This is a genomic window from Dactylosporangium sp. NPDC000521 (assembly GCF_042898305.1).
Lineage (GTDB): Bacteria > Actinomycetota > Actinomycetes > Mycobacteriales > Micromonosporaceae > Dactylosporangium.
Window position 1 is genome coordinate 1 of the sequence record NZ_JBIAYW010000021.1, and the last position, 115,343, is coordinate 115,343.

At 69.7% G+C, this 115,343-nt stretch carries 99 protein-coding genes and 10 pseudogenes (1 of these 109 running past the window's edge); 49 read left to right on the forward strand and 60 right to left on the reverse strand.

Annotated features, from left to right (window positions below; genetic code table 11):
- The coding region (locus tag ACFY3L_RS42880) for a histidine kinase (RefSeq protein ID WP_389338490.1) at window positions 1-257 on the forward strand (257 nt) is incomplete at its 5' end.
- Between the two features lie 12 nt (window positions 258-269).
- Here the strand turns inward: ACFY3L_RS42880 and ACFY3L_RS42885 are convergent.
- Window positions 270-1,103, reverse strand: a complete 834-nt coding sequence (locus ACFY3L_RS42885; protein WP_389338493.1) for a slipin family protein — start codon at window positions 1,101-1,103, stop codon at window positions 270-272.
- 123 nt (window positions 1,104-1,226) lie between these two features.
- On the opposite strand from ACFY3L_RS42885, the pseudogene ACFY3L_RS42890 reads away from it, so the two are divergent.
- The 5 genes and pseudogenes from ACFY3L_RS42890 to ACFY3L_RS42910 all read left to right on the forward strand — a co-directional run.
- Window positions 1,227-1,373, forward strand: a pseudogene (locus ACFY3L_RS42890) (SAM-dependent methyltransferase); the annotation flags it as partial.
- A gap of 373 nt (window positions 1,374-1,746) precedes the next feature.
- Window positions 1,747-3,144 (forward strand): wax ester/triacylglycerol synthase family O-acyltransferase, encoded by a 1,398-nt coding sequence (locus ACFY3L_RS42895; RefSeq protein WP_389338496.1) that lies wholly within the window; start codon window positions 1,747-1,749, stop codon window positions 3,142-3,144.
- A gap of 764 nt (window positions 3,145-3,908) precedes the next feature.
- Entirely contained in the window at window positions 3,909-6,299 is a 2,391-nt protein-coding gene (locus tag ACFY3L_RS42900) for an ATP-dependent Clp protease ATP-binding subunit (protein ID WP_389338865.1), read from the forward strand.
- A 376-nt stretch (window positions 6,300-6,675) separates the two neighbouring features.
- A pseudogene (locus tag ACFY3L_RS42905) lies at window positions 6,676-7,342 on the forward strand (IS6 family transposase).
- 189 nt (window positions 7,343-7,531) lie between these two features.
- Window positions 7,532-8,584, forward strand: a complete 1,053-nt coding sequence (locus ACFY3L_RS42910; protein ID WP_389338499.1) for a helix-turn-helix domain-containing protein — start codon at window positions 7,532-7,534, stop codon at window positions 8,582-8,584.
- 224 nt (window positions 8,585-8,808) lie between these two features.
- On the opposite strand, the gene ACFY3L_RS42915 is transcribed toward ACFY3L_RS42910, so the two are convergent.
- Window positions 8,809-11,280, reverse strand: a complete 2,472-nt coding sequence (locus tag ACFY3L_RS42915; protein WP_389338502.1) for an ABC transporter permease — start codon at window positions 11,278-11,280, stop codon at window positions 8,809-8,811.
- A 339-nt stretch (window positions 11,281-11,619) separates the two neighbouring features.
- On the opposite strand from ACFY3L_RS42915, the pseudogene ACFY3L_RS42920 reads away from it, so the two are divergent.
- Window positions 11,620-12,084, forward strand: a pseudogene (locus ACFY3L_RS42920) (transposase); the annotation flags it as partial.
- 6 nt (window positions 12,085-12,090) lie between these two features.
- Here ACFY3L_RS42920 and ACFY3L_RS42925 read toward each other — a convergent pair.
- Entirely contained in the window at window positions 12,091-12,408 is a 318-nt protein-coding gene (locus tag ACFY3L_RS42925; RefSeq protein ID WP_389338868.1) for a glycoside hydrolase family 95-like protein, read from the reverse strand.
- Window positions 12,409-12,476: 68 nt separating this feature from the next.
- Here ACFY3L_RS42925 and ACFY3L_RS42930 point away from each other — a divergent pair, with 68 nt between their 5' ends.
- Window positions 12,477-12,821 (forward strand): transposase, encoded by a 345-nt coding sequence (locus tag ACFY3L_RS42930; protein ID WP_389338505.1) that lies wholly within the window; start codon window positions 12,477-12,479, stop codon window positions 12,819-12,821.
- Between the two features lie 594 nt (window positions 12,822-13,415).
- Here ACFY3L_RS42930 and ACFY3L_RS42935 read toward each other — a convergent pair.
- The 3 genes and pseudogenes from ACFY3L_RS42935 to ACFY3L_RS42945 all read right to left on the reverse strand — a co-directional run.
- Window positions 13,416-13,673 (reverse strand): response regulator transcription factor, encoded by a 258-nt coding sequence (locus tag ACFY3L_RS42935; protein WP_389338508.1) that lies wholly within the window; start codon window positions 13,671-13,673, stop codon window positions 13,416-13,418.
- A 78-nt stretch (window positions 13,674-13,751) separates the two neighbouring features.
- On the reverse strand, window positions 13,752-15,125 hold the full coding sequence (locus ACFY3L_RS42940; RefSeq protein WP_389338511.1) for a hypothetical protein: 1,374 nt from the start codon (window positions 15,123-15,125) through the stop codon (window positions 13,752-13,754).
- A 311-nt stretch (window positions 15,126-15,436) separates the two neighbouring features.
- Window positions 15,437-15,720 (reverse strand): annotated as a pseudogene (locus ACFY3L_RS42945) (MerR family transcriptional regulator); the annotation flags it as partial.
- A gap of 289 nt (window positions 15,721-16,009) precedes the next feature.
- Between ACFY3L_RS42945 and ACFY3L_RS42950 the strand changes: the two are divergent.
- The 4 genes from ACFY3L_RS42950 (at window position 16,010) to ACFY3L_RS42965 (ending at window position 19,355) form a co-directional block, all read left to right on the forward strand.
- The gene (locus ACFY3L_RS42950) at window positions 16,010-16,480 is read left to right on the forward strand and encodes an integrase core domain-containing protein (RefSeq protein WP_389338514.1); all 471 of its coding nucleotides are present in this window, start codon (window positions 16,010-16,012) and stop codon (window positions 16,478-16,480) included.
- Window positions 16,481-17,139: 659 nt separating this feature from the next.
- Window positions 17,140-17,298 (forward strand): hypothetical protein, encoded by a 159-nt coding sequence (locus ACFY3L_RS42955; RefSeq protein WP_389338517.1) that lies wholly within the window; start codon window positions 17,140-17,142, stop codon window positions 17,296-17,298.
- A gap of 22 nt (window positions 17,299-17,320) precedes the next feature.
- Window positions 17,321-18,043, forward strand: a complete 723-nt coding sequence (locus tag ACFY3L_RS42960) for a GntR family transcriptional regulator (RefSeq protein ID WP_389338520.1) — start codon at window positions 17,321-17,323, stop codon at window positions 18,041-18,043.
- Between the two features lie 226 nt (window positions 18,044-18,269).
- Window positions 18,270-19,355, forward strand: coding sequence for an adenosine deaminase (locus ACFY3L_RS42965; protein WP_389338523.1), 1,086 nt, complete (start codon window positions 18,270-18,272; stop codon window positions 19,353-19,355).
- A 110-nt stretch (window positions 19,356-19,465) separates the two neighbouring features.
- On the opposite strand, the gene ACFY3L_RS42970 is transcribed toward ACFY3L_RS42965, so the two are convergent.
- The 7 genes and pseudogenes from ACFY3L_RS42970 to ACFY3L_RS43000 all read right to left on the reverse strand — a co-directional run bounded on the left by ACFY3L_RS42970 (window position 19,466) and on the right by ACFY3L_RS43000 (window position 26,333).
- The gene (locus ACFY3L_RS42970; RefSeq protein ID WP_389338526.1) at window positions 19,466-20,668 is read right to left on the reverse strand and encodes a DUF418 domain-containing protein; all 1,203 of its coding nucleotides are present in this window, start codon (window positions 20,666-20,668) and stop codon (window positions 19,466-19,468) included.
- A 38-nt stretch (window positions 20,669-20,706) separates the two neighbouring features.
- Entirely contained in the window at window positions 20,707-22,527 is a 1,821-nt protein-coding gene (locus tag ACFY3L_RS42975; protein WP_389338529.1) for an EAL domain-containing protein, read from the reverse strand.
- Window positions 22,528-23,037: 510 nt separating this feature from the next.
- A pseudogene (locus ACFY3L_RS42980) lies at window positions 23,038-23,813 on the reverse strand (SAM-dependent methyltransferase).
- 150 nt (window positions 23,814-23,963) lie between these two features.
- A complete protein-coding gene (locus ACFY3L_RS42985) occupies window positions 23,964-24,122 on the reverse strand; it encodes a hypothetical protein (RefSeq protein ID WP_389338532.1) in 159 nt (52 codons plus the stop codon).
- 413 nt (window positions 24,123-24,535) lie between these two features.
- Complete coding sequence (locus tag ACFY3L_RS42990) at window positions 24,536-24,664, reverse strand: hypothetical protein (RefSeq protein WP_389338535.1); 129 nt, start codon at window positions 24,662-24,664, stop codon at window positions 24,536-24,538.
- A 469-nt stretch (window positions 24,665-25,133) separates the two neighbouring features.
- Window positions 25,134-25,493, reverse strand: coding sequence for a response regulator (locus ACFY3L_RS42995; protein WP_389338538.1), 360 nt, complete (start codon window positions 25,491-25,493; stop codon window positions 25,134-25,136).
- Between the two features lie 684 nt (window positions 25,494-26,177).
- Entirely contained in the window at window positions 26,178-26,333 is a 156-nt protein-coding gene (locus ACFY3L_RS43000; protein WP_389338541.1) for a DUF6131 family protein, read from the reverse strand.
- Between the two features lie 148 nt (window positions 26,334-26,481).
- Between ACFY3L_RS43000 and ACFY3L_RS43005 the strand changes: the two genes are divergently transcribed.
- Complete coding sequence (locus tag ACFY3L_RS43005) at window positions 26,482-26,907, forward strand: winged helix-turn-helix domain-containing protein (RefSeq protein WP_389338871.1); 426 nt, start codon at window positions 26,482-26,484, stop codon at window positions 26,905-26,907.
- Window positions 26,908-26,915: 8 nt separating this feature from the next.
- On the opposite strand, the gene ACFY3L_RS43010 is transcribed toward ACFY3L_RS43005, so the two are convergent.
- The 3 genes from ACFY3L_RS43010 to ACFY3L_RS43020 all read right to left on the reverse strand — a co-directional run bounded on the left by ACFY3L_RS43010 (window position 26,916) and on the right by ACFY3L_RS43020 (window position 28,234).
- Window positions 26,916-27,101, reverse strand: coding sequence for a hypothetical protein (locus ACFY3L_RS43010; RefSeq protein WP_389338544.1), 186 nt, complete (start codon window positions 27,099-27,101; stop codon window positions 26,916-26,918).
- Between the two features lie 141 nt (window positions 27,102-27,242).
- Entirely contained in the window at window positions 27,243-27,713 is a 471-nt protein-coding gene (locus ACFY3L_RS43015) for a hypothetical protein (protein ID WP_389338547.1), read from the reverse strand.
- A complete protein-coding gene (locus ACFY3L_RS43020; protein WP_389338550.1) occupies window positions 27,710-28,234 on the reverse strand; it encodes a DUF1772 domain-containing protein in 525 nt (174 codons plus the stop codon). The genes ACFY3L_RS43015 and ACFY3L_RS43020 overlap by 4 nt, the downstream gene beginning before the upstream one ends.
- 194 nt (window positions 28,235-28,428) lie before the next feature.
- Here ACFY3L_RS43020 and ACFY3L_RS43025 point away from each other — a divergent pair, with 194 nt between their 5' ends.
- A complete protein-coding gene (locus ACFY3L_RS43025; RefSeq protein ID WP_389338553.1) occupies window positions 28,429-29,577 on the forward strand; it encodes a sensor histidine kinase in 1,149 nt (382 codons plus the stop codon).
- Window positions 29,574-30,257 carry a response regulator gene (locus ACFY3L_RS43030; protein WP_389338556.1) on the forward strand — a complete coding sequence of 228 codons (684 nt, stop codon included), beginning with the start codon at window positions 29,574-29,576 and terminating at the stop codon, window positions 30,255-30,257. The genes ACFY3L_RS43025 and ACFY3L_RS43030 overlap by 4 nt, the downstream gene beginning before the upstream one ends.
- Window positions 30,258-30,669: 412 nt before the next feature.
- On the opposite strand, the pseudogene ACFY3L_RS43035 reads toward ACFY3L_RS43030, so the two are convergent.
- Window positions 30,670-31,404: pseudogene (locus ACFY3L_RS43035) on the reverse strand (transposase); the annotation flags it as partial.
- On the opposite strand from ACFY3L_RS43035, the gene ACFY3L_RS43040 reads away from it, so the two are divergent.
- Entirely contained in the window at window positions 31,388-31,912 is a 525-nt protein-coding gene (locus ACFY3L_RS43040) for a hypothetical protein (RefSeq protein WP_389338559.1), read from the forward strand. The pseudogene ACFY3L_RS43035 and the gene ACFY3L_RS43040 overlap by 17 nt on opposite strands.
- Complete coding sequence (locus ACFY3L_RS43045; protein WP_389338562.1) at window positions 31,909-33,195, forward strand: ABC transporter substrate-binding protein; 1,287 nt, start codon at window positions 31,909-31,911, stop codon at window positions 33,193-33,195. The genes ACFY3L_RS43040 and ACFY3L_RS43045 overlap by 4 nt, the downstream gene beginning before the upstream one ends.
- Before the next feature lie 223 nt (window positions 33,196-33,418).
- Here the strand turns inward: ACFY3L_RS43045 and ACFY3L_RS43050 are convergent, their stop codons facing one another.
- The 4 genes from ACFY3L_RS43050 to ACFY3L_RS43065 all read right to left on the reverse strand — a co-directional run bounded on the left by ACFY3L_RS43050 (window position 33,419) and on the right by ACFY3L_RS43065 (window position 37,912).
- Window positions 33,419-34,129, reverse strand: coding sequence for a GntR family transcriptional regulator (locus ACFY3L_RS43050; RefSeq protein WP_389338565.1), 711 nt, complete (start codon window positions 34,127-34,129; stop codon window positions 33,419-33,421).
- Between the two features lie 101 nt (window positions 34,130-34,230).
- Entirely contained in the window at window positions 34,231-35,925 is a 1,695-nt protein-coding gene (locus tag ACFY3L_RS43055; RefSeq protein WP_389338568.1) for a dihydroxy-acid dehydratase, read from the reverse strand.
- A gap of 62 nt (window positions 35,926-35,987) precedes the next feature.
- The gene (locus tag ACFY3L_RS43060) at window positions 35,988-36,962 is read right to left on the reverse strand and encodes a cyclase family protein (protein WP_389338571.1); all 975 of its coding nucleotides are present in this window, start codon (window positions 36,960-36,962) and stop codon (window positions 35,988-35,990) included.
- 65 nt (window positions 36,963-37,027) lie between these two features.
- Window positions 37,028-37,912, reverse strand: coding sequence for a carbon-nitrogen hydrolase family protein (locus ACFY3L_RS43065; protein ID WP_389338573.1), 885 nt, complete (start codon window positions 37,910-37,912; stop codon window positions 37,028-37,030).
- A 264-nt stretch (window positions 37,913-38,176) separates the two neighbouring features.
- On the opposite strand from ACFY3L_RS43065, the gene ACFY3L_RS43070 reads away from it, so the two are divergent.
- The 5 genes from ACFY3L_RS43070 to ACFY3L_RS43090 all read left to right on the forward strand — a co-directional run bounded on the left by ACFY3L_RS43070 (window position 38,177) and on the right by ACFY3L_RS43090 (window position 45,817).
- On the forward strand, window positions 38,177-38,932 hold the full coding sequence (locus ACFY3L_RS43070; protein ID WP_389338576.1) for an SDR family NAD(P)-dependent oxidoreductase: 756 nt from the start codon (window positions 38,177-38,179) through the stop codon (window positions 38,930-38,932).
- Between the two features lie 35 nt (window positions 38,933-38,967).
- Entirely contained in the window at window positions 38,968-39,990 is a 1,023-nt protein-coding gene (locus ACFY3L_RS43075) for an ABC transporter permease (protein ID WP_389338579.1), read from the forward strand.
- A 93-nt stretch (window positions 39,991-40,083) separates the two neighbouring features.
- Complete coding sequence (locus ACFY3L_RS43080; RefSeq protein ID WP_389338582.1) at window positions 40,084-41,220, forward strand: substrate-binding domain-containing protein; 1,137 nt, start codon at window positions 40,084-40,086, stop codon at window positions 41,218-41,220.
- A 66-nt stretch (window positions 41,221-41,286) separates the two neighbouring features.
- On the forward strand, window positions 41,287-43,776 hold the full coding sequence (locus ACFY3L_RS43085; RefSeq protein ID WP_389338585.1) for an ATP-binding cassette domain-containing protein: 2,490 nt from the start codon (window positions 41,287-41,289) through the stop codon (window positions 43,774-43,776).
- Window positions 43,777-44,002: 226 nt separating this feature from the next.
- A complete protein-coding gene (locus ACFY3L_RS43090) occupies window positions 44,003-45,817 on the forward strand; it encodes a DUF4118 domain-containing protein (RefSeq protein ID WP_389338874.1) in 1,815 nt (604 codons plus the stop codon).
- Here ACFY3L_RS43090 and ACFY3L_RS43095 read toward each other — a convergent pair.
- The 9 genes from ACFY3L_RS43095 to ACFY3L_RS43135 form a co-directional block, all read right to left on the reverse strand.
- Window positions 45,759-46,373: an aldehyde dehydrogenase family protein gene (locus ACFY3L_RS43095; RefSeq protein ID WP_389338588.1), complete on the reverse strand. Its 615-nt coding sequence runs from the start codon at window positions 46,371-46,373 to the stop codon at window positions 45,759-45,761. The two genes, ACFY3L_RS43090 and ACFY3L_RS43095, sit on opposite strands and share 59 nt — an antisense overlap.
- A gap of 199 nt (window positions 46,374-46,572) precedes the next feature.
- On the reverse strand, window positions 46,573-47,289 hold the full coding sequence (locus ACFY3L_RS43100; RefSeq protein ID WP_389338591.1) for a carbon-nitrogen hydrolase family protein: 717 nt from the start codon (window positions 47,287-47,289) through the stop codon (window positions 46,573-46,575).
- Complete coding sequence (locus ACFY3L_RS43105) at window positions 47,286-48,140, reverse strand: ATP-binding cassette domain-containing protein (RefSeq protein ID WP_389338594.1); 855 nt, start codon at window positions 48,138-48,140, stop codon at window positions 47,286-47,288. Before ACFY3L_RS43105 ends, ACFY3L_RS43100 begins: the two co-directional genes overlap by 4 nt.
- A complete protein-coding gene (locus tag ACFY3L_RS43110; protein ID WP_389338597.1) occupies window positions 48,137-49,093 on the reverse strand; it encodes an ABC transporter ATP-binding protein in 957 nt (318 codons plus the stop codon). The genes ACFY3L_RS43105 and ACFY3L_RS43110 overlap by 4 nt, the downstream gene beginning before the upstream one ends.
- Window positions 49,090-49,989, reverse strand: coding sequence for an ABC transporter permease (locus ACFY3L_RS43115; protein ID WP_389338600.1), 900 nt, complete (start codon window positions 49,987-49,989; stop codon window positions 49,090-49,092). Before ACFY3L_RS43115 ends, ACFY3L_RS43110 begins: the two co-directional genes overlap by 4 nt.
- Window positions 49,986-51,002 carry an ABC transporter permease gene (locus ACFY3L_RS43120; protein WP_389338603.1) on the reverse strand — a complete coding sequence of 339 codons (1,017 nt, stop codon included), beginning with the start codon at window positions 51,000-51,002 and terminating at the stop codon, window positions 49,986-49,988. The genes ACFY3L_RS43115 and ACFY3L_RS43120 overlap by 4 nt, the downstream gene beginning before the upstream one ends.
- 72 nt (window positions 51,003-51,074) lie before the next feature.
- Window positions 51,075-52,415, reverse strand: coding sequence for an ABC transporter substrate-binding protein (locus ACFY3L_RS43125; protein ID WP_389338606.1), 1,341 nt, complete (start codon window positions 52,413-52,415; stop codon window positions 51,075-51,077).
- Window positions 52,340-52,630: an RHS repeat-associated core domain-containing protein gene (locus ACFY3L_RS43130; RefSeq protein WP_389338877.1), complete on the reverse strand. Its 291-nt coding sequence runs from the start codon at window positions 52,628-52,630 to the stop codon at window positions 52,340-52,342. Before ACFY3L_RS43130 ends, ACFY3L_RS43125 begins: the two co-directional genes overlap by 76 nt.
- The gene (locus ACFY3L_RS43135) at window positions 52,627-53,604 is read right to left on the reverse strand and encodes a hypothetical protein (protein WP_389338609.1); all 978 of its coding nucleotides are present in this window, start codon (window positions 53,602-53,604) and stop codon (window positions 52,627-52,629) included. The genes ACFY3L_RS43130 and ACFY3L_RS43135 overlap by 4 nt, the downstream gene beginning before the upstream one ends.
- Before the next feature lie 122 nt (window positions 53,605-53,726).
- On the opposite strand from ACFY3L_RS43135, the gene ACFY3L_RS43140 reads away from it, so the two are divergent.
- The 7 genes and pseudogenes from ACFY3L_RS43140 (at window position 53,727) to ACFY3L_RS43170 (ending at window position 58,556) form a co-directional block, all read left to right on the forward strand.
- A complete protein-coding gene (locus ACFY3L_RS43140) occupies window positions 53,727-53,981 on the forward strand; it encodes an integrase core domain-containing protein (protein WP_389338880.1) in 255 nt (84 codons plus the stop codon).
- A 96-nt stretch (window positions 53,982-54,077) separates the two neighbouring features.
- On the forward strand, window positions 54,078-54,173 hold the full coding sequence (locus tag ACFY3L_RS43145; RefSeq protein ID WP_389338883.1) for a LuxR C-terminal-related transcriptional regulator: 96 nt from the start codon (window positions 54,078-54,080) through the stop codon (window positions 54,171-54,173).
- Between the two features lie 86 nt (window positions 54,174-54,259).
- Window positions 54,260-55,156: an ABC transporter ATP-binding protein gene (locus tag ACFY3L_RS43150; protein ID WP_389338612.1), complete on the forward strand. Its 897-nt coding sequence runs from the start codon at window positions 54,260-54,262 to the stop codon at window positions 55,154-55,156.
- Entirely contained in the window at window positions 55,153-55,902 is a 750-nt protein-coding gene (locus ACFY3L_RS43155; RefSeq protein WP_389338615.1) for an ABC transporter permease, read from the forward strand. Before ACFY3L_RS43150 ends, ACFY3L_RS43155 begins: the two co-directional genes overlap by 4 nt.
- Window positions 55,903-55,941: 39 nt before the next feature.
- The gene (locus tag ACFY3L_RS43160; protein ID WP_389338618.1) at window positions 55,942-57,096 is read left to right on the forward strand and encodes a sensor histidine kinase; all 1,155 of its coding nucleotides are present in this window, start codon (window positions 55,942-55,944) and stop codon (window positions 57,094-57,096) included.
- Entirely contained in the window at window positions 57,093-57,749 is a 657-nt protein-coding gene (locus ACFY3L_RS43165; RefSeq protein ID WP_389338621.1) for a response regulator, read from the forward strand. The genes ACFY3L_RS43160 and ACFY3L_RS43165 overlap by 4 nt, the downstream gene beginning before the upstream one ends.
- Before the next feature lie 118 nt (window positions 57,750-57,867).
- Window positions 57,868-58,556, forward strand: a pseudogene (locus tag ACFY3L_RS43170) (IS6 family transposase).
- 195 nt (window positions 58,557-58,751) lie between these two features.
- Here the strand turns inward: ACFY3L_RS43170 and ACFY3L_RS43175 are convergent.
- The 4 genes from ACFY3L_RS43175 to ACFY3L_RS43190 all read right to left on the reverse strand — a co-directional run bounded on the left by ACFY3L_RS43175 (window position 58,752) and on the right by ACFY3L_RS43190 (window position 62,035).
- Window positions 58,752-58,907, reverse strand: a complete 156-nt coding sequence (locus ACFY3L_RS43175) for a hypothetical protein (protein WP_389338624.1) — start codon at window positions 58,905-58,907, stop codon at window positions 58,752-58,754.
- Window positions 58,908-58,994: 87 nt separating this feature from the next.
- Entirely contained in the window at window positions 58,995-59,816 is an 822-nt protein-coding gene (locus ACFY3L_RS43180) for a carbohydrate ABC transporter permease (RefSeq protein ID WP_389338627.1), read from the reverse strand.
- Window positions 59,813-60,754 (reverse strand): carbohydrate ABC transporter permease, encoded by a 942-nt coding sequence (locus ACFY3L_RS43185; protein ID WP_389338630.1) that lies wholly within the window; start codon window positions 60,752-60,754, stop codon window positions 59,813-59,815. Before ACFY3L_RS43185 ends, ACFY3L_RS43180 begins: the two co-directional genes overlap by 4 nt.
- Window positions 60,755-60,781: 27 nt before the next feature.
- Window positions 60,782-62,035, reverse strand: coding sequence for an extracellular solute-binding protein (locus ACFY3L_RS43190; RefSeq protein WP_389338633.1), 1,254 nt, complete (start codon window positions 62,033-62,035; stop codon window positions 60,782-60,784).
- Between the two features lie 239 nt (window positions 62,036-62,274).
- Between ACFY3L_RS43190 and ACFY3L_RS43195 the strand changes: the two genes are divergently transcribed.
- Together ACFY3L_RS43195 and ACFY3L_RS43200 are read left to right on the forward strand one after the other, a co-directional pair.
- Window positions 62,275-63,756 carry an alpha-N-arabinofuranosidase gene (locus tag ACFY3L_RS43195; protein ID WP_389338636.1) on the forward strand — a complete coding sequence of 494 codons (1,482 nt, stop codon included), beginning with the start codon at window positions 62,275-62,277 and terminating at the stop codon, window positions 63,754-63,756.
- A gap of 4 nt (window positions 63,757-63,760) precedes the next feature.
- Window positions 63,761-64,777 carry a LacI family DNA-binding transcriptional regulator gene (locus ACFY3L_RS43200; RefSeq protein ID WP_389338639.1) on the forward strand — a complete coding sequence of 339 codons (1,017 nt, stop codon included), beginning with the start codon at window positions 63,761-63,763 and terminating at the stop codon, window positions 64,775-64,777.
- A 114-nt stretch (window positions 64,778-64,891) separates the two neighbouring features.
- On the opposite strand, the gene ACFY3L_RS43205 is transcribed toward ACFY3L_RS43200, so the two are convergent.
- From ACFY3L_RS43205 to ACFY3L_RS43255, 11 genes are all read right to left on the reverse strand, one after another.
- A complete protein-coding gene (locus ACFY3L_RS43205; RefSeq protein WP_389338642.1) occupies window positions 64,892-68,209 on the reverse strand; it encodes a beta-L-arabinofuranosidase domain-containing protein in 3,318 nt (1,105 codons plus the stop codon).
- A 114-nt stretch (window positions 68,210-68,323) separates the two neighbouring features.
- Window positions 68,324-69,358: a hypothetical protein gene (locus ACFY3L_RS43210; protein ID WP_389338645.1), complete on the reverse strand. Its 1,035-nt coding sequence runs from the start codon at window positions 69,356-69,358 to the stop codon at window positions 68,324-68,326.
- Entirely contained in the window at window positions 69,358-69,981 is a 624-nt protein-coding gene (locus tag ACFY3L_RS43215; protein WP_389338647.1) for a hypothetical protein, read from the reverse strand. The genes ACFY3L_RS43210 and ACFY3L_RS43215 overlap by 1 nt, the downstream gene beginning before the upstream one ends.
- Window positions 69,982-69,988: 7 nt before the next feature.
- Window positions 69,989-73,048 (reverse strand): OmpL47-type beta-barrel domain-containing protein, encoded by a 3,060-nt coding sequence (locus ACFY3L_RS43220; RefSeq protein ID WP_389338649.1) that lies wholly within the window; start codon window positions 73,046-73,048, stop codon window positions 69,989-69,991.
- Between the two features lie 11 nt (window positions 73,049-73,059).
- On the reverse strand, window positions 73,060-78,570 hold the full coding sequence (locus ACFY3L_RS43225) for an OmpL47-type beta-barrel domain-containing protein (protein ID WP_389338652.1): 5,511 nt from the start codon (window positions 78,568-78,570) through the stop codon (window positions 73,060-73,062).
- A complete protein-coding gene (locus tag ACFY3L_RS43230) occupies window positions 78,567-79,196 on the reverse strand; it encodes a hypothetical protein (protein ID WP_389338654.1) in 630 nt (209 codons plus the stop codon). Before ACFY3L_RS43230 ends, ACFY3L_RS43225 begins: the two co-directional genes overlap by 4 nt.
- Before the next feature lie 608 nt (window positions 79,197-79,804).
- Window positions 79,805-80,584, reverse strand: a complete 780-nt coding sequence (locus tag ACFY3L_RS43235) for a carbohydrate ABC transporter permease (RefSeq protein WP_389338657.1) — start codon at window positions 80,582-80,584, stop codon at window positions 79,805-79,807.
- A 1-nt stretch (window position 80,585) separates the two neighbouring features.
- On the reverse strand, window positions 80,586-81,512 hold the full coding sequence (locus tag ACFY3L_RS43240) for a carbohydrate ABC transporter permease (RefSeq protein WP_389338660.1): 927 nt from the start codon (window positions 81,510-81,512) through the stop codon (window positions 80,586-80,588).
- 12 nt (window positions 81,513-81,524) lie between these two features.
- Window positions 81,525-82,790: an ABC transporter substrate-binding protein gene (locus ACFY3L_RS43245; RefSeq protein ID WP_389338663.1), complete on the reverse strand. Its 1,266-nt coding sequence runs from the start codon at window positions 82,788-82,790 to the stop codon at window positions 81,525-81,527.
- Window positions 82,791-82,831: 41 nt separating this feature from the next.
- Window positions 82,832-83,833, reverse strand: coding sequence for a LacI family DNA-binding transcriptional regulator (locus ACFY3L_RS43250; protein WP_389338666.1), 1,002 nt, complete (start codon window positions 83,831-83,833; stop codon window positions 82,832-82,834).
- A 185-nt stretch (window positions 83,834-84,018) separates the two neighbouring features.
- The gene (locus ACFY3L_RS43255; protein ID WP_389338669.1) at window positions 84,019-85,842 is read right to left on the reverse strand and encodes a glycoside hydrolase family 127 protein; all 1,824 of its coding nucleotides are present in this window, start codon (window positions 85,840-85,842) and stop codon (window positions 84,019-84,021) included.
- Between the two features lie 161 nt (window positions 85,843-86,003).
- Here ACFY3L_RS43255 and ACFY3L_RS43260 point away from each other — a divergent pair, with 161 nt between their 5' ends.
- From ACFY3L_RS43260 to ACFY3L_RS43270, 3 genes are all read left to right on the forward strand, one after another.
- Window positions 86,004-87,014: a LacI family DNA-binding transcriptional regulator gene (locus ACFY3L_RS43260; protein WP_389338672.1), complete on the forward strand. Its 1,011-nt coding sequence runs from the start codon at window positions 86,004-86,006 to the stop codon at window positions 87,012-87,014.
- A gap of 95 nt (window positions 87,015-87,109) precedes the next feature.
- Window positions 87,110-88,054 carry a M15 family metallopeptidase gene (locus ACFY3L_RS43265; protein WP_389338675.1) on the forward strand — a complete coding sequence of 315 codons (945 nt, stop codon included), beginning with the start codon at window positions 87,110-87,112 and terminating at the stop codon, window positions 88,052-88,054.
- Window positions 88,055-88,252: 198 nt separating this feature from the next.
- A complete protein-coding gene (locus ACFY3L_RS43270) occupies window positions 88,253-88,549 on the forward strand; it encodes a VOC family protein (RefSeq protein WP_389338886.1) in 297 nt (98 codons plus the stop codon).
- 88 nt (window positions 88,550-88,637) lie between these two features.
- On the opposite strand, the gene ACFY3L_RS43275 is transcribed toward ACFY3L_RS43270, so the two are convergent.
- Window positions 88,638-89,234 carry a hypothetical protein gene (locus ACFY3L_RS43275; protein WP_389338678.1) on the reverse strand — a complete coding sequence of 199 codons (597 nt, stop codon included), beginning with the start codon at window positions 89,232-89,234 and terminating at the stop codon, window positions 88,638-88,640.
- 252 nt (window positions 89,235-89,486) lie between these two features.
- Between ACFY3L_RS43275 and ACFY3L_RS43280 the strand changes: the two genes are divergently transcribed.
- The 3 genes from ACFY3L_RS43280 to ACFY3L_RS43290 are packed head-to-tail and all read left to right on the forward strand — an operon-like array spanning window position 89,487 to window position 90,267.
- A complete protein-coding gene (locus ACFY3L_RS43280) occupies window positions 89,487-89,615 on the forward strand; it encodes a hypothetical protein (protein WP_389338680.1) in 129 nt (42 codons plus the stop codon).
- A 3-nt stretch (window positions 89,616-89,618) separates the two neighbouring features.
- A complete protein-coding gene (locus tag ACFY3L_RS43285) occupies window positions 89,619-89,933 on the forward strand; it encodes a GH25 family lysozyme (RefSeq protein ID WP_389338683.1) in 315 nt (104 codons plus the stop codon).
- On the forward strand, window positions 89,908-90,267 hold the full coding sequence (locus ACFY3L_RS43290; RefSeq protein WP_389338889.1) for a GH25 family lysozyme: 360 nt from the start codon (window positions 89,908-89,910) through the stop codon (window positions 90,265-90,267). The genes ACFY3L_RS43285 and ACFY3L_RS43290 overlap by 26 nt, the downstream gene beginning before the upstream one ends.
- 208 nt (window positions 90,268-90,475) lie before the next feature.
- Here the strand turns inward: ACFY3L_RS43290 and ACFY3L_RS43295 are convergent, their stop codons facing one another.
- Together ACFY3L_RS43295 and ACFY3L_RS43300 are read right to left on the reverse strand one after the other, a co-directional pair.
- Complete coding sequence (locus ACFY3L_RS43295; RefSeq protein ID WP_389338686.1) at window positions 90,476-90,655, reverse strand: hypothetical protein; 180 nt, start codon at window positions 90,653-90,655, stop codon at window positions 90,476-90,478.
- A gap of 166 nt (window positions 90,656-90,821) precedes the next feature.
- Window positions 90,822-90,926 (reverse strand): annotated as a pseudogene (locus ACFY3L_RS43300) (IS5/IS1182 family transposase); the annotation flags it as partial.
- A 153-nt stretch (window positions 90,927-91,079) separates the two neighbouring features.
- On the opposite strand from ACFY3L_RS43300, the gene ACFY3L_RS43305 reads away from it, so the two are divergent.
- On the forward strand, window positions 91,080-91,403 hold the full coding sequence (locus tag ACFY3L_RS43305; protein WP_389338688.1) for a hypothetical protein: 324 nt from the start codon (window positions 91,080-91,082) through the stop codon (window positions 91,401-91,403).
- A 91-nt stretch (window positions 91,404-91,494) separates the two neighbouring features.
- On the opposite strand, the pseudogene ACFY3L_RS43310 reads toward ACFY3L_RS43305, so the two are convergent.
- Window positions 91,495-92,412, reverse strand: a pseudogene (locus ACFY3L_RS43310) (transposase); the annotation flags it as partial.
- On the opposite strand from ACFY3L_RS43310, the gene ACFY3L_RS43315 reads away from it, so the two are divergent.
- A complete protein-coding gene (locus tag ACFY3L_RS43315) occupies window positions 92,406-93,440 on the forward strand; it encodes a hypothetical protein (protein ID WP_389338691.1) in 1,035 nt (344 codons plus the stop codon). The pseudogene ACFY3L_RS43310 and the gene ACFY3L_RS43315 overlap by 7 nt on opposite strands.
- A 113-nt stretch (window positions 93,441-93,553) precedes the next feature.
- Here ACFY3L_RS43315 and ACFY3L_RS43320 read toward each other — a convergent pair whose 3' ends face one another.
- Window positions 93,554-94,201 carry a response regulator gene (locus ACFY3L_RS43320; protein ID WP_389338694.1) on the reverse strand — a complete coding sequence of 216 codons (648 nt, stop codon included), beginning with the start codon at window positions 94,199-94,201 and terminating at the stop codon, window positions 93,554-93,556.
- Window positions 94,198-95,928 (reverse strand): histidine kinase, encoded by a 1,731-nt coding sequence (locus ACFY3L_RS43325; protein WP_389338697.1) that lies wholly within the window; start codon window positions 95,926-95,928, stop codon window positions 94,198-94,200. Before ACFY3L_RS43325 ends, ACFY3L_RS43320 begins: the two co-directional genes overlap by 4 nt.
- Before the next feature lie 262 nt (window positions 95,929-96,190).
- Here ACFY3L_RS43325 and ACFY3L_RS43330 point away from each other — a divergent pair, with 262 nt between their 5' ends.
- Both ACFY3L_RS43330 and ACFY3L_RS43335 read left to right on the forward strand, forming a co-directional pair.
- On the forward strand, window positions 96,191-96,823 hold the full coding sequence (locus ACFY3L_RS43330; protein WP_389338700.1) for a hypothetical protein: 633 nt from the start codon (window positions 96,191-96,193) through the stop codon (window positions 96,821-96,823).
- A 428-nt stretch (window positions 96,824-97,251) separates the two neighbouring features.
- Window positions 97,252-98,094, forward strand: coding sequence for a hypothetical protein (locus ACFY3L_RS43335; RefSeq protein ID WP_389338703.1), 843 nt, complete (start codon window positions 97,252-97,254; stop codon window positions 98,092-98,094).
- A gap of 150 nt (window positions 98,095-98,244) precedes the next feature.
- On the opposite strand, the gene ACFY3L_RS43340 is transcribed toward ACFY3L_RS43335, so the two are convergent.
- The 4 genes from ACFY3L_RS43340 to ACFY3L_RS43355 all read right to left on the reverse strand — a co-directional run bounded on the left by ACFY3L_RS43340 (window position 98,245) and on the right by ACFY3L_RS43355 (window position 100,597).
- The gene (locus ACFY3L_RS43340) at window positions 98,245-98,829 is read right to left on the reverse strand and encodes a transposase family protein (RefSeq protein WP_389338706.1); all 585 of its coding nucleotides are present in this window, start codon (window positions 98,827-98,829) and stop codon (window positions 98,245-98,247) included.
- Window positions 98,830-99,234: 405 nt separating this feature from the next.
- The gene (locus tag ACFY3L_RS43345; RefSeq protein WP_389338708.1) at window positions 99,235-99,513 is read right to left on the reverse strand and encodes a hypothetical protein; all 279 of its coding nucleotides are present in this window, start codon (window positions 99,511-99,513) and stop codon (window positions 99,235-99,237) included.
- 101 nt (window positions 99,514-99,614) lie between these two features.
- On the reverse strand, window positions 99,615-99,962 hold the full coding sequence (locus ACFY3L_RS43350; protein ID WP_389338711.1) for a hypothetical protein: 348 nt from the start codon (window positions 99,960-99,962) through the stop codon (window positions 99,615-99,617).
- Window positions 99,959-100,597, reverse strand: coding sequence for a hypothetical protein (locus ACFY3L_RS43355; protein ID WP_389338714.1), 639 nt, complete (start codon window positions 100,595-100,597; stop codon window positions 99,959-99,961). Before ACFY3L_RS43355 ends, ACFY3L_RS43350 begins: the two co-directional genes overlap by 4 nt.
- Window positions 100,598-100,700: 103 nt before the next feature.
- On the opposite strand from ACFY3L_RS43355, the gene ACFY3L_RS43360 reads away from it, so the two are divergent.
- The 4 genes from ACFY3L_RS43360 (at window position 100,701) to ACFY3L_RS43375 (ending at window position 105,054) form a co-directional block, all read left to right on the forward strand.
- Entirely contained in the window at window positions 100,701-103,430 is a 2,730-nt protein-coding gene (locus ACFY3L_RS43360) for an ATP-binding protein (protein WP_389338716.1), read from the forward strand.
- A 61-nt stretch (window positions 103,431-103,491) separates the two neighbouring features.
- Complete coding sequence (locus ACFY3L_RS43365) at window positions 103,492-103,779, forward strand: hypothetical protein (RefSeq protein ID WP_389338719.1); 288 nt, start codon at window positions 103,492-103,494, stop codon at window positions 103,777-103,779.
- Complete coding sequence (locus tag ACFY3L_RS43370; RefSeq protein ID WP_389338722.1) at window positions 103,772-104,422, forward strand: hypothetical protein; 651 nt, start codon at window positions 103,772-103,774, stop codon at window positions 104,420-104,422. The genes ACFY3L_RS43365 and ACFY3L_RS43370 overlap by 8 nt, the downstream gene beginning before the upstream one ends.
- A 317-nt stretch (window positions 104,423-104,739) precedes the next feature.
- Window positions 104,740-105,054, forward strand: a complete 315-nt coding sequence (locus tag ACFY3L_RS43375; protein WP_389338725.1) for a hypothetical protein — start codon at window positions 104,740-104,742, stop codon at window positions 105,052-105,054.
- Window positions 105,055-105,264: 210 nt separating this feature from the next.
- On the opposite strand, the gene ACFY3L_RS43380 is transcribed toward ACFY3L_RS43375, so the two are convergent.
- Window positions 105,265-105,960, reverse strand: a complete 696-nt coding sequence (locus ACFY3L_RS43380) for a hypothetical protein (RefSeq protein WP_389338728.1) — start codon at window positions 105,958-105,960, stop codon at window positions 105,265-105,267.
- 297 nt (window positions 105,961-106,257) lie between these two features.
- Here ACFY3L_RS43380 and ACFY3L_RS43385 point away from each other — a divergent pair.
- The 4 genes and pseudogenes from ACFY3L_RS43385 (at window position 106,258) to ACFY3L_RS43400 (ending at window position 109,143) form a co-directional block, all read left to right on the forward strand.
- Window positions 106,258-107,483 (forward strand): annotated as a pseudogene (locus ACFY3L_RS43385) (sensor histidine kinase).
- A gap of 115 nt (window positions 107,484-107,598) precedes the next feature.
- Window positions 107,599-108,198 (forward strand): response regulator, encoded by a 600-nt coding sequence (locus tag ACFY3L_RS43390; protein ID WP_389338892.1) that lies wholly within the window; start codon window positions 107,599-107,601, stop codon window positions 108,196-108,198.
- A 79-nt stretch (window positions 108,199-108,277) separates the two neighbouring features.
- Complete coding sequence (locus ACFY3L_RS43395; RefSeq protein ID WP_389338731.1) at window positions 108,278-108,496, forward strand: hypothetical protein; 219 nt, start codon at window positions 108,278-108,280, stop codon at window positions 108,494-108,496.
- A 236-nt stretch (window positions 108,497-108,732) separates the two neighbouring features.
- On the forward strand, window positions 108,733-109,143 hold the full coding sequence (locus ACFY3L_RS43400) for a DUF3592 domain-containing protein (RefSeq protein ID WP_389338734.1): 411 nt from the start codon (window positions 108,733-108,735) through the stop codon (window positions 109,141-109,143).
- A 515-nt stretch (window positions 109,144-109,658) separates the two neighbouring features.
- Here the strand turns inward: ACFY3L_RS43400 and ACFY3L_RS43405 are convergent.
- The 4 genes from ACFY3L_RS43405 to ACFY3L_RS43420 all read right to left on the reverse strand — a co-directional run.
- A complete protein-coding gene (locus tag ACFY3L_RS43405) occupies window positions 109,659-111,440 on the reverse strand; it encodes a hypothetical protein (RefSeq protein ID WP_389338737.1) in 1,782 nt (593 codons plus the stop codon).
- A 503-nt stretch (window positions 111,441-111,943) separates the two neighbouring features.
- Window positions 111,944-113,182, reverse strand: coding sequence for an alpha/beta hydrolase (locus ACFY3L_RS43410; RefSeq protein WP_389338740.1), 1,239 nt, complete (start codon window positions 113,180-113,182; stop codon window positions 111,944-111,946).
- An 83-nt stretch (window positions 113,183-113,265) separates the two neighbouring features.
- The gene (gene rnhA, locus ACFY3L_RS43415) at window positions 113,266-113,958 is read right to left on the reverse strand and encodes a ribonuclease HI (protein ID WP_389338743.1); all 693 of its coding nucleotides are present in this window, start codon (window positions 113,956-113,958) and stop codon (window positions 113,266-113,268) included.
- Window positions 113,959-113,997: 39 nt separating this feature from the next.
- Window positions 113,998-115,343: the 3' portion of a hypothetical protein gene (locus ACFY3L_RS43420; protein ID WP_389338745.1), read on the reverse strand. Its footprint extends 472 nt past the window's final position; only the last 1,346 of its 1,818 coding nucleotides appear in the window; its start codon lies off the right edge, out of view; its stop codon occupies window positions 113,998-114,000.

Sequence of the window (115,343 nt, forward strand, 5' to 3'; positions counted from 1 at the left end):
TCGCGTCGCGGGCACGGCTCGTGCTCGTCGCCGACCAGACCCGCCGGCAGCTCGAGCGCGACCTGCACGACGGCATCCAGCAGCGACTCATCTCGTTAGGACTGGACATCCGCCGGGCCGAGGCGGACGTACCACCGGAGCTGACCCAGCTGCGGCAGCAGCTGTACGCCGTCGTGGCCGGGCTGAACGGCACGGTCGACGACGTGCGGGAGCTCTCACGCGGCGTCCATCCGGCGATCCTCACCGAGGATCTTTAATGCAACAGCGCCCTACCGCGCGGTGTGAACCCGCGACAACTCGGGGGCGTACTCGCCCTGCGGCGGTTCGACGGTGGCCTGTGTCGATGCCGACCGCTCCAAAAAGCGCAGCAGCTCGACCGGGAACGGCAGCACCACCGTTGAGTTCTTCTCAGCCGCCACCTCGACCACCGTCTCCAACAGCCGCAGCTGCAGCGCGGTCGGTGTCTGCGCCATCGTGGCCGCGGCCTCAGCGAGCTTGCGCGACGCCTGCAGCTCACCGTCCGCGGTGATGACCCGGGCGCGCCGCTCACGCTCCGCCTCGGCCTGCCGGGACATCGAGCGTTTCATCGACTCCGGCAGCGAGACATCCTTGATCTCCACCCGGTCGATGTGGACGCCCCAATCGATCACCGGACTGTCGATCATGACCTCCAGGCCCTGGTTGAGCCGCTCGCGATTGGTCAACAGTTCGTCGAGGTCGCTCTTGCCGATGATCGAACGCAGCGACGTCTGCGCCACCTGGAGGACCGCGAACATGTAATCCTGCACATTGACGACGGCCCGGACCGGGTCCACGACCCGGAAGTACACCACCGCGTCGACCGTGACGGTCACGTTGTCGCGGGTAATGCCATCCTGTGCCGGAACCGGCATGGTGACGATCTGCAGGTTCACTTTCTGCAACCGGTCCAGCAACGGCACGATCAGGGTCAGGCCCGGCCCACGGGTCGCCTCGCGCAGACGCCCGAACCGGAAGATCAGACCGCGTTCATACTGCCGAACGATTCGGGCGCTGGCCAACAACCCGGCCATCGCCATCATCAACACGACAAGAAATATCAAAACCATGGCAACACGCGCCATCCTTGCATCTCCACCCAGCTTAACGCGGCGTGCCAGCGCGACGCACCGCGGTGATGACTGACCAACCGCGCCGAGCAACGACGTACGTTACCGGCAAGCCCGCCAAAGATAGACACCTTCGAGGACGACCCGATCAGCAAGATCCGAGTGCTGATGGATGCGTTGCCGTCCGGCAGCTATCTCACGATCACCCATCCCACACAGGACTTCAATCCGGCCGAGATGGCCGCGGCGGCGGCCGCGCACGGGCACATGACGCTGGTGCGGCGCGGATGAGGGCGCAGGCGACGTGCCGTCGCAGGCGCGCCCGCTTGATTCCGGAAGCTGTCACTCTGCGCGGCGGGGGCGAGCACGACGTCATCGACGCCGCGGCTACTGTCGTTGCACTGCGGCCTTCAGCGCAGGGTCGCCGAGCAGCCAGCGTAGGCCGTGACGCTGCCTACAGTGGAGCTTCGTGCCTGAACGGGTAGTTCTTCGTGATACGGGTTTATCGGTGCGAGGCCGGGAGAGTCTGCCCGCCGCGTGACCCGCAGGCACGCGCTACGCACCCCGACGGGTCAGCGCGAGTGTGAGACGGCGGTTCCGTGGCTGGAGCGCGATCACCATGCAGGGGACGACGAGGCGCCATGCGGCAGGGCATTTGATGGATCTTGAACGACTCAGCGCGCTCGACGCCGCCTTCCTCTGCCTGGAGTCCCGGCAAGCACCGCTGCATCTGGGGGCGCTGGCGATCTTCGGGCCGCAACGCGACATCGCGCCGGATCAGCTGTCCGCGCTGCTCGGCGACCGCGTCCAACGGGTGCCGTCGCTCCACCGGCGGGTCCGCATGACCTGGCTGCCACCCGGCGCGATGCGATGGGTCCAGGACGAGTCGTTCGATCTCGCACACCATCTGCACCAGCACACCCTCGACGAACACGGCGACGACGCGTTGGCCGACCTCGTCGTCGCCTTGATGGCCGTACCGCTGAACCAACACCGCCCATTGTGGCAACTGCACCTCATCACCGGCCTCAGCCGCGGGCGCTTCGCACTGCTGGTCAAAGTCCACCACGCCATGGCCGACGGCCTGCGGGCGGTGCAGTTGGGCATCCGTCTGCTAGACCAATGCACCGACGCGCCGCCGACCGCGGCTGCCCCGCCGAACCGGACGGGGTTCGGGCCGTTGTCGCTGCTGGACATCGGGCGAGCCGTCGTTGGCATGGCGTTCCACCCGGATCGGACGGTCGCCGGGCTCGCCCGCTACGCCGCGAGCATTCCCGGCGCTGTCGCCGAAGCGCTCGGCACCGCGAGCATCGCCGCATCCGTGGTGTCCCACGTCCGGATCGGCACACTCCTGGCACCGGGCATCAGCTCGACCGCGCCATCCACCAACCAGCGTCTTGCCCTGCTCAAGCTCGACCTCGACACGGTTCGCCAGGTCGGGAAACGTCACGGCGGCACCGACAACGACATCCTGCTGACCGTGATGACCGGCGCACTGCGCGAATGGCTCACTGGCAAGGGCCGCCGCGTCGGGAGCCGCAACGTGCGGGCACTCATCCCGGTCAGCCGTCGCACCCACGGACCGCACTGCGGCAACCTGCTCTCCGGCTACTTGTGTGACCTGCCGACCCGGGAACCCAACCCGCTCGCCAGACTCCACAAGATCCGTACCATGATGAACCAGCACAAGGCCGCCGGGTTCACCCACGGCCCAGGCGCGTTCCCGATCCTCGCCGACCGGCTGCCCGCCGCGGTCCACCACCTCACCGCACCGCTGACCCGCCACTGCGCCCCACTGCTCTTCGACACCATCGTCACCAACGTGCCCATCCCGACCCGACCCTGGACCCTGGCCGGCGCCCCACTCCAGGAGGTCTACCCGATCGTGCCGCTGGCGCACGGCCAAGCACTCGGCATCGCCTTGTTCACGTACCAGGGAAGCATCCATGTCGGACTGCGCGCCGACCCACAGATGGTGCCCGACCTGCCCCGACTCGCCGCGGCGGTGCCGACCGCACTGGCCACCCTCACCGCTGCCAGCAGCACGGCGCTTTGAACCCGAGCGCACCGCCGCCAAGCGAGCGTCGATGGCGCCGGAGCGTCCATCCCCATCATGCGGCGAGGCAGGCCGCCGAGTCGTACCGGACGGGTTCGAACGCCGCGCCGGCGCGGTCGAGGACCTGGTTGGCGGCGAACACACCAGACGCCGCCCGTTCCATCAGCGCGGTCGGAACGGCCGGCGCACTCCATCCCCGGCAAGATGGCGGCCGGGCGCCTACGGGACGGGCACCATCGCTACCGACATCGAACGCCGGCACATTGTGTCCACGGGGACGTCCTCATCGATGACGGTCATCGTCGCGGGCTCCGGCCAGAAGACCCACCAGCGCCGTGCACATCCAAGGCCTACCCGGCCCGGATGTGAGGGACCGTACGCGTCCAGGCGGCACCCCGTCTGACCTCGATCGGACGCCTTGCGCGCGCAGCGGAGCGGAGCAGAATCAGGCCTGGCAGTCGTGTCTCGCGTGTGTTGTCAACGTGTCTCGCGTCATCAGACCTTGAACCGGACACCTGAGGGTGGCACACCAGGCTGGTTCACTAGGCGCGTGCGTCACCGAGATAGCATCGTTTAGAGCGCCTGCTTGCCGCTTGGGTGGCGTCGTACGGCATCCTCGATGACGCTACGACGTGCGACTGAGCGCATCGGATTTCTGTTGCTCGGACTTCCATCGTCTTGGGCTTCTGTTCGGACTTCCGTTGCTGGGCGCGTGTACGCGCCCCCGTGCATGGATGTGCGGGCCGCTGGAGGACGTGATGATCATGTTCGAGCGGTTTGACGATCGAGCACGACGGGTCGTCGTCCTGGCGCAGGAAGAGGCCCGGATGCTCGGCCACAACTACATCGGCACCGAGCACATCCTGCTCGGCCTCATTCACGAGGCAGAGAGCGCGTTCGAGGGTGGCGGCGTCGCGCGCAAGGTCCTGGACCGACTCGGTATCTCGTTGGCGGCCGTCCGCGTCCAGGTGGAGGAGATCGCCGGTCATGGCAACCAGCAGCCTGCGAGGGAGATCCCGTTCACACCGCGCTCCAAGAGGGTGCTGGAGTTCTCGTTGCGGGAGGCGCTGCAGCTCGGGTGCACCTACATCGGCACGGAGCACATCCTGCTGGGTCTCATCCGCGAGGATGAGGGCATTGCCGCGCAGGTGCTGGTCAAGCTGGGCGCTGAACTCACCCAGGTCCGTCAGCAGGTCATCCAGCTCGCTGGACATCAGGGCAGGGAGCCGGCCGCCGCCCCCGCCGATGTCCCGGGCAAGGCCGCACCCTCGACGAGCCTGGTGCTCGACCAGTTCGGTCGAAACCTGACGCAGGCCGCCCGTGAGGGCAAGCTCGACCCGGTCATCGGCCGGGAGAACGAAATCGAGCGGGTCATGCAGGTCCTGTCCCGCCGGACCAAGAACAACCCGGTCCTCATCGGCGAGCCCGGCGTGGGCAAGACCGCCGTCGTGGAGGGGCTCGCCCAGCGGATCGTCGAGGGTGAGGTCCCGGAGACGTTGACGGACAAGCAGCTGTACACGCTCGACCTCGGCGCGTTGGTAGCGGGTTCCCGATACCGGGGTGATTTCGAGGAGCGGCTGAAGAAGGTCCTCAAGGAGATCCGCACCCGCGGCGACATCATTCTGCTCATCGACGAGATCCACACCCTTGTCGGAGCGGGCGCCGTCGAGGGTGCGATCGACGCGGCGAGCATTTTGAAGCCGATGCTGGCCCGCGGCGAGTTGCAGACCATCGGCGCGACCACCCTCGACGAACACCGCAAGCACTTGGAGAAGGACGCCGCCCTCGAACGGCGCTTCCAGCCGATCCAGGTGGGTGAGCCGTCGTTGGCGGAAACGATCGAGATCCTGAAGGGGTTGCGGGACCGCTACGAGGCGTATCACCGGGTGTCGATCACGGATGCGGCGTTGGTGGCCGCGGCGACCCTGGCGGATCGGTACATTTCGGATCGATTTCTGCCGGACAAGGCGATCGATTTGATCGATGAGGCTGGTGCGCGGATGCGGATCCGGCGGATGACCGCGCCGCCAGACCTGCCGGGTCAGAAGGCGCAGCGGGAGAAGGGGTGGAAGGCCGGCGGCCTGGATGTGGTGTCGGAGGTCGACGATGAGCAGATCGCCGAGGTCCTGGCGAACTGGACCGGTATTCCGGTGTACAACCTGACCGAGGAGGAGACCGCTCGGCTGCTGCGGATGGAGGGCGAGCTGCACAAGCGGCTGGTCGGTCAGGACGACGCGGTGAAGGCCGTGTCCAGGGCGATCCGCCGGACCCGGGCCGGGTTGAAGGACCCAAAACGGCCGTCCGGGTCGTTTATCTTCGCGGGTCCGTCCGGGGTGGGCAAGACCGAACTGTCCAAGGCCCTGGCGGAGTTCCTGTTCGGTAGCGAGGACGCGTTGATCCAGCTGGACATGTCGGAGTTCCACGACCAGCACACGGTGTCGCGGCTGGTGGGTGCCCCACCTGGGTATGTCGGCTATGACGAGGGTGGTCAGCTGACCGAGAAGGTCCGGCGTCGACCGTTCTCCGTGGTGTTGTTCGACGAGATCGAGAAGGCCCACCCCGATGTGTTCAACACGCTGCTGCAGATCCTGGAGGACGGCCGGTTGACCGACGGTCAGGGCCGCATCGTGGACTTCAAGAACACGGTGATCCTCCTGACCAGCAACCTGGGCACGCGGGATGCGGCAAAGGCGGTCTCGTTCGGCTTCCAGGCCAGCGAGGACACCGAGTCCAACTACGAGCGGATGCAGCAGAAGGTTAACGACGAGCTGAAGCAGCACTTCCGGCCGGAGTTCCTCAACCGCGTCGACGACACCATCGTGTTCCACCAGCTCATGCAGGACCAGATCCTGGGCATCGTCGATCTGATGATCGCACGGATCGAGACCCAGCTGCGGAACAAGGACATGGGTCTGGAGCTCACGGACAACGCCAAGAAGTTCCTGGCGAACAAGGGCTACGACCCCGTGCTGGGCGCCCGGCCGCTGCGCCGGACTATCCAACGCGAGATCGAAGACGCCCTGTCCGAGCGGATCCTGTTCAACGAGCTGCGCCCCGGTCAAATCGTAGCCATCGACTGCGAAGGCGACCCACAACAATCCGCGAAAGCCACATTGCTGTTCCGCACCGCCGAGAAGCTCGACATGCATGCCTGAGCAGACCCAACCGACCGCAGCAGCATTCGACGACGCGATTCTGGCGGAACAGACGTAGTAGCCCGTTCGGTGCGGTACGCCACGATCGGCGGTCATCTGGGAGGATTCCGCGTCCGTCAAGAACGTCGACCACGCCTCACGGACGGCGTGGTCGGTGTTCAGTGCACACAAAAGCCTGCGAGGCGGTTTCCTTCCCGGCATACCCGGGTCAGGTGTACGGGATCGCCGTCCGACCTTTCAGCCGTTCAGCCTCTCAACTCAACCGGGTTACCAAATTCGCTCTCCTGCTCGTGTTCCGGCTTGAGGTGTTCTGTCCGTGTTGAGGTCCGGACGGGTCCGTTGCATTGAGCGTTGCCCTGGTCAGGCAGGATTGACGGTGAAGCTCTCGACCCGTCGGCGTCCAGTCCAGCCAACACGGTCGGCGTTCGTCGGGTTCCGGTTCCCGCCGACGTGATCGCGGTCGCTGTACGGCTGTACCTGCGCTACAACCTGTCTACCGCGACGTCGAGGAATTCCTCTTCGAGCGGGGTGTCGAGGTTGACCACGTCACCGTCTTCCGGTGGGTGCAACGCTTCACCCCGCTGCTGGCTGACGCGGCCCGGTTCTGCCGTCATGCACCTGGCGACAGGTAGTATGTCGATGAGACGTACATGAAGGTCAACGGTGTCTGGCGGTACGGGTACCGGGCCGTGGAGCAGCGCGGTCAGGTCATCGACGTGCTCGTCTCCGCCCACCGTGACGCCGAGGCGGCACGACGGTTCTTTCGCCGGGCGACGGCTATGTTGAAGGTACAACCCTCCGAGGTGGTCACTGACGCGGCGCCGGTGTACCCGGCGGTCCTCGATGAGGTCGTGCCGTCGGCGTGGCACCAGCACCGGCTCAGACCGATGCGCGGTTTGCGCACCGACCGGACCGCACAGACGATCATTGCCGGACACGCGTTCATCCAGGACCTCCGCCGCGGACACTACGAACTCGGGCTCGACGCCCCACGCGGGCTTCGTGTCGCCGCGGCGTTCACCGAACTCGCCACGGCAATCTGAAGGCCGGCCGGGCACTCGTTCCAAGGCTGCGCTTGCCGAAATCCCCATCCGCCCTGGTGAGGGCCGGTGCGGGGTGTCGGAGAAGTTGATCCGGTTGCTGGCCCTGAGCGTACCTGGTGATCGATGCGGCATGATGGGCTGCCGTGCTGCTGCGACTGGCGTACCTGGCTGTGACGAACGCGTTTTGCGGTGCTGCGGCTGCTGCCGATGAGCAATCGGGACAAGGACGTGGAAATCCTTGCCCTACGCCATCAGATCACGGTGCTGGAACGCCAACTGGGCAAGGAGAAGGTGCGGTTCGACGCGAGCGATCGGGCGTTCCTGGCGGCCCTGCTGCACCGGCTGCCACGCGACGTGCTGCGCCGGGTGCGGCTGCTGGTGCGCCCCGATACGGTGCTGCGCTGGCATCGCGACCTGCTCGCCCGCCGCCACGCGGCCGTCTCCCGGCCCAAGCGCCCGGGCCGGCCACGCACCGTGCACTCCGTCCGGACACTGGTGCTGCGCCTGGCACGGGAGAATCCCAGCTGGGGCTACCGGCGCCTGCACGGCGAACTGCTCGTACTGGGAGTCAAGGTGGCCGCATCCACCGTCTGGGAGATCCTGAAGGACGCCGGGATCGACCCGGCGCCCGAGCGGGCGTCCAGCACCTGGGCCGACTTCCTGCGCTCCCAGGCCGATGCCCTGCTGGCGTGCGACTTCCTGGAGACGGTCACCCTGACCGGAGCACGGATGTACGTGTTCGCAGTGATCGAGCACGCCAGCCGCCGAATCCACATCCTCGGCGCCACCGGCCACCCGAGCACCGCATGGGTGGTACAGGCCGCGAAGAACCTTGTCATGGACCTCGAAGACAACGGCTCCCGAGCCCGGTACATGATCCGCGACCGGGACGGCAAGTTCCCCGAACTGTTCGACGCCATCCTCGCCGACGCGGGCATCGACGTCGTGCTCAGCGGCATCCAGGTGCCGAGAATGAACTCGATCATGGAACGGTGGGTCCAGACCTGCTGCCGCGAACTGCTGGACCGGACCCTGATCTGGAATCAGCGGCACCTGCTCCACGACCTGCGCGAGTTCGAACAGTTCTACAACGGACACCGCCCACACCAGGGCATCGCGAACGGCCGCCCGCTCCGCTCGCTCCCCGCGCCGATCACCGATCCAGAACACATCACCCGCCTCGACATACGAAGACGCGATCGCCTCGGCGGCATCCTCCACGAGTACCAACATGCCGCCTGACCTGCACGGATGTAGATTTCGGCAAGAGCAACGGTACAGGTGTCACCGGCCGCCAGGGTTGCGGTGTAGTCCGTGATGGTGCGCATACCAGCTGCGTGAGCTCGACGGCACCACGGCCAGCGAGCGGCAAGCGATATCTTGACCGCACCTCTCCTGTGACGGCAACGGTCCACACAACACCATCGGCACACGCGGGGGTCCGCTGTCGAGTTGATCGGGTCGGGTCAGGGGTTGGCGATGGCGGTCAGGATGTTCAGGCGGGCGGCGCGGGCCGCCGGCGGGATGGCGGCCAGGGTGCCGGCGAGGGCGGCCAGCGCCAGGTAGGCGAGGAGCCGCCCGAACGGCACCGACAGCTCGGTCACGCCCTGACTCTGCAGGGCGCGGACGATGGCCGCACCCAGGCTGACGCCGACCGCGACGCCCAGCAGGGCGCCGAAGACGGATATCACCGTGGCCTCGGCGGCGGTCATCAGCAGGGTCTGGAGCCTGCGGAGGCCCACGGCGCGCAGCAGGCCCAGCTCGCGGGTCCGTTCGAGCACGGACAGGGCCACGGTGTTGGCGATGCCCAGCACGGCGATGACCACCGCCAGCGACAGCAGCGCCTGCACGATGCCCAGCAGGCGGTCGGCCTTGGCATTCTCCTGGGCGGTGTACTGCCCGCGATCGCTCACGCCGACCTCGGGGCTGTCGGCCAGCAGCGCGGTCAACTGCCCGCGGGCCGCGCCGGTGTCGGTGCCGGGGTGCAGCCGGATGAACGCGCGGCTCGGCAGCGGCTGCTTGAAGCCACTCGCCGCCGAGGCCGGCAGCAGCCAGCCGGTCAGCAGGTCGGTGTCGGTGTAGATGCCGGCGAGGGTGAACTGCCGTGGCTCGCCGCGGGGCAGGCGAACCGTCACGCGGTCGCCGACGTGTGGGCCGGCCGCGGTGACGGCGCGCTGGTCGACCAGGATCTGGTCGTCGCCGAGTGCGCCGATCGTGCCCTCGGCGGCGGTGAGGCTCAGCATGTCGCGCAGGGCGGGCACGTCGGTGACGGTCTCCACGTAGGCCGGCTGCCCGTCGATGACGGCGCCGCCCTCGCCCAGCCCGGCGACGGCGGCCACGCCCGGCAGCGCCGCGGCGCGGGTCAGCACGGCCGGGTCGAAACCGGTGCGGGTCACGCCGTTGGCGTCGCCGCTGAGCACGAAGTCGGCCTTGACCTGGTCAGCGACGAGCCGACGCACACTGCCCGTCGCGGAGTCGAACACCGTCGAGATGCCGGCCAGCAGCGCCACGCCGACCATGAGCGCGGCCGCGGTCGCCGCGGTGCGTCGGGGATTGCGGCCGGCGTTGAGCCGGGCCAGGCGACCCGGCACCGACCGCACGAACACCCGCCCGAGCAGCCCGGCGGCGGGCCGGGCCAGCGCCGGCGTCAGCATCGTAATCCCGGCGAACGCGACCAGTGCACCGCCGAGGATCAGCGGGGCACCGCTCTGGGCCGCAGAGGCGAAGCCGAACCCGAGCAGGCCGGCGCCGGCGGCGAGGACGATCGCCCCGGCCACCGTGAGCCGGGTCGAGGGCCGCTCGGGCGCAGCGGTCTCGCGCAGCGCCGCCACCGGAGGCACGTGCGCGGCCCGCACCGCCGGCAGCAGCGCAGCCACCATGGTGACCAGCAGCCCCACCCCGAACGCGGCGAGCACCGCGCTCGCCGGCACAACCACGGGCGCTCGTGTGACCAGCGCGCCCACGCCGATCCCGCCGGCCAGCCCGATGACCGAGCCGCCGAGCCCGACCACGGCCGCCTCGGCCAGGACCGACACGATGATCTGCCGGCGCCCGGCGCCTATGGCCCGCAGGAACGCCAGCTCCCGGGTCCGTTGGGCGACCAGCATCGAGAACGTGTTGAGGATCAGGAACGCCCCCACGAACAGTGCCACCCCGGCGAACCCGAGCAGCAAATTGTTGGTCAGGTCCAGGGACCGTCCGCGCGCGGCCCCCTCGGCCAGGCTGACCTGCTCACCGGTGCGGACCCGATAGTCCGCGCCGAGCGCGGCGGCGATCCGATCGCGCAGCTGCCGGGCATCGACCCCGACCCGGGCGGTGACCGAGATCGAGGAGAACGCGCCGGGAGCACCGAGCATCAGCACCTGCGCGACGGGCTCGGTGAAGGCCACGACCTGCTGGCTGGTATCGGCGTAGGCGAACGTCCCGACGACGGTGAACGTCCGCTTGGGCTGCAGGGTGAGGACCGCGACCCGATCCCCGACCCGCACGCCCGCAGCTGCAGCGAGGGCCGTGCTGACCGCGATCTCGTCGTCGCGCTGCGGGCCGTGCCCGGCGCGCAGCTGCACGGATCGGGCTTGGCCGGGCCAGCTGACGCCGAGCCGCGGCCGATCCGGCGAGGGCACCACCTTGCCGTCGGCGCCGATGAGCCGCGCCCCGTCGGCCGACACGATCCCGGTCGCCGCGGCCACCCCGGGCACATCGGCCAGCCGGACGGCGAGGGCCGCCGGCACCCCGGCGGCGGAGATCGTGTCGCCGGGGCCGACCGACACGTCGGTGCCGGCGTTGGCCCTGCGCGCGGTCTCGGTGTATGAGCCGCCGAGGGTCGCGGTGAGCACCAGCGCACCGGAGACGAACACGACGCCGAGGACGACCGCCAGCCCGGAGAGGGCCAGTCGCCGCCAACGGGAAAGCGCACCCTTGAGAGCGAGCCGCAGCACCCCCTCATCCTCGCCCCGCCGGGCGGCCCGCAGCAGGGGGAAATTCCCGGAGAAGGCCTCAGGGTATCCATTGCAACGGTGTCGAGCTTCCGCTGCCCCACGTGGGTGTTCTGCGGAGCTGGCGGGCCTGCGACCGGCTTCGAACGCCCCGAGCGGGCGACTGGCCCAGGTTCGTGGGGCTCTGATGCTGCTGCGTCAGGTCGAGACCTCACCCCCAAAAATCTGGTGCGGCTGTTCACGACGACCGCCGGCCTGCCGCCGATGGCCTACCTCGGGCGGCTGCGTGTCGAGCTGGCAGCGTCGAAGCTGCTGCACACCGACGACGCGATCAGCCGGATCGGCGAATCCGTCGGGCCGAGCCCGGTCGACCGCGCCCGTCTGGGCTCCAAGCACCACGTCCTGACCGAGGGCGCCGGCAGTCCTCTCGCCGTCTCACTCACCGGCGGCAACCGCAACGACATCACCGAACTCCTGCCACTCATCGACGCAGTTCCGCCGGTACGTGGCCGACGAGGCCGGCCACGCCGCCGACTAGCCGAACTGTTCGCAGACCGCGCCTACGACTTCGACAAGTACCGCAAGATCGCCCGCAGCAAAGGAATCCACCCGCGGATCGCCCGCCGCAGCACGCCGCACGGCTCCGGCCTCGGCGTCTACCGGTGGGAGATCGAGCGAACCATCGCCTGGTACCACGGCATGAAACGACTCCGCATCCGATGGGAACGCCGCGACGACATCCACGAAGCCTTCCCCAGCCTCGCGACCTGCATCATCACGTACCGACACGTCAAGCGACATTGTTAGGACCTCTTAGACCGGCTTGACTCGGATGTCCTTGCCGTTGACGCGGACGGTGATTTGCCCTGATTGCGCGCGGTCAGCGACGATTGTGAAGTCGGTGACGCGTCCGGCGCGCCAGGTGCAGTTGACCTCATAGCCGCCGCGGGCACGCAGGCCTTTGAACGAGCCGTCGGCCCAGTCGGTCGGTAGTGCCGGGAGGAGGTGGATGACCTTCTTGTGGTTCTGCAGGAGCATTTCGGCGATGGCGCCGGTGATGCCGAAGTTGCCGTCCATCTGGAACGGTGGGTGGTTGCAGAACAGGTCGTTCAGCGTGTTGTACCGCAGCAGCCGCCCTGGTCCGCACGGTCTTCGACCAGCCCGACGCCGCCTCGGTCCACGCCCAGTAAGGCCGGGTTGTGACCGCGATCGCCGAACGACTTCCCGCCGCGGCCGGCACCTCGACGAGGGCCCGAGAGGAGTTGCTCGCCTTCACCGCGTTCCCGCGTGAGGTCTGGCGCCAGATCTGGTCCAACCCCCAGGAATGGAGGTCGGCAGCGGTTCGAGCCGGGTTTGAGCGGGCGCCTGAGGGTAGCCACGTCCGTGCCGGACGGCTCCGCATCCCTGCTCGAGCGTCCGGCAGTGTGTTGGTTACGGGGGTTGGTCAGCACACAGCCGGCGGTTGGGCTTGGCGGGGCCCTGCCCGCCGGCACCTCGCGCCGCCGGGCCGGAACGGGGCCAACCGATCGGTGGCTGGCGGTTGACGTTCGTGCGATATCCGGCAATCTGCGCCGATCGGCGTGCGGCGGCGCCCAGAACACGGTAGACAATGGCGCAGGTCGACGCGGCAACATGGGTGGCTCCCCCCGGGAGCGCCCGCCTTCCGCAGCACGGCACGTCACCGCGTCGGCCCGAACCGAATCTACGAAGCCCCGGCCGCTGTGAAGTCGCCCAGTTGTACACCGACCCGTCTCGGCGCTGGTACTCGACCATCACAGCCCGCTTCCCCATCGGCGCCGGAAACGTGATCCACCCCCGCACGCGTCGGCCTGCGGGAAGGTCCCGGTCCCCGATCCGGTAACTCGGCGCGTCGAACTGGTTGTAGATGGTGTTCGACGGCTCTGCGCTGGTCCCGTCCGCGTAGATCAGCAGCACGTGTCAACGACGGCTGACCAGCAACGCTTTGCGCCGTATCCGTTTGTCGGACGACGACAACGGCACACCCCCTCACCGGCCGGCGGCCTACCCGAGCACACGCGGCGCGAACCTCCGCAACGCGACGCCGTCGCTGGCCACGGCGCAACGCACGACAACCGTGGTCGGCGAAGCGGCGAGCGACGCTCCCGTGCCGGTCGGCGTCACTGGGTGGGGAGGATGCCGAGGGGGAGTGCGGCGCGTATGGCGTCGCGGCGGGTGTGGACTGCGAGCTTGCGGTAGATCGATGCGACGTGGGTCTTCACGGTGTTCGGGGAGAGGTGCAATTCGACGGCGATCTCATGCACCGTTCGATGTCCGGCGAGGTGTCGCATGACCGCGATCTCACCCGGGCTGAGCGGAGCGTCGGCCGGCGGGGTGATGGCCGTCAGGATTAACTGGTTGAGGGCGGGGGCGAGCATGTGGTGGTTCGCATGGAACGGGTGCCGTAGCTGTTCGGGGTTAGCGAGGGCGATGGCCTGGCGTAGCAGGTGTGTGGCCTACTGCGCGTTGCCGGTGGTGCTCGCCTGGTGGGCCATGAGCAGGCGGACCTCGACCTGGTGGAACAGCGGGATGTGCGGCTCGTCGAGCAGGGGCCGCAGCAGCCGGTCGGCGCGGTTCCGCGGTTGCCGGGCGAGCAGGAGCTTCGCGGTGGTGATCGTAGCGGTGGACGCGGGGACGGCGGCGGCGTCGGCCTGCCACTGCCGGTGGGCGTCGTGGAGCCGCCCGATGGCGATGAGCAGTTCGACCCGCAGCACCCGGGCGGCCCATTCCGGGACCAGCAGCGCGTCGTCGCCGGCGAGGATCAGCTGTTCGACGGTGTCCAGCGCGGCGATATCGTCGTGCCGCTGCTGGCACAGCAGCGCGGCCTGGAACTGTTGCGCGGCGACGAGCGCGGGTACCGACTGCCACAACTGGACCGCGAGCGTGTCGAGGTGCTCTACGGCCGCGTCGGGTGTGCCGCGTTGGACAGCCACCTCGGCGAGGACCAGCCGCGCCCAGCCGTCGTCATGGGAACCCACGAGGCCGTTCGCGCGGACGTCGTCGCCGAGGGAGTCGGCATGCCGGACGGCGTCGCCCAGTCGGCCGGTCATCCTGGCGATGACGGCGCGCAGGCGCAGCATCGTGCTGCGGTGCAACGGACTATGGCCCATCGCAGCCGTGTCGGCGATCAGCGCGGACCGCGCCGCTTCGTGGTCGCCCCTTCGTAAGGCACGCCAGATGGGTTGCGCCGAGGGCTGGATGAGGTCAGCGGACCCCGTCGGCGCTGCGGTAGTGGTGCTGAGGCCGCGATACGTGGCGAAGCTGTGGGCGAGCGCCGGGTCGTCGGCGAGCGATGACCACGGGCGCGGCGCCGACGCGGTGACCGCAGCCTGTGGTGCCGCCTCACGAATCTGCACGCCGAATCGCCGCACGAAACTGATGGCCGAGGACCGGTCGGCGGCGGCCAGCGCGTGGCGCAGCCCTTCGGTGGGCTGGAGATGCGCGGCGTACCAGTCGGCGGCGGTGGCATGCAGATGACGCGCGCGGGCCGGGTCGCCCTCGGTGAGTATGGCGTAGAGGGCGGTGCGCCAGAGCCGGTCGTAGCGGTACCAGGCGGACGTGTCGTCGAGGCGGGTGGCGAACATCCCGTCACGGCCGAGATCGGCCAGGACGTCGGCGGCGTCGGCGCGGCCGGTGAGCGTGGTGAACAGGTCCGGGCACACGGATTCGACCACGCTGGCGTCGTGCATGGCTTGGCGCAGATCGGCCGGGTACCGGCCCAACACATCCTGCAGCACGTATTCCGACAGTCCGGCGCCGGTGCGCAGCAGTTGCTCCAGGACATCTTCCGGCTCGTGCGATTGCTGGCTCAGCGCCGCGACCGCGACCACGAGACCCGCAGCCCACCCATCGGTGATGGCGTACTCACCCGAGACTGACCATCCAGGACTCGGCGCGAGCCGTCGGTCCACCGCGCCCCGGAAGTCGCACACGTCTGGCACGTCCACACGCAAGGGAGCCAGCGGCTGCGCGTTCCGGGCAGGGCTCCGGCGGAAGCGTGGCCGTGCCCTTACCGGGTGTGGGGCCGTCGCCGAGCTGCCCGGTCTGCACGATGCGGGATCGGACCCGCTGGGGCGGCCGAGCGGCGGCAGTTCTGCGACGGGCGCCCGGTTGCGGGCTCTGGCCGGCCGGGCTGATGCTGTCAGGTGGGCGGCTGGCGTTCTGCGTTGATTTGCAACGCTTCCTCGAGTTGGTCTTCCAGGATGAAGATCCGGCATGCTGCCTCCACGGCGGTGCCCTGGTCGACCATCTCCCGGACGCGCGCGGCGAGGCGCAGTTGGTAGCGGGAGAAGCGGCGGTGGCCGCCGGCCGAGCGTTGCGGGGTGATGAGTTTCAACTCGTCGAGGCGGCGCAGGAAGTCCTGCGACGTACCGACGACTCGGCGGCCCGGCTTACCGTATGGGCGGGGTGGTCCTCGCACGGAAAACCACCGGATCATGACCGACCCGACGAAACTCAACCCCGACGGCCGATGCACCGTCGGGCTGACGCCGCCCTGGAGCTCCGGCGCAATCGAAGGCCAGGTCAACCGGATCAAGATGTTGTCGAGTAGCCGGGGGCGTTTCAGCCCCAGGGCCCCGGCAAAGTCATGATGGGTGTCCGGCTTGAGGTGATTGGTGTAGACGCGCCTCGTCTGGAGGCAGCAAGACGGGCATGACCTGTTCGGAAGATCATCAAGGTTCCTACGCCATGTTGATCGCTGCCGAAGTGAGCCATGCCCGCATCGCCATCATCGCTGATCGCCTCGTTGTCCCACGCACCGGCCGGACTCTGCGGGCTCCGCCCACCGGAGCTGACCGCCGGACTGCCCACAGCCCTGGCCGCCGTACCCGATCCACGCGCTCGCCGCGGTGTCCGTCATCGGCTGGCCGTGGTGCTGACCGCAGCGGTCTGCGCGGTGGTGGCCGGCTACTGCTCCTACACGCCTCGGGCGAACGTGTTCGCGGAACGCTTCGTGCGCTCCGTCCGGGCCGAGTGCACCGACCGGGTATTGATCTACAACGAACAGCACGCCCGCACCGTGCTCCACGACTACGAGGACCACTTCGACCGGCACCGGCCACACCAGAGCCTGGATCAGCATCCACCCGACCACGACCCCGGCGTGGTCATCGCGATCGACAAGCCGATCCAGCGACGCCGCATCCTGGGCGGCGTGATCAACGAGTATCACCGGGCAGCTTGATCCACCCGGCAAACCCCCAGCTCACAGCCTGAACACAGTTTTGACACGGTACAGGGTCGGCGTGCCGGTCGTCGTTCATGGACATGTCCCCGTGCTCGGTGCTGGGGCGCCAGCCTGACGCCGCTGCGAACACGCCGCACGGCGACGCGACGAGCGGGCGGGTTTCGGCGTGATGTTCCCGTCGGGTTCGAGCCGCGGTGGACCTGGTTGGGGCCGCGCCGGCCCGGACCAGCTGGGTCGTGCAGTGGTTCCAGGACAGCTGATCGGCGTCGGCGTACGGATCGACTGGTCGCGGGCGATCGTCGACTCGATCAGCGTCCGCGCCTGAGCGCCACGTAAGGCAGCTTGTCTGACAAGTGTTGACAGTCCTCAGCTAAGTTGCTCAGACTGTGATGCAGACACCGGTGAATCAAGAACGCCGTCCGGTCTGCGAAATCGGAGGAAGCCGTGAGAGGTTTGTCGCGTCCGGCCCGGGTTCCGCTGTGCGGCGTCGTGTTGCTGTCATCGACCGCCGCCTGCGGAGCCGACGACAAGGGGCGCCGGCGGCGGTCGGTGCCGGATCGAGCGTCAAGGTCGGCGTGCGAACGGCATGGGCGGGCGCGGCGGCAAGTCGTTCAACGACTCGGCGGCGGCCCTCGCCGCCCGACCAGCGGGTTACCGTGCTGCTCAACCCAATCCCGACCGACGGGTTCACCGGTCGAGCGGCGGCCGTCTCCGTCACCCACCGGTTCTGCGTGCCGAGCTACCCCACCGCCGCCGACCTCGCCACGGCGCCGCTGCGCCCGGGACGCCCGGTAGCCGGGTATGGGGCCCGCTGAACCGGTGCGCGATCCTTCTCGCGTGACCACTCCACGACGGACCCTCGCCGTCCAACTACGGGACCAGATCCGCGACCTCGTCGTGACGGAAGGGCTCAATCCCGGAGACAAACTGCCGTCGGAGAACGACCTCATCGCCCGCTTCGGTGTCGGCCGGACAACTGTCCGCGAAGCGTTGAAGCTGCTGGAGCAGGACGGCGTCGTACAGACAAGGCAGGGCGACGGCCGGTACCTGACCACCCAACCCGGACTCGACCGGCCGCTGACCCGGCTTGAGGGCGTCACTGAAATGCTCGCCAGCCGTGACCTGGCCGTCCACAACACCGTTCTGGACATCGCGCTCATCGAGCCCGATGAGGAGCAGCGACGTCAGCTCCGCCTCGCCGCGGGCGAGGCACTGGTACGACTCGAACGACGGCGCCAGCACCGCGACGACATCCTTCTCTACTCCATCGACCTGTTCCCCCGCTCGCTCGTACCGCAACCACTGTCCGAAGTGGACTGGACCGGCTCACTCTTCGCCCTGCTGAGCGACCACGGGCACCCAGTCGCCTACGCGTTGACCCAGGTACGCGCCGTGACCCTGGACCGCGCGCTGGCCCGGCGCCTCGGCCAGCCCGCCACCGTCGCGTGGCTCCTGCTCGCACAGACCCACCATGACCACGCCGGCCGTCCACTGCTCTACTCCGAGGACTACCACCGTGGCACCGACTTCTCCTTCCACCTCGTCCGCCGACGCCACTGACATACCGGCCCGCTTACCAACCTGGCTTGATGTGACCAACCACGTGCCGGTGACCGATGCCTTTCTCGTTCGACGAAGTGCGGCGCGACATCGTGACCACCGGTCCGAGCCAAGGACGGACGGTGGCGCACACCTCCGGCAGGCCGGTCAGACGGGCGGTCTCGGTCGACCCGGCCGGCTTCTACCAGCACTGCGTCCGGTCTCTTACCTAAATTTGGAGCCATCGATGTCCTACCCGCACGCCACACCTACCCTCGACCAGCTCCGCAGCGCACCGAAGGTGCTGCTCCACGACCACCTCGACGGCGGCATGCGCCCGGACACGATCGTCGACCTGGCCGCCGGGTCCGGGTATCGCGACCTCCCGGCCGACGATCCCGACAGCCTGCGCGACTGGTTCGCCGCGGCAAGCACCAGCGGGTCACTTCCGGTCTACCTCGCCACCTTCGAGCACACGTTCGGTGTCCTTCAGAGCACCAAGGCGATCGCAAGGGCGGCGCGGGAGAACGTCGAAGACCTCGCCGCCGACGGCGTCGTCTACGCCGAGAGCCGATTCGCGCCCGAACTGCACCTGCGGCACGGGCTCACGGCGGGCCAGGCACTCGACGCCGTCCTCGCCGGCACCCGGGAAGGCGTCCAAACGGTCAAAGCCACCGGTCGCGACATCGACGTGCGCATCATCGTCTGCGCCATGCGCGACCGCGGCGCGTTCCACGACATGGCCACCCTGATGCTCCGACGGCGTGATGCCGGCCTGGCGGGCTTCGACCTCGGCGGGCCCGAAGCCGGAAACCCCGCGGCGCAGTTCCGCGACCGGTTCCACGAACTCCGCGACGCCGGTGTCCGCCTGACCATCCACGCCGGCGAGGGCGACGGTGTCGAGTCCGTCCGGCAGGCCGCCGTCGAGTGCCGCGCGGAACGGCTCGGCCACGGCGTACGCATCATCGACGACATCGATGGCGACACACTCGGCCCGGTCGCCCGCTTCGTCCACGACCGCCAGATCGTCCTGGAAACCTCGCCATCATCCAACGTACACACCGGGGCGGCCCCCTCCATGGCCGACCACCCGGCACCGCGACTGCACCGGCTCGGCTTCGCTGTCACCGTCAACACCGACAACCGACTCATGAGCCAGACCACCCTCAGCCAGGAATTCGACCACCTGGTCCGGCTGCACCGGCTCACCTGGCCGGAGATCGCACAGATGACCGCGGCAGCGGCCGCAGCCGCATTCCTGCCCCCCGACGAACGCGACGACCTCCACAGCCGACTGCTCGCATGGCACCGCCAGCTCCCAAGTACGGCCTGACGAGCAGTTTCACCAGGGAACAGCTCGTCACACCACCACCAGAACCCGCGCACCGCGGCGCGCTGCCGACTTGTTCCATGTGGCCTTCCAGATCGCCCGGATCGACGGCGCTATCCGCGAGCCTTCGACGGCGAGGTGGCGGTCAGGCGCATCGTCGGCAGTTCGCGGTTCGTCCAGGCCCGAAGGAGCCATTCTGCCGGTCCGTATCGGAACCGGCGCATCCACCATGCGCTGACGGCGACCTGCGTCGTGTAAATGGCCAGTGCGATCAGAATGGTCTGTGCAGGGGGCGTACGGCCCGCGAGGCCGAATCCGACACCGGTGAAGATGACGAGGCAGGCGAAGGACTGGCCGAGGTAGTTGGTCAGCGCCATTCGTCCCGCGGGCGCCAGCGCGTTCGCGATCCGAGGACGCTGTTGGAAGAGGCGCAATGCCGTCGAGGCGTAGGCGGCGGCAAGGAACGGGGCGGTGATGACGCTGACCATCAGGCCGGTCATGTTGCTGGTGCCACCGCCGACGGCGAACAAGGCCGCACCGGACAGCCCAACCGGATAGCCGACCAGTTCGATCCGGCGTAGCAGTACCGCGTGGGAGGCGACATCGGCCAGCATCCGCCGCTTTCCGGCCGCGAGCCCGACCAGGAATGCGGAAAGGGCCAGCGGCCCTTGGACAAGAAGGCCACCGAGCATGGCAGGAAGCGACCGCAGATGCTCCACGATGACGTCACCGATGCCGCTCTGCAGCGCCGCCGTGGAGCGGGCGCCGGCTTCGACCGCGATGGCCTCGTCCGGCACGAGGACGGTCCCGAGCACTGCGGCCAGTCCGATCAGGAACGCGACTCCCCCCACGATCCAGGCCGCGGCGGTCAATGCAGCGCGGGGCTCCAAGCGTCGTGCGGCGAGCAGCACCATGCCGAGTACCGCATAGGTGGCGAGAATGTCGCCGTAGAAGAGCAGGACCGCGTGCAGGACACCAAGCACGAAGAGCCCGGACAACCGGCGTCGAAACCGCTGTCCGAACTCGACACGTTGCCGGACGGCCGATTCGAGCTGCAACGTGAAGCTATAGCCGAAGAGGAACGAGAAGAGCAGGTAAGCCTTCATCGCGAACAGCAGCTCGACCACCGCAATCATCGTCCGGTCGAAGCCGTCGTCACCCGGATCATGCACCAGATGGAACGGGTATCCGGAGCTTAAGAAGCTGATGTTCACGAGCAGGATGAGCAGCAGCGCCATTCCCCGCAGCGCGTCGACGTTGCCGATCCGGGCATTGGGAGTCGACTGTGGACGGTCAACGCCCGTTGCTCCCTCCATTGACGATGGCATGCACCGACGCTATTCGGCCCGGCACGCTATCGACATCCGACAGCCCCCACGATCGATGTCGGGTTAGCCATACCAACCTTCGAATGCTCGGGACTGCGGGAGTTCACCCCCAGGACCGGACACCGGGACTTGGATGAGTGGAGGAGACGAGTCGAGGATGGGGTAGGTGGGCCGAGCGGTCCGTCGCCGATACCGCGGTCACCACATAGCCGACGGTGGCTGGTCGTTCGGGGAGTTGAGAGCTGTTCCGCTGCCTGGGGAGTCATGGGATGGGCGAGGTAGTTGCCGCGGGCGGTGTCGCAGCCGAGGTCGTTGAGGGCTTCGAGTTGGTCACGGTTGCGGACGTCGGTGGCGGTGACGGCGCGGGCGAGGTCGTGGAACATTTCGATGAGCCAGGCGAGAGTGGTGCTGGTGGAGGCGTAGGTGGGGAGGTAGACGTCGAGGCCGTGCAGGAGGCGCGGGTCGAGGATGACGGTGCTGATCGGGGATTCGGCGAGGTGGGCGGGACCCCCGGTGTTGTTGACGGCGAGGTGGATGCCGGTGCGGGCCAGTCCGTCGAGGGTGAACGCGAGGTCGTCGCTGGGGTCCTGCAGGGCGTCCTGCGCGACGGCGAGTTGCAGCTGGCCGGGTGGTAGGCCGCTGGCGTCGAGGGCCGCGGTGACGGTGGTGACGACGCCCGGATCACGCAGGTGGGTGGTGACGCAGTCGATGCTGAGCATCGGCGATTGCGGGGTGGACTGCCAGGTCGCGGCTCGGGCGCAGGCTTGGTGTAGGAGGTGGGTGCTGAATGGGACGGCGAGTCCGATGCGTTCGGCGAGGTCGAGGAACTCGGCGGCGGGTATGGGGCCGAGGGTGGGGTGGTGCCAGCGGGGTAGGGCGTGCATGCCGGTGATCGTGTTGTCGCGCAGACCGATGATCGGCTGGTAGGCCAGGGTGAGCTCGCCGCCGCGGACGGCTGCTGGTAGGGCGTGGGTGAGTTGGTGGCGGCGGATGTCGAGCGTTTCGCGAGCTGGTTCGAACAGGGCCCATGATGGTGCCGGGGTGTCGTGCCGTGCCCATGTCAGTGCCATTGCCGCGGCGCGGAGCAGGTCATGCGGGTGGTTCCCGTTGACGGGGCGTTCGACGATGCCGGCCTTCGCGGTGACGGCCAGGTCGTGACCGTCGACCCGGCGTGGATGCCGCAGGAGCCGTAGTACGGCGTCGGCGGTTTTGATGACGTCGTCGGGGCCGGTTGTGTCCTCAGCGACGAGGGCAAAAGTGTCGGCGCCGAGGTGGGCGAGGTAGTGCTCCCGTTCGGTGGCCAGGCCGCGAAGGCAGCGTGCGACGTCCTGGAGGAGCAGGTCGGCGATGCCGGTGCCGTAGGTGTCGTTGATGGCGGCGAAGCGTTGGAGGTTGAGCAGGCACACGCCGATCCGCGTGGCGGGTTTCCCGGCGATGACGGTGTCGAGGTAGGCGGTGAGCGCTGCCCGGTTCGGCAGACTGGTCAGCGGGTCGTGCAGCAACGCGTGCCGGATCTGATGCTGCAGCTGCTCCTGGTGTGCGCGCCAGGCTTCGCGTTCGTCGCGGCCGACGCCCTCAGCTGCCTCCCGGACCTGGTCCCGCAGGGCGGTGGTGAACCCGAGTGCCAGCTGTTCGATCAGTGCCGTGAGCCTGGCGGCGGGCACCGGCCCGGTGATCTTCAGATCGGTCAGGAACTGCTGGCTCAGGATCCGCATACTCGCCGTCATGACCTGCGGATCCGTCATGGCATTGCGGACGAGGGCGGCGCCGGCCCGGAATCCGATGCGCGGGTCGGGGACGGGGCCGGTCACCGCGACGTGCAGTTGCCCGGCCAGGGTCTGTAGCACTTCGGTGCGTCGTGCCCGTCCACCGGGCACGAAGTTCGTTCTGGGTAGGCAACGGCCCCAGGCTGCGGCGAATGCGGCGACACGGTCGACGGCCGCCGGTGTCTGCCCGGGCACAGGTCCGGAGTTCGGCGGCAGGTCTGGCCCGGCGTCGGCGCGAGGCTCCGTCACCGGTCGCGGTGCTCATGCCGAGATCTCCGGCGAAGATCACAACCGGCAGGGTTTCGGCGCCCCGCACGCGACCGACGCTCGGCCAGTTCACGCATCAGGCGTTCGGCCGCGACGACTGGCGCCGCTTGTGACATCGGCTTGACCCCATCTCCATTCCGTGGCGGCAAGGGAAGTCGGAGGGCCTCCGCCTGGCAGTGTGACCCGCCTCGGTCCTCGAGCACCACCCCGCCCACCGAACGGGTGAACGGGATGGTGCCCGAAGGTGCCCGGGCGCCCCACCGGGTAGGCGGTCAGCGGCAGGACATCGACAGGGCGGTGGATGTGACGGTAGACGTCGGGATCTCAGTCGGCTGTCCTACGGGCCACGCCGCCGAACGCCGACCGCTGCGGAGGGTCGTCGGCGTCCTCCGGTTCGGAATGCCAGTCACTGATCGGTACCAGCCCTGGAGCGAGTACCTGCCATCCGGCGAGCAGGTCGGTGATCTGAGCGGGAGTGCGCACATGCAGGGAGGTGGGAGTGCGCTGGTAGAGCCGGCGGACGTTCTCCTGCCCAGCCGAGTCAACGGCGAGGACGGCGTGCGACATCGCGACGCAGCTGCCGGTGACGGTGGCATCGGCGAACTGCCGCAGGACACCGGCGGGGTCGTCGGCGTCGGCGATGAAGTGCAGCACCGCCACCATCAGCACCCCGACCGGTTCGGAGAAGTCCAGCAGTTCGGCCACTTCGGGGTGACCGAGGACGTCCTTCGGGCGGCGCAGATCGCCGTGAATGGCGGTAGCGTACGGGTTGCAGGTCAGGATCCGCCGGCTGTGCGCGACCGCGACCGGGTCGATGTCGACGTAGACGACCCTCGCATCGGCGACGGCGTGCTGTGCCACCTCGTGGACGTTGCCGAGCGTCGGGATGCCCGAGCAGATGTCCAGAAACTGCCGGATCCCGGTGGCGGCCAGCCACCGCACCGCCCGGCCCAGAAAGCGCGGTTGTCGTGGGCGAGCTGGATGATGCCGGGCCAGGCACGTTCAGCGTCTTCGGCGAATTGACGGTCGACCGCGAAGTTGTGAAACCCGCCGAGGGCGTAGTCGTAGACCCGCGCCGCGTTCGGCGTGGTGATGTCCACCTCGTCAGGTACCCACTCCGGCAAAACGATCCGTTCCCCCCTTCCAGTCGCTGTGACACTCAGCCTGGCTCTACGGTACAAGCCGCAGGCACCGCAACATGCGGACCGGACCGGGCCTCCGCGGTTCGCGGCGCCGCAGATCAGTGGCAGTCAGGGTGCGACGCGCAGTTTGGCGGCTCGGACGAACACCTTGACGGCGCCGACCTCGGTGCCGACCTCGGTGCCGCCGGAGCGGTACTGCACACCGCGGACCGGAAGCCACACCTCACCGTCCAACTCGACCTCCCCGCTGGCAGATCGGCCCCGCACGGGCAAGCACCTGCGGCGCCCGATCCCGATCGAGCGCTACGCACGGCACCCGGGAAACCCAGGACCGGTGGGTGAATGGCCCGTCCGGCCACCGGCGAGGGTCACGCCGGCCACCCATCGAGAAACGTCGAAGGTCATCCCGGACGATGTCCGTCCGCGCTGGCGGCACCTGCCCGCTCTGGCATGGCTGGCTGCCGGCCGATTCCAGCCCCAGTTCCTGCGGCAGGTGCGGCTCGCACGGCCGGCGCAAGTGCCAACCTGGCCGGTCCTGCTGCACGCCTTGGCCATCGGCCACGCCCGACGGTGCTGTCGCGGCTATCGTTGACCGGGCGGTCGTCATCGTCCGAGAACTGCCCAGGATGAGCCAGCAGTGGTCGTGGCGCGTGACCGCGATCAGGCTGGCCAGCGCGCTGCTACTCGCCGTCGTCGTATTCGGCCCGGCCGCGCTGCTCATGCTCCTTGGCGTACTGGTGGACGGCATCATCGGCGCCGTCTGTGCGGCCGCCGGGTGGCTGGTGTTGACCGGCCAGGTGGTGCCTCATGGTGACAACCGTCCTGCCTGCGGTCCGCGCCGGTGTCCGGCCCAGCGCCGCCGCGCCCGGACGTTGCCGCTGAGCACCTACGCGCGGGTGGCGGAGGCGACGCGACCCTGGTTGCAGACCCGGCCGACTGGCACGCCGCGACCCAACTGCTGCGGCCACTGCAACGTAGCGCCGACCGCGAACAGATCGCTGTCGTGGCGCAGACCCATGACCCGCAGGTCACCACCTGGTACCTGCGCGCGGGGTTCCGGCCAATCCTCGGTCTGTCCACCGCCTTGTGCCGTCCCCCGCGGCGACGCCACACCGACACCGCGAGCAGCCGGTAGCGCGCCCGCGTCGTCGCGCCGGTGCGAGCAGCGCTCACAGCAGCCCAACGTGTGCACCGTGGCACGCAGACCGCGCACCTGCCTCGCCCCGGCGACGCGACCGATACGAGACAGCCTCCCGTGTGGACGTCAGCGGTTCGCGTTCACGAAGTGGCGACGAGTTCGGCGACGGTGTCGGCGAGGTGTTGCAGCCGGAACGGCTTCTTCACGTAGCGGCTGCTGCTGGCCTGGTGGGCGCGTTCCAGGTCGGTGGCGGTGGCGTACGCGGAGACGGTCACGATGGGCAGATCCGCGGTCGCCGCGGTCCGGCGCAGCTCGCGACAGATGTCCAAGCCGGACATGTGCGGCAGGTGCACATCGAGCAGGACAATGTCAGCGTCGGCGGCGATGACGGCACCGACCGCACCGGGGACGAGGCGGACGGTGTGCCCGTCGTGTTCCAGGCGGTCGCGCATGAGCGGGCCGTGGTCGCTGTCATCCTCGATGATCACAACTGTCGCCATCGCCGTTGCCTCCCCTCCGGGTGGTGCGGATCCGGCTGCTGCTCTCGGAGCCGCGCGTGTGATGCCGACGTCGATGATCATACGGTCGTCGGCGGGTGTCGCAGGCCCATTCCGGGACGTGCTGGCCGGTGCTGGGTTGGTTGCCGTTACCGGCATGATGGTCAGCGCGGCCGGCAGGGGTGCGGCTGCTGTGCCTGGTGTGGCAACGGTCGAGACTGCAGACGCTCCGGGCTCAACCGGGGCGGTAGCGAGGCAGTAGCTCCGTTGGGCTGGTGGCCAGCGTGAGTTGAGGCTGCCGTGCCAGGCTTCGGCGCCAGCCGGGTTGGACCGCATCATTCTCGGGCGTCCCGGACCGGAGGCCGCACGACACCGCGTGTGGGCACCGGCGGCCGGGCGCCGCCTCGCTCCCCGGCCGCCGGCTGTGAACAACGCGACGAATCATTCGGTCGGCGGCGAACTCCGGCGCCTTCCTCTACCCGGCGCCCTGCCTACCCACTGTCACGGATCTAAAACATCGACCCGCTACCGGTCGGTCGGTCACTGCAAGAACTGTGTTGATCCAGCTGGGTCCGGCCCCCGAACATGGACGACACCAAGCCCGCAGGCACCTGGTCCAGCGGCGAAGGGTCAGCCGCCACCAGTCAGCAACGCACCGACTGGGCGGTCCGGCGGCCGATCGCACACCTACCAGTAATGTCGCCGTCCAGCGACGGGACGCCCAACTGCGCCGAGCAGGAACAGCACCGCGCCGATCACAAGTAGGATCACGCCGATCGTCGTCAGGATCGTGATGTGCAGGAACCAGCCGAGCAGCAGCAGCACCACACCGAGGATGAACATGCGCACCTCCACGCAAGTCGTCGAGGATCCGCGCTACCCTGCGCCCCCGCGAATAACCCCCCAGGTCCACCGCGAACCGCCGCCTGGTCGCCGTCCCGACCCGGCATCGACCATGACCGAGGAACACGGCGCGCACAGCATCGGACCCATGAGCTGCTCCAGCCGACCACGGCCGGCAGCACCAGACACCACTCGGCAGCGTGACGGACCGTCAATCCCTCCCGACAGGCAGACGCCGGTCGTACCGTCAGCGCATTTGAGCAGTCCTCCCGCCTACCAGGCGCTCGCCGCCGAACTGCGGCGAGCGATCCTGGCAGGTGTGTGGCGGCCAGGCCAGCGCCTGCCGACCGAACCACAACTGCAGGCGTCGAGCGGGCTGGGCCGCGCCACCGTCCGGACAGCGCTCCGCCAACTCGGCGCCCTGCAGATCATCACCACCCGCGGCAGGCAGGGCGGCAACTACGTCGCAATCCCCGAACCGACACAATCAGCAGCGCCTTCGCCGCGGGCGTCGGACGGCTCGTCACCGCCGGCGCGGCAACCATGCAGGACGCGTTCGAAGTCCGGTGCATGATCGAAATTTCAACCGCCGGCCTCGCCGCCCAGCACCGCACGCCGGCCGACCTCCGCGCGGCGCTGTTCAACCCGGACAGCACCAACCTGCAGCAGTGCCTCACCGCCCACGCCGCGTTCCACCGCGGCCGCCGCGAGCGGCAACCCGGTCCTGTCGATCCTGGCCTGGCCCCTGTACGAGATCCTGCCGGGCACCTGGCTACCGTCGGCGCGGCAGGCACCCAGCAAGGCCTTGCCATCGATCGCGATGACCAGCCGGTACCCGCGGCCGCCGGGGTGCGGCCGGCCGGGTGCGTAGCCGGCGGGGACAGGGCATGCGCTGCCGGAGCTGGCACACTATCGACCGGCGTCGTCGGTTCGTTCGGGGTGGCCCGGCACGATTCGGCACAGCAGTTCGGCGACGGCGCCCGTGATCGCACCGACGATCGCCCCGGTGACCAGGCTGGACGCCGCTGCGGCGACGCGAAGGATGCCGCTCTGCGCCGTGGGGTCGAGGTCGGTGAGGTTCCCGCCGAGGGCCGGAGTGTTGCCGTCGAAGGCGGTGTCCCACAGCAGTTGATGGCCCGCGGCGAGGAACACGCCGTAGAGCGCGCCGATGACCAGGACGGTCAGGAACGGGCGCGGCGGCCGGCTCCACAGCACCGCGGCGATCCAGCACAGCGGCGGCAGGAAGACCAGCAGCCCGTTGACGAAGCTGCCTTCCGTGACGACACCGAGGTCGTGCAGCACGACCCGGGGAGCCGCCAGCGCGGCAAGGCCGACCAGCACCGGCCAGGAGAACCCGAGCACGCGGCGCGGCCGGCTCATCGCGCGACCTCAGCGACGGCGGCCACGCGGGCCGTATCGCGGGTGAAGCGCAGCAGCGCGGTGAAGGCGAGCGCAGCGGTGACCGCGCCGCCGGCGAGACGCACCCAGTGTCCGGCAACGAACTCCTCGGCGACCTGCCGCAGATACTGCGGGGAATGGGTGCCGACCGGGTCGACGAACATGATCTCGTTGCGCGGCCAGAAGAACACCGCGGAGAACAGGAACTCGCAGGCGATGAAGACGCCGGCCGCACCGGCGATCCACCACCGCAGCCGCGGGTCGCGCCACGTCAGCAGTACCGCGGCGAGGCTGCTGAGCACCACCGTGGCGCCCAGCGGCGGGAAGTAGTCGCTCGGGCCGCCCGCGACCATGAACTCGCGGGCCCGCTCCAGCGACGCCGGGGCGTCGCCGAAGATGTTCGGGTAGAGCATGACCGTCTCAGCCGCAACACCACCGAAGGACAGCATCGCCGCCCACACGAGCATCACGAGCACGATCCAGGTCAGTTTGGTACGGGACACGTCCGAGTCCTCCTGCGTCGATCGCACCGTTGCGGGCGCGGTCCATCTGGTCGTCAACCATGCTGCGGTTCGTGAGCGTTGCCGTCTGCCGCCTGCGGGAGCGCACCGGGATCGCTTCTGGGCGTACGCGGCGCCGGGAAACGGACGCTCCCCAGCGACAGCGGCAGCTCGGCGCGCCGTTCTACGCTGCTGGTGTGCGTTGCCGACCCACCCACACCGACGCGTTGCTCGGTGTCGCCACCTTCTGCCTGGTCGCGGCGGCCGTAGTCACCGACGGAGGGCCGCCCGGCCGGGCTGCGCTCGCCTACGGCTTCGCGGCCGGCCTCGGCGCGCTGCTGCTGTGCAGCCGCCAGTGGCCGACCCCCGCGCTGCTGGTCACCGCAGCCGGCATCGTCGTGTACTACTCGCTGGACCTCCCGGCGATCGGCCTGGCCGCACCGACCGCCGCCGTGCTGTACACGGCGGCGGAGCGCGGCAGGGTGTTGCCGGCCGCGATCGTCGGCGGCGGACTGCTGGCACTGTCGGTCGGGATGCGGCTGGTCGAGGGCGACGACGTCTCGATCGTCGTGGGCTTCGACCTCGGCTCCGAGGCCGCGCTGATGCTCGCCGTCATCACTCTCGGCGACGCGGTCCGCAGCAGGAGGTCACTGCGGACCGAGATGGCCCGGCAGGCCACCGCCGCCGTCGAGGACCGCCGCCGGGAGGCCGCCCGGCAGGTCGAGGCCGAGCGACTGCGGATCGCCAGGGAGGTGCACGACACCCTCGGCCACACGATGTCGGTCATCACGCTGCAGTCGGCGGTGGCGCAGGAGGCCCTCGCCGACAACGCGCCGGACCAGGTCAGGACCGCGCTCGCCGCGATCGGCTCGGCTGGCGGCAGCGGGATGGCCGAGCTGCGCGCCACCCTGCGTACTCTCCGCCAGGACTCCGGGACCCGCGAACCCGCACCGGGCTTCGACCAACTGCACACCCTCGTCGACGGCGTACGCCACAGCGGCCTGCCCGTCGAACTGCGCGTCACCGGCCGGGTCGACACGCTGCCCGCCGTCGTGGCCACGACCGCCTACCGAATCGTCCAGGAAGCCCTCACCAACACCCTGCGGCACGCACACGCCAGCCAGGTGCACGTCACCGTCCAGGCGGCAGGACCCCGGCTGTCACTCGAGATCGTCGATGACGGCCGAGGCGCACCGCCCGGCCCACCACTGGACACCGCTGGCCAGGGCCTGCGCGGGATGTCCGAGCGGGTCGCACTGCTCGGCGGTACCGTCGAGGCCGGCAACAGCGAGCTGGGTGGGTTCCGGGTGCACGCACGCCTGCCGCTGGCCGGGAGCAGCGCATGACGGACATCCGGGTCGTCATCGTCGACGACCAGCACCTCGTCCGCGCCGGGCTCCGCGCGCTGCTCGAACGCGCACCGGACATCACCGTCGTCGCCGAGGCCGGCGACGGCGCAACGGGCCTGGACGCCGTCCGCGCCGAGCAACCCGACGTGGTGCTCATGGACGTGCGCATGCCCGGCACCGACGGCCTCGAGGCCACCCGGCGCATCCTCACCGACCCGCACCTCACCGACGTCCAAGTCGTTATGCTGACCACCTTCGACGACGACGAGTACCTCTTCGACGCCATCCGCGTCGGCGCGGCCGGCTTCCTCCTCAAGGACACCCCACCCGACGCCCTGCGCGACGCCGTCCGCACCGTCGCCGGCGGAGACGCACTGCTCTCCCCTGCCGTCACCCGGCGCGTCCTGGCCGCTGCGGCCCGCTCCCCCGTGGCCGACCCCCGGCGACTCGCCGGGCTCACCGAACGCGAACGGGACGTCCTCGCACAGGTCGGCACCGGACGGTCGAACGCGGAGATCGGCGCCGAACTGCACCTGAGCCCGGACACCGCCCGCACCTATGTCAGCCGCCTGTTGACCAAACTCGACGCCCGCGACCGCGCCCAACTCGTCGTCATCGCCTACGAAACCGGACTCGTGACCCCCGGAAGCCGTCAGAAGCCCGGACAACCCTGCTGAAGAGCGGTTCGACCGCCGACGTCGCTGTCAAGATCCAGGCGAGTTGGCACAGACGAGCGTCGACCGGCACGAGCCGGTCTGAACCACTCCGAAACAGCCGGTCACCTTCGGAGCACTTCAGGTCCACAGTGGACAAACAAGAGAAGCGGTTGATCTGCGTTTCCACAGCTCAGCCGCCTCTTGATGTTGCGCGCCCGAAGGGACTCGGACCCCTAACCTTCAACACCGGCCGGCCCCGCGACGTCGTCAGACGTACCCGCCGGCAGCTGGCCTCAGAGCTGATCACCGAGGTCGCCGTCATCGACAGGAAGGTCAAAGCCGCGAACACCCACCTGACCGACCTCGTCGCGTCGACCGGCAGCACCCTGCAGCGTCATGGCCATCGTCCAACTCCGCAACGACACCGAAGGTCGCCGGCGTCGTGGAGGTCGGTCTCGACGGCGGCGTCGCCGTAGCCGCGGTCCGCGGCCACCGCGCCCGGAGGCTGGCCGGTGCGGCGGGTGATCCGTTCGACCGCCGGGGCCAGTTGTGGCGCGTCGGGAGGGTTACCCTGCTCCACCGTGTAGTCGAGCACGATGCCGTCGACGTTGTCGACGACCTGGGCCTTGTAGCCGAACTCGACCGGTTTCCCGAGGCGGCCCTTGGCGATCGGGCGGGCGTCGGGGTCGTGCAGACTCACCAGGCGGGTTGCGGAGTCGGGCGTACCGCCGACCAGCCGGGTCCGCGCTTGGACGATTACTCGGTCGGTGCGGTCGATGATGACCGCCAGTTCGTCGGCGGCGCGACGAAGCCGGCCCCTGGCGCGGCCGGTCGCCCGGGCCAGGCCACGGCGGGCGTTGCGCAGCACTACCCGCGCCTCGACGGCGCTGCGCTGTGCCAGGCCAGCCAGCTCGGCGAGGATCCGGGCGATGGTGGCCTGCGCCTCTTCGCGGGCCAGCGCGCCGCGCAGCCGCAGGTGCGCCGCGATCGCCCGGACGCGCCGCCCGGCGGCGCGGGTACGGTCCCGAAACGGCGTGCGTGGCGCGGCGCCCACAGCCCTGATCCGGGTGACCAGGCGGGACATCCGCCCGACTGCCCGGGCGAGCAGGCCGGTGTCGGTGGGGTAGTCAACGTTCGCCGACACCACGGTGGTGTCGGCGCGGACTTTCCCGTCTTCACCACCCTCGCTTCTTCAGGTCAGCCTGCTCGTCTTCCTCGGATCACGCTTCCTGATGACGTGGGTGATTGGTCGCGTGCGCGCCACCAAGGTGCTCGCCGTGCTGGCCTTGCTGGCGGTGATGCTCTGCGCGTTCGCGATGTCGAGTCCCAACCTCGCCGGGGTCCTCGCCGGGGTCGCCCTGTCCTTCTGTCTGTCGCTCATGTTCCCGACAATCTACGGCGTTGCCCTCAAAGGGCTCGGGCCGGCGACCAAGTTCGGCGCCGCCGGCCTCGTGATGGCCATCGTGGGCGGCGCGATCATGCCCCTGGTACAGGGCAAGCTCGTGGACCAGACGAGCGCGGCGATCTCCTTTGTCGTCCCAGCCGCCTGCTTTGCCGTCGTCGGGCTCTACGCCCTCTACGACCTCAGGGCCGCGCCCGGGTCCGTCCGCGGGAGCGCCGAGTCGGGCCTGCCCGGCGATGCCGGGCCGAGCACCGTCACCGGGAGCGCGGCATGAACCGCCAGCGCCGCGCGGTCGCGGTAGTCGCACTCATAGCGCTCGCCGTGGCCGGCTGCGGCGCGCAGAAGCCGACGAGCGCCACGACGGACACCAAGCAGCTCGAGGTCGTGTCGTGGTGGACCTCCGGGTCGGAGGCCACCGCACTGAACGTCCTCTTGTCCGCCGTGCACCAGACGAATCCGAATGTCGACGTCGTCAACGCCGCGGTCACAGGCGGCGCCGGGTCACAGGCGGTCGTGGCGCTGTCCAAACGGCTGCAGCACGGCAACCCACCCGACGTCTGGCAGACCTTCGCGGGCAAGTCCGTGCAAGGCTACGCCGACCGCGGCGTCATCCGCGACGTCACGTCGGTCTTCACCGACGGTGACCTGCGCGCGACGATGCAGCCGACCATTCTGCGTTCGCTCATGCACGACGGCAAGCCGTACGGGGTGCCGACGGGTGCCCATCGCAGCAATATGCTGTGGTTCAACACCGAGCTACTCAACCGAGCCGGCGTCGCGCTGCCCTCCAGCGACTACACCCTCGCCGCCTTCCTGGACAGTCTGCAGAAGGTCAGGGCCTCCGGAGCCACCCCGCTGTGTCTCGGCGGCAAGGACCCGTTCACCACCGTCGAGCTGTTCGAGAGCGTGCTGCTCAGCACCATCGGGGTAAAGGGCTGGCAGGACATGGGCGGCGACCACCTCAACTGGCGCAGCGCGCAGGTGCGGACGGCGCTGCGGACCTTCGGCGACATCCTCGCGTACACCGATCCCGAGGCCGGTACGTTGACCTGGGACGCGGCGACAAAGAAGCTCGCCGCCGGTGGTTGCGCCTTCGAGTCCCTGAACGACTCCGCGTACGGCGAGCTGGTCGCCGACGGCGCACGGGAGGGCAGAGACTTCGGAGCTGTGCCGTTTCCCGGCACCGGCGACAGCTTCCTCGCGGTTGTCGACGTCTTCGTGGCCGCGACCAGAGCCAGGAACGCCAAGAACGCCCTTGCCTTCCTCAGCGACATCAGCAAACCGGCGACCCAGATCCCGTTCAGCAAGGCGAAGGGGTCAGTACCGGTGCTCCGGAACATCGACATTTCGTCCCTGTCCGCCTACCAGCGCGATGCCTCGAAGAGCCTCTGGGGCTCATCGGTGCTGCTGTCGGTCGCCCACGGCGAGGCCATGAGCCCGGAGTTCCAGGAGGGCTTCTACTACGCCGTGTCGAACTACGTACGCACCCACGACCCGGACGCCTTCGCCCGGGATCTCGAAAACGCGGTCACCAAGGACAAGATCCCGCCACGCTGATGCGGGGGTCAAGCGTTGTTGGCCCCGCGCGCGTCGCACTGCTGCGGCGGCTCACCACCGCCTACCTGCGCAGCGCGCTCGACCCAGCGGACCCGAGCTGGCCTACGGCCGTGGGGACCTCGCGGAGAGCCGAGACCCGCTGGGCCGCGTCGAGGTCAGATGACGCACCAAGCCAACAGGGCACAGAAGGGGCGCTTGCGGCTGCCGTTCTGAACGGCCGAGGTCAATCCATCGGCTTCAGCCGCGTTACCGGAGGCTCGTAGTCATCGAGCGCCGGGCCGCCTTCCGCCGACTGCTGCACCAGCATCTTGAGCGTGCCGATGAGGTGGTCCTGCACGGCCTCGCTGGCGCCGACCGCGTTTCGCGCAATGATGTTGTCGTAGATCTTCTCGTGTACCGCCAAAATGTCGGCGAGAGTCCGGGTCTTGGTGGTCGACAGGCCGAGCGCGTGCATTTGAGAACGGGTGTTCGCCACCGCCTGAACCACGCGCTCGTTGCCCGCCGCCCGCACGATCGTCTCGTGGAACACGAGATCATGTTTCTGGAACAGGCGCTCGTCGCCCATGTCGCACGCCTTACGCATGCTGTCGAAGGCTCTTGTCAGCGCGGCACGCTCGCGATCAGTCATCCGAGTGGCCGCGCGATATGCCGACGGCGCCTCGAGCAGCAGCCGCAACGAGTAGATCTCTTCGATGTCCTTGACCGAGAGTTCCAGGATGCGCACACCGCGGCTGCGTTCGAACCGGACCATGTCGTTGGCCGCGAATTGCAGGAGCGCCTCGCGCACGGGCGTGCGTGAAACGCCGAGTTGATTCGCGATCTCCACAACCGAATACAAAGAGCCTGGGACCAGTTCGCCGGAGCGGATCGCGTCCCTGATCTGTTCGAAGACACGCTCGGTCAGCGATGCCTGATCACCGGACAGCGGCTTCACGCACGCTCACTCTTCCCATCGGCAAGGCACAGGAGGCCACCGTGACCTCTGCTCCACGAACAAATCGCTGGCACCGTCGTTCCCCAGGTTGGTCGTCAGCGTTACAGAAAGGATAGATCAGCGCCTTGACTGGCCGGCAGGACGGTCTCGGCGTAGAGCCGCCGCCAGCCACGGCTGGGTAGCGGGGGCGGGGTGAAGTCACGCATGCGCCGGGCGATCTCGGCCTCATCCACGAGGAGGTCGAGCTGGCGAGCGGGCACGTCGAGCCGGATCAGGTCGCCGTTGCGGACGATCGCGAGCGGCCCGCCGGCGGCCGCCTCGGGATCGCAGTGCAGCACCACCGTGCCGTACGAGGTGCCGCTCATCCTGGCATCGCTGACCCTGACCATGTCCCGGGTGCCCTGCCGTGCCAGCTTTCCGGGAATCGGCAACGCGCCCGCCTCGGGCATCCCCGCCGCGATCGGCCCGGCTCCACGCAGTACGAGAACATGATCAGGCGTGATGTCGAGATCAGGGTCGTCGAGGATCGCGGCGATGTCCTGGTCAGCGTCGAGCACGAAGGCGGGGCCGGTGTGCCGCAGCAGCTCGGGGCTGGCCGCTGAGGTCTTGATCACCGCTCCGTTGGGCGCGAGCGATCCGGTCAGGACGGCCAGCGCTCCGGGCGGGCCGAGCGGGTCGCCGAGCGGGCGAATGACGTGCTGCCAGTCCTCGCGTGGGTGAGTTTCGCAGAGCAGTTCGGCGAGCGGACGCCCGCTGACGCCGAGCGTCGATGTTTCCAGGTGCGGTTCGAGCTCCTTGAGCAGCGCGGGAAGGCCGCCGGAGCGATGGAAGTCCTGCATGTAGTTCGCGCCGGACGGCTTGCAGTCGACCAGCAGCGGCACCTTGGCACCGATGGTGTCGAAGTCGGCGAGAGAAACGTCGACGCCCGCGCGTCGGGCCACGGCGACCAGGTGAACGAGGGCGTTGGTGGATCCGCCGAGCGCGGCGAGCACCTTGATGGCGTTCTCGAACGCGTCCTTCGTCAGAATCTCCCTGGGCACCGGCCCTCCTTGCCGTGCCAGTTCAACGGCGCGGCGCCCGGTTGCGGCCCCGTGCCGGAGACGCTCGCCGGTCGCGGCAGCCGGAGTGGCTCCGCCAGGGAGCATCATGCCCAGCGTTTCGGTCATGCAGGCCATGGTGGACGCGGTACCCATGACGGCACAGGTGCCCGCGGTCGTCACCAGTTCGCCTCGGGCCTCGGTGATCTGGTCGGCGTCCAGTTCCCCGGCACGGTGGCGTCCCCACAGCCGTCGGCAGTCGGTGCACGCGCCGACCCGCTCGCCACGCCAGCTGCCGGTCATCATCGGCCCCACGACCTCCAACAGGACCGGCTTGTCCGCCGAAGCGGCGGCCATCAACTGGGCGGGAACGGTCTTGTCGCATCCGCCCAGCAGGACCGCGGCGTCCATCGGTAGCGAATGAACCATCTCCTCGGTGTCCATCGCCATCAGGTTCCGGAACAGCATGGAGGTGGGCGAGGTGAGGATCTCACCGAGCGAAATCGTCGGAAACTCCATCGGCAGGCCACCGGCTTCGAGGACTCCTCGCCGGACGGCCTCCACGAGCGCCGGCATGTCCCGGTGGCACGTGTTGTAGGAGGACGTGGTGACCGCGATCCCGATCACGGGCCGGTCCAGATCGACGTCGTCGTATCCGGCGGAAGCGAGAAACGCGCGGCGGAGGTATCGGCTGAAGGCCTCGTCGCCGTAGGCGGTCCGGCTTTGGTCGATCGCGGAAACGGACTCTTGTGCAGACATTGCAGGGGTTCGCCTAACGTGTACGAAGTGCTGACGATTTGGGCCGTGGCCAGGGGCAGTGCTCAGCCGGCCAACGGCATCGCGAGTGGGCGCATGGGTGCCCCGGTCGCGCCGCGGATCTTCAGGCAGGCGCCGATGAACGCGAATTCGTAGAGCGACTCGGCGGCGAGCCGCTCACAGTCGACGATCTCCATCATCGGCACACCGGCTTCACCGAGCAGGTAGGTGTGGACCACCTGCCAGTTCTCTGGATCGTCGGCGGGCATCTGCTCGAGCGCCGAATTGTCGCCGCCGATTACCGATGCTCCGGCGCGAGCGAGATACTGCGCGCCCGCGAGGTTCAGGCCGGGGCTGTTGTCGATGTACCGTCGGGGATCCGGCCACTGGGTCATTCGTCCGGTGCGGATGAGGGCGATGTCTCCCGGGAAGAACGACGTTCCCTGCCGTCGCAGCGCGCCGCCGAGGTCGTCGGCCCCGATGCCGTAGTTGTCCGGCAGCATGTCGACGCCGTGCAGACCGGCCACGTCGAAGAGCACACCCCGACCAATGATCGGGGGTATCTTGTCGGCGCCGCATTTGGTCCAGTGTCGCGAGCTGAGGTGCTGCGCTGCGGAGAACCCGTTCCAGATCTCGCCGTTGTAGCCGAAGTGATTCAGCGTGTCGATGTGCGTCCCGGTGTGCGTGTACATCGACACCGCGTCGCCGGAGTAGGAGACCAGCTGGTTCTGGGCGCGCCCGGCGCCGGTCAGGTCGTCCAGCACCGTGCCATCGGGGGTGTGGGTCATCCACTGTTGAAAGGCCGGATCGCCGGCCTTGATCCACGACGGCATGCCGATGAACATGTCCACGGAGAGGTCGATCGCGGCGCCGCCGTCGGCCCGGCGCATCACCTCCCGCGCCGATGCCGGCGACAGGAGGTTGAGCATGCCGATCTCGTCCTCGGCACCGAAGGGGCTCCTCGTCACCTTCCGGAACTCGGCGGCGTACGCCGCGATCTTGCTTCGAGTCTCCGGCGTGATGAACTCCGGTCCGCACATGGCCGATCTCCTTTCTACCCGCCTTGTCCTGCCTGCCTTGCTCTGCCCTGCTGACGGCGTCCCGGCTACAAGCCGGTCGCGGAGGTCCGGGTGATCTCCCGGTACAGCTCGGGTTTGCGCTCGGCGAAGACCGCGAGTTCGTACTCGCCGGGAATGATCACGAGCTTCTTGTTCCGGGCCTGGGCGAGGTCCGCGTCGGCGCCGAAGATCCCTTCGGCATCCCCCGCGTCGACGAGCACCTCGCCGGCGGGTGATACCACCTGGCTGTGGCCGAGGAAGGTGACGCCGTTCTCCTCGTCCGCCCGGTCCGCGACGGCAAGGTAGACGAGGTTTTCCAGCGCCCGGACGCGGGTGACGTGCTCAGCGAGGAAGGTGGCGCTGCGCGGCCATGCGGTCGGCATCGCGATGATGTCCGCTCCTTGGAGTGCGAGCACGCGCGCCGACTCGGGGTACCGCAGGTCGAAACAGACCATCACGCCGATGTTGCCGACGGGGGTCTCCACCACCCGCGGGCTGTCGCCGAGGCCCGGCGCCACGAAGCGGTCGACGCCCAGGTACGGCAGGTGCTGCTTGCGATAGTTGCCCAGGATTCCACCCGGCCCAAGCGTCACCGCGGCGTTGTACAGCACGTCGTCGGCCAGCTCGAGAAAGCCGACCACGGCGATGACCGAAGCCCGGCGGCAGGCATCGACAAGGTGGGTGATTCGCCGGTCTCCGATGGAGACGGCTTGCCGCTCGGCCTCGGCGCGCGAGTCGAACAGGTATCCGCTCAGCGCGCACTCGGGGAACACGAGGAGCTCGTGACCCGCCGCTCCGGCGCGTCCGATCGCATCGATCGCCCGCTCGAGGTTGGCGTCCAGATCCTGCTTGGCTGAGGGCAACTGAGCGACCGCGACCCGCGTCGTTCTGTCCGTTTCGTGCACCTCGGTTGACCCGCCTTCCTGCTCCAACGGGGATCGAAACGTAACATGCTGCATGCAGCACGTCAACTGACGAACATGATTCGACAAGGCTTGACATGCTGCATGCAGCGTGTCAGCCTCGTTCAAGCTCAAAGGCCGTTCACGCAGGTAAAGCCGGTGGATAACACCTCCCATCGGGAGCCGCGGTGACAGCGCTTGGCGCCGCACCGTGCCCCTGGAGCGCCCGCGGCGCCCGGCGGCCGGGCGCTCTCAGTCCCTGGCCGAAACTGCTATGAATTGAAGGATGTCGGTATGAGCAACGTCGTCATGATCACTGGCGCTGGCGGCGGGATCGGTGCCGGTACCGCCTGGGCGGCCGCCGCTGCCGGCAGTGCCGTGCTGCTGGTCGATCATCGTGCGGACGCCGTCGAGCGACTCGCTGCAGAGCTGCGCGCCGACGGGCGGCAGGCCCTTCCCTACCCGGCCGACGTCACGGACGAAGCCGCTGTTCGAGGCGCGGTCGCGGCGGCGGCGCGGGAGTGGGGCGGGATCCATGGCCTGGTCAATTGTGCCGCCACGATGATCTCCCGGCCTCTGACTGAGACGACGCTCGAGGACTGGTCCCGGGTGCTCGGGGTCAACGCCACCGGCACGTTTCTCACGTGCAAACACGTCGTCCGCGCGATGGTCGGACAGGGAACGGGCGGCGTCATCCTGAACCTCTCGTCGATCTCCGGTCGTGTGGGCCTGCCGAATCAGCCGGCGTACTGCGCGTCGAAGGGCGCGGTGCTCCAACTGAGCCGACAGATCGCCGCCGACTACGCCCGGCACGACATCCGCTGCAACGTGGTGAGCCCGGGATCGGTAGCAACGGATCAGCTACGGTCGTACCTCGCCGCCCAGCCCGACCCGGCCGAGGCCGAACGCGTGCTCGTGGACGCACATCCACTGCGCCGGATCGCGGACGTCGCCGAGATCTCCGCGTTGATCGTATTTCTGCTGAGCCCCCTGGCGAGCTTCATCACCGGTGCCGACGTGCCGGTCGACGGTGGCTACACCGCCGTCTGACCTGCTGACTCCCGGCTCATAGAAAGTGCATACGCATGTCTTCTGACCTACGCGAACCGCAGCGAACCACCGCGCTGACGCGTCGGGCTCGGGTGGGCCTGCCGCCCGGTCCGTTCGTGCCGGTGTGGGTGATGGCCGTCGTGCTCTTCGCGGTCAGTCCGATTCTCGCACCCGGCAGCCTCTCGGTCTCCGCACTGCAGTCCATGCTGCCCTTCGCCGCGATCCTTGCGATCGCCGCGCTGGGCCAGTCGTTCGTCATCAGCCAGGGAGGTATCGACCTGTCCGTGCCCGGGGCGATGGCGCTCGCCGCCGTGTTCGCCACCAAGGTACCCCAGACGACCGGCATGCCGGCGCTGCTCGCGGCCGCCCTCGGCCTGCTTGCCGGTGCCGCGGGTGGGCTCGTCATCGGTATAGCGGTGGTGCGACTGCGGATCGCCGCGTTCGTGGTCACACTGGCCATGAACGCAGTGTTCATCGGCGCCGTACTGCAACTCTCGAAGGGCTTTCCGGGATCGGCTCATCGTCGATTCAGCGAGTTCGCGGCCGGTTCGGTGTGGATCGTTCCGAACCTGCTGATCATCGCCGTCGTCCTGATCGCCGTCACACAGTGGCTACGGCGCCGCTCGGTGGTGGGTCGTCGCTTCATGGCCGTGGGCGCAAGCCCATCGGCGGCGCGGCTGCTGGGCATCCGGACGTCGGCCTATCAGGTCTCCGCCTACGTCGCGGCCGGGCTGCTCTATGCACTGGCGGGCCTGCTGCTCGCGGGCTACCTGCGGACGCCCGACATCCTACTCGGCAACACCTACCAACTGTCATCGATCGCCGGCGTGGTGCTCGGCGGAAGCCTGCTGACCGGCGGCATGAGCAGCGCGGTTGCCACCGGCGGGGCGGCCTTGTTCCTGACGCAGCTCAATCAGGTCGTCCTGGCGGCGGGCGCCACAACCTCGGTCCAGCTGCTCGTGCAGGCGGCCGTGCTCGCACTGGCGGTCATCCTGCGCCGGGTGCGGTTCGGTCGGACCGCTCGCTCCATCAAGGCAACCGGAGTCCCCGCTGGGTGACCCGGATCGAAGGACTGCTGCCCACGACTTCGACCGCCGGTAAAGCGGAACATCACCTCAACTGGAGTGACAATGTCATACAAACGACGCCACATGCTGACGGCCGGATCGCTGGTCACCGCCGCACTCGCCATCACGGGATGCGCGACGCCGAAGGGTGACCCGGCGAATTCCACGAACGTCGAGAAGGTTTACAGCGACAGCACCCGGATCGGCGACGTCAGTCAGCTGAAGCCGATCACGGAGTTCTGCGGCAGTAAACCGCTGAAGGTGGCGCTGGCGGACGGCACGGGCGACAACGCCTGGCGCAAGACGGCCCGTGCTGAGTTCGAGAACGAGGCACGCAAGTGTTCCAACCTCACGGTGCTGCCGTACTCCGACGGTCAGAACAACCCGCAGAAGGCCATCAGCGACATCAAAGCGCTGGTGAGCCAAGGCGCCGACGCGATCGTGGTCTTCCCCGACGCCGGCGAGGCGTTGCTGCCCACCCTCCGGGAGGCGTTCCAGGCCGGCGTGACTGTCGTGCCCTGGACCGCCAATCCGGGCGGCACGCCGGGCAAGGACTACACGACGTTCGTCGGCCACAACACCATCAACGACGGACACACCTGGGCACGGTGGACGTGCGAGCATCTCGGCGACGCGGGAGGCAACGTCGTCTTCCTCGGTGGTACGCCCGGCAACACCCAGAGCACCACCGAGATCAAGGGCGTGGAGGAAGAGTTCGCCAGCAACGCGGCCTGCAAGAACGTGAAGCTGCTGAACGACCCTGGCAAGCCCATCGACACGAACTGGAACCCGGCCCAGACGCAGCGTGTCGTCGCCGGGCTGCTGACGAAATACCCGAAGATCGACGCGATCATCTCCGACTCGGGCGACGGCTCGCTGGGCGGCATTCGTGCCTTCCAGGCGGCCAACCGCAAGCTGCCGCTGTGGACGGCGAACGACCTCAACGGTTTCGCCTGCGAGTGGAAGCAGCTGAGCGCCCAGCAGCCGGGCTTCAACATCGTCACGGTCTCCAGCCGGACGTGGATCGTCCGGCTTGCCCTGCGCAAGGCCGTCGCCGCCAAGGAGGGCATCAAGAACGACGAGCCCGAAATCATCAACATCCCGATCTACGAGGACACCTTCGACAGCGCCAAGCAGCCCAAGTGCGACCCGACGCTGCCGACCAGTGCCATCCTGTCGGCGCAGATGCCCGCCGAGGAACTCAAGAACGTCTACAACTGACCACGCCGACGCCTGGCCGCAGCCGGTTGAACCGGCTGCGGTCAGGCACCCGAAGGGACACCTTCCATGGACGCATCGAATCCTCGCCTGGTCATGCGTGGTGTGACGAAACGCTTCCCCGGGGTCCTCGCACTCGACAGCGTCGACTTCGACGTCCGCGCCGGCGAGATCCACGCCCTCGTCGGCGGCAACGGCGCCGGGAAGTCCACCCTCATGGCTGTCGCCTCCGGCGCGTTGAAGCCGGACAGCGGACGGATCGAGATCGCAGGACAAGTGATCACCGAGAGTTCCCCCACCGCCGCACGGTCGGAGGGGCTGGCCATCGCCTTCCAGCACCCGGCGCTGCTGCCTGACCTCACGGTGACCGAGAATCTGCTGCTTTCGGTACCGCAGCGGCGTCGACCTCGCTTCTCCGCGGCGACGCAGTGGGCGGCGGACAGGCTGCTCGCGATGGGGATGCCGATCGACCCCACCGCTCCCGTCCGGACCCTCACCCTGGCGGAGAAGCAGGCGGTCGAGATATGCGGCGCGCTTGCCTGTGATCCGCAGATCGTGATCTTCGATGAGCCCACCGAGCCCTTCATGGCCGCCGAGACCGCCCGGCTGTTCGAGTGCATCCGGCAGCTGGCCGCCCGCGGTGTGGCGATCGTCTACATCAGCCACCGGCTGCCCGACGTCTTCACGCTCGCCGACCGCATCACCGTCCTGCGGGACGGGCAGATACGCGGAACGTTCAACCGCTCCGAGGTGACCGAGCAGGAGATCGTCACTCGGGTCGCCGGACGCGAGGTCGCGGCGCTGTTCCCCGGTCGCGCCCGCGACCTCGGCGAACCAGTCCTGCAGGTACAGAGCCTGACGTCCGACCGCTTCACCGAGGTCAGCGTGGAACTCGCGCGGCACGAGATCCTCGGCCTCGCCGGTGTCGAGGGAAACGGCCAGCGCGAGTTCATCAGGGCCCTCGGCGGCGCCGCGCGGTGTGATGGGCGGGTGCTGGTCGAGGGGCATCCGGCCAACGTGTCGAATCCGCGCCGAGCGCGCCGATCGGGCATCGTTCTCATGCCACAAGAACGTCACATTGAGGGTGTCGCCACGGCCCACTCCGTTCGCGAGAACCTGGCGGTCGCGGCCGTCAACCGGACGGCGCGACACGGCATCATCGCTTCCCGACGCGAAGATCAGGTGGTCCGGCGCGAGATCGCCGACCTCGGCGTCAAGCTCGCCTCGCCCGACGTAGCGGTCGAGGCGCTGTCCGGCGGCAACCAGCAGAAGGTGGTGCTCGGTCGCTCGTTGCTGTCCGACCCCAAGGTCCTGCTCTGTGACGAACCGACGCAGGGCATCGACGTCGGCGTGCGCTCCGACATCTACCACCGGCTACGGGCCACCGCCGACGACGGCGTTCCTGTCGTCATCCTCAGCTCGGACAACGTGGAACTCGCCGGACTGTGTGACCGGGTCCTGGTCTTCTCCGCGGGCCGCGTGGTGGCCGAGTTCGTCGGTGACGAGATCACGGACGAGGCCATCACCGCGGCGTCGCTCACCGGGTCGGTCACCCGCCGCGCCGACCCGGACGCCTCGTCCGTGAAGGCTCCGCGCCGGCGCTGGCGGCGGTTCCTCGCCGGCGAGCAGAGCCCCAGCCTGTTCCTGGCCGTCGCCGTCATCGCCCTGGGCATCGTCGGCGCAACGCAGAACGACCGGTTCCTGTCGAGCTTCAATATCGCCAGCGTTCTGGAACTGCTCGCTCCCGTGCTGTTCCTGGCGGCCGGTCAGTTGATCGTGATGCTGACCGGCGGCATCGATCTCTCCGTGGGCCCGTTGAGCGGCACGCTTGTTGTCGTGGCGTCGTTCTACGTCGGCGCCGACTTCACGGCCGGGTGGTGGGTCCTGGGATTCCTCCTGATGGTGCTGCTGGCGGGAGCGGTCGGGCTGTGCAACGGGGCACTCGTACGGTTCGCCGCCGTCACACCAGTGGTGGCCACGCTGGTCACGTACATGGCGCTGCAGGGACTGTCGCTTGCCATGCGGGACACACCCGGCGGGACGATCGCCGAGCCGGTGACCGCCGTGCTCAAGGCACGACTGGGTCCGATCCCCTGGTCGGTGCTGCTCGGCACAGCACTCGTGGTCGCGCTCGAACTCGCCTCTCGACGCACCATGACCGGGCTGTTCCTTCGGGGCACCGGGTCGGACGACCGGGCGTCGCACAAGCGCGGCATCCCGGTCGGCCGGGTCAAGGTGCTGGCCTATGTGGCAAGCTCGTTGTGCGCGCTGCTCGGCGGCTTGTTGCTGGCGGCCCAGATCGGTGTGGGCGATCCGACCGCGGGCATCTCCTACACGCTGGCGAGCATCACTGCCGTGGTCCTCGGCGGGGCATCCATCTTCGGCGGCCGGGGCAGCTTCGTGGGAGTCTTCTTCGGGGTACTGCTGTTGCAGGTCACCCAGAACGTCGCGGTGTTTGCCGGGCTGTCCCAGGCCTGGCAGTACTGGCTGCCCGGCCTGATGGCCCTCGCCGCGACCGGGCTCTTCGCCCAGGCGCAACGCGGGACCCGGGTGTCATGAGCACCGGGGCAGCGGCCGGGTCACGCTGGACGGGCCCGGCCGCGCGCCGACGCCGATGCGGAGATCGCTTTGCCACGGGTGGCTGCCGGCGTCAAGGTAGCCTGTAGAGCGTCACGGAACCACTTCGAGAACGCGTCGCCGCGCGAGCCGCGCTACCTTGCTAGCTGGCAGGTGTATGCCTGCGACCCCTGCGCGTGTGGCGCGATGCGGGAGGGGGCGGCCGCTGATGCGGACACGCCTACTGTCGCTCCTGGCGCGTGCGCTGCCGCTGCCGCTGCCGCTCGCGTTGCTGTTCGCTGCGGCGCTGATCGGGGTGGAGACACTCGCGCTGTTCCCGCTGCACGGCACGGCCCACCAGGACTCCCGGGGCGTGGTCTACCTCGTCGGCGTCCTGATCGTCTCAGCCGTCTGCGGCACCACGCTTGGCGTGCTGACGGCTCTGTCCAGCGCCGTCGCCTACAACTACTTCCACGTCCCGCCATTCGGCGTACTCAATCTCTCCGCGAGCGAGGATCTGCAGGACGTGGCCGTCTTCATGGCGGCCGCCCTGCTGGTCAGCGGTCTGGCGAACGTCGCCCGGAAACACACCGCCGAGATAACCGACCGGCGCCAGGAGGCGGATCTCGCTGCCGATCTGGCCAAGGTGCTCCTCGGCGCCGAGGACCTGCACCCCGCACTGGACACCGCCGCGGGACGAATCGCGCAGACTCTGCAGATCCCCTGGGCCGCGATCGAACTCGGCATCCGCACCAGGGACGCTCACCGGACCACGTTCCCGCTGTACGGCGGGGCGACCGCCCTGGGCACCCTGCTGGTCCCGGCCGACCTGCCCGAGCCCACACTGCAACGACTACGGGAACGGATCGTCCCCGCACTGACATCCGTGCTCTGCGCCGCGCGGGAACGCCAGGCGAGCCGCGAGCAGTTCGCACAGATCGCCGAGCAGCAGGCCGCGTTGCGCCGGGTGGCAACACTGGTCGCGCACGGGGCCGCGCCGGCCAAGGTGTTCGACGCCGTGGCCGAGGAGATCGGCCGGGTCCTCGGCCCCTACTCCACGGCGCTGTACCGCTACGAGGCCAACGCCACCGTTTCCAGAGTTGCCGGCACGAAGGATCTGAACCTGCCCGAGCACTCATTCGCGATCCAGGGCGAGTCGCTCTTCCCGATGGTGCTGCGCAGCGGCGCCGCGGCCCGGATAGCCTCGTACCAGCACGCCACGGGGCCCAACGCCGAGATCGCCCGCCGAGAAGGCTTCCGCTCCGGGGTCGGTGTCCCGCTCATGGTCGAGGGCCGTATCTGGGGCGTGGCCGTCGTCGTGACGACGCGGCCGGAACCGTTGCCGGCGGACACCGAAACCCGCATGGCCGACTTCATTGAACTCGTCGCGACCGCAATCTCCAACGCCGAAGCCCACGCCGAGCTCACCGCGTCCCGCGCCCGCATCGTCGCCGCCGGCGATGAGGCCCGTCGCCGCATCGAACGTGACCTGCACGACGGCGCACAGCAACGTCTCGTCGCGCTGGGCCTCCAGATGCGCCTCATGGAGGAGGTTGTGCCCGCCGACCTGGAGGCCGTTCGCCACGGTCTGTCGCAGGCCGTGAACAGCCTGACCAGCATCCTGCACGACCTGCAAGAGCTGTCGCGCGGCATCCACCCCGCCATCCTGTCCAAGGGAGGACTCGGCGCGGCCGTCAGGACCCTCGCTCGCCGCAGCACCACACCCGTCGACCTCACCCTGGCCGTCGACCGGCGACTACCCGAACTGGTCGAGGTCGGTGCCTACTACGTCGTGTCTGAAGCCCTCACGAACGCCGCCAAGCACGCCAACGCGACCCTGGTCCACATCACCCTGGAATCCGCCGACACCTGCCTGCGCATCTCGGTGCGTGACAACGGCATCGGCGGCGCAAGCACCAGCGGCGGCTCGGGACTCGTCGGCCTCCGCGATCGCGTCGCGGCCCTGGGGGGTCGCCTGGACATCGTCAGCCCGGCCGGTCAAGGAACGGCACTGCTGGCCGAAATCCCGATCGACAGCACCTGAACGGACAGCGACGGTACCGTGGTCGTGCCCATGACCGGGCTGCGAACCTTGGCCGGTGCCGGTCGCGGCCAACGCGAGGTTGAGCTCCGGCCTGTAGCCCATACGACGAGGCATTGGCGACGGCAAACGCCTCGTCGTCCGAGCCGACCACCGTCAACGCAAGGCCCGGCCCGAACACCTCTTCGGACCAGACCTTCGCCTCGGGCGGCACGTCGACCAGGACAGTGGGCGCGTAACTCGCACCGTCACGGGCTCCCCCGCAGAGCAGCCGCGCTCCCGCCGTCACCGCCTCCGCGACCCAGCGCTCGATGCGGAGCGCGGCCTCGACGTCGACGAGCGGACCCACCTGGGTGGCATCGTCGCCCGGATCACCGGTCGCCAGGGCGCGGACCCGACGCACCAGTAGGTCGGTGAACTCGGCCGCAACCCGCTTGTGGACGATGACCCGCTGCACCGCGACGCATGACTGCCCCGCCTGATAGAAGGTGCAGGAGTAGCCGTCGGCGGTACCGAACTGCCTGGCCCAGAAGGAGTTGTTCTGCGTCCTCTCTACCACCGAGTCTGGGTCGGGTACGTCGGGAACTGCCCGAGGTTGCGCATCACCTCCCCGTTGGCGTATCCGTGGACGGCCGGCGGGAACGGCGGCGCCGCGTCCCGCAACTGCTTCCACAGCGCGTTGAGTCCGGCGGTGCCGTGTTCACGGATGGTGGAGACGAGGTCGAGGTCGAGGTCGAGGTCGAGGTCGAGGAAGACGGTCAGGAACTCCTCACCGCTGCCCCCCCCTCGGCGAGCACCCGACCTTCCGGGTCGACGATGATGCTGCGACCGGTCCCGAAGACCTGACCGGCGTTGGGGTTCACCACGTACACCTGGTTGACGATGGCGTTGGCCTGGGCCAGGATCAGCTCCTGCGCGCGGTCGGCGGTGCGGGTGTAGGTGGGCTGGAGGATCACCTCGGCGCCCATCCAGGCGAGCGTCCGCATGATCTCCGGAACCCAGCCGTCGTAGCAGATCGCGAGGCCGAACCGGCCGACCTCGGGGATGTCGAAGGTGACGTGCTCGTCGCCGGGGACCGACATCTCGTACGGCATCCAGGGGAACATCTTCCGGTACCGGGCGGCGATCTCGCCGTCGGGCGACACCGCGATCGCCGTGTTGTGCAGCCGGTCGCCGTCGCAGTCCACGATGGACCCGGGGACGATCCACTTGCCGGTCTCCCGGGCCAGCGCGCGGATCCGCTCGGTGAGCCGGCCCGGGATCGGTTCGGCGACGCGGTCCAGGTACCCGGCCGGCGTCGCCGCGCCGAAGCTGCCCATCCCGGTCAGGTACAGCTCGGGGAAGACGAGCAGCCGTGCCGCCGGCACGATCGCCGCGAGTGTGCGGACCTCTCCGGCGAATTTGGCGAAGGTCGCCTCGGCGTCACCCACGACGGGCGCGACCTGGGCGACGGCGAGGCCGAGGATACGACTCACAGTGGTACTCCCTGCGGTGGGGCGGGTGTGGACGGAGCCGGGGCGGGGGGCTGGGGATCGTCGGCCAGCAGCGCGGCCCGGCCCCGGCCTGGCACGGCGGCGAGCAGCGAACGGGTGTACGGGTGCTGCGGCGCGTCGAGGACGGTCGCCGCCTCGCCGGTCTCCACCAGGCGACCGGAGCGCATGACGGCGACCTGGTCGGCGAGGTGCCGGACGACGGCCAGGTCGTGCGAGATGAGGAGGTAAGCCACGTCCAGTTCGGCGCGCAGCCGGCCGAGCAGGTTGAGGACCTGTGCCTGTACAGACACGTCCAGCGCGCTGGTCGGCTCGTCCAGCACGAGCAGCCGCGGCCGGAGCGTGAGTGCCCGCGCGATCGCGATCCGCTGGCACTGACCGCCGGACAGCTCGTGCGGGTACAGGTCGAGGTGCGTGGCGCCCAGGCCGACCTGGTCCAGCGCGCCGAGCGTTGCGGCGCGCAGCCGGGAGCGGGGGACGCCGATGAGCCGCAGCGGTCTGCCGACCAGACGGGCGACCGTCATGCGCGGGTTCAATGCGGCATAGGGGTTCTGGAAGACGATCTGAACCCGGCGGCGCAGCGCGCTCGGCAGGGCGCCGCGGACCCCGGCGATGTCCGTACCCTCGACCAGGATCGTGCCGGCGGTCACCGGGGTCAACCCGAGCACGCAGCGGGCGAGCGTGCTCTTCCCGGAGCCGGACTCGCCGACAAGGGCGAACACGCTCCCGGCCGGGACCGCGAAGCTCACCCCGTCGACGGCCCGCAGTGGTGCCGCCGCCCGCTTGGTTGCCGGGAACTCCTTGACGACATCGGCCACCTCCAGAACGGCGTTCATCGGGTACCGACCGGGAAGTGGCAGGCAGCGGTCGAGCCGGCCGTCGGCGTGACCGCCGGCGGCGCCTCTTCGACGCAGCGGGGCACGGCGATCGGGCACCGGTTGGCGAACGCGCAGCCGCGCACGTCGATGACGCGCTGCGGCACGCTGCCCTCGATGGCGGCGAGCGTGCCGCCGCGTGCGTCCGGTTTGGGCAGGGCGGCTAGCAGTGCCCGGGTGTACGGGTGCGCCGGCGCCGAGAACACGGCCTCGGTCGGCCCGTGCTCGACCACCTGACCGGCGTACAGGACCGAGATCCGGTCGCACACGTCATACGCCTCGGCCAGGTTGTGGGTCACGAACAGTACCCCGAAGCCGTGCTCGGCCTGGAGCCGCAGCAGCAGGCGGCGGATGGACCGGGCGACCGACACGTCGAGCGCGCTGGTCGCCTCGTCGGCGATGATCAGGCTCGGCCGGCAGGACAGCGCGAGGGCGAACATCGCACGTTGCAGCATCCCGCCGGAGAGCTGGTGCGGGTACGCCGCGAAGATCCGCTCCGGGTCGTGCAGCTCCACGTCGCGAAGCAGGCTGAGTGCGAGCTGCCCGGCAGCCCTGGCCGAGCCGGGGTGGTGTGCCCGAAGCACCCGCACGAACTGGGCGCCGACTGTACGGACCGGGTCAAAGGAGGTGCCCGGGTTCTGGAAGACCATGGCAGCCGCGCCGCCGCGCAGCTGCCGGCGTTCGGCCTCGCGCATCGTCAGCACGTCGCGCCCAGCGAGCCGGACCGTACCGGTGGCCCGGCTGCCCGGCGGCAGCAAGCCGAGGACGGACAGGCCGGTGAGCGTCTTGCCGCAGCCGGTCTCGCCGACGAGCCCGACCACCTCACCGGCGGCGACAGTGAGGCTGATCTCCCGCACCGGCCGTGCCTGTCCGATGTGGACAGATAGTCGATCGATCTCCAGGATCGCGTTCATCGGCTCACCGTCCTGGGGTCGAGCACGTCGCGGAGCGCGTCGCCGAGCAGGTTGAAGCCGAGCACGGCGAGGAAGATGGCGGCGCCGGGGGCGGCGGAGAGCCACCACTGGGTGAAGACGTACGTGCGCCCCTCGGCGACCATGAAGCCCCAGTCGGGGGCCGGCGGCTGGGCGCCCAGGCCGATGAACGCGAGCGACCCGGCGGCGAGGATCACCGTGCCGATGTCGACGGTGGCCTGCACGATGACCGGCCCGGCCGAGTTGGGCAGGAGATGCCGGAGCATGACTGTGCTGCCGCGCAGCCCCAGGGTCCGTGCGCTGTCGACGAACGGCTGCTCGCGCAGCGAGGCCGCCACGCCGCGGACCAGCCGGGCGTACCACGGCCACCAGGACAGGGCGAGGGCCAGTGCGGCATTCCAGAGGACCGGGCCGAGCACCGCGACGGTGACCATGGCAAGCAGCAGCGGCGGGAAGGCGAGGAACATGTCGGTCACCCGCATGAGCAGCTCATCGAGCCGACCACCCCGGAACCCCGCGACCAGCCCGAGCGGCACATCGACGACGATTGCGATCGCCACTACGCCGAGCGAGACGAACAGCGCCGGCCGGGCGCCGTAGACGAGACGGGACAGGACGTCCCGGCCGAGCTGATCGGTGCCCAGCCAGTGCCGCGCGTCGGGAGCAAGGTTGTGCGCCCCCGCTACCGTCTCGCCGGCGCCCTGAGCCGGGTACGGTGCGAGCAGTGGGGCCAGCAGCGCGGTGACAATCAGCAGCGCGACGAGAACGATCCCGATCAACGCCAGGCGGTCGTGCAGCAGCGCACGGACCACCTGCCGGGTACGAGTTGGTGCGGCGGCCTCGACGAGCGCGGGCCCCGTCACGTTGGTGGCGCTCATGCCAGCCCCACCCTGGGGTCGAGCCGGGCCTGCACGAGGTCGACGGCGAGGTTGACCACGACGTACCCGGTAGCACCGAGGACGGTCACTCCCATGATCGCCGGATAGTCCACGTTGAGGAGCGCCGTCGCCGCGTACTGGCCCAGGCCGGGCCAGTTGAACACCAGCTCGACGAAGAACGCGCCGGTGAGCGAGTACGCCAGGGTCAGGCCCAGCACCGTCGCAGTCGGCGGCAACGCGTTGCGCAGCGCGATCCGCCAGGCGATGACGCGCTCCCGGATCCCGTAGGCCCGGGCCGCCCGGATGTAGTCCTGCCCGAGTGCCTCGATCATCGCGGCCCGGGTCATCCTGGCCACGACCCCGACCGGGTACGCGGCGAGGGTGAGCGCGGGCAGCACCAGATGTGCGGCCGCGTCGCCCAGGGCGGTCATGTTGCCGGTCAGCAGAGCGTCCACTGTGTACATTTCATTCAGGTGCGTGATCGGGTCGGTGAACTCGAGGTCGGTGTCGAGCCGGCCGGTCGGCGGCAGCCAGCCCAGCCGGCTGAAGAAGACGACCTGAAGGATCAGCCCGAGCCAGAACGCCGGCATCGACACCCCACCGATCGCGAGGAGCCGTACCACGTGGTCGGCGAGCCGGTTCTGCCGCCGCGCCGCCACCACGCCGAGTGCGACGCCGACGATGAGCGCGGTCAACATCGCCGCGCCGAGCAGCTCGATCGTCGCCGGCAGGCGCTCGCCGAGTTCGCCGAGCACCGGCCGTTTGGTCCCGATCGAGGTTCCCCAGTCGCCGCGGACAAGTGCGGTCAGAAACCGCCAGTACTGCACCGGAAGCGAATGGTGCAGTCCGAGCTGCTCCTGGACCCGGGCGATGTCCTCCGGCCGGGCGCGCGGGCCGAGGTACGTCACGGCCGGGTCGGCCGGAACCACCCGGGCGAGGACGAACGTGACGAGCGTGGTGCCGAACAGCACGAGCAGCGCGGTGCCCGCGCGGCGAAGCAGGAACCTGGTCATGGAGGCGTCTCCTGGTGATGCGGGGGTACGGCGGGCCGGGAGCGGGCCGATGCAGAGCGGCAGGCAATAGCCTCAGGCGGGGCTGAGCTGGTAGTAGAAGAGATTGAAGGAGTAGTCGGGCTGGCAGGCGAAGCCTTTGAGGCCGCTCTGGCGCGCGACCGGCTGCTTGACGTCGTAGAGGAAGAAGCCGGGTGCCTGGTCGACGAGCAGCTTCATCGCGTCGCCGTAGATCTGCCGGGCCTTGGACTCGTCGGTCGCCGTGAACTCGCCGGCCTGGTCGACCAGCTGGTCGAACTGGGTGTTTCTCCAGTAGCTCAGGTTGAAGGACGGCTTGGCACTCGAGTGGAACAATGAGTACAGATTGTCCGAGCCCGCGTCGGAGTAGGTTGGCCAGTACAGCATCAGGAAGATGTCCTGTGCCGTGGCGGGATTCGCCTTGGCCTGCTCCCATTGCTGGTGGAACAGGATCGCGGTGACGTCGACGGTGATGCCGAGCTTGCCGAACGCGTCCTTGATGAGCGGGGCGAAACGCTTCTCCGACTGATTCTCCGCCGCGTACGTGAGCTTGAGGTTGAACCCGCCGTTGGGATAGCCGGCCTCGGCGAGCAGCCGCTTGGCCTTGTCAAGGTCGTAGGTATATCGCGGGGTCGTGTCCGCGTACGGGAAGATGCCGTTCGGCACCGGCCCTCGCGACTGAACGCCGTAGCCCCGCGCGCCGACATCGACAATGTCCTGGTACGGGACCGCGTACGACAGCGCCTGGCGTACCTTGGGGTCGTCCAGTGGCTTCTTGGTGGTGTTGAAGAAGCCGAGATAGTTGCTCGCAGTAGCGCACTCGGTGACGGCGAGCTTCTTGTTCGCCTCAAGTTGGCCGATGTTCTCCAGTGGCAGCGAAGTGGCGGGGTCGACCTGGCCGCCCTGGAGCATCTGCTGTTGAGTGACGGCCTCCGGAATGATTTGGTTGACTACAGTGCTGAACTTGGCACCCGACCAACCGCCCCAGTACCTGTCGTACTTCTGGAGCACCACCCGCTGGCCGGCCTTGTACTCGCCGAGGGTGTACGGCCCGGTGCCGGCGTCGATCCCCGCCTCGAAGTACTTCTCGTCGTTCGCGGACGCGGCGAGCGCCTTCGGGCTGACGATCCACGCGCCGTACATCGACGACGCGATCAGCTCCATCGGCGCCGCATACTTGAGCGTGAACACCACGGTCCTGTCGTCCGGAGTGGTCACCTCCTTGACCGGAGCCCAGATGAACGAGGCACCACCGCGCTTCTGGGCGGCCTGCGCCGACTGCTTCACCGCGTCGGCGGTGAACGCCTCACCGTCGTGGAAGGTCACCCCGGACCGCAGGTGGAACGTCCAGGTCTTCTTGTCCGCACTTGACTCCCACCGCTCCACTGGCGCAGGCACTCGCCTTCGCAGTCCGGCCGAAGGCCGGTGGTGTCGGACTTGGAGATCGGCGTGTGGTGTGCATAAGCATACGCGTTGAATGACTCTGGCTGACCGATAGAGATGAGCGGATCTGGACTGAGGAACATCCCTAGGTCCGGATCGTATTCGCGAGCGCCGACGTCGAGCAGGCCGGTAGAGGTGTTGTTTTGCTTGTTGAGGAAGCTTCTGTTTATGGCCCAAACGCCTTGGGTGGCACGGTCACCGCCATAAGGGGTGTACCAACGACGTTGTGTCGCCCCGTTGCGGTGTTGACCATCAAGTTCGGGGAGCCTTGGCGGTCGGTTCCGAGCCAGAAGCAGCCGCTGCTGTTGCGCACGGCAACCAGTCCGCCGACCTGGACGTAGTAGCGGGTAGCGGTGACGGTTCCCCCGGTTTCCCTGTATTCCTGCCCGGCGGCATACAACGTTTTTCCTGTTGGATCGGTACGAATCAGGGTTGCGCCGGAGGCGTCGTACAGGTGGCTGGTTAGTTGGTCACCTCCGGCGGCATGGACATTGGCACCAGAGAATCGGTTTTCGGTGTTGAACGTGAAGTCGGTAACAGTGCCGTTGATGGTGCGCTGCTGCGTATTACCGCCGCTGTCGTAAGTCATTGTGTCGATGCGCGATATGGCACCCGTGTACGTTACAGCGGTCGGTGCGTGCACACGTTGTGCGGTTGCTCCCGGCGCGGGATAGGTGTAGTCACGGGTAGTAGTGCTGGACGCACTGGTCCGATGGATGTCTTGGGTGCGCCGTCCACTAGCGTCGAAGTTGTAGCTGTCCCAGTATGGGTACTTCCCGGAAGCTCCGATTGCGCTGCTGGTTGGATTCGCTGCGCAAGCATCCATTGCGGTCCACGCCTCGGCGAGCCGGTGCTGACCGTCGTAGCGGTAACACTGGGTCTGGTTGTCTGTTCCGTCGGTAATCCGGGTGATGTCGCCGGTTGCCGAGTACGTGTACGTGTACGTGTACGTGTCATTTTGGACGGAAGCCAACTGGCCTGGCTGTTGTTGATTCGGCAGCTTCGACGTGATGTTCGCGAGACGGCCAGTGGATGAGTCGTACGTGTAGTTTCGGGTGAGCTGCGAAATTCCGGCTGCGCCGTAAACCTGCTGGACGACTTCGCCGTAGTTACTGAATGTCGTCGCGGTGACATAGGGGTCCAAGCCGCTGCTGGTCTTCGGCAGGCCGAGATCGGATCACCGCCTTCCGGTTCCTGGTTCGTGACCGCGACGCCAAGTTCACACCGGCGTTCGACGCCGTGTTCGCCGCCGAAGGCATCGACGTGGTGAAGACTCCGCCGCGCACACCCCGGGCGAACGCGTTTGCGGAACGCTTCGTGCGCAGTGTCCGAGCCGAGTGCACCGACCGGGTATTGATCTACGACGAACAGCACGCCCGCACCGTGCTACGCGACTACGAGGACCACTTCGACCGGCACCGGCCGCACCAGAGCCTGGTCAGCATCCACCCGACCACGACCCCGGCGTGGTCATCGCGATCGACAAGCCGATCCGGCGACGCCGCGTCCTGGGCGGCGTGATCAACGAGTACCACCGGGACGCTTGATCCACTCGACAAATCCGCAGCTCACACCCTGAAACACAGTATTGGCACGGTACAGGGCGCGTAACTGTTCCTGAGCCCACGGACCATCGAGGCCCACCTGCGGAAGATCTTCCGGAAGCTCGGCATCACCTCCCGCCGGCAGCTCAGGGAACTGCCCCTTCGCTGAGAGTGGTACCTGAGTACCACCGGCGGACCGGAAGAGCCGACCGCGGTACCAGGATCGGGCCGGTGCCCGGACCTAGCGTGGTGAGCATGATTCAAGTACGCGAAGTAACCAAGCGGTACGGCGCGAAGACGGTCGTCGACCGCCTGTCGTTCACCGCGAAGCCCGGACAGGTCACCGGCTTCCTCGGCCCCAACGGCGCCGGCAAGTCGACGACCATGCGGATGATCGTCGGCCTCGACGCGCCGAACTCGGGCGACGTGCTGGTCAACGGCAAGGCGTACGTGTCGTCGAAAGCCCCGTTGCGTGAGATGGGCGTGCTGATCGAGGCCAAGGCCGTGCACCCCGGGCGTACGGCGGTCAGCCACCTTCTCGCCCTGGCCCGCACGCACGGCATCCCGCGCTCGCGCGTCGACGAGGTGCTCCACCTGGTCGGTCTGTCGGCCGTCGCCCACAAGCGGGTCGGCGCCTTCTCCCTCGGCATGGGCCAGCGGCTCGGCATCGCCGCCGCGCTGCTCGGCGACCCCGCCGTGGTGATGCTCGACGAGCCGGTCAACGGACTCGACCCCGAGGGTGTCCTCTGGGTGCGCAACCTGCTCACCGGCCTCGCGGCCGAGGGCCGTACCGTGATGCTCTCCTCGCACCTGATGAGCGAGGTCTCGCTGATCGCGGACCACCTCGTCATCGTCGGCCGGGGGCGGCTGCTGGCCGACACCACCGTGGCCGACTTCGTGACCGCCGAGGGCGTCCGGGTCGTCACCGCCGCCCCCGACGCGTTACGCGCGGTGATCGCCGGCCCGGGCATCACGGTCACCTCGACCGGAGCCGAGGAGCTGTTCATCGCCGGCGCCTCCGCCCGCGAGATCGGGCTGGCCGCCTCCACCCGTGGCATCCCGCTGTTCGAGCTCACCCCGAAGAACTCCTCACTGGAAGAGGCGTTCATGGACCTGACCCGCGACGCTGTCGAATACGAGGCCTCCCGATGAAGATCACTGCCGGCGGCGTCGTCGCCGCTGAATGGACGAAGTTCTCCTCGCTGCGCTCCACCTGGATCACGACCGGCATCTCGGTCCTGCTCCTGGTCGCCTTCGGCATGATCGCCTCGGCCTCCTTCACGGGCGACAACATGACCTCGGTCGATCTGGCCCTGTCCGGCAGCATCCTGGCCGCCCTGTCCGTCGGCGTGCTCGGCGCGTTGCTGGGGGCAAGCGAGTACACCACCGGCATGATCCGAGCGACTCTCGCCGCGGTGCCGCGCCGGTTGCCGGTGTTGTGGTCGAAGAGCCTCGTGGCCGGGGCAGCCGCCTTCGTCACGATGACCATCGGCGCCTTCGCCGCTTTCGCGGTGGGGTCGGCCATGCTCAACGAGAAGATCGGCGGGCTGGGCCTCGGCGACGAGGGTGTGCTGCGGGCCCTGCTCGGCGCCGGCCTCTATCTCGGTCTGGTCGCGGTGCTCGGCGTCGCGCTCGGCATGCTCGTCAGGTCCAGCGCCGGCTCCGTCGCGATCCTGGCCGGCGCGCTGCTGGTCGTGCCCGTTCTGGCCCCGCTGCTGCCGGACTCGCTCGCCGATGCCGTCACCCCGTACCTGCCCAGCAACGCGGGCAGCGCCGTGATGGCGCTGAACCCCGCGGACGGCACGCTGGCGCCGTGGGCCGGTCTCGCGGTCTTCGCCGGATATGTGGTCGTGACGCTCGCCGCGGCCGCGTACCGGCTCAAGAAGACCGACGCGTAAGAAGCCTCGACAAGACCGGCGCGCAGGGAGAATCGGGTGATGAGCACTCAGGGATGGCTCGTGGACCGGCAAGCCCGGCTGCGGGCGTTCGACCGGCGCCGCCCGTGGGTCATGGACACGCTGGTGGCCGTTCCGATCGTGCTCTTCAGCATCCCGGACGTGATCGAGAAGCCGCTGCCGGCCACCATCGCGACCCTGGTGCAGTTGCCGCCGCTCTACTGGCGGCGGCGGTTCCCATTCCCCGCGTTCCTGGTCACCGCGGCCATCGACGTGATCCTGGGCTGGCTGGACGTCAGCGTCGGCGCCGGGGTGATCCTGCTGGTGATGTACTTCGGAGTTGCTTCCCGCGGTGCGTGGCGGTCGCTGGCCTGGGCCTCCGGGATCACGGTGGCGCTGCTGCTGGCTGAGATCTACATTTTCGGGCCGGTGGCGCAGGACCGCACCCTCACGTCATTGCTGGCGCTCGGCATGGCGGTTGCCGCGCTCGCGTCCGGGGTCGCGGTGCGCACCCGCCGGGCGTACCTCATCGCACTGGAGGACCGCGCCGCCCGCCTGGAGATCGAGCGGGATCAGCAGGCCCGGCTCGCCGTCGCCGACGAACGGGCCCGGGTGGCCCGCGAGATGCACGACATCGTCGGCCACCATGTGTCGGTGATCGTCGGCCTCGCCGACGGCGGCGCCACACTCGCGCGATCGCGGCAGGAACAGACCGCCGAGCCGCTCCGGCTGATCGGCGAGACCGGCCGCCAGGCGCTCGCGGAGCTGCGCCGGGTGCTGGCGGTGCTGCGCGGGGAAAACGCCGATCCGCAACTGAGGCCGCAGCCCGGCATCGACGACCTCGACCGGTTGCTGCCGAGCGTACGGGCGGCCGGGCTGCCGGTGACCTACTCGACCTCGGGCGAACTGCACACCCTCGGCAAAGGGCTGCAGCTCGCGGTCTACCGCATCGTCCAGGAAGCGCTCACCAACATTCTCAAACATGCCGGACCCGGCGCGGTTGCGGACATCAGTCTCGTTTCGTCTGGCGGAGAGGTACGGGTCCGCGTCCGCGACAACGGCCATGGTGCGCCCGCCGCCCCCAGCCACGGCCTGCTCGGCATGCGCGAACGCGCCGCCATGTACGGCGGGGTGGTGACCGCCGGCCCGGCCGAGCAAGGCTGGGTCGTCGACGTCGTCCTCAAGGAGCCCGCATGACAACCGTGCTGATCGCCGACGACCAGCCGTTGCAGCGCATGGGCTTCAAGATGCTGCTCGACGGCACCCCCGGGATGACCGTGGTCGGCGAAGCCTCGGGCGGCGCCGAAGCGGTGCGGCTGGTCGAGCAGACCCGCCCCGACGTGGTGCTGATGGACGTACGCATGCCCGGCATGGACGGCATCGAGGCGACCCGCCGGATAACCGCGGCCGGCTCGCGCACCCGCGTCCTGATTCTGACCACGTTCGATCTGGACGAATACGTCTACGCCGGGCTGCGGGCCGGGGCGAGCGGCTTCCTGCTCAAGGACGTACGCCCGGAGGAACTGATCGCCGGAATCCGGGCCGTGGCCGGTGGCGACTCGGTGGTGGCGCCCAGTCTGACCCGCAAGCTGATGGACGCCTTCCTCCAGGACACGGCGCCGGCCGCGTCGGTGGATCCCCGGCTGGGCACGCTGAGCGAGCGCGAGCGAGAGGTGCTGGAGGCGATCGGCCTGGGCGCCACCAACACCGAGATCGCCGAACGCTTCACGCTGACCGAGTCGACGGTGAAGAAGCACGTCGGACGCGTCCTGTCCAAGATCGGCGCCCGCGACCGGATCCAGGCGGTGATCTTCGCGTACGACAACGGCCTGGTCCGCCCCCGCATTTGACCGGTGCCGGGAACACGGTCTTTCATGGGCCTCTCCTACGAGGGCTCTGTTGCGTTGACGGTGGACATGATCGAGGCAGGCTTGAGCGATGAAGGTCGCTACCCATCAACGCCCGATGATGCCGCCGGGGTCAGCGTTCGCCGGGTTCCGATTTCCGCCCGAGGTGATCGTGGTCGCGGTCCGCTGGTATCTGCGGTTCGGCCTGTCCTACCGTGACGTTGAGGAGCTGCTGCTCGAGCGCGGTGTCGAGGTCGACCACGTGACGGTGTTCCGGTGGTGCAGCGGTTCACACCGCTGCTGGTCGACGCAGCCAGGTTCTGCCGGCATTCACCAGGAGACAGGTGGTTTGTCGACGAGACCTACGTCAGGGTCAACGGCGTATGGCGGTACGTGTACCGGGCCGTCGACCAGTACGGCCAGGTCATCGACGTGCTCGTCTCAGCCCGCCGCGACGCTGCCGCGGCCCGCCGGTTCTTCCGCCGGGCGTTGGCCACGTTGAAGGTGACATCGAACGAGGCGGTCACCGCCGCGGCACCGGTGTACCCGGCCGTGCTCGATGAACTGGTCCCGTCGGCGTGGCACCACGTTGAACGCTATGCCAACTACCCGATCGAGGCCGATCACGGCCAGCTCAAACACCGGCTCAGACCGATGCGCGGCATGCGCACCGACCGCACCGCACGGACGACCATCGCAGGACACGCGTTCATGCAGAACCTTCGCCGCGGCCACTACGAACTCGGCCTCGACGCCCCACCCGGACTGCGCATCGCCGCCGCGTTCCGCGAGCTCGCCACCGCGATCTGATCTCGGCGTACCTGAGCTCAACGGCGCCTTCCGATCGGCGAACGCAACAGCACCGCCGCCGCCATCTGAAGCCAGTCGACTCGCTCAAGGGGCCGTCTCCCGATCGCCAAATGCAACAGCGCCTTCCCGGCTGGTCCCGTCCGATGAGCGTGAAGCTGTCGACCGTGGTGACGGCATTCGTGCATCGAAGCCGCGTCAGGAGCCGGGCGGCAGCGCCCGGGTGGTGCCGACCTGCTGTGCGGGCACCGGGTACCGGGCCGTGACGAGACGGAGCACGGCCTGATGCCCCGCCTCTGCGGGCAGGATGCGGGCGGCGGTGCCGGCGACCTTGCCGTCCTGGGTCTGGGCCACCGTGGCGCCTCCAGGAGCGCGGTCACCGCGGGCGGCACCGCGCCGGCCTCGCCGTCTGCACGCGCCGGCACCGGGGCGTGGCCACGGCTACTTGACTGCGCCCATGGTCAAGCCTGAGGACAGCAGCCGCAGGCTGGCCACGTACACCACGAGCACAGGCGCCGCGGCGACGACGGCGAACGCCATCATCGCAGGCCAGTCGGCGCCGTAGGCGCCGGACTGCACCGCGATCAGTGACGACAGCGGGTACTTCTCGGGCGAGAGCATGAACGTGATGCCGTAGAGGAACTCGCCCCACGAGACGAGGAAGATCACCGAGGACACGGTGAGGATCCCGTTTCGGGCGAGCGGCAGCGCCACCGACCGGAATGTGCGGATCGTGGCGGCGCCATCGACGCGTGCGGCCTCTTCGATCGCGGTCGGGATCTGCCCGAAGAACGGGCGCAGCAGCAGGATCGCCCAGGGCAGGAACATGGCCGCGTCCGCGAGCACGAGGCCGGACGTCGTGTTGAGCAGTCCCCACTTGGACAGCAGCCAGAACAGCGGGATGAGGTTCGCGGTCTGCGGCACCATCTGGAGGACGACGAGCAGTGTGAGCGCCGGCACGACGATCGCATTTCGCGTTCTGGCCAGTGCGTACGCGGCGGGCGTGGCGAACGCGAGACACACGGCCGTCGTGCCGATCGCCACGAACGCCGACTGGCGAACAGCGGCACCGAGCGCCGGGTCAGCGATGGCGGCGCGATACGCGTCGAGCGTCGGACGGAAGACGATGGAGGCCTGGCTCGACAGGACGTCGCCCTGGCTCTTGAGCGACGTGAGGACGATCCACAGCAGCGGAAGCCCGTAGAGCACGTAGAGCAGGGAGCGGAACATGAAGGCGACTGGCTCGCGGCGGCGGCGGATCATGCCTCCTCCTCGGTTCGGCGGACGTCGCGGGAGTAGATCAGCGCGAGCACGACGACGACGGCGAGAGCGATCAGCGCCGTGGCGGCTCCCCTTCCGTAGTCGAGGGTCAGGAACGCTTCGGAGTACGCGAGGAACGGCAGCGTCGTGGATGCCGTCCCCGGTCCGCCGGAGGTCATGACGTAGATGAAGTCGAAGCTGCGGAAGGCGTACACGATCGTCAAGATCGTGAGGACGGTCGCCGAAGCGCGGCCCGCGGGCACCAGGACATGCCATACCCGCTTCCAGGGTCGCGCTCCGTCGAGCTCCGCGGCCTCGAGCACCTGCGGGTCGACGCCGAGCAGGGCGGCGCGCAGAACGAGCGCGTTGAACGGCACGACCGCCCAGGCGTTGACCAGCGCGACCGACCACAGGGCGAACTTGGCGTCGTAGAGGAACCCCAGCCCGTGGCCGCCCAGTGCGCGCAGGGTCTGGTTCATCAGGCCCTGGTCGGCCAGGAGGAACTTCCAGATCGACCCGTTGACGACCGGCGGCAGCGCCCAGACGAACACCATCAGACCGAGCAGGAACGAGCCGCCGCGGGTCGACGACAGGACGGCTACCGCGACCATGAAGCCGCCGACCATCCCGATCACGGTCACGATCACGACGAACGCCAGCGTGTTGACGACGACCCGACCGAAGCCGGGCTCGCTCAGCATCGTCGCGTAGTTGTCGAGACCGACGAAGTCCCACTGGGAGTTCAGGGTCGCCGCACTCACCGCGTGCAGGCTCATGCTGCCGAGCTGGACGAGCGGCCAGACGGCCAGCGCGAGCAGCAGGGCACCCGCGGGAGTCGCCAGGGCGATACGCCGGTCGGTCGTGCGGCCGTGGCGCCGGCCTCTCCGCGCCGGCACGGGCGCGGAGAGGCCGGCGGCGGTCGTCCTCGTCGGCGCGGACACCGGGGGCACGCTCGAACTCATCCGACCTCAGCCCTTCAAGAGAGGCTTGAGCTGGTCGATCAGCTCGCCGGCGAGTTGTTCCGGCTTGCCCTGACTCGAGATCGCCTTCGACCAGGAGTTGCCGACGAGCGTCTCGACCTTGTCGACGTTCTTGGACGGCACCTGTGGGCTCGGCGACGGGCGGCCCTGCTGCTGCACGATCTTGCCGAACACGCTCAGGATCGGGTCGCTGCTGATCTTCGTTGAGCCGGCGGCGTCGGCGCGCGCCGGGATCGAGCCGAACGCGTCGAGCAGCGTGAGCTCGCCGTCAACGGAGAAGAACGAGCTTTCGAGGAATTCCTTCGCCAGGTCGGGGTGCTTGGAGAAGGCTCCGACGTTCTGTACCTCGCCGCCCAGCAGGACGCCGCCCTGCGAGGTGATCGGCAGGGGCGCGACTCCGTACTTGAACTTCGCCTGGGCCGCGGCGGCGATCTGCCAGTTGCCGTTGACCGCGAAGACCGACGAGCCCGCGGCGAACTGCTGGAACGGGACCACCTGGTCCCAGGCCGCCGCCTCCTTGGACAGGTATCCCTTGGCCGTCCAGTCCTGGAGCATCGCAAATGTCTGCGCCATGGGCGCGGCCTGAGCGTTGCCGTAGGTGAACCCGTGCGAGGTGAACCAGGGGAAGCCCTGCCACTGGCTCTCGAGTCCTGGCTTGCCGGTGAGCGTGATGCCCTGCTTGCCGGCCTTGACGGCCTTCGCCATCACGTCCTCCAGCTCGGGGATCGTGGTGGGGATCTGGGTGCCGAGCTGGTCGAGGAGGTCCTTGTTGTACCAGAGGCCCAGCAGGTTGACGTAGCCCTGGACGCCGTACAGCTTGCCGTCGATCTTCTGCAGCACGCCGTCGGGGAACTGCTTGGCGTCGGAGTACGTGGACCACCAGTCGTCCATCGGCTTGATCGCACCGGACTGCGCCAGCGGGTAGGTGCCGGAGGCGCCGAAGACCAGCACGTCGGGGCCCGTCTTGGCGCCCGCGGCGGTGACCGCCTTCGTCGTCATCTGCTCGACCGGCACGTACTGGAACTGGACGTGCACGCCGGCGTGTTTGGCCTCGAACGCGGTCGCCAGCCGCTGCAGGCCCTGCACCTGTCCATCGGTGTTGTAGTAGTGCCAGACCGTCAGCGTGGTCGAGCCGCCGGCCGTGTCCCCGCTACCTGGGCTGCCGGACGAGCAGGCCGCCAGGCCAAGTGCTGCGGCCCCCACCAGCGCGACGAGCGCGCGAGCGAGGCGTGCGTTCCTCATGAGCTGTCTCCCTCTGTCGCCATTGACCATGCGGCGGCGCCGCTCGACCGAGATTTGTTTCATCGATGAAACGACTCTGTCGGGGCAGGACTCTGCCCTCCGAAAAGCTTTTCGTCAAGCGTCTTCGGTAACATTGCTGACATCGGCCGTTCACGTTGACGCTGCCAGTTGCGTCGCCTAATTTCATCGATGAACAAGGAGAGAGGTAGATCGTCGACGTGGATGAGCACACCCCCGCCGTGCCCGTGAGACTCCGGCCGGCCCGCCGGATCGGCACCGCGAACCCGCGCCTGTTCGGCTCGTTCGTCGAGCACCTGGGCCGCGGCGTCTACGGCGGGCTGTACGCCCCCGACGACCCGTCCGCGACGCCGGAGGGCTTCCGCGCCGACGTGCTCGAGCTCGTCCGCGAGCTCGGCGTCACCGTGGTGCGCTATCCCGGCGGGAACTTCGTCTCGGGCTACGACTGGCGCGACGGCGTCGGCCCGCGAGACGCCCGCCCGCGCCGCCTCGACCTGGCCTGGAAGACCATCGAGCCGAACACGTTCGGCACCGACGAGTTCGTGGCCTGGTGCCGTCACGCCGGCGTCGAGCCGATGCTCGCGCTCAACCTCGGCCTCGGCGACACACGCTCGGCGCTCGGCCTGCTCGAGTACGCCAACCATCCGGGCGGCACCACGCTCTCCGACGCTCGCGTCGCGAACGGCTCACCCGAGCCGCACGACGTGCGCCTGTGGTGCCTCGGCAACGAGGCGGACGGCCCGTGGCAGCTCGGCCACAGCTCCGCCGCCGCCTACGCCGAGCGCGCGGCCGTGACCGCCGCCGCGATGCGCCGGTTCGACCCCGCGCTCGAGCTCGTCGTGGTCGGCAGCTCGCACGAGCGGATGCCCACGTTCGGCACGTGGGAGCGCGAAGTGCTCACGCGCACGATCGACCTCGTCGATCACCTGTCGTGCCACATCTACTTCTACGACCAGGGCGATCGCGCGCGGTTCCTGCGCTCGTCGGATGCGCTCGACCGGTTCCTCGACGACGTCGCCGCGACCATCGCGCACGTGCGGGCCGCGACCCGCAGCGAGCGTGACGTCCGCATCAGCCTCGACGAGTGGAACGTGTGGAACTACACGTCGTACGACGAGATCGAGCCGCACCGCGTGTTCGAGGAGGCGCCCCGCATCCTCGAGGAGAACTACACGCTCACCGACGCGGTCGTCGTCGGCACGCTGCTGCAGAGCATCCTGCGCCACGCGGACGTCGTCGCCATCGCCGCCATGGCGCAGCTCGTCAATGTGATCGGCCCGATCCGCGCCGAGCCCGGCCGGCCCGCCTGGCGGCAGACCACGTTCCACCCGTTCGCCGCCGTCGCCCGCAGCGCGGGCCACACCGTGCTGGACACCGCTGCGGACACGCCTGGCGGGGCCGACGCGACATGCGTCGTGACCGTTTCCCCCAGCGGCGACCATGCGCTCGTTCACCTGGCCAACCGTTCGACGGCCACGGTCGCCGACGTCGCGCTCGACCTGCACGACCTGGCCCCGCGCTCCGTCGAGCACGCCGAGCTGCTGTGGGCGCCGGATCCCACGGCGACGAACACGGCCGACAACCCTGACGCCGTCGTGCCGCGTCCGCTCGGCACCCGGCTCGACGGCGGGACGCTCGCGCTTCGGCTGCCGCCGGTATCGTGGGCCACCGTCCGCGTCGGCTGCGCGACCGAAGGTAGGTGAACCGATGGCACGCAAGGACGAGAGCGTCACGATGGCCGACGTCGGCGCCCGCGCCGGCGTCACGGCCCGCACCGTGTCCAACGTGCTCTCCGGGCACACGTCGGTGCGGCCCGAGACACGTGACCGCGTGCTGCGCGCTGTCGACGATCTCGGCTACCGCCTGAACACGTCAGCGCGCAGCCTGCGCACCGGGCGGACCGGGACGATCACCCTCGCCATCCCCGACCTGACGATCGACTACTTCATCGACCTCGCCCGGCGCATCATGACCGAGGCCGAGCGGCACGACTGGACCGTCGTCATCCAGCAGACCGGTGCACGCCGCGAGAACGAGATCGCGATCCTCTCGGGCGCCCGCCGCCAGCACTCCGACGGCTTGATCTTCCAGCCCCACGCGCTCGGGCCGGGCGACGAACGGCACCTCACGGGCAACGACCGGCTCGTCATCCTCGGCGAGCGGATCTTCCGCGGACCCGTCGACCACGTCACGATGGCCAACACCGAGGCCGCCCGGCTCGCGACGCAGCACCTCGTCGACCGCGGCCACCGCCGCATCGCCGCGATCGGCGCGAACCCGCGCGTCGCGACCACGTCGGCCGCGTCGCTGCGGCTCGACGCGTTCCGCGACACCCTCGCCGAGAACGGCCTGTCGTTGCCCGCCGAGTACGTCATCACCGCCGAGGAGTGGCACCTGCGCGACGGCGCCGCCGGCATGGCGCGCCTGCTCGGCCTGCCGCAGCCGCCTGATGCGGTCTTCTGCTTCAACGACACGATGGCGTTCGGCGCGCTCCACGCGCTCGCGGCCCGCGGCGCGCGCGTGCCCGACGACGTGGCCGTCATCGGATTCGACAACGTGGCGATGGCGGAGTTCACCACGCCGCCGCTCACCACGATCGAGCCGGGCACCGCGCAGGTCGCCAAGCAGGCCGTCGACATGCTCGCAGCACGCGTCGCCGGCCGCGGCACGCCGCCGACCGAAGTGCTCACGGACTACTCGCTCGTGGTGCGCAAGTCGGCTTGACCGCCCATCAGGCAATGTGCGGGGCGGGGCGGTCTGATCGCCCTTGAACTGGACCAGCGAGTCCGCACCCCGGGGCGCCTGCGCGACTGCAGCCCCGGGGTGCGGAAGATCGCATCAGCTGTACGAGGCGGAGAACTCCGCCGTCACCGTCTGCCCGTCGACGACGCCGGTGGCCTTGACGGTCACGGTGCCGGCCGGGATCGACGCGGCCCGCGAGTTGAACGACTGGTACGCCGACTTGCCGGGTGCCACCCCGGCGACCGCCCGCGATCCGTACGCCGTGATCAGCTCGAGGGTGAGCGGCACGCTGTCGTCGTTGCGCGCGCTGACCGAGACGTACCTGGTCGCGCCGATGGTCTGCGTGCGGGCCTCGACGGCGACGCTGAGCGACGGCCCGGTCGCGAGCTCGCGCTCGGCCGCGACCGCCGCGGCCACCACCGCGTCCTTCTCGACCCCCGTGTACAGCTGGGCCGCGAGCTCGTTGACCGCCGCCATGAATTGGCCGTGGGTCGCGAACGGTGCCCGGTCCCACAGCAGGTCCAGGAACGTCGGGCCGTCCGTGCCCGGGGACGTGACGCCGGTGACGGGGACGTCGTAGTTCGGCAGCCCGTCGTTGCGTTTGCGGTTGGGCACCCCGGAGTCGACCGAGCCGAAGACGACGGTCGGCTCGACCCGGCGGAAGTACGACGAGGCGGCCTGGGTGTCGCTGATGTAGTACGGCCGCAGCGTGAACCCGCTCGCGGTGAACGTCTGGTCGCCGGCCGCCGTGACCGCCCCGGCCGTGACTGCCGCTCGTGAGTAGTCGCCGTCGCGCTTCAGGAAGCGGTACAGCGACAGCTCCCGCCAGGCGCCGCTGCCGGGGTTGCCCATGATCTGCAGCAGCACCGGACCCCAGAAGATCGCCTGGGTGTCAGGACGGTCGATGGCCCGCTCGATGTGGATGCTGAACGGAATCTTGATCTCGACGACGTCGCCGCGGTTCCAGCTGCGGCTGAGCGTCACGTACGAGCCGGGCTGCGCGTTCAGGTTCTGCTCGGTGCCGTTGACCGTGACGGTGAAGCCGCGCCGGCACCACCCGGGCACGCGCAGCTTCAGATCGAGCGGGCCGGTGCCGTCGATCGTGAGCTTTGTCTGGTCAGCGCGCGGGTACGTCGTCGCCTGCGTGACGGTGAAGCCCTTCTCGGCCCAGGTGAGGGTCGAGGCCAGGTAGAGGTTGACCCACAGTGTGCCGCCGTCGGCCGACTTGAGGTAGATGCTCTCCTGGTACTTGGTGTGGGTCTCCAGTCCGGTTCCGCCGCAGCAGGTGCCGGTGTTGCCGTAGCTGCGCACGGTGCCGGAGGCGACCGGCTGGAAGTAGGTCACCTGCGGGTCGCCGGTGGACGTGGTGTCGGCCCGCGATCCGGGGATCATGTTCAGCAGGGCGCGCTCGTAGTAGTCCATGTACGCGGGGTCGTGCTCGTGCAGGAAGAGGTTGCGGGCCAGCTTCATGACGTTGTACGTGGTGCAGGTCTCCGCGCCGCTGGTCGCCACCGCGTTGGCGATGTTGTCGCGGTTCTGGAACAGCTCGAGGTTGTTGTTGGAGCCTGGGTAGTTGCCGCCCGTGCCGCCGTGGGCGAACATGCGGTGCGGCACCATCATGCCGTAGAAGTTCTTCGCGGCGGTGAAGTACTCCTGCCCGCCGCCGTGCTCGAAGACGCGCAGGTATCCGATGAACTGCGGCACGTGAGTGTTGGCGTGCAGCCGCTCGCCGCGGCGCCGGCCGGGCCGGTTCTGCGGGGTGACCACGAGGATGTCGCGGTTCTCCACGCAGGCGCCGAAGAGCGACTCGCGGTTGTCGAATGCCTTGGCGGTCTCCAGGTGCTTCGCGTCGCCGGTGAGCGCGTAGATCTCCGGGAAGATCTCGTTCGCGCCGCCGAACTCGCCGCCGATGTAGAGGTCCCACATGTAGTTGAGGTCGTCGCGGGTCAGCGGGCCCTTGTAGTCGGGGTGGTTCTTGTCGCCGATGGTGAGCGCGAGGTGGGCCCAGTCCGCCATCTTCGTGACGACCTCGAGGGCCTGGGCGTTGCCGGTGTTGTAGTACGCGTCGAGCAGACCGCGCATGATCTTGTGCTGCGTGTACCACGGCGCCCAGGTGTTGGTCGCGGCGTTGCCGCCGTAGACCGCCCAGCGCGGCGGGCCGAGGCGCAGCACCGCGTCCTCCGGAATGGCGCCGAGGTAGCCCGGGAACGTGGGGATCCAGTCGGCCGGCCCGGCCGTGGAGGCGGCCACGATGCCGGCGTCGCGGCCATTGGGCGAGGAGTCCTTGAGCGCGGTGCCGTCGGCCTCGTCGAACTTGTACCACGCGATGTTGCCGCCCCCGGTGCTCCCGGCCGGGGAGTCCAGCATGGACAGCAGCTCGGTCTGGCTCAGGGCCCGGTCGAAGATGTGGAACTCGTCGATCGTCGCGTCCAGGAACGGGTCGCCGTACTGTGACCGCCCGATCCACCGGTTGCCGGGGTTGCCGAGGCTGGACGGGTTCAGCGTCATGTTGGCGTTGGTGCCGGCCGGCTGGGCGTTGACGTACAACGTCCCCGTCTTGCCGGACAGGGTGACCGCGAGGTGCACCCACTGGTTGGTGGGCAGCGCCGAGCTGCCGTTGATCTGCTGCTCCTGCCCGGATCCGCCGATGGTGATGGCGAAGCGCGGCACGTTGCCGGTCACGCCGGCCCGCGGGGTCAGGAACATGTTGACGGTCGTGGACTGGCCGAAGTCGAACAGCCGGGTCCAGCTGGTCGTGGAGGCGAGGTTGATCCAGGTCGCGATGGTGAAGTCGGTGAGCTGGTTGATGGCCTCCTGGGGCAGCGTGCAGTACTGCGCCTTGCTCGTGCCGTTGAGCTTCAGCGCGTTGCCGAAGCGGCCCTGCACGCGGCCGATCTGCGGGGCGGGCTGCCCCCCGCCGCCGGTGCCGCCGGTGCTCATCCGGGCCGTGATGGCGGCCTGGCACGCGGCGAGTTCGGCGACCATCCAGTCGAGCTTGGACTTGTAGACGGCCTCGCCCTGGTCGGCGTACGCCTGCGCGAGGGCGGTCATGTGGTGCCCGGCCCAGTGGCCGCTGAGCAGCCCGCCGTCCTCCCAGCCGCCCGGGACGTTGACCCCCGACGGGTTCGACCGGCCGGCCTGGTTGTTGAACAGCACCAGGAAGCGGCGCTCATCGTAGGCGCGCAGGAACGCCTTGGTCCGGTCCCGCTTCTCCTGCAGCACGCCGCTGCCGAGCCGCACGTCGCGCAGTTGGAAGGGGCGGACGGGCGCGGTCCCGCCCGGGCCGGGCTGGGGCGGGGCGGCGGCCGCCGCGGTGACGGCCGCCGCGGCGGAGGCGGGGTCGAGCAGGCCCGCGCCGGCGATGGTCGCGGCGCCGAGCGCGGAGGCCTGCAGAATCTGACGTCGATTGGCCACTGAAGGTCATTCCTTCCCGAGGGGGTGCACTGCCCTCATTGTTAGCGCTCACTTCCGCAGCGGTCAATAACCCATTCCACGTGCTGCCTTTCTTGATGTTAGCGCTAACAACTCCTACTTCGCCGCGAGTGCCGTGGCCCGTCCTTCCCGCCGTGCCTCGTCCAGCAGGCGGGCCAGGCGGCGGCGCCGGGTGCGCCGGAAGGCGCGCTGGACGAAGAAGAGCGCCACGAGCACCACCAGCACGAAGAGCTGCGGCCAGGGCACGATCCAGGCCGTCACCTCCGCCGTCGCCGGGCTCGCCCGCGTGCCCGCCCCGGCATCGCCGAGCACCGACGGGGTGAGCACGACCGTGGTTCGCACACGGACCAGACCCCACACGCCGGGGACGCGGGTGTCGGCCTCGCGGACTCCGCCGGGCAACAGCTCCCCCGTCTCCACGCCTGCGTCGCGGCGGTGGGCGCCGAACAGCTCGGCGACGGAGGCGCCTGCCCGGGCGTCGACCCGCACGTTGCCGGTGTTGACCAGCGTGTAGGTGACATGGACCGCGCCTGGGCGAAGCGGGTTCCACGAGCGGTCATAGCGGGCGGTGAGGCCCTGCGCGGCCAGGGCGGCCTGCACGCTGCCGCTGGCGCGCAGCATCACCCGGAACCCGACCCGGCTCTCGACCTGGACGGTGCCGTTGCTGCTGAGCACCGAGGCGGCGATGCCGGCCGGATGGTCGCCGGGGGCGGCGTCGCGCGGGACGGTGATGGTGAACGGCACGACCTTGGTCTCGTTCGCGCCGACGGTGATCTGCGGCTGCACCGCGATCCAGGTGCCGCCGTCCTTGGAGGGCTGGTCGGCGGGGAGCATGTTGAAGCGGCCCTTGTCGGTGAGGTAACCGTCGGCGGCCGACAAGACGAAGACCGCCGGGATCTTGCCGAGGTTGCGCACAGCCATGTGCTCGGTGACAACCTGACCCGGGTCGAGGGTGCGCTCGACCCAGCGGCGGCCGTCCGGCCCGCTCTCGGTAGCGGGCTGGACGGTCCAGGTGAGCTTGCCGGCGGGGCTCGGGCTCGGGTCCGCGACGGCTGGGGTGGGGGCGAGGGGGACGGCCAGGACCGCGGTGAGCACCACCACCGCGGTCCGGGCCGAGCGGGACAGAATCATCACTCGAACAGCGAGATCGTCAGGGTGGCGTGGTAGGAGCCGGCCGCGACGTCGGCGGGGGTGCGCAGGAACAGGTCGGCGTTCACGTCGTACGAGCCGCCGGTCACCGCCGCCGAGTCGTATGTGGAGACCAGCAGCTCCTGGTCCTTGAGGCCGACGTTGTTGCCCGGCTGCGTCGGGTCGTCGAGCACCGTCACGACCTCCTCACCCTCGCTCACCTGGCCGGTCTCGCCGCCGTCGATCAGGCGCGGCTTCCAGCCGAGGTGGTCGGCGGTGATGGCGGGCTGCCCCGCCGTGCCGGTGAAGTTGCTGGACGTGCCGAGCACCGCCCACGCGGCCCCGGCCGGGACCTCCTCCGCGGTGCGGGTGTCGGTGACGGTGACCGTCGGCAGGGTGCCGGTGAACTGGCGCACCAGGGCGGTGGAGCCGTTCTCCGTCAGGTTCACCGCGTTGGCGGCGACGCTGAGGGCCAGGACGCCGGGCTGGTGGATCGCGGGGATGTCGACGGTCACGTTGACATCGCTGGAGTCCCCGGGGTCGGCGGCCGCGACGCCCGCGAAGGCGGTGCTACCCGCCAGCACGGCCGTGGCGGTGGCCAGGTGAAGTCGAGCGCGTGTGTTCATGCTGCTCCTAACAGGTGAGGGTGCCGTAGTCGGCGGTGATGGGGGTGGTGACGTTCTTGCCGCCGACGGTGCCGGTGGCACGGACGGTGACGGTGCCGGCCGGGACCGGCGCGGCACGGACCGCGAAGGACTGGTAGGCGTTGGCGCCGGGGGCGACGGCGGCGAAGGCCCGGTCGCCGTAGGTGGTCTCGACGGCGATGTCGACCGCCGAGTCATGGTCGTTGCGGGCCTGCACGGCAAGGTACGCCTTGCCGGCGATGCAGCGCGGCTGGACGGTCACCGTGACGGGCACGGTGACCGGGGCGGTGCCGGGATCGTCGGCGAAGACGCGCCACTCGGTGACGGCGACCGCCGAGTAGGTGGTGCCGTTGCCGTTGGCGCTGATCGTGGCGCGCAGCCGCGAGGTCGTCACCGGGGTGAAGCTCACGGTGTTGAACGCCGTCGTGGAGGTGCCGTAGGCGGACACGCCGGACACGTCCTGCCAGGCAGTGCCGTCCCAGTACTGCAGCTTCCACCCGTCGGGCTCCGCCACGCCGTCACCGGTGCCGCGGTTGGCGTCCTTCCAGAACTTGAGCTCGGCGCCGGTGAGCCGGATCGGCCGCGCCCAGTCGTACTGCACCCACTGCGTCGCCGGCCGGGTGCCGGACCACGTGCCCCAGATCTGGGCCTGGGCCGGGCCCGCGGGGTCGGCGTTGTCGTTGAGCGCGGTGACACTGTTCCAGGAGGCGGTGTACGACGCCGTCGGGATCGCGATCGGCGCGACGTTGCCCGACAGCGGACCGGACAGGTCGGCGGCGATCGTGGCCGTCTTCGCCGTCTCGAGGTTGCCGGCGTTGTCCAGCGCCCGGAACGACACCGTGTGCTTGTTCGAGTCCGGCGCCGCGATCGGCCCGGTGTACGTGGCCCACGCCCCGGTGTCGACGGCGTACTCGATACGGGCCACGCCCGAGGTGGCGTCGCTCGCCGTGACGCTGACCCTTCTCGCGGCGGCATCGACGGTACCCGTGCTGACGGGCGCCGTGGCGTCGATGCGCACCGGCAGCGTGGCCGCGGCCGAGGTGTTGCCGGCCCGGTCCGTCGCCGTGGCGCTCACGGTGTGCTGCCCGTCACCGGTGACGGTGACGTCGGTGTACCGCACCGGCGACGCACTGGCCGCCGCGCCACCGTCCACCTTGGACTCGATCGTCATCCGCCCGCCGCGGTCGTCGACCGCCGCGACCCGGACCTTGACCGCGGAGCGGAACCAGCCACCGGTGCCCGCGCTGCCGCTCGGGGTGAGCGTCAGGGTCGGCGCGGTCACGTCGCCGGCGGTGTCGCCGGGCGAGACCACGGTCACCGTGGCCGAGATCTGGCCGGCCGCGTAGCCGAGCACGGATCCCTTGACGGTGAACTGGTGCGGCTCGGCGACGTCGGCCGTGGTGACCGGGTCCCAGTAGACCGGCACCTGCAGCGTCTCGGCGCCGAACGTTACCGGCACGGTGCCGGGCACATCGGTCTCGCCGACCTCGACCGTGATCGCCGGGGCGGTGGCGGAAGCCGACTGCGCGGCGAGGACCTTCCACTCCTCGACGGCGACGGCCGAGTAGGTGCTGCCGTTGGTCGAGGCGTCGAAGATCGCCCGCACCTGCGTGGTGGTGACCGGATCGAAGGTGGTGTTCTGGAAGCCCGCCGTCGACGTCGGGTACCCGCTCGGGTTCGGCACGTCGGCCCACTGCCCCGTGCCGAGGTTCCAGTACTGAATCTTCCACTTGGCCGGCGCGGCGACGCCGACGCCGCTGCCCTGCGGCTGGTCGTTCCAGAAGTCGATCTGCGAACCCGCGATGCGCATCGGCTGGTCCCAGGTGTACTGCACCCACTGCTGCGCCGGGTTGCTCCCGGTCCACGTGCCCCACATGTCCGGTGGGAGCGGGTTGGCGCGCACGATCTCGTCGTTGAGGGCCTTCACCCAGTACTGCGTCGGCACAGGGTCGTTGGAGACGGTGACCTTGGCCTCCTGGGCGATGTTCGCCCGCGGGGTGCGGTCGCGCTGCTTGACCGGCGTCTGCACGACCATCTTCATCCGCGGCGGCGACTGGGTGTCGTCCCACTCCACCTTGTCGATGGCGACCGAGCGGCGGAAGTGCCCGCCGCCGACCGCGTCGGCCGTGTGGTACGTGATGTACCACTGCCCGTTGAACTGGATGATGCCCGGGTGGCTGGTGGTCGACGACACCGGCGCGAGCACCGTGCCGCGGTAGGTCCACGGGCCGGTCGGCGAGGACGCGGTCGCGTAGGCGATGCAGGCGTGGTAGTTCGCCGGGGTGCACGGCGAGGTCGGGCCGGCGTTGTTGCCGGCGTACGCCAGGTAGTAGGTGCCGTTGCGGGCGAACAGCCACGGCGCCTCGAAGAACCCGGTGAGGCCCGTGACGGACCTCTGGGTGCCGACCGGCGTCTTCATGTCCGCCTGGTACTCGAGCACTCGCAGCTGGCCGAAGGTGCCCCAGTAGACGTAGACGTGGCCGTTCTCGACGAGGACGGTCGGGTCGATGTTCTGGATGTCGTTGACCGCCGGCACCCGCTGCGAGATGAGCGGGCCGCCGAGGTAGTCGGCCCACGGCCCGGTCGGGCTGTCGGACACGGCCAGGCCGATCGCGAACTTGTCGGCGGCGGTGCTGACGCGCTCGCTGACCGGCAGGTACCAGTAGTAGCGCCCGTCGGGGCCCTGGACCACCTGGCCGGCGTAGGCGCGACCGGCCGTGGCCCAGCTGAACAGGGTCTCGGGGCGGGCCAGCGACGGGAAGTGGGTCCACTGTCCACTCTGGACGTCGCCGGTGCGGAACGTGCCCCACTCGTTCATCTGGAAGTCGTTGGTGGTGGGGCCGGCCTGGTCGTGACCGGTGTAGATGTACAGCTGGTCGCCGGCGACGAGCGGGGCCGGGTCGGCCGAGTAGTAGGTGCCGTCGGCGAGGATCGGGTTGCCCTGGTGGGTGAAGGTGTACGAATCCGCGGCGTGGGCCGGACCGGCCGGGCTGACGAGCAGCCCGGCCAGCACCAGACCGGCGACCGCGATCATGCGGAGCGGTCTCAAGGTTTGCCTTCCTAGCAGCTGGAGGCGGTGTAGGGGGCAGTGATCTCCATGCTTCCGCCGGTGCCGGTGACCTTCACCGTGGCCGTCCCGGCCGCCACGGTGGCGGAGCGGGTGGTGAAGGACTGGTACGCGGTCTTGCCCGGGGCGACCCCGGTCACCGTCCGCGACCCGTACGGCGTGACCAGCTCGACGGTGAGCGCCTGGTCGTCGGCGTTGCGGACGTTGACCGACACGTAGGCGGTGCCGGCGATGCACTGCGTCTTCGCCTGGACCTCGACGTGGAACTTCGGCGCCGGGTTGCCCGGCACGTCGTACACCTCCCACTCCTGCACACCGGGTGCGCCCTTGCCCTCCTCGGTCCCGCTCGCGGTCAGCAGCGCCCGCAGCTTCGTGGTCGTGACCGCCTTGAACGTCACGGTGTTCCACTCGGTGGCGGAGGTGCCGTAGGCGCCGGGCTGCTCGACGTCAGCCCAGGTGCCGGCGCTGGTCCAGTACTGCAGCTTCCAGGTCTTCGGCGGCGCGACCCCGGCTCCGGAGTCGTCGACGTCCTGGCTGAACCAGATCCGGCTACGGTCGACGGTGACCGGCGAGGCCCAGTCCAGCTGGATCCACTGCTCGCCCACCTGCGGCCAGGTGTTCCACACGTCCGTGTTCGGCCCGACCGGCCCGGTCGGCTGGACACCGTCGTTGATGTTGTCCGCGGTGACCCAGGCCGGGGTGTAGGACGCGGAGGCGGTGGCCGTGCGGGCCACGTTCACCGGCGCCTGACCCGCCGCGACCGGCAGCGAACCGGTGGCGGAGGTGTTGCCGGCCTTGTCCACGGCCCGGTAGTCGACGATTGTCGCCGCCGAGCCGATCGGCACGGCGCCGTTGGCCGTCGTCCAGTCCTGGGTGACCACGCCGCCGACGGTGAGGCGGTACTGCACCGCCCCGATGCCCGACAATGCGTCGGTGCCGGTGATGGTCACCGAGCGGCTGGCGACGTCGAGTGTCGCCGTGGCCGCCGGCGCGGTGCGGTCGATGCCGACGGTGCGCTCGGTCACCGGCGAGACGTTGCCCGCCTTGTCGGTGGCCCGTGCCTTCACCGGCGTCGAGCCCTCAGCGGAGATGGTGACCGGTCCGGTGTACGCCTGGAAGCCCCCCGTCCCGACCGCGATCTCGATCTTCGGCGCCGGGTCGGCGTTGTCGGTCGCCGTCGCGGTGACGGTGACGTTCGACGTCGTCCAGCCGCTGGCCGGCGCCGGGTCGGCGGCAAGGACCGCGACCGGCGGGGCGGTGTCGCTCGGGCCGCCGTCGCCGACGGTGACCGTCGCGGTTGCCGTCTTGTCGGTGCCGGCCACCTGGCCGCTCACCTCGAAGGTGCTCGCCGCCGCGTACTTGGCCGGGTCGATCGCCGCCCAGGTGACCGCGATGCCGCTCTGCCGCGAGCCGTCGTTGTACCCGACGCTCACCCCGGTGGGCAGCTTCGGCGCGACACCGACCTTCGTGGCGACCGCCACCGGGTCGATCGTGTTGATCTGCACCGGGTCTGGGCCGCGCACCCACACGTGGGCGGTGGCGGTGAGGGTGGTGCCGGCGACGAAGCCGGAGACCGTGAAGTCGCCGACCGCCGCGACCTTCGCCGGGTCGATCGCGCCCCAGGCCACCGCGACCGGCAGCGTGGTCCCGTCGGCGTAGGTGACGTCCACCGTGGACGGCAGGGTGGGCACGACGCCGACCTGGGTGCGCGCGTCCACGCCCTTGACGGAGCTCGCGGCGGCGGCGAAGACCCGCCACTCGGAGACGCCGACCGCCGAATAGGCGGTCCCGGCCGCGTTGGGCAGCGCGTTGAACGTGGCCCGCAGGCGGGTGGTGGTGACCGCGTCGAACGTCACCTGGTTGGTGCGCCCGCGCACGGCCGGGTCGAAGCCGGCCGGGTTGGTCACGTCCTGCCAGGCCGTGCCGTTCCACCACTGCAGCTTCCACGACTTGGGCACCGCGACGCCGCTACCGCCCGTGGTGCTGTCCGACCAGAAGTCGATCGAGGCGTGGTCCACGCGCACCGCCGACGGGAAGTCGTACTGCAGCCAGCGGGTGGCCGGCTCGCTGCCGGTCCACGTGCCCCACAGGTCGGTCTGCACGCCGCCGCTGAACAGCGAGGGCTTGCCGTCGTTGACCGCGTTGACGTTGTTCCAGCCGGCTGTGAAGCTCGCCGACGGCGTCGCCGTGCTCGCCACGTTGATCTCGCCCTCGGCCAGCGCGGTCGCGTTGACCACGAGGTCCTTGGTCGAGGTCGCCTGGCCGTTGGAGACGCTCAGGCGCAGGGTGTACCGGCCGGACCTGGTGAACCGGGCCACCGTGCTCGGCGCGTTGGCCGGGTCGAATGCGGCCGAGCCGCCGTCGGGCGCGTCGACGACCGTCCAGGCCGAGCTGAGCGCCGAGCCCGGGTCGCCGTCGTCCTGGGCGAGGCCGATGATGCGGGCCGAGCCGGCCTGGCTGTAGGACGAGTCGAGCCACGCGTCGGCCAGCGGCGGGTGGTTCACGGCCGCCGGTGCCGCGACGCCGGTGCCGAACGCCTGGACCTCCTTGATGCCGGTCTTCGCGCCTGGGGCGTGCTGCGCGGTGATGCGCAGCTTCTTCGCCTTGACCGCGGGGAAGCGGACCTGGTTGAGGTTGCCGCGCGGGTATGCGGGGGCCCGGAACTCGTTCGGGACCAGCTTCCAGCCGGAGCCGTCGTCGTAGGACACCGTGAACTGGGCCGGCCGCGCGTAGCCGGCGACCGTCGCGGTCGTGGTGGTGTTGTAGAAGTACACCCGCACGTCGTCGATCGAGCGCTCGCCCTGCAGGTCGATGTCGAGCGAGTCGCTGGTGTTGGGTGATCCGGCGGTGCCCCAGAACGGCTCGTTGATCGTCGTGCCGTTCACGGCGCCGGCCGGGGCGCGGCCCGCCGCCGAGAACGTCGCGGTGGCCGGGCGGCCCTGGGCGAAGTTCTCGGAACCGGTGCTGGCCGGGGCGATGTCGGCGCCCGCCTTGGCCATCACGTCGACAACGCGGGCGTCGGCGGCGTAGGTGACGTCCTGCGGCGCCTTCACCGCGATCGCGGTGTGGGTCAGCACCCGCACGCCGGCGGCGGCCTCGACCGTGCCGGTGGCCGGGTCGTAGACGAGCTTGCCGAGCTTGTCCGCGGTGAACGCGAGCTGCCCGTCGAGGTAGACGGAGTAGCCCTCCGGGACGTCGTTGCCGTAGTACCGCGTCCCGCCGGGCGCGTCCCAGACGATGCTGAGGTCGCGGTCGCGGTAGCGGATGTTGTTGGCGGTGAAGTGGTCCCAGCCGATGTCGATCGGGTCGAGCTCCACCTTCGCGTCCGAGCGCGGGCGCAGGCCCATCGCGTCCTCGATGACGGTGAAGTTGGTGGCGCCCAGGATCGTGTGGTGGATCCAGGAGCGGTAGCCGATCGTCCCGGCCGTCGCGGAGCCGTCGGCCCAGAACTCGTTCTGGTCCGGGTAACGGTTGTCGCCGTTGTTCTGGTACTGCGCCCAGGCGTTCCAGTAGAGCAGCTTCTTGTACCACTCGGCATCGATGTAGCTCGTCGGGTAGTTGCGCAGCACCGACGACAGCATCCGGAACGTCACCGTGGAGTTGATGACGGAGAAGTTGTTGCTGCCCGGGTAGCCCGCCGCCGCGGCCGCGGCCTTGTCGGCCTGGTTCGCGGTGGTGAACGGGAAGATCGGGTACTGGGAGCTGTCCGCGAACAGCCGCAGCGCCTCGACGTACGGCTGCGTGTAGTCGGCGTCGCCCGGCTTCGGCATCAGCCCGACCGAGAACGGGTAGTAGTTGTTGATCTCCTTCCACGGCACGAGCTGGTTGCCGGAGACCAGGCGATGCTTGAGCAGGTTGCCGTAGAGCCCCATCTGGTCCGGGGTGCTACGGGCGGGCTCCCACAGGTACTGCAGCACGGCCGCCTTGATCCGGGCGGCGAACGCCTCCATCTCGTCGGCCTTGGCCGTGTCGCCGGCGGTGCGGTACGCGGCGGCGGCGGCCTTGGCGTTGGAGTACAGGTACGCGTTCTCGGCGCGGTCCATGTAGCCGGACTTCCAGTCGAACGACACCGCGTCGGCGTCGTTGCCGGTCATGGCGCCCCAGTTGTACTCGATGAGGCCGTTGCCGTCGAAGTCGTACGCCTGCTGCAGGCCCTTCACGTCGTTCTCGGCGTAGCCGGCGAGGTTCCGCGCGATCGCCTTCGGCCCGCCGTGCAGCTGGTACGAGCGCCAGGCCGCCTCGGAGATGTACTCGGTGTAGGAGTTGGACCAGTTGGCCGGGTCGCCGGGGTTGTCGACGTACTTCGAGCTCTTCGACACCTCGCCGGCGGACACCCACGGGCCGTAGGAGTAGACGGGGTCGCGGAAGTACTTGAGGTCGTCGACGAACATGCCGACCGTCAGCACGATCGCGTTGTTGTAGCCGAGCACCCCCTCCATCGACGTCGGGAACTGGTAGTCGTTGCCCGGCAGGTCGGCGTCGAGGAAGTTGTACCGCATGAGCCACCAGCGGTAGAACAGCGTCTTGTCGATGTTGTTCTCGGGCGTGTCCAGGTAGGGCACGTTGTCGGCCCACCACCGGTTGTAGGCGGTGACGTGCTCCTTGTAGGCCGCGGCCGGGGTCAGGCCCCGGTAGCGGGTGTACTCCGTCTCCGCGGCCGGCTGCTCCTTGGTGATGAAGCCCAGCTGTACCTTGGTCGTCACCGCGCCGGACGCAGGCACGCTCAGGGTCTGGCGCAGCGTGCCGTCCACGGGCGCGAAGCCGTCGCCGGAGAAACGTGGGAAGAGCGTGGTGAGCTGGTTGAACGCGCGCACCGCGCCGGTCAGCTCGCCGTTGTCACCCGCGACGGTCTTGGCGAATGCCGAGCTCGCGGTGAGCGTGACACTCTTGGCCGCACCGTTGGTGCTGGCGACGTCCACCGAGGTCACCGCGACATTGGCGTCGGTGATGTACTTGGTCTCGGTGATGCGCAGCCCGCCCGCGGTGTTGTTGAAGACGGTGCGGAAGTAGCTCGGGGTCTGCTTGCGCTGGTTCACGTCCTCGGTGAGCGCGACGTCGGCGCCGTTGATGGACGCGGTGATGGTGTAGGCGCCCTGGCCGCCCGCAATCGACTCGATGTAGGCGACCTCGCCGCCGAAGCCGAGCACGCCCGGGGTGTGTGTCTTCATGAACACGGCGCGGCCGCGGCTGAAGAGGTACTGGTTCGCGTCGCCGTTCGACCCGCCCGGCTGGTTGCCCGTGCGGGCGAGCATGCGGTCGATCCAGAAGTCGTTGTCCGGGCCCGCTCCGGCGCCGGCGGTGACGTCGGCGTCGAAGATGGCCTGGAGCTGGTTGCGGGGGTGGTAGCCGGTGCGCTCGTCCGGCACGGGGTTGGCGCCGCCGGTGAACGTCGGATAGGGGGTGGCGGTGTTGGGTGCGGCATGAGCCGGCACGGGGGTGAGGGTGGTCAGCAGTAGGCCGGCGACCGCGGCAGCGGCCGCGACGCGTGGCCGGACTGTTCTCACGAACGGGCACCTTTCTCGGTGGGGGTGAATTCGTTCGTCTTCAGGTCGGCCCGCGCGACCTCGTCCCCGTTGCGGGCGAGCACTTGCACCTGGGCCTCGTCGGAGAGCACCCAGGCGATGAAGTTCCACGCCTGGTCCGCCTTCTTCGAGTCGCGGGAGATGCCGATGCCGTCGCCGTCGTCCTTCGCGAGCACGAAGGGCACCGCGTGCTTGGCGCCGTCCCTGGTCCCGGCCTGGATCGACGGCTGGTCGAGCTGAGCGGCGAAGGACAGGCGCTCGACCCGCCCGGTGATGTCCTGGTAGAGCCCGCGCCCGGTCCACCCGGGCACATCCGCCAGGCCACCGGCGAGCAGGTCGGGCAGGGCCCCGGCCTGCGCAGCGCCGTCGATGCGAACGTTCACATCGGCGCCGTTCACCAGCACCAGCTCGACCTGGTTGGTATGGGTCGCGTTGTACGCGTCAACGAGCAGGGTCGCCTGGACCTCGAGCTGGGACCGGGTCCACAGGACGAGCCGGCCGCCGCTGTCGGCCCCGTCGACGGGCGGCGGTGGTGCGGACTTCGGCGACCCGGAACACCCTGCGAGGAGCACAACCGCGGCAACGGCGACGAGCGTGCGACGAAGCATGAGCACCTCCCTCGAAAACCTTTTCGGAAATGGTGGCAACACGTTTCGACCATGTCAACGGTTGATTTCCGCCGTACTACGGGTTGTTACAATTGGGACAGTCATCGTTCGGGTCCTTACAAACCGAAACGCTTTCGGGTCGAAGCGCTCACCTGCCTGGAAGTGCTCCCACCAGCGCGACCGTTGACGAGGCACGCAAATGTATGAATGTGACGAATTGTCGATGCCCTCTTTACCGGCAATTCGGAAAGGTCGGGCTAATCGGACGTAGCCCAGCTCCACGACGGTGGCGGTGAAGGCTGGAGGATTCGCCCGGGGAGAAGCGCGGCAGCCCCGCACGCAGCGGCAATCCCGTCGCAATTCCTACGGACCACGCCGCGTTCCCGAGCCGGCATCCGGGTCGTCGACATGGTGGCGCGACGCGGCCGGCCGATCAGCCGCACCGTGCCGAACTCCCCCGGTTCGGCAGGGCGCCCGGCGCCCCCGAGTCAGCCTGCACTGCCGCGCGCCGCACGGTGATGACAATTCGGCCATGCGGCAGCGGACAGATGGCAACAGACGCCTGGTCGCCGAGTCGATGCACGGCGGGTGGTCAAGATCCCCGGGAGTCAGCCGCGCAACGCGCCTGACATGAAGCCACGGACGTAGCTGCGCTGCAGAACAAGGAACAGCACCAGGCAGGGCACCGCCATGAATGTCACGCCGGCCTCCAGCGCGGCGTAGTCGATGGCGCCGAACGTGGCGGTGCGCATGTTCACCACGGTGAGCATCATGGTGAACTTGTCGGTCGAGTTGAGCAGGATCAACGGGGCGAAGAACTCGCTCCACGAGGTGAGGAAGGCGAAGAGCCCGACGGTGATGAGGCCCGGCTTCACCGCGGGCAGCATGATGCGGATCAGCGCCCGGAAGCTGCCGCAGCCGTCGAGCAACGCGGCCTCCTCGAGCTCCTTGGGCACGGCCTCGAAGGAGTTGCGCATCATGAACACGGAGAAGGGCAGCTGGAACATGATGAGCACGAGACTCAGGCCGATGAGCGAGTCCTGCAGGCCGATCCAGCCCAGCAGGACGTACAGCGCGATGAGGATGGTCGCGTAGGGCACCATGAGGATCGCGAGGGTGAGCAGGAACAGCGCGTCGCGGCCGGGAAACGTGAACCGGCCGAACGCGTAGCCGCCGAGGGTGCTCACGACCAGGGTGCCGCCGACGGTGAGGACGCTGACGGCGACGGAGTTGAACGCTTGCTCGAAGTGGATGCCGTTGTCGGCGGTGAACAGCCGGGCGTAGTTCTCCAGCCCGAACCCGCTCGGCGTGCGCACCGAGGCGAACGCGCTCCAGGCGAGCGGGAACAGGAACAGGATGGCCAGGGCGGCGCCGGTGAGCCGTCGCATGTCAGTCCTTTCTGCGCAGCATGCCGAGCTGCACCACGTTGAACAGAATCAGGACGACGAGGAGCACGACGGAGATGGCTGCGGCGGATCCGAGGTCGAGCTCGATGAATGCCTTGCGGTAGATGACCATCACCAGCGAGGTGGTGGAGTTGTCGGGCCCGCCGCGGGTGAGGATCCAGAACTGGTCGAAGGCGAGGAGGGAGCCGGTGACCATGAGCGTGAGGACGAGGGCGAGGGTGGGGCGCATCAACGGCACCGTGATCCGCCGGAATGTCGCCCAGCGGGAGGCGCCATCGAGGCGGGCGGCCTCGTACACCTCGACGGGAATCGCTTGCAGGCCGGTGAGCAGAATGAGCATGTTGAACCCGGCGAAGCGCCACAGCACGAGTCCGACCGCGGAGCCCAGCGCGCTGCCGGGGCTGCCGTTACTCCACGACACATAGCCGTGCAGCAGACCCAGCGACTCGAGGATCCGGTTGACCGGGCCGATCTCGTCGCTGAGCAGGCCCAGGAACAGCAGGGACGCGCTGGCGAAGCCGACCGCGGCCGGGATGAAGTACGCGGTGCGCAGCAGCCCGACACCCCGGCCCGGGTGCTGCACGAGCAGCGCCAGCCCGAAGGAGAGCCCGAAGAGCAACACCGTGACCACGACGGTGTACTTGAGGGTGAACCAGGCCGCGGTGGCGAGCAACTCGTCGTCGGCCATGCCGGCGTAGTTCTCTGGCGCGTTGATCTCTGGCGCGCCGAGCAACGGCCAGTGGTGCAGCGACATGTACGCCACGAGGCCGAGCGGGACGAGGAAGAACATGCCGACCATGAAGGCGGTGGGTGCGGCGTACAGCGCGCCCACCCACCGGCGGGTGCGCCGGGGGCGGGGCCGGGCGGCCGGCGGGGAGACCGCCGGCCGCTTGTCGACGAGCAGGGTCATCGCGTCTCTACTTCACTTCTTCAGGGAGGCGGTGAGCGCGGTGGCGCCGTCGTCGAGGGACTTCCGGGCGTCGCCGAACAGCGCGCCCCGGAACGCGGTCACCCACGGGCTCTGCGGGTCGTTGTAGGTGAGGTTGAAGTTCTTCGCGTACGGCGTGCGGCCCTTGGCCATGAGATTGTTGATGGTGACGATCCGCGGGTCGGCGGAGGAGTACTTGTTGGCGGCCAGATCCGTGCGCACCGGCACGCCCTTGTTCTTGGCCACGACCTCCACCTGGGCCTCGTCGCCGAGGGTCCAGGCCAGGAAGTCCCAGGCCTGCGCGGCGTGCTTGCTGGTGGCACCGATGCCGATCGCGTCGCCGCCGACGAACGTCGACTCACCCCCGTCGATGCCGCTGATCGGGGCGATCCCGAGCTTGAACGCCGCCTTCTCCTCGATCAGGCCGAGCCAGGCCGCCGGGCCGGGCGCGATGCCGATCTTGCCGCTCTGCAGCGCGCCGAGCCACGTCGGGCCGGCCTCGTCCTTCGACGCCGGCGCGGCCACACCCTCGTCGTAGAGCTTGCGGTACAGCGCGAAGACGTCGGCCATCGCCTTGCCGTTGACGGTGCTCTCGGTGCCCTCGGCGTTCATCACGTCACCGCCGGACGCCCACACCGACGGCCACAAGGTGAACACGTTGCAGCCACCGCAGTTGCCGCCGAAGTAGGTGCCGTTGACGTCGCCGCCGAGCTTGTCCACGGCGCGGGCGTCGTCGGCGAACTCCTGCAGGGTCGTCGGCGGCTTCTCCGGGTCGAGGCCGGCCTTGGCGAAGAGGTCCTTGTTGTACAGCATGATGGACATGTCGATGGTGTGCGGGACGGCGTAGTTCTTGCCCTTCCAGGTGCCGTTGCGCACGTGCGCCGGGGCCACCTTGTCCTTGACCGGCAGCGCGTTGAACTTGTCGGTGATGTCCAGCCACAGCCCCTGCGAGGCGTACTGCGGCGCGAACACCACGTCCGAGGCGAACAGGTCCGGCAATGCCTTGGCACCGGCGGCGGACGCGAGCTTGGCCGGATACTCCTCGTTCGGGTACGCGGTGACCTCGACCTGGTTCTTGTGAGTGGCGTTGTACGCGGCCGCGTAGGCCTTGGACTGCGACTCGGTGGCGGCCCGCGTCCACAGCTTGAGCGTGGTGCCACTGTCCGCGTCGGCCGGGGTGCCGGCCTTGGTGTCGTCACCGCACGCGGCGGCGCCCAGCAAGAGCGTCGCAGCGACGATGCTGCCCATCCAGCGTTTCACGATCGTTCCTTTCCCAGGTGATCCATTGTTTGTGAGCGTTCTTAGATTGCAAGGGGTGTCGCCGTGGAACTGCGCACAATCAGGCTCGGCGCGGAGCGGAACTCCCCGCCCCGCCGCGAGCCCGTCGAGATCTGGTCGACGAGCAGGTCCAGGCTGCGCCGGCCCAGCTCGGCAAAGTCCTGCCGGACCGTGGTGAGCGGCGGCAGGAGGTACGGGGCCTCGGGCATGTCGTCGAAGCCCACGACGCTGACGGCGTGCGGCACCGAGCGGCCGGCCTCGTACAACGCGCGCAGGACGCCGACGGCCACCTGGTCGTTGGCGCAGAACACCGCGGTCACCTCCGGCCGCTCCGCGAGGGTCCGGCCGGCGGCATAGCCGGCCGCGGCGCTCCAGTCGCTCGTGAGGGGCGCCGGGGCCGGGCGTCCCGCGTCCTCCAGCGCTGTCCGCCAGCCAGCTATCCGCTCTCTGGCCTCCGGCCAGTTCGCCGGTCCCGCGACATGGTGGACGGTGCGATGGCCGAGTTCGAGCAGATGCCGGGTGGCCAGGGCCGCCCCGGCGACGTTGTCGATCGCCACCATGGGGACCTCGGAGTCGTCGCCGGCCTCGGCAGTGATGCCGAGGCCGACGATCGGCACGTCCAGGGGCACCTGCCGCAGCGCCGTCCAGGCCGCCGCGACCGGCGCGAGCGTGACGATGCCCTCGACGGCCTGCTCGCGCAGGCGCCGCACGGCGTCGCGGACCTGTGGCACGTCGGGCTCCCGGGCGCTGGCGATGCTGACGAAGTAGCCGGCCTCCCGGGCCGCCCGCTCGATGGCGTGGACCATGAACGAGGGCCCGAAGAGGGTCGTGTTGAACGTGACGAGGCCGACCGTCTGGGACCGGTTGGTGGCCAGGGTCCGGGCCGCGATGTTGGGCTGATAGTCCAACGCCCGCATCGCGGCCAGGACCCTGGCCCGGGTCTGCGACCGGACGTTGGGGTGGTCGTTGACCACCCGCGAGACGGTCTGGTGCGAGACCCCGGCGAGGTGAGCGACGTCCCGCATCGCCGGGGGCCTCCGGACGGTGCGCATGGTCAGCCGAACGCCTTGACCTCGAGCAGCCCCGCCGAGGCTGATCGTCTGGGGCCCCTGGTCGCTGCTGGCGGAGGCATGACGGCGGCGAGAGCGGTAGTCAACGCGAGTGCCGGCCGAGATTTCCGGCGGGGGTGTGGCATCGCGTCACCTCCTTGTCAGGACGGGATGATGGGAAGCCAGACGCGCATCGTGGATGGGCCGCGGCGGGCCCAGCGGTGATACGGGACGAGCGGAACGAGGACTGGCTGCACATGCCCTGCCAGCACGGGCCGGTCATGGTACGGCCACCTGGCCTCACCCGGGTCGGCGGTGCGCCCCTTCACCGCGCCATCCTCGGGCGCGACGCTGGTGTCGACCTGCAGCTCATCGAGGTCGACGCCGTCCTCCTGGTCGATCGACTCGGCGCACATCACGATCGGACCCGCCTCTACGGCGGCGCAGCCGCGCACCGCGTCCACGCGCGGGTCCGGGAACGTCCATCGAGGCCGCACGGACAGGTCCAGGCGGATCTGCTCGCCGGGAACGAAGACGCGTCGCTCGACCTGGGTCCCGCCACCTGCCCAGTCCGGCACCCGCAGTGTGATCGTCCGTTCCTGAGCGGGTGCTTCGGCCACGGTGACGATGACGGTGCCGTTGTCCGGGTACGCCGTGTCGACCTCGAGTCGCATGCCCGCGGCCTGGACGGTCATGGGAGCGAACTGGTGAATCTGCACACCGGCGTCGTTGCCGGACTCGGTCGCGGTCACGAAGTAGGTGCCCAGGGAGGCGACGAGCCGGGACACGTTGGTCAGGCAACAGGAAACCTCGAACCACGGCGCGCGCTGGCCACCGCCGAAGCGCAGCTGCTCATGCTCAGCCGAGGGAGTCTCGGGCCGGGTGCGCTGATGCAGGGTGTGGGCGTAGAAGAAGGAGCGGCCGTCGTCGGCCACCGCGGCGGCGATCACGTTGTGCAGCACCCGATCGACGATGTCGCCATAGCGGGTGTCGCCGGTGGCCAGCAGCAGCCGGTGGGCGAGCATGATGGTGGCCACGCCGGCGCAGGTCTCGGAGTAGGCCCGGTCCGGCGGAAGCACGAAGTCGTCGCCGAAGGACTCGTCGAGGTGGCGCGAGCCCATCCCGCCGGTGATGTAGGTGCGCCGGGCGACGGTGCGGTCGAACTGCCGCACGACCGCGGCGAGCAGCTCGTCGTCGCCGGTCTCCACGGCCACATCGACGGCGCCGCAGGCCAGGTACAGGGCTCGCACGGCGTGGCCGCCGAACACCTCCGCCGCACGGATCGGGGTCTCGTCCTGAAAGTACCGCCATCCGAACTCGTGCTCGGGCAGGCTGCGGTGCCCGCGCCGGTCGATGAACGCGACGGCCATGTCGAGGTACCTGCGCTCGCCGGTGAGCCGATAGAGCTCGACGAGGCCGGGCTCGATCTCGGGGTGCCCGCAGAAGCCCTCCTGGGCGAAGCGCTCGCAGACGTGGTCGGCGACCCGGCAGGCAACCTGCAGCAGCTCGGGAGCGGCGCCGGTGCGGTGCGCGGCCACCGCGGCCTGCAGCAGATGACCGGCGCAGTAGAGCTCGTGACCGAAATTGAAGTCGCTGTACCGCTCCGGCTGGCCAGGCCGCCCGTAGCCGGTGTGCAGGTAGCCGTCGGCGGCCTGGGCGCCCGCGGCGAGCGCGACGAGCTCGGACAGCAAGCCGGTGTGATCCGTGCCGCCGGCCCGGCCGGTCTCCCAACTGGCCGCCTCGGCGAGCTTGTACACCTCGGAGTCGGAGAACTCACGCCCGCGGCGGCGCAGCGCAGCGTCGGGGTCACGGAAGTTGCCCGTCCAGCCGAGACGGTCCAGCCACTCGCGGCAATGCTCGATGGTGGCGGTGCCAATGACCGCCTGGCGCTTACCCCAATACCCACCGGTGAGCTGCACCTGGTGCAGTCCGACGGGGTGCAGCTCCCCGCTTGAGGGCACAACGGGTCCTGGGACGGCCGCCACCGCCACCACCTTTCCGAAATGTTACGAAAACCTTTTCGGGAATCTTGGCAGCGCGGAACGCCCCTGTCAACGGCTGGCGTGCAGCCATCGTGCAGCACCTATCGTTGCGAGGCTCACCCACCAGCTATGCTCGCCGAAACGTTTTCGAGAGGACTGAACCGGTGGGCAGAACACGCGCGCGGGCGACCCTGACCGACGTCGCCAAGCGGGCAGGGGTCTCCGTCGCCACCGCCTCGAAGGCGCTCAACTCGCGCGACGAGGTGGCCCCCGCGACCCGTCTACGGGTGCAGCAGGCCGCGGAGGAGTTGGCTTTCTACCCCAACGTGCTGGCTCGGGGGCTCGTCTCCGGTAACACTCGAACCATCGGTTTGCTCACCGACGAGCTGACCAGCGCCCGCTTTGCGATTCCGGTGCTGCTCGGCGCCGAGAACGCCCTGGGCAACGAACAGATGAGCGTCCTGCTGTGCGATGCCCGCGGCGATGCCATCCGCCGGCGCCACTACATTCAAACGTTGCTGGCCCGCCAAGTCGACGGGTTCATCATCCTCGGCGACGCCAACGACCTGCGCCAATCACTCACGCGCGACATCCCAGTTCCGGTCGTCTATGCCTACTGCGAGTCCGACAACCCCGGCGACCTGTCTGTCATCGCCGACGACGCCGGCGGCGCCCGCCTTGCCGCCGAGCATCTCGTCGCGCTTGGCCGCAAGCGCATCGCCCACATCACTGGCGACGACACCTACCGGGCCGCCCGCGACCGAGCCGCCGCATTGCGGGAGGTCCTCGACGACGCCGGCCTGCCACTCATCGGCGATCCACTCTTCGGCCAGTGGTCGCAACGCTGGGGACGGCACGCCGCCGCCCGGCTCCTGAGCGCACACCCCGACATCGATGCGATCTTCTGCGGCAACGACCAGATCGCCTCGGGCGCGGCCGACACCTTACGCGAGCTCGGCCGCCATGTACCCGACGACGTCGCGCTGGTCGGCTACGACAACTGGGAGGTCTTCGCCACCGAGTGCCGGCCCCCACTGACGACCGTCGACCTCAACCTCGAGCAGTTGGGCGCGACCGCGGTCGGACAACTATTCGCGATCTTGGATGGCAAGACCCGCTCTGGCGTCGTCCATCAGACCGGTCGCCTCGTCGTCCGAGGGTCAACCGTCCCATAGACGAGCCGACGCTGTTGCGTTCGCTGATCGGAGGGCACGTTTGCGGGTTCCGACTCGCGGGCATCGACCACCGTACAAAGCACAATAATCTGCGCATGTACCTCACGACAGGCGGGCCCACAGCGTCCGGTCGGGCGGCGGCGACCGGGGCCGGCGCACGCCGGCGTGCCGGGCACTGCGTCCGCGTCCTGGCCGCCGCTGTGGCCTGCACACTGATCGCCGCGTGCGGCGGACCTGCCCGGCCGACGCAACCGCCGCCCGCCCCGACGATCCCGGCGCCGGCCCGCGAGTCGTCCCCGCCCGCCGCGGGCGACACGTCCCCGCCGGCACCGCCGAGCCCGTCCACGGCCGCCGCGGCTCAGCTCCCGCCGGGATTCGTCTCGCTGCCCGACATCGATCCCAGCATCCTGACCGACATCCGTTACGCCACCGCCCACAACTTCGTCGGCCGGCCGATCGCCGGCTACCAGCGGCCACGCTGCCTGCTCACCCGCCAGGCCGCCGAGGCGCTGCACCGGGTGCAGACAACCGCGCTCAGCAAGGGGTACAGCCTCAAGGTGTACGACTGCTACCGGCCCCAGCAGGGCGTCGACGACTTCGTGCACTGGGCGACGACAGCCGACCAGCGGATGAAGGCGGAGTTCTACCCCGAGGTCGACAAATCCGTGCTGTTCGACGACGGATACATCGGCGGGCCCACCGCGCACAGCCGGGGCAGCACAATGGACCTGACACTGGTCGCCACCCCTTCGCGCGCGGAACCCTCCTACCGGACGGGCGAACCGCTCCTGCCCTGCACCGCGCCGGCGGCGCAGCGGTTTCCCGACAACAGCATCGACATGGGAACCGGCTTCGACTGCTTCGACCCACTCGCACACACGATCACCGCGGGCCTGAGCGGCTTGGCGAGGAACAACCGGGCGCTGCTCACCGGCCTGATGGCACAAGGCGGGTTCACCAACTACCCGAAGGAATGGTGGCACTACACGCTCGACAACGAGCCGTATCCAAGCACATATTATGACTTCCCGGTGGCGTAGCGACACCCTCGCACCGGCGAGGAGCATCCCTGCCCGTTCGCCGACCGACCGGTCGCCGCGTGCACCACGTGGATCCGCTGCGGAGTGGCCGGAGGGCGGGGATGACCGAGCCGTGGAGGTACTGAGCAGCCGCATTCTGCTGCGCCCGGCCGATTCGGGCGCAGCAGGAGCTTCTACCGCGACATCCTCGGCCTGGCGATCTACCGTGAATTCGGACCGGCCGAGCACCCGGGCGTGGTCTTCTTCCTCGGCCAGGGGCTCCTCGAAGTGTCCGGTTCGCACGACGAGCCCGGCGGACCGCTGCGGTTGTGGCTGCAGGTCCGTGACGTCCGGGCCGAATACGAGCGCCTGCGGGCCGCGGGGGTGACGGTCCTCCGGGAGCCCCGGCGGGAGTCGTGGGGGCTGGTCGAGGTGTGGATCGAGGACCCGGACCGCGTGCCGATCGTGCTCGTCGAGGTCCCTGCCGACCACCCGCTGCGGCGCGACCCGCGATGACCGTCGGCGCCGGCGCTCCGGACGGCCGCAGCACCGCAACGCGAGCCACCGCTGCCGCTGCCGCCACCTGCCGGCGCAGCTGATCGGCTCAGCTGCGGCCGGCTCCGGACGACCGCGCGTCGCGACGCTCCTCCTCCCGCCCGACCCAGGCGGCGCACTCCTCGATCGCGTCCACGAGCAGCGCGCGCAGCAGGCGGTCCCGATGCGGCGTGCAGGTCGCGGCGACCCCTTCCACCGCCGAGCGGACGGCGTGCGGCGCGACCCGCCGGCGGAAGGCCGCCGCCGATGCCGCAGGCACGCCACGGGTGAACATCCCGGCCCACCGGGTGGCCCTGGGGGCCTGCGCCAGCGCCTCCTGAGAGCGCTCCTCCAGCGTGTCCGGCGACCGCCCGTCGAGAACGGCGAGCATGTGATCACAGGCCAGCACGGAGACCGCCATGGCGCACTGCCGCTCCGCGGCCACGACCGGCAGCGCCGCCGTCGCCAGCCGGAGCGCGATCCGCGCGTCGACGCGCAGGTCGGCACTGACCAACCCGATCACCGACGGGACCAGGCCGGCCAGCTGCTGACGGCCGGCATCGGAGGTGTTGTCGTTGACGAGACGGGCCACCCCGGCGAGCAACGGGTGGGTGCAGACCGGATGGTCGCTCCACCGCCCACCGGCCAGAAACGACGCCAGTTCCATGAAGCAGGCACCCTTGCCCGGATGGCGATGCTTGCCTCGCGACAACATCGGAACCGCGTCCGGCGCCCGGACATCCTTCATCAGCACGGAACACCTCCTGGCCGACACCATCCGCTGTTCTCTTCCCTGTGCCCCGCGCCAGTAACTCGGCGTGTTCGACTCATCTACCGGTCTTGCGCGCTCCTTCCGTGCTCGGCCTGGCATGCACACTGAGATGATGCCGGAGCGCCTGATCGCCATATGGCAACGACTGTGCGACGTCGCGCGGCGATGCCGCCCCGCCGGCGCCGCGCCGTCGCGATCACACTCATCCTGCTCACCAGCGCCGTGTGGGCGGTGAACTCCGCACCACTGAGACAGACCACGCTGCCGCCCCTGTAGCCGGTGTCGCCGCAGGCGGTGGCCGAGATCCTGGCCGGTCGCCCGGCCCGCTACCCGGTCGGCGGCATCGACCTCTCCAGCCACGACCACCGGCGCTTCACCGTGCACTGGCGTACCGAAGTGGCCGCGGGGAGCCAGTTCGTCTATGTCAAGCCCACGGAGGGCACAACGTACATGAACCCGCACTTCGTCGCCGACTACGCGGCCGCCCGGGCCGTCGGCCGGTACGTCGGCGCCTACGTCTACGCCCCGCCCCGATCGCGGCAACCCCGTCGGCCAGGCCGAGCACTTCCTGCGTCACGCCGGATTCACTCGTGACGCGCAGACCCTGGTGCCGTTCGTCGACCTGGAATGGCCTTACGCCGGCATACGCATCGACGACTGCTACAACCTGAACCCGCAACAGACGCGCGCCTGGATCCGTGCGTTCATCGACCGGATCCAAGCCAGGATCGGCCGGAAACCGATGATCTACACCAACACGTACTGGTGGAATCCGTGCACGGGCGGTTCCGCTTCGACGAGGGATACCTCCACGTGGAGGTTGATCCGGACGACGGCACGGTCGAGGTGTGCCCAGGCTGGTGGCATCACCAGCAACGAGTGGTACACCTATACTTCAGATGAACCATTCATCGAGGTCTGCCCATGACAAAGTCGGTAAGACACTCACTCCACACCGGCAACGACACCCCGGTCCGTGGCGACACATGGCCAGACCGGCGGTCCTGATCATCCCGATTTCCGGCCCGCTTGCCTCATTCAACTCCGTCAATGCTCGCCATCACCTCGACCGCGTAAGGCAGTCGGCAGTGGTGTGCGACAGGCGTCGGATGGGCTCGGCACTACCGTTCGCCGGGCTACGCGGTGGCGTGGCCCGTGCCGGGCGGTGCGCTCGGCTCCGGTAGGAGTGCGTGACGGCGTTCTTCCAGCAGCAGGTCGTAGCCGAAGAGGCCGGGCCGGATCGTCCTGGTCCTGCTCACCAACCGCGCCCACCCGAACTGGAGCTGGGCCAACCCAGACCCCACCCGGGTCGCCATCGCCAACATCATCGCCGACGCCACCAACTGACAGCACCCCACCGCCCACTCATCAGCTGGAGCGTTTCCAATCGGGATTCGGCAGCGAAGCCCTGCACCCGCCCGCTACGCGCAGCAGGGCCTGGCCCGGCCCCGCCGGGTAGCGCTCGTCGACCCGTGCCCCGTCCTGGTTGGCACCCGCGGAGACGATCCCAAGGAGGACACCGGCGCCCTCGGTGGCGGTCGAACGTTTCAGGCCACCCTTGCGTCTGTCCACTGGGGATGGTCCGGCCTAGTCGGCCACCGCTCAGCGAAGCGACCCTTCCAACATTGCTGACGGTCGATGCACACGATACGATGCGATCACGTTGAGCTGTTGCGTTGCCGCGTGCATCGGCGCCCGTGGTCGCCGCTCGAAGTCGTATTGGTCGGTTTGGGGGTTCGGATGAATCTTGGGACACGGGCCGCGTCGTTCGGCACTGCGGTGCTGCTGGCCCTCGCGATCGACGCCGCGGTCGCCCAGTCGGCGTCGGCGGTGCCGAGCGACTGCGCCATAAGCCGAGACAACAGCACGAACCAGTATTCCAGCCTGTGTACCGCAGGTACCGGCGAACACCGGATCGTCGTCAATTGGAAGTTCGTCAACCCCTGGCTGCCGCCGGACGTCTACACGTCCTACGGGCCATGGGTCGGCGTCGGCAGCGTGTCGACGACCTCGGGCATCGCGGGCGGGGCCGTGATCATCGGCACGGCGGTCCAGCTCCGCTAATACTTCGACCTGAAATAGGTGGATCGCGTGCGGTGAGGTTGCGTCGTGGTGCGGTCGTCGTGGTGGCGGGGGATGGTCGCCGGGTTTGAGTTCAGGCTTTGGCGGCGGCGAGGGCGGTGACTTTGGTGAGGTTGTGGGCGAGGATGCCGTAGCCGCACCAGATGCGGGCGCCGGTGAGTCCGTCGAGGCGGGTGCGGTGCAGGTCGTATCGGTGTTTGAGGTGGCTGATGCGGCCTTCGCAGCCGGTTCGCCAATTGACGAGGCGTCGGAAGCCGGGTTGCCGTTCGTGGGTTTGCCGGGCGGCGCCCGGCCGGCCTCTGCGTGGGATGGCCACGGTTGTCACGCCTGCGGCGTGCAGTTCGGTCTCGACGGCGGCTTCGCCGTAGCCGCGGTCCGCGGTCACCGCTCGTGGGGTTCGGTCGGTGCGGCGGGTGATCCGTTCGATCGCCGGCGTCAATTGCGGGGCGTCGGCTGGGTTGCCTTCCTCGACGGTGTGGTCCAGGACGATGCCGTCGGCGTTGTCGACGATCTGCGCTTTGAACCCGAACTCGATGGGTCTGCCGAGGCGTCCCTTGACGATCGGGCGGGCGTCAGGGTCGTGCAGGCTCACGACGCGGGTTGCGGAGTCCGGTTTGCCGCCGGCCAGCCGGATCCGCGCCTGCGAGATCACGGTGTCTGTGCGTCGGATCATGACGGCGAGTTCGTTGACAGCGCGTCGAAGTCGTCCTGCTGCCCGGCCGGTGGTCCGGGTCAGGGCGCGGCGAGCGCTGCGTAACACGGAGCGGGCCTCTGCCGAGGTCTGCCCGGCCAGGCCGGCGAGTTCGGCGGTGATGCGGGCGATGGTGGCCTGCGCCTCGTCGCGGGCTTGGGCGTTGCGCAGTCTCAGGTGCGTGGCGATGGACCGGACCCGTCGCCGGGCCGCGCGGGTCCGGTCCCGAAACGGTGTTCGCGGTGCTGCGCCGACGGCCTTGATCCGCCCGACGATGCGCATAGCCGAGGGGCATGCCCTCATACGACAGCGCCAGACCGAAGGGCAGTGCGGCCCCTATTGTTCGCACTGTCGAAGACCTGCCCCGCGTTCGCCGGAACCTCGAGCCGCGCGACCCGATCGCCGACCTGCTACGTCAGGTCGAGGACGACATCGAGTTGGAGACGACCTCCGACCGCACGCTGGCGGAGTACCGGCTCACCGATCACCGGCTCGCGCAGCAGGTCCGCTTCGAGCTGACGCTGGGCCGAACCTGGGACGGCCACGCCACCCGCCGGCTGTTCGACGACCTGTGGCTGTACGCCCTGCCGGTGATCAAGGCGTTCCTGAAGCGGAACCGGATGAACCAGGTGCTGCAGCGCTACGCTCCCGACCGCGGCATCACGATGCGCGCCGAGGACATGGTCGTGCTGCGCAACTCCGACGAGGAGCGCACCGCGCTCGCCGTGGACATCATCGCCGCGGCAGTGGAGAGCTTCCGGGACAACGCCATCGGCAAGCACAAGTGGAAGGCGTCGCTCCGCAACGCGTCGCTGCGCACCTACCTCATCGGCACCTGCGCCTTCGTCTACCCCCGCGCGTACATCAAATGGTCCAAGGCCGGCCCCGCAGGGGCGCCGCCCGATCGCCGCGGCCCGACGGAGCGCGGCATGAAGCCGGGCACGCTCGTCGGTGGCTCCGTAGTCACCGGCTTGGTGGGCGGCATGTTCCAGTTCGCCGGCGTCCCCTGGGGCGCGGTCCTGGCGATCGCCGTCCTCGGCCTGCTGTTCACCTTCGTGCTGTCCCTCGCCCAGGTCCTCGTGCCGCAGGAATCACACGACAAGGTCCTGCTGTGGGAGAAGGTCCTGAAGCACTGGGACCGGCGCCGCACAACCACGCCCGTACAGGACAGGCCCCGCCCCAGCTCGGCAAGACTCCGACCGAACAGGACGCCACCGTCATCACCCGGCCCCGCCCGGCTACGCCGAACGAGCGCACGCCGGCGCGCTCTCCGTAACCCAGCGCCGAGGACGGCAGCCGGTGTGCCCGGCCGGCGATGCGGTCGGTGACGCGCCGCAAGGTCGTGATACCAGCGCCGAAGGTGAACGCACCAGCCCCTCCGCCCGCCTTGAGGGCTTCAACCGTGGTCGTGCCGAGCCTGGTCCAGACCCAGGTCGCTCCCCTACGGTGAGGCGCCGCCGAGACCGGCCTCGCGGGCCTTCACGATCGCCTGGGATCGCTCGGACACTTGAAGCTTGGTGAAGATGTTGGTGACGTGGTTGCGGACGGTCTTGAGGCTGATCATCAGCTCGTGCGCGATCGCCGCGTTGCCCTTCCCGGCCGCGACCATCTCCAGCACCTCGCGCTCCCGCTCGGTGAGAGACGGGAACGCGGCGGCGCTCGACCCGGGGCCGGTGGCGAAGTGGGCGATGACCCGCGACGCGATCTGTGGGCCGAAGATCGCCTCGCCGGCGGCCGCTGCCCGGATCGCCCGCTCGATCTCGTCCTGGTCGGCACCCTTGAGGAGGTAGCCGCGGGCTCCGGCGCGCATCGCCGCGAAGACGGAGTCGTCGTCCTCGAACATCGTGAGCACCACAACGGCTGCGGACGAGCCGGACCGGACGAGCCTGCGGGTCGCCTCGATGCCGTCCAGGCCGGGCATCCGGATGTCCATCAGGACCACGTCGGGCGCCACCGACCCGGCGACGTCGACAGCGCGGTCGCCGGTATCGGCCTCGCCGACGATCTCGATGTCGGCGGTGCCGGCCAGCATCAGCTCCAGGCCGCGCCGATAGGCTGGGTGGTCGTCGACGACGAGCAGCCGGATCATGCCGTCACTTCCTCGGGCTGGTTGGCGTGCAACGGCAGGACTGCCCGGACGATCAGGCCGCCCTCGGGACGGCTGGTGATCGTGCAGCTGCCGCCGAGCTCGGCGGCCCGTTCCCGCATCGACGTCCAGCCCATGCCCCTGGTCGCGCCCGGGCCGAGACCGTGACCGTTGTCGGCGATGGTCAGCTCGAACGACCCGCCGACCTCGACCACGATACGGCAGCGGGTCGCGCCCGCATGTCTGACGACGTTGGTCATCGCCTCGGAGGCGATCCGGAAGGCGACGACCTCGACCGCGGCCGGCAAGGGCGGGAGCGTGTCCGGCCCGGTGACCTCGAACGCGACCTCGCCGGTCAGGGCGGACGCGCGCTGGCGGACGGCGCCGAGCAGGCCGACCTCGTCGATGGCGGGCGGCCGGAGGTCGTCGACCAGCCGCCGTACCTCCGCGATGGCCGCCTTCACCTCCTCGCGCGTCTCGGCGATGAGCGCGTTGCGCTCCGCCTGGTCCAGCCGGGACTGGGTGGCGTTGAGCTTCAGCACGACCGCGGCCAGCGACGGACCGACGCCGTCGTGCAGGTCCCGGCGGAGCCGGCGGCGCTCCTCCTCGCGGGCGGCGACGATGCGGCTGCGTGACTCGCGCAGCTCGTCGTTGAGCTGCCCGGACCGGACCACGATCGCCGCGTACCGAGCCAGGTCCGCCACCAGATCCAGGTCCGGCCGCGTGAACTGCCGTCCGGCCGGAACGTCGATGGCGAGGTATCCGACCCGCTCGCCCCGGTGCATCATCGGCTCGCGCAGTGCGCCGTCGTCCGGGGACGCCGAGCTCTCCACCCGTACCCGGTCCACGCGGAGAGCGGCCGCCACGGCGTCGGCCACGGCGGCGAGCAGCCCGTTCGGGTCGGCCGCGTCGGCACGGTCGGCGAGCAGCCGGATCGCCGCCCGCGGGTCGGAGCGCAGGCCGTACACCCACCGCTCGATGTGCCGCCGCAGGAACGAGTACGCCGGATGCACCGTCACGGCCACGACCACCACAGCGAGCAGGCCGCCCACGGTGTCACTCCCGACGTACCGCGCGGCACCGAGCAGCAGCAGCGCGTAGACGGCGGCGACCGCGACGACCAGGAGCAGGTACGTCAGTGTGCGCGACAGCACCAGCTCGATGTCGAACAGCCGGTACCGCAGGATCGCGATACCAACAGTGACCGGCAGCACCACCGCCACCAGCGCCAGCGTGACCGGGAACAGCGGCACCGCGGGAATCAGGAAGTGGTTCACCCACCCGGCGAGCAGCGCGACCGGGACCGTCAGCGTCCCCCACACCAGCCACAGCAGTTGGAGCCGTTGCGCGTCGTGCGCCCGTCGCAGCCGCCGCCAGACGGCGACCGGGCTGCCGAAGAAGAGCGTCACCACCAGCAGGAGCCCGAACACGCCCAGTCCTGCACAGACGGATTCAGGCAGCCACGGTACCGGCGGGGCGGCGCCGCGATGACTCTCCTCGAACCCTTGCCGGTCGCCGGCCGCACCGACCAGGAAGATCACCACACCGGCCAGCCCGAACCGGATCCACCAGCGCCAGTACCGGTTCGCCGCGCGCCCGTCGGGCAGCAGGTAGGCGATCAGGACCAGCCACAGGAACAGCAGTACCCATGCGCCCTGCGTCATCTGGTCGACGACGAGGCCGACGGTCGAGGTGTGCGTGTCCTGGGAAACAGCACTGCGAAGAAGCACAGTCCGTGTGCCACCAGCAGCCAGCCGACCGGATGCCGCGGATGCCACCGCAGCACCAGCAGACCGGCCACGACGGGGACGGCGGCGCCGAGCGAGACCACGGCCTGTTGCATGCCACTCAGTCTGGCGTTCGCCGGCCGGGGTGTCAGCACGCCCGGGAACGGTTCCCGGGCGGCCCGGGACATCTGCACCGTGTGGCCGGGGCGGCGTTCCGGTGACGGTCGTCGGTATCGCGGCTCGCCCTGTCTGAGAGGAACCGTCCATGCCGACATCCACGTTCGAGAAGCTTCTGCCCTGGTCCGGCGCGCTGGCCGGGGTCGCGTGGGCCATCCAGCTCGTCACCGCCAGAACCGCTGACGACCCGGTTGACCCGAAGGCGGTGAGCATCGTCGCCGGCGCGGTCACCCGCAACTACGTCGCCGGCTTCGCGCTGATCGCCGGCAGCCTGCTGCTGGTGCTCTTCGCCGCGGCGGCCCGCCGATCCCTGCGTGCGGGGGAGGCCGGCGAGTCGACGTACTCCTCGGTCGCGCACGGCGGTCTCCTGGTCGCCGCCGTCGGCTTCGGCATGCTCGGGATCGTCCAGATCGCGCTCACCAACGCGGCGAAGGCCCACGACGCCGCATCGACCGCCGCGATCGGCCAGCTCGCCCTGATCGGCTGGCTGCCCGCCCTCGCCGGACTCGTGGCGGCCTTCTGGGGCGTCGGCCTCGGTGGCCTGCGCACCGCGACGCTGCCGAAATGGTTCGCCATCCTGACCGTGGTCCTCGCCGTCATCGGCGTGCTCGGCCCGCTGGCGTTCGTCATCTACCTGCTGCTCCCGCTCTGGCTGATCGCCGCATCCGTTGTGGCGGCCCGCAGCCCCGCCGTGCGCTCCCCACAGCCCGTCGGCGTGTGACCTTCCGTCCCCTCGGTACCGCGTGAGCCGCTCCCACCGGGAGTGGCTCACGCGACTCCCCCGCTCAGCGCGCACACGATCAACTGGCCATATCGCCGCTGCAACGCCATGCCGGGAAATACTCTGCACATCGGATCCACGGACCGTGTGGCAGGGAAAGGAAGGTGTGCCATGACGGTTGCAGCGCTCCTCTCCGACCTCAAGAAGACGGCGGCTGGGTAGGTCCGCGAGAACGACTTCCCGATATCCACTGGCGAGCTGACGCAGAGCGGACGCGGGCACTTGCACCTGACCGCCGCCAACTACCGCGCAACGTCACACGAACTCGTACGCCGGCACCACCGGCATCGGTGCCGGCCTGACCCACCCGAGGATGAGGTCATCGCGGCTGCGGGAAGTCACGTCATCAGCTTTGCGATGCTGAAGCGATGGTGGAACCTCGTTCGAGTCCCGAGCTCACCGGCGAGGAGCCGGAAGACGTGCTCGTTGACGTGTCGAACCTCAAGGTCGAGGAACTGAACATCGAGGTTGAGCAGCTGCGCGCCCGGGTGTCGCTGAACGCGGAGGTGCTCAACCTGCTCCGGCTGAATATCGGCATCGATGCCGATCTGGGCCGGGTTCAGCTCGACCTGCGCGGCGTGGAGGCCACGGCGCTGCTCAAGGTCCGCCTGAAGAACCTCACCCGGATTATCACCAGGGTTCTCGACACGATCGATTCGAACCCGGGACTCGTGCAGAGCCTGGTCCGTGACGTGGGCACGACCGCGCGTGAGGTGGGTGGCGGTGCGGCACAGGCGTTGCCGGAAACGATGCGGGGCGCGAGCCAAACGGTGCGAGAAGCCGGCGCGGCGGTCGGCAAGACGAGCCGGCGGCTCGGCGACGCGGCCGCGCGCGCCACCGAGGGTGTGGCCGCCGGCGAAGACACCGTGCGTCGAGCGGCCCCCGCGATCGACGCGAGGTCGGCGGTCGGTGCCGAGGGCCGCCCGACACGGCGCCGCCGCGCCACGACTCAACGGGACGAACAACGTCAGGGCTGGCTCGACGAGCAACGCGACGAGAATGACGGAGACCGCGACCAGCCCGACGACGGGCACCGCGCCGATCTCGGCGAGCGCGATGACTGGGACGAGCCGGATGAGCGGGAGAGCGACGACCCGGACGGCTGGGACGAGCGGGAGTCGGGTGATGGCGAGCTGGATGACTTCGACGGGCCGCGCCGCCGGGTGGCGCCCGGGCGTACCCCGCCGCGCCGGAGCCGCGACGCACGCTGAGCCGGGGCTCGGGCGCGGGGAGCGGCCGCGGCACGCGGCGGTCACCTCCAGTCGCGTTGGTGCACCACCAGCCAGCTACAGAACCTGCTGCAGTGGCCACCTCAGTCCTCATCGATCTCGAGTTCGTCGTCGTCGGCTTCGCCGCCTGGGTCATGGTCTCCGTAGTCGGGATGGTCGCGGGGCCAGATGTAGCGCTGCGGCGACGATGTCGCCGAGCGCGCGAGGGTTGGCGGTGGTGTGGCGTAGTGTCCGCCAGCGTCCGGTGAGGATGGCGAAGCCGCGTTCGCCGAGGCGGCGCATCGAGCGCAGCAGCAGGTTGTGGGCGCGGTTGTCGGCTGCGAGCGGCCGGCCGTCGCCCGGCTGCTCGTAGGGGGCGTGGATGCCCTGCCCGGCACCGTCGTAGCCGGAGTCGGCCAGGGTCTTTAGGTCCAATGTGGACGCGGCCCAGACACGGCGCCGATGATGTCCAGGTGTTGGGCACAGGTGAAGTCGTGCAGGTGCCCCGACATCGCCGGCGAGGTCCGGATCGGCCGTCCGTCCGGGCGCATGACGGCTTGAATGTTCGCGCCGAAGGTGCGGTGCTTTCCGGAGTACCAGGCATCGATGGATTGCGATGACGGCGCTGGGGGCTGTCGGGGCTGACAGCCCGGCGGCAGCAGCCCGTGACGCTGATGTGGTGATGAGTGCTGTGATGTCCGCCGACATACCGGGGGCGCATCTGGGGGAGGGTGGCATTCTCGCCGGAATGCGACCCGGTCGTACAGGTCGCGATACGTCCCGTCACAGGCGCCAAATGCTGCTCGTGGGTGCCGGTCTGCACCACCGCACCGTCGTGCACCACTACGATCAGATCGGCGACGCGGACGGTGGACAGCCGGTGCGACGCGGACAGCGTCACCGCCTGCGACCCGCGGCGCGAAGTCCTCTCCATCGGTGACATTCGTGCAGCCTCCGATCTCGGGAGATGTCTGTTGCCGATTCGGCGTTGGAGCGTGGCCGACGGGCAACATCCGGCGGAGGCGGCGTTGGCCCTCGCGTCGTCCGTGCCCGTCGGCCTGTTGTCGTGGCGGCGAGACCGTCCGGAAGGTCGCGTCCCTGGTGCAGCGCTGCGGACTGCAGGCTGAAGCGGGGCCTCGATGCTTACGGCTTGCCCCGGATGACCTGGTAGTAGGTCTCCGAGACGAACCGTGGGCGGGGCTGGTCGTTCCACCCGATGTCGGCGGCTCGGCGCCGGATCGCGACGCCGGCCGCTGCGGCGGCTTCGTCGTTGTCGAAGACCGCGATCGAAAGGCCGTTGCCGGTTGCCGGGTCGAGCAGGTGGTAGGTGGCGCGCACCCCCGCAACGGCGGCGGCGGCCTCGATGACCCAGTCGCGGTCGTCGGTTGGCATCGGTTCCCACAGGGCGACCCTGGCGATCATATTGGTTCTCCTGTCAGACGAGGTGACAGCCGCGCACGGCGTCGAAATCTGTGTAGGTGGATGTCGGCAGGGCCGGCCGGTCTGCCATTGGTCGGCTGGGCTCAGGCCGGGCGGGGGCCTCGGCGGCCGGCGGTAAGCAGCGCGACCGCCGCCACGGTGACCGCGAGCGCGATCCCGACGACGAACTTCGACCACTCCGGCGCGTTCTCCGCCCAGTACACCGGCAGGCTGAGCAGCCCGGAGAGCACCCGCGAGATGATCACCGTAGGGATCGCGCCGCGCCGCCCGGCGAGGATCACGGCCACGATGGTGACGAGCCCGAGCAGCCCACCGCCGATCGCGATCGCGGCCGGCGGCCCGTCGTCTGCCCACACGCCGCTGACGCCGGCGATGTCCAGCAGGCCGAGAAGTACGGCGAGGGCGAGGCCCCACCTGGTGGTCGTGTTCATGGCAACTCCTGGTAGACAAGGGTCGGCACGGTCCGCGCCGAGACGGTGACGGCCGGCCGGGACAGAGCGATCCCGAGCGCGGTGTAGAGCGCGGCCCAGACGGTCAGCGCGAGCCGTCCGGCCAGGAATGGGCCGGCGATGGCGGGCATCGCGGCGAGCAGTTCCACGCCGCAGGCGAGCACGATCCACCGGCGCCAGCCGCGCCAAGCGTGTGTGCGGGCGACGGCGATGCCGAGCAACACCGGGCCGGCGCCGGTCAGCAGCGCGGCCAGCCCGTAGCCGGCGTTGAGCCATCCCACCGCGGCCGACGACATGGACGCGTTCAGCAGGAACATGGCGGCCGCCTCGCACGCCGACAGGGTGGCCAGGCCAGCCAGCGACACGACGCCGCCCCGGGCGGCGAACCGGTCGGGGCCGGCAACACCGGCCCGGAGCACACCCAGCACGCCGGCGGCCATCAGAACGTGGCTGACGAGGAAGACGGTCTGGGCACCCAGGAACCAGCCGGGCGGATACGGATAGCTGAACCGGTCGGCGGCGACCGCGGGGGGAACGAACGCGGTGACCAACCCGCCGGCCGCCCCGATCAACCCGCCGGCCACGCAGAGCCGGCCCAAGGTGCGAACGGTCATCATGCGGCGACCGTAGGCCGCGTCGGGGCGGGTCGTCGTCCGGGAAAACACTCATCCGGCACACTCAAACGACCAGCGGCTGACCGGCTTGGTTACCGTGTTGGGGGTGACGGAGCTTGTCGGGCGTACGCGCGAGCTGGCCGAGGTGGATGCGCGGCTGGCGCGGACGCGTGCCGGGTCCGGCGCCGTGATCTTGGTCGAGGGTGACGCCGGCGCCGGGAAGACCGCGTTCGCGGACGCGGTCACCGGGCGTGCCCAGGCCGCCGGGTACGCCACCGCCTGGGGGTCCTGCCCCGAAGGCGAGCCGGGCGCGCCGTTTCGGCCGTGGCTACAGATCCTGCGCGCGATCCGGGCCACGGGCACCGGCCTGGACGAGCCGGCCGACGCCTCGATCACCCGGCACCGGCGGTTCGACACGGTCGTCGACGCCCTGCGCGAGCGAGCCACCGGCGGCAGCCTGCTGCTCGTCCTGGACGACCTGCACGCCGCCGACCTCGGCTCCTTGCGCCTGCTGCAGCACGTCGCGTCCGAAGCGGCAGACCTGCCGGTGGTGCTGCTCGCCCTGTTCCGCGCCGGACAGGCCGGTACCGACCGGCACGACGTACTCGACGCGGTGGGCCGCGAGCGCGGGGCGCACCGGATCCGGCTCGGCGCGCTCGCCGACGAAGACGTCACCGAACTGGCCACCCGGGCTGCGGCACGCCCGCTGGACGCGGCGACGCTACGCGCGATCAGCGAGCGGTCCGCAGGCAACCCGCTGTTCGTGGTGGAGCTGTCCCGGCTGGCCGGCACCGGCGAGAGTCTTCCGCGGGGGATCCGCGAAACGATCCGCCGGCGGCTGGACGGGCTTCCCCCGCCTACGCGGGTCCTGCTGCGCCAGGCGTCCGTGCACGGGCGGGAATTCGACGCGGCGACGCTCGCCGCGACCGCACAGCTGACGGCGAACGAGGCGGTCGCGCAACTGGGCCCCGCCCTGGACGCTGGGGTACTCGTCGCCGACCGGTCCATGCTGCGCTTCGACCACGTGCTCACCCAAGAGGTGCTCTACGCCGAGCTGGGTCCAGTCGAACGGCAGGAACTGCACGCACGCGCCGCGTCGACAGCTGGCGACGCTCCGGTCGAGACCGTGGCGCACCACCTGCGCCAAGGCGGCGTTGCGGAGGCGTTGACCGTCACACTGCGCGCCGCCGAACAGGCCCGGGCCCGCCTGGCCTACGAGGACGCCGCCTACCAGTACCGGGCCGCCCTCGAGCTGCGTCCCCGAGCGGACGACGGCACGCGGGCCCGGCTGCTGCTCGACCTCGCCGGCTGCGAGTTTCGCGCCGGAGCGGTGGACGCCGCCTGGCGCTGCTGCCAGGAAGCCGCCGACCTGGGCCGGGCCGCCGGGGACGCGACCGTGCTCGCGGACGCGGCCACGGTGTTGCGCGGAATCACCGACTCCTCAGTGACCGCGCAGGTCCACGCCCTGTGCCGGTCGGCGCTGCCGCTGCTCGCCGACACCGAGCCCGCGCGGCGCGCCCGGGTCCTCGCCCAGCTGGTCATCACCGCCGACCCGTTCGGCCCTGGCCCGGACGCTGCCGAGGACAGCGGCGAGCCGGAGCCGGGGCGCCGCGCGCTGCAGGAGGCCGAGGCGTGCGGCGACCCGGACGCGGTGTTCCTCGCGTTACATGCCCGCGGCACCGAGCTGACCGGGGCACGGCACGTGCTGCAGCGGCTGTCGCTCGGCGAGCGCGCGGTACGGCTGGGCCGCGACATCGGCCGGCCGGAGTACACGGCCTGGGGCCATCTGTGGCGGCTGGGCGCGCTCGCCGAGCTGGGCCGCCGGGTACCCTTCGACACCGAACTGGCCGCGTTCGCAGGCGCCGTCGACCAGCTGCGTGAGCCGCTGTGGGCCTGGCGGCTGACCCTCGTCCGCACCTCGGTCGCGCTCAGCGAAGGCCGCCTCGACCGGGCCGCCGAACTCGTCGCGGAGGGGCAGGAATGCGGCCGGCGCGCCGGGCACGAGGCGGCCGACTTCTTCCACCTCATCTACGCCGAAGCGCTCGCCCAGCTGACCGGCGAGGGATACGAACCGGTGGAGCAGGCGGTGCGCGCGTTCACCGAGCGCGGCCCGTACCTGGCCCGTACCTGGCACGCGAACGTCCTGCTGCACATGGGCCGCATCGACGAGGTACGAGCGATCTGGCCTTCGCTGGTTCCGCACCTCGGCGCGTTCCCACAACACGCCCGCGAGTGGATCGTCGCGATGGCCGGCGTCGCCGACGTGTGCATCGCGCTCGGCGACCGGGAGACCGGCGCATGGGTCTACGCGCAACTGGTGGCCTTCGCCGACCGGCAGGTGATCGCTGACCCGCTGGCTCCAGGGTACGGTCCACTTGCGCTGCCGCTGGGCCGGCTCGCCCGGCTGCTCGGCGACGCGAAGGCCGCCGTGGAGCACCTGCGGTCCGCACTCGCCGCCGGCCTCGCGATGGGATTCGCGCCGTCCACCGGGTACGCGCATCTGGAGCTGGCCCGCACGGCACTCGACCAGGGTGACCGGGCCGCTGCCCGCGCCCACCTCGACGCCGCCGGCGACCTGGCGCGGCGGTTGGGGCTGACGCCCCTGTGGGCCGCCGTCGAAGCGGTTGCCTCGCCACCGGCTGCCAGCCCGCTGACCCCGCGCGAGGAGGAGGTCGCCGCTCTGGTGGCCGAAGGACTGTCCAACCGGCAGATCGCCGAGCGGCTCTACCTGTCCGCACGCACGGTCGAGAACCACGTCACCCACATTCTGGTGAAGCTCGGCTTCGAGTCGCGGGCCCGCATCGCCTCCTGGCACACCGACCGGGCACGCGGATAGGTACCCCGATTGAGTGATTGCACGGATGGCGGCGGCCGGACCCGGCCGTAGCGTCCGGGGCATGCACGCGGTCGTAGGGATCTGGTCTGCCGACGAAAACCGGCGGACGGAGCAGGACTGGGAGCTGCGCACCGCTGTAGTCCCCGGGACCGCCGCGCAACCGGGCTTCCTCGACGGTTACTGGATGCGGGACGCGGAGACCGGCAAAGTGCACACCGTCGCCGTCTTCGACACCGAGCCGCACGCACGCGCCTTCAAGGACTACGTGGCCCAGGCTACCCAAGCGGCAGCCCGCGTCGGGATGACCATCGACATACTCGCAATGGTGGAGGTGTCCGCTCATGCCTGACCTCGACACGGCGGCACGCCGGTGGACCGGCGCCCTGCTCACACTCGGCGGGCTGCTGCCCTTGGCCGCCGTCATCAACCCCCGCACCTGGCCGGTCTGGGGCGCCAGCCAGACCGACTCCTGGCGACTCATCACCGAACGGCACGCCTCGATGACCGCCGCCACCTGGCTCATCTGGGCCGGCGTGGCATTGAGCATCCCCGGCGTCGCGCTGTTGGCCCGTATGCTCGGCTCGGCACAGGCCGCCGCGGCCCTGGCCGTGTTCGCCACCGGCGCCAGCCTCGCCCTGGCCAGCCTCACCTTCGAGGCGACCGTAACCCTCTCGCTCACCGCCGAACACCAGCCGCAGCCGGACTGGTACCCGGTGATCGACTCGTGGATCAACGGCCTCTTCACCGCGCACTCAGCATTGCTCGCGCCGGCCGCGCTGGTCGTCGTCGGAGTCGGCATCGTACGTACCCGGCTTGCAGCGCCCTGGACCGGCTGGTTCACCATCGCGATGGCACTCCTCCTCTGGGCACAGTTCGCCGCGTTCCAGGGCGCCCTCCCGGCACCACTGTTCCTAGCGCTCATCACGACCGGCCTCGCCCTGTCCCTGACTGCACAGCGACCGGCTGGCACCTCACAGCCCGACACACGATGAGCTGCTCGGGCCACCCCGCACTCTTGAGAAGGCCGTGAACCTGCTCACCGAGGTCAGTGACAACTCCTTCACCATCGCCGACTCGTCCTCGACCGTTCAGTTCGGTCCCATCCGCCGCCGACGTCACGAACCGACACGATTGCCATCCTTCGATGACACCAGACGGGCACGCCACCGGGGTGGGGCCTTCTTTGACTGCCACAATCATCGACGCATTCAACTTCATATGGGTCCGCGTTCGCCCGCCCTGGTCGGGAGCACCCCACGCCCACCGACCGGCAGGTCCGCCAACCGCCGCACGAGCACGCCATGGCCGCGTGGACGGCACCGTTGGAGAACGGAGTCACGGCTGCATCGTTACACAGGCCGGGGCTCGCGAGGAGGTCGGCCAGGGTGAGCAGGTCCTGGCGCTTCCCGACCGACAGGAAAGGCTTCAGCTGCTGACTGGTGAACCCGGACAGCACGCGCGCTGTGACGATCCGACCGAGGGGCCCGAGCCAGCGGCCGCCGCGTCCGCTGTTGGGGATGAGGGTGCCGCCTGGGCGATCAACCTCGCGGTCGCCGAGCGGCAGATCCGCAAGCTGCCCCGCCGTGGTACCCCCGCGGCGCCGGTCCAGGTGCCACTGCCATGACCGGCCGGATCACGCCGGGCGATGGGGTCCCAGGCTACGAGCTCCCGCTGGAGGGACACCTCGACAACCATTGGTACGACTGGGATTCCGGCCTGACCATGCACCACGAGAACGACGGCACCACCACGCTACGCAGCCCAGGACTCGACCAGGCGGCCCTCCACGGAGTCCTCGCCCGCGTGCGCGACCTCGGCGCCGCCCTCATCTCGGTCACGACCGGACGAGGCGCACGCCGGTCGCGAGCAGCCAGACGAGCCAGGCGGCGAACCCTAGGAGCCCGACGAAGAGCAGCGGCGAGCCGTCGGCGATCGCGAGGTTGCCGAGCCCCGCGGCGAGCGGCAGGCTCCCGCCCACCAGGCCCAGCAGGCGCTGCCAAGCCGGAGTCAGCCCGCTCGCGTGCGCGGCGAGGGCCGCGCCGATGAAGGTGGTGCCGAGCGTCGGCAGCGCCAGCGCGAACGCCGCCGCGTGAACCTGCCAGACGAGCTCGAACTCGGGCGTCGGCTCGGCGAGCCCGCCGGCGGAAAGCGCGAGCCCGATCTGTAAGACGTTGACAAGCACGAAGATGGCCGACAGCGTCGCGCCAGCGGCCAAGGCGAGGCGCGACCAGTCGGCGCCCGCTCCGCCGCGCCGCTCCACGAGGCCGTGCAGGCCCGTCACGAACACGAGCAGCAGCGGCAGGTACAGGGCCACCAGACCGGACGCGATCGCGACCGAGTCGCGGTTGGCCGCGTAGTAGGCCAGCACTTCCTCGATCGGAGCGTCGAAGGTCGGCGCGCCCGTTACCGCCAACACCGCGTTCTCTATCACCACCGACACCACGAACGCGATCGCCGCGGCGCCGACGAGCCGGCCTCGAACGAACCAACTGCGGGCTGGCGTGGTGGCGGTGTTCTGCGGTGATCTCATCTCCTACTCCTTCGTTTCAGTCGGATGGCGGGTTGTCGAGCAGGTTCGGGGTGTTCGTTCGGATGTCGCTCATCGTTTCTCACTTCCTTTCCGCGCCATTCGTTGGCGCAGGAATGGTCGGAATGCCGTTTCGGAGGTTTTGCTGGGCCGACCGTTCCGGTTATGTGGAACAAGATTGCTGGAGCGGCCGCATGCGCCGCTACGAGCCGAGGTCGATGGTGGTGGGCCGAAGGTCTACACCTCGGGTTCGACTTTGGTCGGATGCCGTAGGGCCCGACCCGGCCGTACCCTTTGATCATGATGGCCCCGGCGGACCCGCAGGATCGGAGCCCGCTACCGGCGGGCGTGATCAGCGATGCTGACCACGATCCGGTACGCCCGGCCGAGCGCACGGTCCGCGGCCGGGTGGTCGACGCCGCGTGTTTCCTGCTGGCCGCTGGCGTGGTGGTGCTGACCCTGGCCGACAGCCGCGCGCAGCACATCGCGCCGGGCCCGCTCACCGTCGACCTCGTCCTCGGCGGCCTGTGCAGTCTGGGGGTGTGGCTGCGCCGGCGCTGGCCGGTCGGCCTCGCCGTGGCCGCGGGTCTGGTCAGCGTCTACGCGACGTCCGCCGGGGCGCGGCGCTCATCGCGCTGTTCACCGTCGCGGTGCACCGGCGCTTCGCGGTGGTCGCCCCGATCGCGGCTGGGTGCGCGCTCGTCCCGTTCCTGACGCTGCTGGTTCGGCCCGACGTCCCAGTCGGGTCCCCGTCGGAGATCGTCCTGGGCGTCGTCTTCGGCGTCGCGGTGCTCGCCTGGGGCATGTTTGTACGGGCCCGACGCCAGTCGCTGCGGGAGCGGGCTGGGCGGGTCGAGGCCGAACAGGAGCTGCGCGTCGCCGAAGCCCGCCAGGGCGAACGCAACCGGATCGCCCGGGAGATGCACGACGTGCTCGCCCACCGCCTGTCCCTGCTGAGCCTGCACGCCGGGGCGTTGGAGCTACGCCCCGACGCCGCGCCCGAGGAGGTCGCCCGTGCCGCCGGGGTGGTCCGCGACAGCGCCTACCAGGCGCTAGAGGACCTTCGGGAGGTGACCGGCGTCCTCCGCACCGGTGCCGACCGGTCCGACGAGACGCCAGAACGGCCGCAGCCCACTCTGGCCGACCTCCCCTACCTCGTCGACCAATCGCGGCGCGCCGGGATGCCGGTACGGCTCGACTGGCAGACCGACGCGCTTTCGACCGTACCGGCTGGTGTGGGCCGCACCGCGTACCGGATCGTGCAGGAAGGGCTGACCAACGCCCGCAAGCACGCCCCCGACGGCGAGGTGGCCGTCACCGTCCGGGCAACCCCGGGCGACGGCGTAACCGTCGAGATCCGCAACCCGTATCCGGCCGAGACCAGCCCTGCCGGCATCCCCGGCGCCGGCATCGGCCTCATCGGGCTCACCGAACGGGCCGCCCTCGCTGGCGGACGCCTCGAACACGGACCCACCCCGGCCGGTGAGTTCCGGCTCTGGGCCTGGCTACCGTGGCCTACCCTCTGATCGCGGCCAGGGTCGGTTCGTAGCCCGGCTGGGCAGAGAGAAGGAGCCCAACGTGAACGCAGCGGTGCGGGTCCTCGTCGTCGACGACGACCCGCTCGTGCGGGCCGGCCTGGCGATGGTCATCGGCGGCTCACCCGACCTGACCGTGGTGGGCGAGGCCGGCGACGGAAGCGAAGTAGCCGCCGCCGTCGACGCATACGCCCCGGACGTGGTGCTGATGGACATCCGCATGCCCACCCTCGACGGCCTCGCCGCCACCGAACAGCTGCGTGCCCGACCCGACCCACCCGAGGTCATCGTCCTGACCACCTTCGACGCCGACGAGCACGTCCTGCGCGCGCTGCGTGCCGGGGCCAGCGGCTTCCTGCTCAAACACACCCCACCCGCCGAGATCCTGCGCGCGATATCGCGGGTCGCAGCCGGCGAGCCCGTCCTGTCGCCGACCGTGACCCGACAGCTCATCGCCCACCTCAGCGACACCGGCGCCGCCGCCCGGCAACGGCACGCCACCACCGCGCTGGATCAGCTCAGCGAACGCGAACGCGAGGTCGCCATCGCCGTCGGGCGGGGCAAGTCCAACGCCGAGATCGCGGGCGAGCTGTTCATGAGCGTGGCCACCGTGAAAGCCCACATTTCCCGCATACTCACCAAACTCGATCTCAACAACCGTACCCAGGTCGCCCTACTCGCCCACGACGCCGGCCTCACCGGCTGACACCGGAAACCTTCTGGCCCCCGCCCGCACCCGGTGGGGGCAGGCGAGCCGACCCGCTGGCCGGCGAGCCGGCCAGTGGGTGGTGCTGGCCGAGGAACTGACGGCGCGCCCGTTTCCGACCACGCCGATCGGAGCCGACAACTGGTTCGCCGGTCAAGCGCAGAGTGGACCGGATCGTCACTTCGCGCCGCTCACGTCGAGCGAGATCCTGGAGGATGCGCCGGGCGAGCGGTGGGCCGAGGTCGAAGACGACTTTGAGCGGCGGCGCGGCGCGGTTGTCAGCGCACTAACGGACTAATGCTGACGTACCGCAATGACGTGCGCCGCAGCGCCACCAGGGGTACGAAGCGGGTGATGTCCGCATGGTCCTGAGTGCCCGGTGTACGGTCGTGGCACCTTGCGGAGGAACCTGACCTCGCAGGTGCTCGAGCGGATCTTGCCAGGTGCCGACGTCGGGGCGCGCCGCGCGGTCCGGGTGCACCTGCCCGCCACCGGCGTCGAGCTTATGGTGAGCCAATGAAAAGGGTGTCCTGGGTGACTCCGGTCGTCCTGCTGGTCCTCGCCGGCGGCTGCGGCCTCTTCGGCTGGTACTTCGCCGACAAGGGTGAACGGCTCGACCGGTTCGGCATCACCACCGAAGCGGTCATCGCGGAGCAGGGCACGTCCGGCAAGAGCGGCCACAGCGCGAAGGTCACCTTCGTCACCGAGAACGGCGAACGCCCTGAGGTCCCGTGCGACACCTGCTCCAAGGACCTGCGCAAAGGCGAGCGCGTCAACATCCGCTACGACCCGGAGAACCCGTGGGACCCGGTCGAGCAGGCCGGCCGCCCCGCCGGCCCCGGAGGTGCCAAGGTCGGCTGGACCGGCGCCGCCATCCTGCTGGCGCTGTCACTGCTCACGACCTGGCTGCGCATCAAACAAACCCGGGCGGTGCGGAGGCCGTGATCGGCAGGCATTGTGGTCGTCTACCCGATCCGATCGGAGAGCCAGTCGAGTGAATGCTCCGTACCGGTCGCTTGGGCATGCTGGACCGGGCATTTCGAGCACCCCGACTCCATCACTCAGGGTGACAGGCGCGGTCGGCCAGTGCACAACATTTGCGGACGCGTGCGTGTGACCTTGAGTGGCGGCGCTGCTTCCCCAGCAGACGCGGTCGATCCGGTCGGCGCTGAGTGCCGCCACCCGGCCGGCACATGTCGAGGATCAGCACGGTAGACGTCTGACCGGTTACCGTATCGGCCCCGCCGCCCACGCGATGGCTAGGACAACCCACATCATGCTCGGCAGACTTGGCCTGCAACGGTTCGACATCCTGTGAACCGTCGGTCCGCATGCATCGACCGGATGCCTGGCGGTGGCGGTGTATCGGTTGGTGCTGGCTCTTGGGTTGGGGGCGTGGGCGTGCGGCGGGAAGGGGGCTGGCGCCAGCGGGTGTGCCGGCGCCAGCGGGTGGGTGTTGGTCAGCAGCTGATGCTGGTGTCTGTCGTGTCGGTCGCGCAGGTGTCGTTGCCCAGTCCGCCGTTGGCGGTGTCGCCGCCGGTGCCGTCCTTGACGGTGATGGTGTCGTTGCCGTTGCCGCCGTTCATGGTGTCGGTGCCGTCGGTGTCGACGAGGGTGTCGTTGCCGTTCTGTCCGTCGAGGATGTCGTTGCCGGAGCCGCCGTAGATGTGGTCGTCGCCGTTGTCGAACAGGTACAGCAGTGTTCCGAGCAGGGTTTCGCCGTAGCTGCGGTCGTTGCCGGCCTCGCCGTAGATGTAGTCGGCGCCGTTGCCACCGTTGATGATGTCGTCGCCGTTGCCGCCGTGGATGACGTCGTCGCCGTTACCGCCGTCGATGGCGTCGTCGCCGTCGCCGCCGTAGATGGTGTCGTTGCCGTTGCCGCCGTTGATGGTGTCGTTGCCGCCGAGGCCGCAGATCACGTCGGCGCCGTTGGTGCCGTTGAGCGTGTCGTTTCCGGCCGTGCCGATGATCGTGCAGCCGAGGCTGTTGTTCACAGCCGTGGATGCGGTATCGGTGTTGTTGCCGCTGGTGGGGTCGGTCTGGTCGCCGGTGACATCGGTCGTGGCGGTGACGGTGCCGGTCGCGCTGGGGGTGACCGTGATGGTGATGGTGGCCGAGCCGGACGCCGGGACCGCGCCGAGCGCGCAGGTGACGGTCGCGGCGGTGATGGTGCATGAACCCTGCGACGCGGTTGCCGCATTGATGGTCCGGGCAGCGCCGGACAGGGTGGTGGAGGCGGTCACGCCGGTGGCGCCGGCCGGCCCGGCGTTGGCCACGGTGACCGTGTAAGCGTAGGCGTCGCCACCGAGAGCGACCGGGTCGGCCGAGTCCGACACCGACGCCGACAGGTCCGCCGCAGAGACCGGAACCGGAACCGGAGCCCAGTCGGTGGCGAACTGAAGCCCGGCGAGGGTGGCCAGGGCGGTCTTGCCGGTGCCGTCGGCGTTCATGATCCAAGGGTCGCCGGCGTCATTGGTGTAGGCGATCTTGGTGCCGTCGGGTGACCACAGCGGGCGGGCGTCCGACAGCGCCTCGTTGGCGGTGAGGTTGGTCAGGCCGGTGCCGTCTGCGTTGATCGAGTAGATCTGGGAAGTATAGGAGTCGACGTTTGTCCCAGTGAAAGCGATCTTCGACCCGTCCGGGGACCAGTCCGGCCCCTCCGGGATACGCTCCGCGATGCCGGCGAGGACCAGGACCCGCCCGGTGCCGTCGGCATTCATCGTGTACAGCGAGCCAGACTGGTTGTAGGCGATCTTCGACCCGTTCGGGGACCAGGCAGGGGAGCTGCCTTTTGCCCCCAGGGACGTCACCCCGGTGCCGTCGGCATTCACCACGGTCAGGCCATCAAACGTGGCGTACACGAGCTTGCCGCTGTCGGGCGCCCAGTCGACCGGCCCATCGTAGGCAGATGAGCCGTTGGTGATCCGAGTCTGCCCGGTCCCGTCGATGTTCATCGTCCACAACTGGTTGGCGTCCCCGGACCACCGGGTAAATGCGATCTTGGAGTTGTCGGCGTTCACGGTGGCATTCCGTACGTCGCCCGCGACCAGCGCCCGATCAGTCCCGTCCGGATTGATCGAATAGGCCGACCCGCTCGGCTGATCATAGAAGTAGATTTTGCCGTTGCCGCCCGGGAAGGCAGCCTGCGCCGGAGCGGCGGCGAGAGTACTCGACACGGCCGCGCCGAGGATCAGCGCCAGTGCAGCGGCGCGCCAGCGCCTCGGACCAGAGGTGAATTGCACAGCTCGTCCTAACGTGAGAGGCCATGTGGCCGATGACACGCGATCGTCGCGCACGTTCCGTACTTGACCAGACGCGATGCGTGACCCCGGGACCGTCACACGGACGCGTTAATCGATCAAGAGGAATATCAAATTGGCGACAGGCCATTCCATCTAAAGATGCACATGAATCGAGGCGACGCGGATACACCTTCCATTTAGGACGGTTGTGGAGATTGGGCGTGGAGTGTCTCCTGCCGCGAGGATGGGACCACCGTGAGCGGGGCCGGCCCCGACCAGGACGCGTTCGACCTGTCATCGCCTGCCGGCAGCAGCTCGCCGACGACAACGGGCGAACATCCGAGCAACCAACGGACCGACACTGTCAATCCACATGCGGTAGCTGTCAAGATTTTTGCGGCAGGTAGGTCAGGGATTCTTTGAGTCGGTGTGCGCGAGCGACCTGGCGATGGCGGCGCCGCGCGGCACGACGGCCCAGCCTGGGCGGGATCGCGGCTGGTGGTTCATGGCAGCTGGGCCAGGTCGTGGCCGGCGAACTCCGTCACCGCGGCGTCGACCGCCGACCGGTTCAGCCGTAGGCCGTGGTCATCGGCGGGGATGTCGACGAGCCTGGACGGCTTGGCGAAGGCCGTGTACCGCTCGGCGTTCCCCCTCGGCACGAAGTCACACGCGCCCCGGACGACCAGCGTGGGAACCGCGTCCACAGTGGACCGTCGCGGGCGGTGGGATTCGATGCCGGTGGCGAGGAGACGGTTGGGGAACAGGTTCCCGCCCCGCTCGGTGGCGAGCTCGGCGCGCAGCGGTGCGTCGTCGGCACCCCTGCAGACGAAGCCGCCGGCCAGATCGCTGCGGGTGGCGGCGTCCAGCATCGCGCCGGACTCGGCCTGCCCGACAAGGTCCTCGGCAAGGACCGGGTTGGCGTCGATGAGCAGCGTCGCGAGCAGCATCCGGCCGGACAGCTCGGAGTCGTCGGGGCGGTTGGTCATGGAGTAGTCGCGGTCTGCCTCAGTCCCGGGGAACGTGCCCGGCGAGGTCAGCAGCAGCGCCGCGACCCTGTCCGGATGCGCGGCCGTGTAGGCGGCTGCGAGCTGGCCACCGTACGAGTTGCCCCACAGCACGACCCGCGGCACGCCGAGCCGTTCCCGGACCGCGTCGACGTCGGCGATGGCCCGCGCCACGGTGTATTGCCCGACTGGCAACCGGTCGGAGGCGCCGCCGCCGGCCTGGTCGAAGTACACGGTGTCGAACCCGGCCGCCCGCAACGCGGCCCCTTCTGCCATCTTGCTCGCCTGGGTGTACATGCCGGGGCCGCCGTGCAGGAACACCACCTGCGTGCGGTGCTTGGGCGTGTCGGCGGGCCGGCGCCAGACCGCGACCCTCGAGCCGGTCGACAGTTCCCACGTCTCGTGCGGCCCGCGAGCGTCCGTGGAAGCGGCGGCGACGGCGGTGCGGCCGTCGCCGGCGAGCAGGACCAGCAGCGTCGAGGACGTCGCTGCGGCCAGGACGGCCAGCACGGCCGCACCGGCCCGGCGGGACAGGCCCAGACCGGGCGCCAGCACAAGGCCGGCCACTGCGGCGATTGCGGCGCCCGCGAGGACCGCGACGGCGGCCAGCGTCAGCACGTGATCGATGGAGGGGGCGGCGAGGTAGGCGGCGCTGCCCGTACACGCGACGGAGAACGCCAGGAGAAGCACTGCGAGCGACCAGCAGAGGAAGCGGGTGGCGAGGCGGCCGAAGGTCATGGGATGAGCCTCGTGGTTGCCCGCTGCGGCGTGATCCCCCACGGGCGGGGGCGTGCCGCTCCCCCGCGTGGGGGAAATTTCCCCTAGGCGTGGGCCTGGCAGCGGCCGCCGCCGGTCGCCACGCCGCAGGGTGTGCCGCGTCTGGTGGGCGCGCCGCAGAGCACTGCCGGGTCGTGGACGTGGCACAGGCCTGACGGCCGGGCCGCGATCGGGCACGGCTTGCCCGACTTCGTCCGTGCCTGGCAGAGGGTGCCGTCGGATCTGGCGGGAGCGGCGGCGCGTACGGGACGGGACACGGGCGCCGGAGCCGCTGCCGGCACTGGCATGCCGGCGGTCTCCAGGGACTCCCGCAGCCCGCGGGCCGCGAGCCGGTCGGCGCGCTCGTTCTCCACGTGGCCGGCGTGGCCCTTGACCCAGTGCCAGGTGACCTCGTGCCGGCCGACAGCGGCGTCGAGCTGCCGCCACAGGTCCTCGTTCTTCACCGGCTCGCCGGCAGCGGTCCGCCAGCCGTTGCGCTTCCACTTCGCGACCCACGACATGATGCCGTTGCGGACGTACGTGCTGTCGGTGTGCAGGTCGACGGCCGACGCGCGGGTCAGCGCCGTCAACGCCCGGATCGGCGCCGTCAGCTCCATCCGGTTGTTCGTCGTCGGCGTGGCCTCGCCACCGCACAGTTCCTTCTCCACCGCGCCGTACCGCAGCAGCGCTCCCCAACCGCCGGGGCCCGGATTGCCGCTGCAAGCCCCGTCGGTCCAGATCTCCACCCGCTCAGCCATCCAGAAAACCTACGTCACGAACCCGGCCCGAGTTTTTTGTCATACCCGGCTGGCATGCTCCCTGCCATGACACCACTGCAGATCGTCAAAGGCGACGCGACCAGCCCCCAGGCGAGCGGCCCGAAGATCATCGCCCACGTCTGCAACGACCAGGGGCACTGGGGCGCGGGCTTCGTTCTCGCCGTGTCCCGCCGCTGGCCCGAGCCCGAGCGCGACTACCGCCGCTGGCATCGGGAACGTGCCCGCAACGACTTCGGCCTCGGCGCCGTCCGGGTGCTGGAGGTGCAGCCGACGGTGTTCGTGGCCAACATGATCGGGCAGCACGGCATCAAGACGGGCAGCTCCGGGCCGCCAGTCCGTTATGAGGCGATCGGGCGTGCACTGACGGCGGTCGGCGACCACGCGCTGGACCTCGGCGCGTCCGTGCACATGCCGAGGATCGGCTGCGGCCTCGCCGGTGGCCGGTGGGACCGGGTCGAGCCGCTGGTCGTCTCGGCGTTGTGCGAGCGCGATGTGCCTGTGACGGTCTATGACTTTTGATTTCGTTTGCGGCTGATGTACGGCGCAGCCCTCCTGACCGACGTCGGCACCGCGTTCCGTTCGACCGGTAAGGGCGGCGGCGACCGCGACTGGTCGCTGCCGGCCACCGTGACTTGGGTGCCCGTGGCGGCACCCGCCCGTCATTGCCGCGGCGTGGTCGCCAGCGGCGCGGTCATGAACGGCACGACCACCACCGGTGCGGCCTCCACCTGGCCGGTGGTGGCTGCAGTGTCCGTGATGGCTGTCCGATGCACCCGTCGAGGCTGGTGCGGTGGATCGGGCGCTCGACGGGCTCGTCGACGTGGACGCACTGGGCGCAGCTGCCGTGGCTGGCTGCTTGTTCGAGGCGGTCGGCGCGGCGGATCGGGTGGCCGCGGCGCCCACCGGCAGGCTCGCCGGCGCGGGCACTGCCGGCGCGGGCACTGCCGACGCGGGCACTGCCGACGCGGGCACTGCCGACGCGGGTGCCGCAGATGAGGGTCGTGTCGGCTGCGAGGTGATCGGAGCGGGCGCTGCTGGTGTCCCCGGCAGAGGAGGTGGAGCGAATGGGTCGGCACCGCCGATGAAGGCGGTCGCCTGAGCGGCGAGGGCCGGCGCGCCGATCGCCGTCGCCCAGCGGGCGATCTCGGTGGCCAAGGTGAGGGCGCCGGCTTGGTTGCCGGCGGCTCGGGTCGCGACGGCGAGGAGGAGTTGCTGTGACAGCGTGCCAGGGACGTTGCCGGCGGCGGCGCCCAGTTCCGTGGCCAGGCGCCAGCGGGTGAGGGCGGTCTCGGCGTCGCCGTTGTCGTGGTCGTGGCCGCCGAGGTGGCGCAGCGCCTCGCGGGCGAGGAGCGGGTCGGCGGCAC

Excerpts from the sequence above, each read along its gene's own strand:
- ACFY3L_RS42885 (WP_389338493.1), bottom strand. The coding sequence starts at position 1,103 with ATGGCGCGTGTTGCCATGGTTTTGATATTTCTTGTCGTGTTGATGATG.
- ACFY3L_RS42895 (WP_389338496.1), top strand. The coding sequence starts at position 1,747 with ATGGATCTTGAACGACTCAGCGCGCTCGACGCCGCCTTCCTCTGCCTG.
- ACFY3L_RS42900 (WP_389338865.1), top strand. The coding sequence starts at position 3,909 with ATGTTCGAGCGGTTTGACGATCGAGCACGACGGGTCGTCGTCCTGGCG.
- ACFY3L_RS42935 (WP_389338508.1), bottom strand. The coding sequence starts at position 13,673 with ATGCTCGCCCCCGCCCTCAACCAGTTAATCCTGACGGCCATCACCCCG.
- ACFY3L_RS42950 (WP_389338514.1), top strand. The coding sequence starts at position 16,010 with ATGCCCGCATCGCCATCATCGCTGATCGCCTCGTTGTCCCACGCACCG.
- ACFY3L_RS42965 (WP_389338523.1), top strand. The coding sequence starts at position 18,270 with ATGTCCTACCCGCACGCCACACCTACCCTCGACCAGCTCCGCAGCGCA.
- ACFY3L_RS42970 (WP_389338526.1), bottom strand. The coding sequence starts at position 20,668 with ATGGAGGGAGCAACGGGCGTTGACCGTCCACAGTCGACTCCCAATGCC.
- ACFY3L_RS42990 (WP_389338535.1), bottom strand. The coding sequence starts at position 24,664 with ATGAGGCACCACCTGGCCGGTCAACACCAGCCACCCGGCGGCCGCACA.
- ACFY3L_RS42995 (WP_389338538.1), bottom strand. The coding sequence starts at position 25,493 with ATGGCGACAGTTGTGATCATCGAGGATGACAGCGACCACGGCCCGCTC.
- ACFY3L_RS43000 (WP_389338541.1), bottom strand. The coding sequence starts at position 26,333 with ATGTTCATCCTCGGTGTGGTGCTGCTGCTGCTCGGCTGGTTCCTGCAC.
- ACFY3L_RS43005 (WP_389338871.1), top strand. The coding sequence starts at position 26,482 with ATGAGCTGCTCCAGCCGACCACGGCCGGCAGCACCAGACACCACTCGG.
- ACFY3L_RS43015 (WP_389338547.1), bottom strand. The coding sequence starts at position 27,713 with ATGAGCCGGCCGCGCCGCGTGCTCGGGTTCTCCTGGCCGGTGCTGGTC.
- ACFY3L_RS43030 (WP_389338556.1), top strand. The coding sequence starts at position 29,574 with ATGACGGACATCCGGGTCGTCATCGTCGACGACCAGCACCTCGTCCGC.
- ACFY3L_RS43045 (WP_389338562.1), top strand. The coding sequence starts at position 31,909 with ATGAACCGCCAGCGCCGCGCGGTCGCGGTAGTCGCACTCATAGCGCTC.
- ACFY3L_RS43055 (WP_389338568.1), bottom strand. The coding sequence starts at position 35,925 with ATGTCTGCACAAGAGTCCGTTTCCGCGATCGACCAAAGCCGGACCGCC.
- ACFY3L_RS43060 (WP_389338571.1), bottom strand. The coding sequence starts at position 36,962 with ATGTGCGGACCGGAGTTCATCACGCCGGAGACTCGAAGCAAGATCGCG.
- ACFY3L_RS43070 (WP_389338576.1), top strand. The coding sequence starts at position 38,177 with ATGAGCAACGTCGTCATGATCACTGGCGCTGGCGGCGGGATCGGTGCC.
- ACFY3L_RS43075 (WP_389338579.1), top strand. The coding sequence starts at position 38,968 with ATGTCTTCTGACCTACGCGAACCGCAGCGAACCACCGCGCTGACGCGT.
- ACFY3L_RS43080 (WP_389338582.1), top strand. The coding sequence starts at position 40,084 with ATGCTGACGGCCGGATCGCTGGTCACCGCCGCACTCGCCATCACGGGA.
- ACFY3L_RS43085 (WP_389338585.1), top strand. The coding sequence starts at position 41,287 with ATGGACGCATCGAATCCTCGCCTGGTCATGCGTGGTGTGACGAAACGC.
- ACFY3L_RS43090 (WP_389338874.1), top strand. The coding sequence starts at position 44,003 with ATGCGGACACGCCTACTGTCGCTCCTGGCGCGTGCGCTGCCGCTGCCG.
- ACFY3L_RS43105 (WP_389338594.1), bottom strand. The coding sequence starts at position 48,140 with ATGAACGCCGTTCTGGAGGTGGCCGATGTCGTCAAGGAGTTCCCGGCA.
- ACFY3L_RS43110 (WP_389338597.1), bottom strand. The coding sequence starts at position 49,093 with ATGAACGCGATCCTGGAGATCGATCGACTATCTGTCCACATCGGACAG.
- ACFY3L_RS43115 (WP_389338600.1), bottom strand. The coding sequence starts at position 49,989 with ATGAGCGCCACCAACGTGACGGGGCCCGCGCTCGTCGAGGCCGCCGCA.
- ACFY3L_RS43120 (WP_389338603.1), bottom strand. The coding sequence starts at position 51,002 with ATGACCAGGTTCCTGCTTCGCCGCGCGGGCACCGCGCTGCTCGTGCTG.
- ACFY3L_RS43150 (WP_389338612.1), top strand. The coding sequence starts at position 54,260 with ATGATTCAAGTACGCGAAGTAACCAAGCGGTACGGCGCGAAGACGGTC.
- ACFY3L_RS43155 (WP_389338615.1), top strand. The coding sequence starts at position 55,153 with ATGAAGATCACTGCCGGCGGCGTCGTCGCCGCTGAATGGACGAAGTTC.
- ACFY3L_RS43160 (WP_389338618.1), top strand. The coding sequence starts at position 55,942 with ATGAGCACTCAGGGATGGCTCGTGGACCGGCAAGCCCGGCTGCGGGCG.
- ACFY3L_RS43165 (WP_389338621.1), top strand. The coding sequence starts at position 57,093 with ATGACAACCGTGCTGATCGCCGACGACCAGCCGTTGCAGCGCATGGGC.
- ACFY3L_RS43180 (WP_389338627.1), bottom strand. The coding sequence starts at position 59,816 with ATGATCCGCCGCCGCCGCGAGCCAGTCGCCTTCATGTTCCGCTCCCTG.
- ACFY3L_RS43190 (WP_389338633.1), bottom strand. The coding sequence starts at position 62,035 with ATGAGGAACGCACGCCTCGCTCGCGCGCTCGTCGCGCTGGTGGGGGCC.
- ACFY3L_RS43200 (WP_389338639.1), top strand. The coding sequence starts at position 63,761 with ATGGCACGCAAGGACGAGAGCGTCACGATGGCCGACGTCGGCGCCCGC.
- ACFY3L_RS43210 (WP_389338645.1), bottom strand. The coding sequence starts at position 69,358 with ATGATTCTGTCCCGCTCGGCCCGGACCGCGGTGGTGGTGCTCACCGCG.
- ACFY3L_RS43215 (WP_389338647.1), bottom strand. The coding sequence starts at position 69,981 with ATGAACACACGCGCTCGACTTCACCTGGCCACCGCCACGGCCGTGCTG.
- ACFY3L_RS43230 (WP_389338654.1), bottom strand. The coding sequence starts at position 79,196 with ATGCTTCGTCGCACGCTCGTCGCCGTTGCCGCGGTTGTGCTCCTCGCA.
- ACFY3L_RS43235 (WP_389338657.1), bottom strand. The coding sequence starts at position 80,584 with ATGCGACGGCTCACCGGCGCCGCCCTGGCCATCCTGTTCCTGTTCCCG.
- ACFY3L_RS43240 (WP_389338660.1), bottom strand. The coding sequence starts at position 81,512 with ATGACCCTGCTCGTCGACAAGCGGCCGGCGGTCTCCCCGCCGGCCGCC.
- ACFY3L_RS43250 (WP_389338666.1), bottom strand. The coding sequence starts at position 83,833 with ATGCGGGACGTCGCTCACCTCGCCGGGGTCTCGCACCAGACCGTCTCG.
- ACFY3L_RS43265 (WP_389338675.1), top strand. The coding sequence starts at position 87,110 with ATGTACCTCACGACAGGCGGGCCCACAGCGTCCGGTCGGGCGGCGGCG.
- ACFY3L_RS43275 (WP_389338678.1), bottom strand. The coding sequence starts at position 89,234 with ATGGAACTGGCGTCGTTTCTGGCCGGTGGGCGGTGGAGCGACCATCCG.
- ACFY3L_RS43295 (WP_389338686.1), bottom strand. The coding sequence starts at position 90,655 with ATGGCGACCCGGGTGGGGTCTGGGTTGGCCCAGCTCCAGTTCGGGTGG.
- ACFY3L_RS43305 (WP_389338688.1), top strand. The coding sequence starts at position 91,080 with ATGAATCTTGGGACACGGGCCGCGTCGTTCGGCACTGCGGTGCTGCTG.
- ACFY3L_RS43315 (WP_389338691.1), top strand. The coding sequence starts at position 92,406 with ATGCCCTCATACGACAGCGCCAGACCGAAGGGCAGTGCGGCCCCTATT.
- ACFY3L_RS43320 (WP_389338694.1), bottom strand. The coding sequence starts at position 94,201 with ATGATCCGGCTGCTCGTCGTCGACGACCACCCAGCCTATCGGCGCGGC.
- ACFY3L_RS43330 (WP_389338700.1), top strand. The coding sequence starts at position 96,191 with ATGCCGACATCCACGTTCGAGAAGCTTCTGCCCTGGTCCGGCGCGCTG.
- ACFY3L_RS43335 (WP_389338703.1), top strand. The coding sequence starts at position 97,252 with ATGGTGGAACCTCGTTCGAGTCCCGAGCTCACCGGCGAGGAGCCGGAA.
- ACFY3L_RS43340 (WP_389338706.1), bottom strand. The coding sequence starts at position 98,829 with ATGCCACCCTCCCCCAGATGCGCCCCCGGTATGTCGGCGGACATCACA.
- ACFY3L_RS43345 (WP_389338708.1), bottom strand. The coding sequence starts at position 99,513 with ATGATCGCCAGGGTCGCCCTGTGGGAACCGATGCCAACCGACGACCGC.
- ACFY3L_RS43350 (WP_389338711.1), bottom strand. The coding sequence starts at position 99,962 with ATGAACACGACCACCAGGTGGGGCCTCGCCCTCGCCGTACTTCTCGGC.
- ACFY3L_RS43355 (WP_389338714.1), bottom strand. The coding sequence starts at position 100,597 with ATGATGACCGTTCGCACCTTGGGCCGGCTCTGCGTGGCCGGCGGGTTG.
- ACFY3L_RS43365 (WP_389338719.1), top strand. The coding sequence starts at position 103,492 with ATGCACGCGGTCGTAGGGATCTGGTCTGCCGACGAAAACCGGCGGACG.
- ACFY3L_RS43370 (WP_389338722.1), top strand. The coding sequence starts at position 103,772 with ATGCCTGACCTCGACACGGCGGCACGCCGGTGGACCGGCGCCCTGCTC.
- ACFY3L_RS43380 (WP_389338728.1), bottom strand. The coding sequence starts at position 105,960 with ATGAGATCACCGCAGAACACCGCCACCACGCCAGCCCGCAGTTGGTTC.
- ACFY3L_RS43390 (WP_389338892.1), top strand. The coding sequence starts at position 107,599 with ATGGTCATCGGCGGCTCACCCGACCTGACCGTGGTGGGCGAGGCCGGC.
- ACFY3L_RS43410 (WP_389338740.1), bottom strand. The coding sequence starts at position 113,182 with ATGACCTTCGGCCGCCTCGCCACCCGCTTCCTCTGCTGGTCGCTCGCA.
- rnhA (WP_389338743.1), bottom strand. The coding sequence starts at position 113,958 with ATGGCTGAGCGGGTGGAGATCTGGACCGACGGGGCTTGCAGCGGCAAT.